The sequence below is a fragment of the Limimaricola pyoseonensis genome, from assembly GCF_900102015.1.
GTDB lineage: Bacteria > Pseudomonadota > Alphaproteobacteria > Rhodobacterales > Rhodobacteraceae > Limimaricola > Limimaricola pyoseonensis.
This window is the reverse complement of the sequence record NZ_FNAT01000002.1, coordinates 52744-163889: the sequence shown is the minus strand read 5'-3', so window position 1 is coordinate 163889 and position 111146 is coordinate 52744. Positions and strand designations below refer to the sequence as shown.

General features: G+C 70.9%; 113 protein-coding genes and 1 tRNA gene (2 of these 114 only partly in view). 72 read left to right on the top strand and 42 right to left on the bottom strand.

The window, feature by feature from the left end:
- The 5 genes from BLT43_RS04605 to BLT43_RS04585 form a co-directional block, all read left to right on the top strand.
- Nucleotides 1–284 carry the end of an ABC transporter ATP-binding protein gene (locus tag BLT43_RS04605; RefSeq protein ID WP_090110521.1) on the top strand. Its footprint begins 1240 nt before the window's first position, so only the last 284 of its 1524 coding nucleotides appear in the window; its start codon lies off the left edge, out of view; the stop codon is at nt 282–284.
- A 59-nt stretch (nt 285–343) separates the two neighbouring features.
- Nucleotides 344–1426, top strand: a complete 1083-nt coding sequence (locus BLT43_RS04600) for an ABC transporter permease (protein ID WP_090110520.1) — start codon at nt 344–346, stop codon at nt 1424–1426.
- Nucleotides 1423–2334, top strand: coding sequence for an ABC transporter permease (locus tag BLT43_RS04595; RefSeq protein WP_090110519.1), 912 nt, complete (start codon nt 1423–1425; stop codon nt 2332–2334). The genes BLT43_RS04600 and BLT43_RS04595 overlap by 4 nt, the downstream gene beginning before the upstream one ends.
- Nucleotides 2335–2367: 33 nt before the next feature.
- The gene (locus BLT43_RS04590) at nt 2368–3444 is read left to right on the top strand and encodes a BMP family ABC transporter substrate-binding protein (protein WP_090110518.1); all 1077 of its coding nucleotides are present in this window, start codon (nt 2368–2370) and stop codon (nt 3442–3444) included.
- Nucleotides 3445–3555: 111 nt separating this feature from the next.
- On the top strand, nt 3556–4035 hold the full coding sequence (locus tag BLT43_RS04585; protein ID WP_090110517.1) for a VOC family protein: 480 nt from the start codon (nt 3556–3558) through the stop codon (nt 4033–4035).
- Nucleotides 4036–4072: 37 nt separating this feature from the next.
- On the opposite strand, the gene BLT43_RS04580 is transcribed toward BLT43_RS04585, so the two are convergent.
- The 3 genes from BLT43_RS04580 to BLT43_RS04570 form a co-directional block, all read right to left on the bottom strand.
- A complete protein-coding gene (locus tag BLT43_RS04580; protein ID WP_242652216.1) occupies nt 4073–5422 on the bottom strand; it encodes a TrkH family potassium uptake protein in 1350 nt (449 codons plus the stop codon).
- Nucleotides 5423–5429: 7 nt separating this feature from the next.
- Nucleotides 5430–6095, bottom strand: coding sequence for a potassium channel family protein (locus tag BLT43_RS04575; RefSeq protein ID WP_090110516.1), 666 nt, complete (start codon nt 6093–6095; stop codon nt 5430–5432).
- Between the two features lie 254 nt (nt 6096–6349).
- Nucleotides 6350–8851, bottom strand: coding sequence for a GcvT family protein (locus tag BLT43_RS04570; RefSeq protein WP_090110515.1), 2502 nt, complete (start codon nt 8849–8851; stop codon nt 6350–6352).
- Between the two features lie 160 nt (nt 8852–9011).
- On the opposite strand from BLT43_RS04570, the gene BLT43_RS04565 reads away from it, so the two are divergent.
- From BLT43_RS04565 to BLT43_RS04550, 4 genes are all read left to right on the top strand, one after another.
- Nucleotides 9012–9656 (top strand): alpha/beta hydrolase family protein, encoded by a 645-nt coding sequence (locus tag BLT43_RS04565; protein WP_090110514.1) that lies wholly within the window; start codon nt 9012–9014, stop codon nt 9654–9656.
- A 62-nt stretch (nt 9657–9718) separates the two neighbouring features.
- Nucleotides 9719–10576 (top strand): pantoate--beta-alanine ligase, encoded by an 858-nt coding sequence (gene panC, locus BLT43_RS04560; RefSeq protein ID WP_090110513.1) that lies wholly within the window; start codon nt 9719–9721, stop codon nt 10574–10576.
- On the top strand, nt 10573–11385 hold the full coding sequence (gene panB / locus BLT43_RS04555; RefSeq protein WP_090110512.1) for a 3-methyl-2-oxobutanoate hydroxymethyltransferase: 813 nt from the start codon (nt 10573–10575) through the stop codon (nt 11383–11385). Before panC ends, panB begins: the two co-directional genes overlap by 4 nt.
- 24 nt (nt 11386–11409) lie before the next feature.
- Nucleotides 11410–11970 carry a hypothetical protein gene (locus BLT43_RS04550; RefSeq protein WP_131802620.1) on the top strand — a complete coding sequence of 187 codons (561 nt, stop codon included), beginning with the start codon at nt 11410–11412 and terminating at the stop codon, nt 11968–11970.
- On the opposite strand, the gene BLT43_RS04545 is transcribed toward BLT43_RS04550, so the two are convergent.
- Entirely contained in the window at nt 11971–12171 is a 201-nt protein-coding gene (locus BLT43_RS04545; RefSeq protein WP_090110508.1) for a hypothetical protein, read from the bottom strand.
- A 63-nt stretch (nt 12172–12234) separates the two neighbouring features.
- On the bottom strand, nt 12235–13221 hold the full coding sequence (locus BLT43_RS04540) for a 2-hydroxyacid dehydrogenase (protein WP_090110507.1): 987 nt from the start codon (nt 13219–13221) through the stop codon (nt 12235–12237).
- Nucleotides 13222–13333: 112 nt separating this feature from the next.
- Between BLT43_RS04540 and BLT43_RS04535 the strand changes: the two genes are divergently transcribed.
- From BLT43_RS04535 to BLT43_RS04525, 3 genes are read left to right on the top strand one after another with little or no spacing between them, the layout of a single operon-like run.
- Nucleotides 13334–13954 carry an SH3 domain-containing protein gene (locus BLT43_RS04535; protein ID WP_110559008.1) on the top strand — a complete coding sequence of 207 codons (621 nt, stop codon included), beginning with the start codon at nt 13334–13336 and terminating at the stop codon, nt 13952–13954.
- Nucleotides 13955–13957: 3 nt separating this feature from the next.
- Nucleotides 13958–14881 (top strand): cation diffusion facilitator family transporter, encoded by a 924-nt coding sequence (locus BLT43_RS04530; protein WP_090110505.1) that lies wholly within the window; start codon nt 13958–13960, stop codon nt 14879–14881.
- A 44-nt stretch (nt 14882–14925) separates the two neighbouring features.
- The gene (locus BLT43_RS04525; protein ID WP_090110503.1) at nt 14926–15177 is read left to right on the top strand and encodes a hypothetical protein; all 252 of its coding nucleotides are present in this window, start codon (nt 14926–14928) and stop codon (nt 15175–15177) included.
- On the opposite strand, the gene BLT43_RS04520 is transcribed toward BLT43_RS04525, so the two are convergent.
- The 7 genes from BLT43_RS04520 to BLT43_RS04490 form a co-directional block, all read right to left on the bottom strand.
- Nucleotides 15174–17189, bottom strand: coding sequence for a M3 family metallopeptidase (locus BLT43_RS04520; protein ID WP_090110501.1), 2016 nt, complete (start codon nt 17187–17189; stop codon nt 15174–15176). The genes BLT43_RS04525 and BLT43_RS04520 overlap by 4 nt on opposite strands.
- Nucleotides 17190–17251: 62 nt before the next feature.
- Nucleotides 17252–18091, bottom strand: coding sequence for an amino acid ABC transporter permease (locus BLT43_RS04515; RefSeq protein ID WP_090110499.1), 840 nt, complete (start codon nt 18089–18091; stop codon nt 17252–17254).
- 13 nt (nt 18092–18104) lie between these two features.
- Nucleotides 18105–18887 carry a transporter substrate-binding domain-containing protein gene (locus tag BLT43_RS04510; RefSeq protein ID WP_090110497.1) on the bottom strand — a complete coding sequence of 261 codons (783 nt, stop codon included), beginning with the start codon at nt 18885–18887 and terminating at the stop codon, nt 18105–18107.
- Between the two features lie 79 nt (nt 18888–18966).
- Nucleotides 18967–20013 carry a HesA/MoeB/ThiF family protein gene (locus BLT43_RS04505; RefSeq protein ID WP_090110496.1) on the bottom strand — a complete coding sequence of 349 codons (1047 nt, stop codon included), beginning with the start codon at nt 20011–20013 and terminating at the stop codon, nt 18967–18969.
- The gene (gene dut, locus BLT43_RS04500) at nt 20010–20486 is read right to left on the bottom strand and encodes a dUTP diphosphatase (RefSeq protein WP_090111486.1); all 477 of its coding nucleotides are present in this window, start codon (nt 20484–20486) and stop codon (nt 20010–20012) included. The genes BLT43_RS04505 and dut overlap by 4 nt, the downstream gene beginning before the upstream one ends.
- A 9-nt stretch (nt 20487–20495) precedes the next feature.
- On the bottom strand, nt 20496–21719 hold the full coding sequence (gene coaBC, locus BLT43_RS04495) for a bifunctional phosphopantothenoylcysteine decarboxylase/phosphopantothenate--cysteine ligase CoaBC (protein ID WP_090110494.1): 1224 nt from the start codon (nt 21717–21719) through the stop codon (nt 20496–20498).
- Nucleotides 21720–21783: 64 nt separating this feature from the next.
- A complete protein-coding gene (locus BLT43_RS04490; protein WP_090110492.1) occupies nt 21784–22662 on the bottom strand; it encodes an RNA polymerase factor sigma-32 in 879 nt (292 codons plus the stop codon).
- A 112-nt stretch (nt 22663–22774) separates the two neighbouring features.
- On the opposite strand from BLT43_RS04490, the gene cobU reads away from it, so the two are divergent.
- The 4 genes from cobU to BLT43_RS04470 all read left to right on the top strand — a co-directional run bounded on the left by cobU (nt 22775) and on the right by BLT43_RS04470 (nt 26362).
- Nucleotides 22775–23299: a bifunctional adenosylcobinamide kinase/adenosylcobinamide-phosphate guanylyltransferase gene (gene cobU, locus BLT43_RS04485; RefSeq protein ID WP_090110491.1), complete on the top strand. Its 525-nt coding sequence runs from the start codon at nt 22775–22777 to the stop codon at nt 23297–23299.
- Nucleotides 23296–23862 (top strand): histidine phosphatase family protein, encoded by a 567-nt coding sequence (locus tag BLT43_RS04480; RefSeq protein ID WP_090110490.1) that lies wholly within the window; start codon nt 23296–23298, stop codon nt 23860–23862. Before cobU ends, BLT43_RS04480 begins: the two co-directional genes overlap by 4 nt.
- Before the next feature lie 78 nt (nt 23863–23940).
- Nucleotides 23941–24813 (top strand): glutathione S-transferase N-terminal domain-containing protein, encoded by an 873-nt coding sequence (locus BLT43_RS04475; RefSeq protein WP_090110489.1) that lies wholly within the window; start codon nt 23941–23943, stop codon nt 24811–24813.
- A 40-nt stretch (nt 24814–24853) separates the two neighbouring features.
- Nucleotides 24854–26362, top strand: coding sequence for a YifB family Mg chelatase-like AAA ATPase (locus BLT43_RS04470; RefSeq protein ID WP_090110488.1), 1509 nt, complete (start codon nt 24854–24856; stop codon nt 26360–26362).
- A 21-nt stretch (nt 26363–26383) separates the two neighbouring features.
- Here the strand turns inward: BLT43_RS04470 and gshB are convergent, their stop codons facing one another.
- From gshB to rsmI, 3 genes are all read right to left on the bottom strand, one after another.
- Entirely contained in the window at nt 26384–27334 is a 951-nt protein-coding gene (gshB, locus tag BLT43_RS04465; RefSeq protein ID WP_090110487.1) for a glutathione synthase, read from the bottom strand.
- A gap of 150 nt (nt 27335–27484) precedes the next feature.
- Nucleotides 27485–27793, bottom strand: a complete 309-nt coding sequence (locus BLT43_RS19305; protein WP_242652215.1) for a YraN family protein — start codon at nt 27791–27793, stop codon at nt 27485–27487.
- Nucleotides 27794–28178: 385 nt separating this feature from the next.
- Nucleotides 28179–29075: a 16S rRNA (cytidine(1402)-2'-O)-methyltransferase gene (rsmI, locus tag BLT43_RS04455; RefSeq protein ID WP_165612538.1), complete on the bottom strand. Its 897-nt coding sequence runs from the start codon at nt 29073–29075 to the stop codon at nt 28179–28181.
- A 69-nt stretch (nt 29076–29144) separates the two neighbouring features.
- Between rsmI and BLT43_RS04450 the strand changes: the two genes are divergently transcribed.
- From BLT43_RS04450 to murJ, 3 genes are read left to right on the top strand one after another with little or no spacing between them, the layout of a single operon-like run.
- Nucleotides 29145–30329: a penicillin-binding protein activator gene (locus tag BLT43_RS04450; RefSeq protein WP_165612558.1), complete on the top strand. Its 1185-nt coding sequence runs from the start codon at nt 29145–29147 to the stop codon at nt 30327–30329.
- Complete coding sequence (locus tag BLT43_RS04445; RefSeq protein ID WP_090110484.1) at nt 30289–33105, top strand: [protein-PII] uridylyltransferase; 2817 nt, start codon at nt 30289–30291, stop codon at nt 33103–33105. Before BLT43_RS04450 ends, BLT43_RS04445 begins: the two co-directional genes overlap by 41 nt.
- Nucleotides 33102–34688 (top strand): murein biosynthesis integral membrane protein MurJ, encoded by a 1587-nt coding sequence (gene murJ, locus BLT43_RS04440; RefSeq protein ID WP_090110482.1) that lies wholly within the window; start codon nt 33102–33104, stop codon nt 34686–34688. Before BLT43_RS04445 ends, murJ begins: the two co-directional genes overlap by 4 nt.
- Here the strand turns inward: murJ and BLT43_RS04435 are convergent.
- Nucleotides 34685–35398, bottom strand: a complete 714-nt coding sequence (locus BLT43_RS04435; RefSeq protein ID WP_090110480.1) for a rhomboid family intramembrane serine protease — start codon at nt 35396–35398, stop codon at nt 34685–34687. The two genes, murJ and BLT43_RS04435, sit on opposite strands and share 4 nt — an antisense overlap.
- Nucleotides 35399–35473: 75 nt before the next feature.
- Here BLT43_RS04435 and trpS point away from each other — a divergent pair, with 75 nt between their 5' ends.
- Complete coding sequence (trpS, locus tag BLT43_RS04430) at nt 35474–36490, top strand: tryptophan--tRNA ligase (RefSeq protein ID WP_090110478.1); 1017 nt, start codon at nt 35474–35476, stop codon at nt 36488–36490.
- 97 nt (nt 36491–36587) lie between these two features.
- On the opposite strand, the gene BLT43_RS04425 is transcribed toward trpS, so the two are convergent.
- Nucleotides 36588–37595: a purine-nucleoside phosphorylase gene (locus BLT43_RS04425; protein ID WP_090110476.1), complete on the bottom strand. Its 1008-nt coding sequence runs from the start codon at nt 37593–37595 to the stop codon at nt 36588–36590.
- Nucleotides 37596–37744: 149 nt separating this feature from the next.
- Nucleotides 37745–38296 carry a L,D-transpeptidase gene (locus BLT43_RS04420; RefSeq protein WP_090110474.1) on the bottom strand — a complete coding sequence of 184 codons (552 nt, stop codon included), beginning with the start codon at nt 38294–38296 and terminating at the stop codon, nt 37745–37747.
- Between the two features lie 206 nt (nt 38297–38502).
- Between BLT43_RS04420 and BLT43_RS04415 the strand changes: the two genes are divergently transcribed.
- The 17 genes from BLT43_RS04415 (at nt 38503) to BLT43_RS04335 (ending at nt 53402) form a co-directional block, all read left to right on the top strand.
- The gene (locus BLT43_RS04415) at nt 38503–38985 is read left to right on the top strand and encodes a VOC family protein (RefSeq protein WP_090110472.1); all 483 of its coding nucleotides are present in this window, start codon (nt 38503–38505) and stop codon (nt 38983–38985) included.
- A 98-nt stretch (nt 38986–39083) separates the two neighbouring features.
- Entirely contained in the window at nt 39084–39947 is an 864-nt protein-coding gene (locus BLT43_RS04410) for a branched-chain amino acid aminotransferase (RefSeq protein ID WP_090110470.1), read from the top strand.
- Between the two features lie 4 nt (nt 39948–39951).
- Nucleotides 39952–41157, top strand: coding sequence for a hypothetical protein (locus tag BLT43_RS04405; RefSeq protein WP_090110468.1), 1206 nt, complete (start codon nt 39952–39954; stop codon nt 41155–41157).
- A 9-nt stretch (nt 41158–41166) separates the two neighbouring features.
- Nucleotides 41167–41622 carry a universal stress protein gene (locus BLT43_RS04400; protein WP_090110466.1) on the top strand — a complete coding sequence of 152 codons (456 nt, stop codon included), beginning with the start codon at nt 41167–41169 and terminating at the stop codon, nt 41620–41622.
- Between the two features lie 75 nt (nt 41623–41697).
- Nucleotides 41698–42267: a NifU family protein gene (locus BLT43_RS04395; protein ID WP_090110464.1), complete on the top strand. Its 570-nt coding sequence runs from the start codon at nt 41698–41700 to the stop codon at nt 42265–42267.
- Nucleotides 42267–42845, top strand: coding sequence for a tRNA (adenosine(37)-N6)-threonylcarbamoyltransferase complex dimerization subunit type 1 TsaB (tsaB, locus tag BLT43_RS04390; RefSeq protein ID WP_090110462.1), 579 nt, complete (start codon nt 42267–42269; stop codon nt 42843–42845). Before BLT43_RS04395 ends, tsaB begins: the two co-directional genes overlap by 1 nt.
- Nucleotides 42842–43264, top strand: coding sequence for a GNAT family N-acetyltransferase (locus BLT43_RS04385; RefSeq protein ID WP_090110460.1), 423 nt, complete (start codon nt 42842–42844; stop codon nt 43262–43264). The genes tsaB and BLT43_RS04385 overlap by 4 nt, the downstream gene beginning before the upstream one ends.
- A 167-nt stretch (nt 43265–43431) precedes the next feature.
- Nucleotides 43432–44427 (top strand): BMP family lipoprotein, encoded by a 996-nt coding sequence (locus tag BLT43_RS04380; RefSeq protein WP_090110458.1) that lies wholly within the window; start codon nt 43432–43434, stop codon nt 44425–44427.
- 75 nt (nt 44428–44502) lie between these two features.
- On the top strand, nt 44503–46104 hold the full coding sequence (locus BLT43_RS04375) for an ABC transporter ATP-binding protein (protein WP_090110456.1): 1602 nt from the start codon (nt 44503–44505) through the stop codon (nt 46102–46104).
- A gap of 1 nt (nt 46105) precedes the next feature.
- On the top strand, nt 46106–47227 hold the full coding sequence (locus BLT43_RS04370) for an ABC transporter permease (protein WP_090110454.1): 1122 nt from the start codon (nt 46106–46108) through the stop codon (nt 47225–47227).
- 4 nt (nt 47228–47231) lie between these two features.
- Nucleotides 47232–48200 carry an ABC transporter permease gene (locus BLT43_RS04365; RefSeq protein ID WP_090110452.1) on the top strand — a complete coding sequence of 323 codons (969 nt, stop codon included), beginning with the start codon at nt 47232–47234 and terminating at the stop codon, nt 48198–48200.
- Nucleotides 48184–48987, top strand: coding sequence for a purine-nucleoside phosphorylase (locus BLT43_RS04360; protein WP_090110450.1), 804 nt, complete (start codon nt 48184–48186; stop codon nt 48985–48987). Before BLT43_RS04365 ends, BLT43_RS04360 begins: the two co-directional genes overlap by 17 nt.
- A gap of 95 nt (nt 48988–49082) precedes the next feature.
- A complete protein-coding gene (locus BLT43_RS04355) occupies nt 49083–49997 on the top strand; it encodes a sulfite exporter TauE/SafE family protein (RefSeq protein WP_090110448.1) in 915 nt (304 codons plus the stop codon).
- On the top strand, nt 49994–50743 hold the full coding sequence (locus BLT43_RS04350) for a TIGR02186 family protein (RefSeq protein ID WP_090110446.1): 750 nt from the start codon (nt 49994–49996) through the stop codon (nt 50741–50743). Before BLT43_RS04355 ends, BLT43_RS04350 begins: the two co-directional genes overlap by 4 nt.
- Before the next feature lie 96 nt (nt 50744–50839).
- On the top strand, nt 50840–51037 hold the full coding sequence (locus BLT43_RS04345; protein ID WP_090110444.1) for a hypothetical protein: 198 nt from the start codon (nt 50840–50842) through the stop codon (nt 51035–51037).
- A 107-nt stretch (nt 51038–51144) separates the two neighbouring features.
- Entirely contained in the window at nt 51145–52677 is a 1533-nt protein-coding gene (locus BLT43_RS04340; protein WP_090110442.1) for an ATP-dependent DNA helicase, read from the top strand.
- Nucleotides 52674–53402, top strand: coding sequence for an SDR family oxidoreductase (locus BLT43_RS04335; RefSeq protein WP_090110440.1), 729 nt, complete (start codon nt 52674–52676; stop codon nt 53400–53402). Before BLT43_RS04340 ends, BLT43_RS04335 begins: the two co-directional genes overlap by 4 nt.
- Nucleotides 53403–53406: 4 nt before the next feature.
- Here BLT43_RS04335 and BLT43_RS04330 read toward each other — a convergent pair whose 3' ends face one another.
- Nucleotides 53407–54798, bottom strand: a complete 1392-nt coding sequence (locus tag BLT43_RS04330; protein ID WP_090110438.1) for a 1-acyl-sn-glycerol-3-phosphate acyltransferase — start codon at nt 54796–54798, stop codon at nt 53407–53409.
- A 225-nt stretch (nt 54799–55023) separates the two neighbouring features.
- On the opposite strand from BLT43_RS04330, the gene BLT43_RS04325 reads away from it, so the two are divergent.
- The 3 genes from BLT43_RS04325 (at nt 55024) to deoD (ending at nt 57685) form a co-directional block, all read left to right on the top strand.
- Nucleotides 55024–56562: a methylmalonyl-CoA mutase family protein gene (locus BLT43_RS04325; protein ID WP_165612537.1), complete on the top strand. Its 1539-nt coding sequence runs from the start codon at nt 55024–55026 to the stop codon at nt 56560–56562.
- 94 nt (nt 56563–56656) lie between these two features.
- Nucleotides 56657–56977, top strand: a complete 321-nt coding sequence (locus BLT43_RS04320; protein WP_090110435.1) for an H-NS histone family protein — start codon at nt 56657–56659, stop codon at nt 56975–56977.
- 3 nt (nt 56978–56980) lie between these two features.
- On the top strand, nt 56981–57685 hold the full coding sequence (deoD, locus tag BLT43_RS04315; RefSeq protein WP_090110433.1) for a purine-nucleoside phosphorylase: 705 nt from the start codon (nt 56981–56983) through the stop codon (nt 57683–57685).
- Nucleotides 57686–57688: 3 nt separating this feature from the next.
- Here deoD and BLT43_RS04310 read toward each other — a convergent pair whose 3' ends face one another.
- The 9 genes from BLT43_RS04310 to BLT43_RS04270 all read right to left on the bottom strand — a co-directional run bounded on the left by BLT43_RS04310 (nt 57689) and on the right by BLT43_RS04270 (nt 64131).
- On the bottom strand, nt 57689–58534 hold the full coding sequence (locus BLT43_RS04310; RefSeq protein WP_090110431.1) for an urea carboxylase-associated family protein: 846 nt from the start codon (nt 58532–58534) through the stop codon (nt 57689–57691).
- The gene (locus BLT43_RS04305; RefSeq protein WP_090110429.1) at nt 58531–59310 is read right to left on the bottom strand and encodes a succinate dehydrogenase iron-sulfur subunit; all 780 of its coding nucleotides are present in this window, start codon (nt 59308–59310) and stop codon (nt 58531–58533) included. Before BLT43_RS04305 ends, BLT43_RS04310 begins: the two co-directional genes overlap by 4 nt.
- A 73-nt stretch (nt 59311–59383) precedes the next feature.
- Nucleotides 59384–59671, bottom strand: a complete 288-nt coding sequence (locus tag BLT43_RS04300) for a hypothetical protein (RefSeq protein ID WP_090110427.1) — start codon at nt 59669–59671, stop codon at nt 59384–59386.
- Nucleotides 59671–61476 (bottom strand): succinate dehydrogenase flavoprotein subunit, encoded by a 1806-nt coding sequence (sdhA, locus tag BLT43_RS04295; protein WP_090110425.1) that lies wholly within the window; start codon nt 61474–61476, stop codon nt 59671–59673. Before sdhA ends, BLT43_RS04300 begins: the two co-directional genes overlap by 1 nt.
- A 14-nt stretch (nt 61477–61490) precedes the next feature.
- On the bottom strand, nt 61491–61862 hold the full coding sequence (gene sdhD, locus BLT43_RS04290) for a succinate dehydrogenase, hydrophobic membrane anchor protein (RefSeq protein WP_090110424.1): 372 nt from the start codon (nt 61860–61862) through the stop codon (nt 61491–61493).
- Between the two features lie 11 nt (nt 61863–61873).
- The gene (gene sdhC / locus BLT43_RS04285; RefSeq protein WP_090110422.1) at nt 61874–62257 is read right to left on the bottom strand and encodes a succinate dehydrogenase, cytochrome b556 subunit; all 384 of its coding nucleotides are present in this window, start codon (nt 62255–62257) and stop codon (nt 61874–61876) included.
- 280 nt (nt 62258–62537) lie between these two features.
- The gene (locus tag BLT43_RS04280) at nt 62538–62741 is read right to left on the bottom strand and encodes a DUF1737 domain-containing protein (RefSeq protein ID WP_090110420.1); all 204 of its coding nucleotides are present in this window, start codon (nt 62739–62741) and stop codon (nt 62538–62540) included.
- On the bottom strand, nt 62738–63292 hold the full coding sequence (locus tag BLT43_RS04275; protein ID WP_090110418.1) for an NnrU family protein: 555 nt from the start codon (nt 63290–63292) through the stop codon (nt 62738–62740). The genes BLT43_RS04280 and BLT43_RS04275 overlap by 4 nt, the downstream gene beginning before the upstream one ends.
- On the bottom strand, nt 63289–64131 hold the full coding sequence (locus tag BLT43_RS04270) for an HpcH/HpaI aldolase/citrate lyase family protein (RefSeq protein WP_090110416.1): 843 nt from the start codon (nt 64129–64131) through the stop codon (nt 63289–63291). Before BLT43_RS04270 ends, BLT43_RS04275 begins: the two co-directional genes overlap by 4 nt.
- A gap of 155 nt (nt 64132–64286) precedes the next feature.
- Between BLT43_RS04270 and BLT43_RS04265 the strand changes: the two genes are divergently transcribed.
- From BLT43_RS04265 to lpdA, 11 genes are all read left to right on the top strand, one after another.
- Nucleotides 64287–64586 carry a hypothetical protein gene (locus BLT43_RS04265; protein WP_090110414.1) on the top strand — a complete coding sequence of 100 codons (300 nt, stop codon included), beginning with the start codon at nt 64287–64289 and terminating at the stop codon, nt 64584–64586.
- A gap of 171 nt (nt 64587–64757) precedes the next feature.
- A complete protein-coding gene (locus BLT43_RS04260; protein WP_090110412.1) occupies nt 64758–66044 on the top strand; it encodes a PRC-barrel domain-containing protein in 1287 nt (428 codons plus the stop codon).
- A gap of 179 nt (nt 66045–66223) precedes the next feature.
- A complete protein-coding gene (gene mdh, locus BLT43_RS04255) occupies nt 66224–67186 on the top strand; it encodes a malate dehydrogenase (protein WP_090110410.1) in 963 nt (320 codons plus the stop codon).
- A gap of 286 nt (nt 67187–67472) precedes the next feature.
- Entirely contained in the window at nt 67473–68666 is a 1194-nt protein-coding gene (gene sucC, locus BLT43_RS04250) for an ADP-forming succinate--CoA ligase subunit beta (RefSeq protein ID WP_090110409.1), read from the top strand.
- Nucleotides 68667–68671: 5 nt separating this feature from the next.
- Nucleotides 68672–69553 carry a succinate--CoA ligase subunit alpha gene (sucD, locus tag BLT43_RS04245; RefSeq protein ID WP_090110406.1) on the top strand — a complete coding sequence of 294 codons (882 nt, stop codon included), beginning with the start codon at nt 68672–68674 and terminating at the stop codon, nt 69551–69553.
- 108 nt (nt 69554–69661) lie between these two features.
- A complete protein-coding gene (locus BLT43_RS04240; RefSeq protein WP_090110405.1) occupies nt 69662–72619 on the top strand; it encodes a 2-oxoglutarate dehydrogenase E1 component in 2958 nt (985 codons plus the stop codon).
- Nucleotides 72620–72621: 2 nt separating this feature from the next.
- Nucleotides 72622–73866: a 2-oxoglutarate dehydrogenase complex dihydrolipoyllysine-residue succinyltransferase gene (gene odhB / locus BLT43_RS04235; protein WP_090110403.1), complete on the top strand. Its 1245-nt coding sequence runs from the start codon at nt 72622–72624 to the stop codon at nt 73864–73866.
- Nucleotides 73867–73924: 58 nt separating this feature from the next.
- Nucleotides 73925–74167, top strand: a complete 243-nt coding sequence (locus BLT43_RS04230) for a hypothetical protein (RefSeq protein ID WP_090110401.1) — start codon at nt 73925–73927, stop codon at nt 74165–74167.
- Nucleotides 74168–74248: 81 nt separating this feature from the next.
- On the top strand, nt 74249–74635 hold the full coding sequence (locus BLT43_RS04225) for an MAPEG family protein (protein ID WP_090110399.1): 387 nt from the start codon (nt 74249–74251) through the stop codon (nt 74633–74635).
- Nucleotides 74636–74663: 28 nt separating this feature from the next.
- On the top strand, nt 74664–75074 hold the full coding sequence (locus BLT43_RS04220) for an MAPEG family protein (RefSeq protein ID WP_090110398.1): 411 nt from the start codon (nt 74664–74666) through the stop codon (nt 75072–75074).
- 18 nt (nt 75075–75092) lie between these two features.
- Nucleotides 75093–76481, top strand: a complete 1389-nt coding sequence (lpdA, locus tag BLT43_RS04215; protein ID WP_090110396.1) for a dihydrolipoyl dehydrogenase — start codon at nt 75093–75095, stop codon at nt 76479–76481.
- A gap of 354 nt (nt 76482–76835) precedes the next feature.
- Here the strand turns inward: lpdA and BLT43_RS04210 are convergent.
- Nucleotides 76836–76911, bottom strand: a tRNA-Ala gene (locus tag BLT43_RS04210).
- A gap of 110 nt (nt 76912–77021) precedes the next feature.
- Nucleotides 77022–77348, bottom strand: a complete 327-nt coding sequence (locus BLT43_RS04205) for a TIGR02300 family protein (RefSeq protein WP_090110394.1) — start codon at nt 77346–77348, stop codon at nt 77022–77024.
- A gap of 148 nt (nt 77349–77496) precedes the next feature.
- Here BLT43_RS04205 and BLT43_RS04200 point away from each other — a divergent pair, with 148 nt between their 5' ends.
- The 3 genes from BLT43_RS04200 to BLT43_RS04190 all read left to right on the top strand — a co-directional run bounded on the left by BLT43_RS04200 (nt 77497) and on the right by BLT43_RS04190 (nt 79424).
- Nucleotides 77497–78207 carry a M48 family metallopeptidase gene (locus BLT43_RS04200; protein ID WP_090110393.1) on the top strand — a complete coding sequence of 237 codons (711 nt, stop codon included), beginning with the start codon at nt 77497–77499 and terminating at the stop codon, nt 78205–78207.
- A complete protein-coding gene (locus BLT43_RS04195) occupies nt 78204–78866 on the top strand; it encodes a GntR family transcriptional regulator (protein ID WP_090110391.1) in 663 nt (220 codons plus the stop codon). Before BLT43_RS04200 ends, BLT43_RS04195 begins: the two co-directional genes overlap by 4 nt.
- 99 nt (nt 78867–78965) lie before the next feature.
- Nucleotides 78966–79424 carry a hypothetical protein gene (locus BLT43_RS04190; protein ID WP_090110389.1) on the top strand — a complete coding sequence of 153 codons (459 nt, stop codon included), beginning with the start codon at nt 78966–78968 and terminating at the stop codon, nt 79422–79424.
- Here the strand turns inward: BLT43_RS04190 and BLT43_RS04185 are convergent.
- The gene (locus BLT43_RS04185) at nt 79402–80505 is read right to left on the bottom strand and encodes an ABC transporter ATP-binding protein (RefSeq protein WP_090110387.1); all 1104 of its coding nucleotides are present in this window, start codon (nt 80503–80505) and stop codon (nt 79402–79404) included. The two genes, BLT43_RS04190 and BLT43_RS04185, sit on opposite strands and share 23 nt — an antisense overlap.
- Nucleotides 80502–81584, bottom strand: a complete 1083-nt coding sequence (locus tag BLT43_RS04180) for a LacI family DNA-binding transcriptional regulator (RefSeq protein ID WP_090110385.1) — start codon at nt 81582–81584, stop codon at nt 80502–80504. Before BLT43_RS04180 ends, BLT43_RS04185 begins: the two co-directional genes overlap by 4 nt.
- 195 nt (nt 81585–81779) lie before the next feature.
- Here BLT43_RS04180 and malE point away from each other — a divergent pair, with 195 nt between their 5' ends.
- The 5 genes from malE (at nt 81780) to BLT43_RS04155 (ending at nt 87592) form a co-directional block, all read left to right on the top strand.
- Entirely contained in the window at nt 81780–82949 is a 1170-nt protein-coding gene (gene malE, locus BLT43_RS04175) for a maltose/maltodextrin ABC transporter substrate-binding protein MalE (protein WP_090110383.1), read from the top strand.
- Nucleotides 82950–83037: 88 nt separating this feature from the next.
- Complete coding sequence (gene malF / locus BLT43_RS04170) at nt 83038–84585, top strand: maltose ABC transporter permease MalF (protein WP_090110381.1); 1548 nt, start codon at nt 83038–83040, stop codon at nt 84583–84585.
- Nucleotides 84582–85472: a maltose ABC transporter permease MalG gene (gene malG / locus BLT43_RS04165; RefSeq protein WP_090110379.1), complete on the top strand. Its 891-nt coding sequence runs from the start codon at nt 84582–84584 to the stop codon at nt 85470–85472. Before malF ends, malG begins: the two co-directional genes overlap by 4 nt.
- A 79-nt stretch (nt 85473–85551) precedes the next feature.
- On the top strand, nt 85552–86739 hold the full coding sequence (locus tag BLT43_RS04160) for an NAD(P)/FAD-dependent oxidoreductase (RefSeq protein ID WP_090110377.1): 1188 nt from the start codon (nt 85552–85554) through the stop codon (nt 86737–86739).
- 19 nt (nt 86740–86758) lie between these two features.
- Nucleotides 86759–87592: an NAD-dependent epimerase/dehydratase family protein gene (locus BLT43_RS04155; RefSeq protein ID WP_090110375.1), complete on the top strand. Its 834-nt coding sequence runs from the start codon at nt 86759–86761 to the stop codon at nt 87590–87592.
- Nucleotides 87593–87689: 97 nt separating this feature from the next.
- Here BLT43_RS04155 and rpe read toward each other — a convergent pair whose 3' ends face one another.
- Nucleotides 87690–88373 (bottom strand): ribulose-phosphate 3-epimerase, encoded by a 684-nt coding sequence (rpe, locus tag BLT43_RS04150; protein WP_090110373.1) that lies wholly within the window; start codon nt 88371–88373, stop codon nt 87690–87692.
- A 112-nt stretch (nt 88374–88485) separates the two neighbouring features.
- Here rpe and BLT43_RS04145 point away from each other — a divergent pair, with 112 nt between their 5' ends.
- The gene (locus BLT43_RS04145; protein ID WP_090110371.1) at nt 88486–89331 is read left to right on the top strand and encodes an AraC family transcriptional regulator; all 846 of its coding nucleotides are present in this window, start codon (nt 88486–88488) and stop codon (nt 89329–89331) included.
- Here BLT43_RS04145 and BLT43_RS04140 read toward each other — a convergent pair.
- The 3 genes from BLT43_RS04140 to BLT43_RS04130 form a co-directional block, all read right to left on the bottom strand.
- Complete coding sequence (locus BLT43_RS04140; protein WP_090110369.1) at nt 89328–89963, bottom strand: DUF1523 family protein; 636 nt, start codon at nt 89961–89963, stop codon at nt 89328–89330. The genes BLT43_RS04145 and BLT43_RS04140 overlap by 4 nt on opposite strands.
- Nucleotides 89964–90027: 64 nt before the next feature.
- Nucleotides 90028–90360 carry a hypothetical protein gene (locus tag BLT43_RS04135; RefSeq protein ID WP_090110367.1) on the bottom strand — a complete coding sequence of 111 codons (333 nt, stop codon included), beginning with the start codon at nt 90358–90360 and terminating at the stop codon, nt 90028–90030.
- A gap of 4 nt (nt 90361–90364) precedes the next feature.
- Nucleotides 90365–91159 carry a L,D-transpeptidase gene (locus tag BLT43_RS04130; RefSeq protein ID WP_165612536.1) on the bottom strand — a complete coding sequence of 265 codons (795 nt, stop codon included), beginning with the start codon at nt 91157–91159 and terminating at the stop codon, nt 90365–90367.
- 279 nt (nt 91160–91438) lie between these two features.
- On the opposite strand from BLT43_RS04130, the gene BLT43_RS04125 reads away from it, so the two are divergent.
- The gene (locus BLT43_RS04125; protein ID WP_090110365.1) at nt 91439–92419 is read left to right on the top strand and encodes a P1 family peptidase; all 981 of its coding nucleotides are present in this window, start codon (nt 91439–91441) and stop codon (nt 92417–92419) included.
- 49 nt (nt 92420–92468) lie between these two features.
- On the opposite strand, the gene BLT43_RS04120 is transcribed toward BLT43_RS04125, so the two are convergent.
- Entirely contained in the window at nt 92469–93251 is a 783-nt protein-coding gene (locus BLT43_RS04120; protein WP_090110363.1) for an alpha/beta hydrolase, read from the bottom strand.
- An 82-nt stretch (nt 93252–93333) separates the two neighbouring features.
- Between BLT43_RS04120 and BLT43_RS04115 the strand changes: the two genes are divergently transcribed.
- On the top strand, nt 93334–94812 hold the full coding sequence (locus tag BLT43_RS04115; protein WP_090110361.1) for an NAD-dependent succinate-semialdehyde dehydrogenase: 1479 nt from the start codon (nt 93334–93336) through the stop codon (nt 94810–94812).
- 248 nt (nt 94813–95060) lie between these two features.
- Here BLT43_RS04115 and BLT43_RS04110 read toward each other — a convergent pair whose 3' ends face one another.
- The gene (locus tag BLT43_RS04110) at nt 95061–95645 is read right to left on the bottom strand and encodes a DUF1285 domain-containing protein (protein ID WP_090110359.1); all 585 of its coding nucleotides are present in this window, start codon (nt 95643–95645) and stop codon (nt 95061–95063) included.
- Between the two features lie 60 nt (nt 95646–95705).
- Between BLT43_RS04110 and BLT43_RS04105 the strand changes: the two genes are divergently transcribed.
- From BLT43_RS04105 to BLT43_RS04090, 4 genes are read left to right on the top strand one after another with little or no spacing between them, the layout of a single operon-like run.
- Nucleotides 95706–96722 (top strand): AAA family ATPase, encoded by a 1017-nt coding sequence (locus tag BLT43_RS04105; RefSeq protein WP_090110357.1) that lies wholly within the window; start codon nt 95706–95708, stop codon nt 96720–96722.
- On the top strand, nt 96719–97609 hold the full coding sequence (locus BLT43_RS04100; RefSeq protein ID WP_090110355.1) for a DUF58 domain-containing protein: 891 nt from the start codon (nt 96719–96721) through the stop codon (nt 97607–97609). Before BLT43_RS04105 ends, BLT43_RS04100 begins: the two co-directional genes overlap by 4 nt.
- Nucleotides 97609–100377: a DUF4159 domain-containing protein gene (locus tag BLT43_RS04095; protein ID WP_090110353.1), complete on the top strand. Its 2769-nt coding sequence runs from the start codon at nt 97609–97611 to the stop codon at nt 100375–100377. The genes BLT43_RS04100 and BLT43_RS04095 overlap by 1 nt, the downstream gene beginning before the upstream one ends.
- A complete protein-coding gene (locus tag BLT43_RS04090; RefSeq protein ID WP_090110351.1) occupies nt 100374–102446 on the top strand; it encodes a hypothetical protein in 2073 nt (690 codons plus the stop codon). Before BLT43_RS04095 ends, BLT43_RS04090 begins: the two co-directional genes overlap by 4 nt.
- A gap of 49 nt (nt 102447–102495) precedes the next feature.
- On the opposite strand, the gene BLT43_RS04085 is transcribed toward BLT43_RS04090, so the two are convergent.
- A complete protein-coding gene (locus BLT43_RS04085) occupies nt 102496–103188 on the bottom strand; it encodes a DUF599 domain-containing protein (RefSeq protein ID WP_090110349.1) in 693 nt (230 codons plus the stop codon).
- A 103-nt stretch (nt 103189–103291) separates the two neighbouring features.
- Here BLT43_RS04085 and BLT43_RS04080 point away from each other — a divergent pair, with 103 nt between their 5' ends.
- From BLT43_RS04080 to BLT43_RS04055, 6 genes are all read left to right on the top strand, one after another.
- Entirely contained in the window at nt 103292–104722 is a 1431-nt protein-coding gene (locus BLT43_RS04080) for an FAD-linked oxidase C-terminal domain-containing protein (RefSeq protein WP_090110347.1), read from the top strand.
- Nucleotides 104719–105828 carry an FAD-binding protein gene (locus tag BLT43_RS04075; protein ID WP_423222114.1) on the top strand — a complete coding sequence of 370 codons (1110 nt, stop codon included), beginning with the start codon at nt 104719–104721 and terminating at the stop codon, nt 105826–105828. The genes BLT43_RS04080 and BLT43_RS04075 overlap by 4 nt, the downstream gene beginning before the upstream one ends.
- A gap of 10 nt (nt 105829–105838) precedes the next feature.
- Nucleotides 105839–107113 (top strand): glycolate oxidase subunit GlcF, encoded by a 1275-nt coding sequence (gene glcF / locus BLT43_RS04070; RefSeq protein ID WP_090110345.1) that lies wholly within the window; start codon nt 105839–105841, stop codon nt 107111–107113.
- Nucleotides 107114–107213: 100 nt separating this feature from the next.
- On the top strand, nt 107214–108032 hold the full coding sequence (locus BLT43_RS04065) for a trypsin-like serine peptidase (protein WP_090110343.1): 819 nt from the start codon (nt 107214–107216) through the stop codon (nt 108030–108032).
- Between the two features lie 179 nt (nt 108033–108211).
- Nucleotides 108212–108682, top strand: coding sequence for an Hsp20 family protein (locus tag BLT43_RS04060; RefSeq protein WP_090111482.1), 471 nt, complete (start codon nt 108212–108214; stop codon nt 108680–108682).
- Nucleotides 108683–108861: 179 nt separating this feature from the next.
- Complete coding sequence (locus tag BLT43_RS04055; protein WP_090110341.1) at nt 108862–109470, top strand: 3'-5' exonuclease family protein; 609 nt, start codon at nt 108862–108864, stop codon at nt 109468–109470.
- Nucleotides 109471–109524: 54 nt separating this feature from the next.
- On the opposite strand, the gene BLT43_RS04050 is transcribed toward BLT43_RS04055, so the two are convergent.
- The 3 genes from BLT43_RS04050 to polA all read right to left on the bottom strand — a co-directional run.
- Nucleotides 109525–110016, bottom strand: coding sequence for a pyridoxamine 5'-phosphate oxidase family protein (locus tag BLT43_RS04050; protein WP_242652214.1), 492 nt, complete (start codon nt 110014–110016; stop codon nt 109525–109527).
- Nucleotides 110017–110100: 84 nt separating this feature from the next.
- Nucleotides 110101–110787: an NYN domain-containing protein gene (locus BLT43_RS04045; protein WP_090110339.1), complete on the bottom strand. Its 687-nt coding sequence runs from the start codon at nt 110785–110787 to the stop codon at nt 110101–110103.
- 78 nt (nt 110788–110865) lie between these two features.
- Nucleotides 110866–111146, bottom strand: the final stretch of a protein-coding gene (polA, locus tag BLT43_RS04040) for a DNA polymerase I (RefSeq protein WP_090110337.1). Its footprint extends 2515 nt past the window's final position; the window shows 281 of its 2796 coding nt (coding positions 2516–2796); the start codon falls outside the window, past its right edge; the stop codon is at nt 110866–110868.

Genomic DNA, 111146 nt, shown 5'->3' with positions numbered 1-111146 from the left:
TGCAGCGGCCCGAGATCCTGGTCGTGAACCAGCCGACCTGGGGCGTCGACGCGATGGCGGCGGCCACGATCCGGCAGGCGCTGCTCGACCTGGCCGAGCGCGGCGCGGCGGTGATCGTGATCAGCCAGGATCTCGACGAGCTGATGGAAATCTCGGACCGCTTCGCCGCGCTGAACGCCGGCCGGCTGGGGGCGCCGCGCCCGGCCGAGGGGCTGGGTCTGCACGAAATCGGAATGATGCTGGGCGGCGCCCACGACATGGAACCGGCGCTTGGGGAGAGCTGAGGAAAGTTGCGTATTTCTGGGAAGATGAACAGGGGGCCGCGCCGCCCCGCGGAGGCGGCGTGATCCGTCTCGAACGCCGCCCCGAGCCGTCGCGCGCCTGGACGCTGGCCACGCCCTTCGTCGCCGTGGCGCTGACCATGGTGGCGGGCGGGCTGCTCTTCGCCATGCTTGGCAAGGACCCGGTCGCGGCGATCCGCACCATCTTCTGGGACCCGCTCTTCGGCGATTTCGCCTCCTATTCGCGGCCGCAGCTTCTGGTGAAGGCCGGGCCGCTGATCCTGATCGCGATCGGCCTGAGCCTCGGCTTCAAGGCCGGGATCTGGAACATCGGCGCCGAGGGCCAGTACATCCTCGGCGCTATCTTCGCCGCCGCGACCGGCCTCGCCATCTACCCCGCCGAAAGCTGGATCGTGTTTCCCGCGATGATCGTCGCGGGCGCGCTCGGCGGCCTGCTCTGGGCGATGATCCCGGCGCTTCTGAAGGTGCGCTTCGGCACCAACGAAGTTCTGGTCTCCCTGATGCTGGTCTACGTGGCCGAGGCGCTGCTGGCCTCGATGTCGCTGGGCCTGCTGAGAAACCCCGAGGGCATGGGCTTTCCCGGCTCGCGCAACCTCTCGCAATACCCCTCGGCCGCCAATCTCGAGCTGCTGCCGAACACCGGCATGCATTGGGGCGTGCTGCTGGCCTTCGTGGCGGTGATCGTCGCGCAGGTCGTCATGGCGCGCCACCAGCTCGGCTACCGCATCCGGCTGGCGGGCGAGAGCCCGCGCGCCGCGGTGTTCGGCGGCGTCAATCCGGGCCGGCTCGTGGTGATCTGCATGGGCATCTCGGGCGCCCTGGCCGGCCTCGCCGGCATGTTCGAGGTGGCGGGCCCGGCCGGCCGGCTCAGCATCGACTTCAACGTGGGCTACGGCTTCACCGCGATCATCGTCGCCTTCCTCGGCCGGCTGAACCCGGTGGGCATCCTGCTCGCGGGGCTCCTGATGGCGCTCACCTATATCGGCGGCGAGCTGGCGCAGCTGCAGATGAACCTGCCTCTGGCCGCGATCCAGATGTTCCAGGGCATGCTGCTGTTCTTCCTGCTGGCGGTCGACCTGCTGACGCATTTCCGCTTCCGTCTGGGCCGGGGGGCCGTGGCATGAGCAACATCGACCCGGTCCTGCTGCTCTCGGCGCTGATCGTCGTCTCGACCCCGATCCTGCTCGCCGCCATCGGCGAGCTGGTGGTCGAGCGCGCGGGCGTGCTGAACCTCGGCGTCGAGGGCATGATGATCACCGGCGCGGTCTGCGGCTTCGTCGTCGCCACAGCCTCGGGCTCCCCCTGGCTCGGCTTCGCCGGCGCGGCGCTGGGTGCGGCGGCGCTGTCGATGGTGTTCGGCGTGCTGACGCAGGTCTTCCTGTCGAACCAGGTCGCCACCGGCCTGGCGCTGACGCTGTTCGGCCTCGGCCTCTCGGCCCTGCTGGGCCAGGGCTATATCGGCGTGAAGGGCCCCTCGGTGCCCGACCTCTACCTGCCGCTTTTGCGCGACATCCCGGTGCTCGGCCCGGTGCTGTTCCGCCACGACATCATCGTCTACCTGGCGCTCGGCATCGTCGCCGGCGTGGCGTGGTTCCTCAACCGCTCGCGCGCGGGCCGGGTGCTGCGCGCGGTGGGCGAGAACCACGATGCCGCGCATGCGCTGGGCTACAAGGTGGTGCGGGTGCGGCTGATGGCGATCGCCTTCGGCGGCGCCTGCGCGGGCTTGGGCGGCGCCTATCTCAGCCTCGTGCGCGTGCCGCAATGGACCGAGGGCATGACCGCCGGCGCCGGCTGGATCGCGCTGGCGATCGTGGTCTTCGCCAGCTGGCGGCCGGGGCGGCTGGTGCTGGGCGCCTGGCTGTTCGGTGGCACCACGGCGCTGCAGCTGGCGCTGCAGGCCTCGGGCGGCGTGCAGATCCCAATCGAATACCTCCAGATGGCGCCCTACCTGGCGACCATCCTGGTTCTCGTTATCCTGCGGACCGGGCGCGCTCCGGGATCGCTGGGCCGCAGCTTCCACGCCTCGAGCTGAGGCGCGGGGACAACCACCAACAGGGGACACGACATGACGATCAAGAAACTGCTTCTGGGGGCGACCGCCGCGATGGCCGTGGCCACCGGCGCCATGGCCCAGGACGACAAGACCAAGGTCGGCTTCATCTATGTCGGCCCGATCGGCGATCTCGGCTGGTCCTACCAGCACGACCAGGGCCGGCTCGCGGTCGAGGAGGCCTTCGGCGACCAGGTCGAGACGGTCTATGTCGAGAGCGTGCCCGAGGGCCCGGACGCCGAGCGCGTGCTGACCCAGATGGCGCTGCAGGGCGCCGACATGATCTTCACCACCTCCTTCGGCTTCATGGAAGCGACGATGAACGTCGCCCAGAAGTTCCCGGACGTGAAGTTCGAGCACGCCACCGGCTACCAGCGCGCCGACAACGTCTCGACCTACTCGGCCCGCTTCTACGAGGGCCGCGCGGTGCAGGGCCTGATCGCCGGCGAGATGACCGAGAGCAACATCATCGGCTATATCGGCTCCTACCCGATCCCCGAGGTGATCCGCGGCATCAACGCGGCCTACATCCAGGCCAAGAAGGTGAACCCCGAGGTCGAGTTCCGCATCGTCTGGGCCTACACCTGGTTCGACCCCGCCAAGGAGGCCGAGGCCGCCAAGGCGCTGATCGACGCCGGCGCCGACGTGATCCTGCAGCACACCGACTCGACCGCGCCGCAGGCCGCGGCGCAGGAGGCGGGTGACGTCATCACCTTCGGCCAGGCCTCCGACATGCTCGACTACGCGCCGAAGCCGCGCGTCAGCTCGATCATCGACAACTGGAACCAGTACTATGTCGACCGCGTCGGTGCGGTGATCGACGGGACCTGGGAATCGACCGACACTTGGGCCGGCATCGACAGCGGCATGGTCGAGATCGGCGAGATCACCGAGGCCGTGCCGGCCGAGGTGCGCGAGGCCGCGCTCGAGCTGAAGGACGCGATCGCCGCGGGCGAGGTGCACCCCTTCACCGGCCCGCTCAACAAGCAGGACGGCTCGGAATGGCTCGCCGAGGGCGAGACCGCCGACGATGGGACGCTGCTCGGCCTGAACTTCTACGTCGAGGGCATCGAGGGCGACATCCCGCAGTAAGCGGCACGTCCGAACGGCACCCGAAGGCCCGCCCCCCGTGGCGGGCCTTTTCGCATGCGCGCACCACCCGTTCCGGGTGTAGCATGGCGCCGGCGACAGGGAGGACGCGACATGCCGAAGATCAGACCGTGCCTGTGGTTCGACGGGCAGGCGGAGGAAGCCGCCGAGTTCTACGTCTCGGTCTTTCCCAACTCGCGGGTCACTGCCCGCAACACCAGCGCCGTGGACTGGCCCGGCGGCCGCGCCGGCGACGTCATCCTCGTCGAGTTCGGCCTCGACGGGCAGGAGATGCAGGCCCTGAACGGCGGGCCCTATACCAGCTTCAACGAGGCGGTCTCGCTCTCGGTCCCCTGCCCCGACCAGGCCGGGCTGGACCGGCTCTGGTCCGCGCTGCTCGAAGGCGGCGGCGCGGAGATGCAGTGCGGCTGGCTCAAGGACCGCTTCGGCCTGCGCTGGCAGCTGGTGCCCGAGCCCTTCGAGGCGATGCTGCGCGAGGCGGACGAGGATCAGTCGAAGCGGCTGATGGCGGCGATGATGGAGATGGTGAAGCTCGACCTCGCCGCGCTGCGCCGCGCCTACGAGAACGCGTGACCCGGGAGGCCCGCCGCCGGCGGGCCTCCCCCGGCACTCAGCCCAGGTAGACCTGCCCGTCGGGGTAGCCCACACGCGGGCGGCTGCGGGTGGCGAGGAAGAAGCCCAGCGTCAGCGGCCCGACCCGGCCGAGGAACATCACCGCGCAGATCACCAGCTGGCCGAAGCCGTCGAGCTCGGTCGTCGCGCCGCGCGACAGCCCGACCGTGCCGAAGGCCGAGGCCACCTCGAAGCCGAGGTCGAACATCTCGCCCTCCCAGCGGATCGAGATCAGGAACAGCGCGGTCATGGTGACGAGGATGCTCACCGTGGTCAGCGCCATCACCTTCATCACCTCCTCGACCCCGAGGCTGCGGCCGAAGACGTGCAGCGTGGTGCGGCGCTTGAAGAAGGCCACCGTCGCGAGCAGCAGCACGATGAAGGTCGTCACCTTGATGCCGCCCGCGGTCGAGGTCGATCCGCCGCCGATCAGCATCATCAGGATCGTCACCAGCGCCGTGCTCTCCTCCATCGCGGCGATGTCGATGGTGTTGAAGCCGGCGGTGCGCGGCGTCACCGCCTGGAACCACGAGGCCATCAGCTTCTCGGCCGGTCCCATCGGCCCCAGCGTGCCGGGGTTGTCCCATTCGAGCAGCAGCACCATCGCCCAGCCCCAGGCGATCAGCGCCGCCGAGCCCGCCAGCATCAGCTTGCTGTGCAGGGTCAACGGCCGCCAGGCGCGCTTCTGGGCGATGTCGCCGATCACCACGAAGCCGAGGCCGCCGATGATGAACAGCGCCGGCACGACGAGGTTGACCATAGGGTTGCCGGCCCAGCGCGAGAGGCTGTCGGGAAACAGCGCGAAGCCCGCGTTGTTGAAGGCCGAGACGGTGTGGAACACCGCCTGCCAGGCGCCCCCGGCCCAGCCGAATTCGGGCACGAAGACCAGCATCAGCGCGGCGACGCCCACCGCCTCGCACAGAAGCGCCACCTTCAGCACCAGCCGCGCCAGCTGCGCGAGGTTCGACAGCGAGGTCTGGCCCAGATCCTCGCGCAGGATGATCCGCTGCGGCATGCCGATCGGGATGCCCAGCGCGGTCAGCAGCAGCACCGCGAAGACCATCAGCCCGAGCCCGCCGATCTGGATCAGCACCGCGATCACGCCCTGCCCGAAGGGGGTGAAGGCCGCGCCGGTGTCGGCCAGCACGAGGCCGGTCACGGTGACCGCAGAGGTGGCGGTGAAGAAGGCGCCGCCCCAGCCGAGATCCTCGACCATGGCCCAGGGCGTGCGCAGCAGCGCGGTGCCGACGAGGATGAAGGTGACGTAGAGCAGCGCCAGCAGCGCCGGCGGCGGCAGGCGGTAGAGCCGGGCCCGGCTCCAGGCCGCGCGCATGGGGTGCGAGGTCATGGCCGGCTCAAAGCGTCGCCGCGAAGTCGCGCAGGTTCTGCCGCGTGCCCAGAAGCAGCAGCCGGTCCTGCTCGGCGAAGGTCACGGGCGCGCCGTCGTCGCCCAGGTACTCGGCCCCGCGCATCACGCCGATGCAGCGCAGGTCGTGGCGCTCGCGCAGCTTCAGCTCGTGCACGCTGCGGCCCTCGAGCGATTCGGGCACGCGGAAGCTCACCACGTGGAAGCCGTTGCCGAGGCTGACATAGTCGCGCACCAGCGGGTTGTGCAGCACCTGAGCGGTGTGGCGGCCGACCTCCTCCTCGGGGTGGATGATGCGGTCGACGCCGAGCTTCGACAGGATGCGGTGATGCGACTTGCTGACCGCCTTGGCCCAGACCGTGGGCACGCCGATCATGCGCAGGTTGATCGCGGTGAGCACGCTGGATTCGAGGTTCTCGCCCATCGCGATCAGCGCCACGTCGCAATCGCCCACCCCGGCCTCGCGCAGCGCCGCCTCGTCGCGGCTGTCGACCACCATGGCCTGGCTGAGCTTCTCGGCGTAGTGCCCGACCACCTTCCGGTCGCTGTCGAGGCCGATGACGTAATTGCCGAAGCGGACCAGCTCGCTCGCGACCGTGGCGCCGAAATTGCCGAGGCCGATGATGGCGAAGGTCCTGTTCTTCTTTCTGTTCATGGAGGGGTCCAAGTCCAAACACCCCGGGGACGGGGCCGGATACGACCCGGTCCGGCAGCCGCGGGTGTCCCTTGGGCCGCAGCGATCACGCCATGACGGAACCGGTCGCGCCCGCATCACATAGCGCGCGCCCGGCGGAGGGAAGCGGCAAAACGCGCATGGCGGGACTTCGCGCGGCGCAGATCGCCGCCGCCGGCTCCGACCCTACCCCCCGCGTGATCCGGCGGCGCGGGTCGCGCGCCGCCGGTCGGGTGTCAGCCATCCGCGCGGATGGTGGCGTTGGTCGGGTCGTAGGGGCTGTCCTCGCAGATCTCGGCGTCCCACAGCTCGCGGAACATCCGCACCTTGAGCTTCGTGCCGGGCGCCGCAAGCTCGGGGCGCACGTAGCCCATACCGATCGACTTGCCGAAGGCCGCCGACCAGCCGCCCGAGGTAAGCCGCCCGACCCGCTCGCCCTTTTCCGAGAACAGCGCCTCGCGGCCCCAGGGGTCGGCGTCCTGCGGGCCGTCGATCAGCAGCGTCACGCATTTCGAACGCAGCCCGATCGCCTCCATCGCCGCCTTGCCGTGGAACTCCTTCGAGAGATCCACAAAGCGGTCGAGACCGGCCTCGAGCGGCGTCGCGTCGCGCCCGAGCTCGGTGCCGAAGGCGCGGTAGGACTTCTCCTGCCGCAGCCAGTTCTGCGCCCGCGCGCCCACCAGCTTCATGCCCGACGGCTCGCCCGCCGCCATCAGCCTGTCCCACAGGTGGGTCTGCATCTCGATCGGGTGATGCAGCTCCCAGCCCAGCTCGCCGGTATAGGCCACGCGCAACGCGCGGACCGGCACCATGCCAAGCTCGATGTCGCGCACCGACAGCCACGGGAAGCGCTTGTTCGACAGCACCGTCGCCGGGTCGGCGTCGCGCACCAGCCGGTTCAGCACCTCGCGCGAGCGCGGCCCGGCGATGGCGAAGACGCCCCATTGCGTGGTCACGTCCTGCACGTCGATGCGGCCGAACTCGGGCTCCTTGTCCTCGATGGCCTTCCTCAGGAAGTCGCCGTCATAGGCGCTCCAGGCGCCCGCCGAGACGAGGTAGAACCGGTCCTCCGCCAGCCGCACGATGGTGTATTCGGTGCGGGTCGTGCCGGCATCGGTCAGCGCGTAGGTCAGGTTGATGCGGCCGACCTTCGGCAGCTTGTTGGTGGTGAACCAGTCGAGGAAGGCCGCGGCCCCCGGCCCCTTCACCTCGTGCTTGGCAAAGGCGGTGGCGTCGATCAGGCCCACGCCCTCACGGATCGCCTTCGCCTCGGCGGCCGCATGTTCCCACCAGCCGCCGCGCCGGAACGAGCGCGCGTCGTGGTCGAAGCCCTCGGGCGCATCGACCGGCCCGTAATAGTTCGGCCGCTCCCAGCCGTTCACCTGCCCGAACTGCGCGCCCCTCTCCTTCTGCCGGTCATAGGCGGGCGAGGTGCGCAAGGGTCGCGCGGCCGGGCGCTCCTCGTCGGGGTGGTGCAGGATGTAGACGTGCTCGTAGGCCTCCTCGTTCTTGGCCACGGCGTAGTCTGTGGTCATCCACGACCCGAACCGCTTGGGGTCGAGCGACGCCATGTCGATCTCGGCCTCGCCCTCGACCATCATCTGCGCGAGGTAGTGCCCCGCGCCGCCCGCCGCCGTGATGCCGAAGGAGAAGCCCTCCGCCAGCCACATGTTGCGCAGGCCCGGCGCCGGGCCGATCAGCGGGTTGCCGTCGGGCGTGTAGCAGATCGGGCCGTTGAAATCGTCCTTCAGACCCACCTCCTCCGAGGAGGGGATGCGGTGGATCATCGACATGTACTCCTCCTCGATCCGGTCGAGATCGAGCGGGAACAGGTCGGCGCGGAAGCTGTCGGGCACGCCATAGGGGAAGCGCGCGGGGGCGCCTCGCTCGTAGGGGCCGAGGATCCAGCCGCCGCGCTCCTCGCGCACGTACCACTTGGCGTCGGCGTCGCGCAGCACCGGGTGCTGCGGGTTCGACTTGCGCCACTCGACCAGCGCCGGGTCGGGCTCGGTGACGATGAACTGGTGCTCGACCGGAATCGCCGGGATCTTGATCCCCAGAAGCCGCGCCGTGCGCTGCGCGTGGTTGCCGGTCGCGGTCACGACATGCTCGGCGGTGATGACCTGTTGCTCATCCGAGGGGACGAGGTTGCCGCCCTTCTCGACCATCTTGGTCACCGTCACCCGCCATTCCGAGCCGGTCCAGGCGTAGCCGTCGACCTGCCACCTGCGCTCGATCGAAACGCCCCTCTGCCGCGCGCCCTTGGCCATCGCCATGGTGACGTCGGCGGGGTTAATGTAGCCGTCGGTCGGGTGGTAGATCGCACCCTCGAGATCCTCGGTCCGGACCAGCGGCCAGCGCTCCTTGATCTGCGCGGGCGTCATCCATTCGAACGGCACGCCGACGGTCTCGGCAGTCGAGGCGTAGAGCATGTACTCGTCCATGCGCGCCTTCGACTGCGCCATGCGCAGGTTGCCCACCACGAAGAAGCCGGCGTCGAGCCCGGTCTCCTCTTCCAGCGTCTTGTAAAGCTTGATCGAGTGGTCGTGGATCCAGGTGGTCGCGTAGGACATGTTGAAGTAGGGCAAGAGCCCCGCCGCGTGCCAGGTCGAGCCCGAGGTCAGCTCGTCGCGTTCGAGCAGCATGACGTCGTCCCACCCGGCCTTGGCGAGGTGGTAGGCGATCGAGGTGCCGACGGCGCCACCGCCGACGACGAGAGCTTTGACATGGGTCTTCATCGGGCGGTCTCCGGGCTGGCCTTGTCCGCACCATCGCGCGATTGGCCGAAAAGGGGCGAAGCCGGGCGACATCTCGCGCGCCGAATGCGACACGCGCGGCCCGTGCTGGACAGGCGGGGCGCTTGCGGCGTGAATGGTGGGGCCAGGAGGGAGGGCCGCCATGAAGACGCTCGAGCCGATCGAGGCCGCGCGGATCATCGACCGCATGAATGGCGGGCTGGAGGGGCCGGACGTGGTCGAGACGCTCGACCTGCGCGGCGTGCAGGCCGCGATGCTGAAGCGCGGCATCCTCTACATCGCCGGCACCAACGAATTCTCGGACTGGTTCGAGTTCAACTTCGACTTCATCCACGACCGCGCGCCCGACGCGCATGGCTTCCGCATGGCGCCGGGCGACAGCGGCGCGCTGTGGCACGCGGGCTTTCTCGAACACGCGCAGATCGTCTACGCCTTCGCCAAGCCGCAGAAGCCCGCCTTCATCATCGGCCATTCGCTGGGCGCGGCCTCGGCGCAGATCGTCGGCGCCTCGCTCGGCGTGCCCACTCTCGCCTTCGGCAGCCCGCGCACGCTGCACGGGCGCGCGCATTTCGGGCGCGAGGGCTTCGTGCTGAACGTCTGCCGCATCGACGACACGCTGTGCCACCTGCCGCCGCGCTTCCTGGGCTTCCGCCATCTCGGCTCGGTGCACTGGCTGAACCCGCCCGCCGGCGACGTCGAGGAGGGCCACTCGATCGCGAGCTACATCGAGGCGCTGGAGGGCGACCTGCCCGCCGGCTTCCCGCGCGCCTGGCCCCCGACCGCCTGAGCGGCGCTGTTGTGCCGCCCTGCCCGGCCCCGTAAAAGACAGCCAGCGTCTGGGAGGGCATCATGCAGATCTGCCGCAGCATCAGTGCGATACGCGACGCCGTCGCGGGCTTCCGCGCGGCAGGCGAACGCGTCGGCCTCGTCACCACAATGGGCGCGCTGCATGACGGCCACATGAGCCTCGTCGCCGCCGCCAAGGCCGGCAACGACCGGGTCGTGGCCACCATCTTCGTCAACCCGACCCAGTTCGGCGACCCCAAGGACCTCGAGACCTACCCGCGCACCGAGGCCGCCGATCTCGCGGCGCTGGAGGCGGCCGGCTGCGACGCCGTGCTGATCCCGCAGGCCTACGAGATCTATCCCGAGGGCGACGAGACCGTGGTCGAGACCCGCGAACTGGCGAACAGGCTGCACGGCGCGGTCCGGCCCGGCCATTTCCGCGGCGTCGCCACCGTGGTCACCAAGCTCTTCAACATCGTTGGCCCCGACGCCGCCTATTTCGGCGAGAAGGACTACCAGCAGCTGCAGGTGATCCGCCGCCTTGCCTGCGACCTGCACATGCCGCTCGAGGTCGTCGGCGTGCCGACCATGCGCGAGGCCGACGGTCTGGCCATGTCGTCGCGCAACGTGCGGCTCACCTCCGAGGACCGCGCCGCCGCGGTCTGCCTCAACCGCGCGCTGGGCCGGGCCGAGCGGGTCGCGGCCGAGGGCGGCAGCCCGCGCCAGATCGAGGAGGCGATCCGCGCCACCGTCTCGGACGAGCCGCGCGCCACGCTCACCGGGCTCGACATCGTGTCGCCTGGCAGCCTCGCCCCCTTGGGACAATCGCCCGACGCGCCGCTGTCGGAGCCCATAGCCATTATGATCTCGGCCCAGTTCGGCGAGGTCCTGTTGATCGATCAGAGGGAGATCACCCCATGAGCAGCCAGACCGAGACGATCCGCCGGGTGACCGTGCCGCAGATCGCCCGCCGCAAGGGCGGCGAGCCGATCGTGTCGCTGACCTCGTACCACGCGCACACCGCCGCCATCGTCGACCGCTACGCCGACTTCATCCTCGTGGGCGACAGCCTCGGCATGGTGATGCACGGCATGGAGAGCACGGTCGGCGTGTCGCTCGAGCTGATGATCATGCATGGCCGCGCCGTGGTGCGCGGCACGAAGAAGGCTCTGATCGTCGTCGACATGCCCTTCGGCACCTACGAGGAAAGCCCGCAGGTCGCCTTCCGCAACGCCGCGCAGATCATGAAGGAAACCCAGTGCGGCGCGGTGAAGCTCGAGGGCGGCACCCGCATGGCCGAGACCATCCGCTTTTTGACCGAGCGCGGCATCCCGGTGATGGCGCATATCGGGCTCACCCCGCAGTCGAGCCACGTCATGGGCGGCTTCAAGACGCAAGGTAGGGACGAGGACAGCTGGGAGGCGCATCTCGAGGATGCCCGCGCCGTGACCGAGGCCGGCGCCTTCGCCGTGGTGCTCGAGGGCATGGTCGAGCCGCTCGCCGCCAAGATCACCAAGGCGATCGAGATCCCGACCATCGGCATCGGCGCGAGCGCGGAATGCGACGGCCAGATCCTCGTGCTCGAGGACATGCTGGGGCTGAACCCGTGGACGCCGAAATTCGTCAAGGTCTATGGCCAGCTCGGGCCGATGATCGAGGATTCGGTCAAGCGCTACGCCGAGGACGTAAAGACCCGCGCCTTCCCGACCGAGGACGAGGTCTACCGTTAATCCATGCCAGTTCCGGAGATGCCGATGTTCACCCGCCGCAGCCTGATTGCCCTTGCCGCCGCCGCCACGCTGGCGGCCTGCGGCACGCCCGACCCGAACCCGCTGTCGCGCAGCGCGCGGGCCGAGATGCAGCTCTCGACCATCTCGGTCGCGACCGAGGGCACCGGCTTCGAAAGCGGCGCGGCGCAGCGCTTCTCCAGCCGCCTCGCGCCCGATCTCGAGACCGCGCTGGCGCGCGAGTTCGCCGACCGGCTGGGCCGCGGCGGCCAGTGGCAGATGCAGGTCGACGTGTCGCGGCTGAACGTGGCGGGCGGCACCTCGACCGCCTTCGGGCGCGACCAGTCGCGCCTGTCGGGCGCGGTGCGGATCATCGACCCCTCGGGCGCGCTGCGCGGCAGCTACACGATCCAGGTGCTTGCCGGCGAGGCCGCCGAGGGCACGGGCGGCGCGCTTCTGGGGGCGGCGGTGAACTCGGCCGGCGGCTACTATCGCGACCTGCTCGAGGCCTTCGCGCGCGACGCGCGCATGCAGGTGCTGGGCGCCGACCTGCCCGGCCAGCGCATCCTGCGCCGCGTCAGCAACTGATCAGGTCTCGATCGCTCCGTCCGCATGGCCGGGGCGGGCGCGGCCGCGCAGCAGATGCGCGGTCGCGGCATAGGCGCCGAGCACGCCGAACAGCACCATGAGCACCCGCGCCACGCCGTGTTCGTCCGGCGTGTTCGCGCCGAGGCAGGCCAGGCCCGAAACCAGCGCGAGCGACAGCAAGGCGATGGCCCAGTTGCGCATGTGACAGCTCCGTGACGATCTCGACGTCGCTGCAATGCGGCACCGGCGAATCGGTTCCCGCAGCTACACGAAATCGGGAAGGATCAGGTCCGGCGGCGGCAGCCCGTCCTCGAGCGCGCGGATGTTGATCATCACCCGCTCGCCCATCTCGATCCGCCCCTCGCGCGTGGCCGAGCCCATATGCGGCAGCAGCACCACGTTGGGCAGCGCCCTGAGCCGCGGGTTGATCTCGCGCCGCTGCTCGTAGACGTCGAGCCCGGCCCCGGCGATCTCGCCCGCCCGGAGCGCGCGCGTCAGCGCGTTCTCGTCGATCACCTCGCCGCGCGAGGTGTTCACCACCACCGCGCCGGGCTTCATCAGCGCAATCCGCCTCGCGTTGAGCAGGTGGTAGGAGGCCGGCGTGTGCGGACAATGCACCGAGATCACGTCGCAATGGGCGACCATCTGGTCGAGGCTGTCCCAAAAGCGCGCGGCGTATTCGGCCTCGATCTCCGGGTGCAGGCGGCGGCGGTTGTGGTAGCCGATCTCCATGCCGAAGGCGCGCGCCCGGCGCGCCACCGCGCGGCCGATCCGGCCCATCCCGAGGATGCCCAGCCGCCGCCCGCCGATCCGCCCGCCGAGCAGCAGGTCGGGCGACCAGCCGCGCCATTCGCCCGACTGCATAAGCGCCTGTCCCTCTGGCAGCCGCCGCGTCACGGCAAGGATCAGCGCCATGGTCACGTCGGCGGTGTCCTCCGTCACCACGCCGGGCGTGTTCGTCACCGCGATGCCGCGGGCGCGGGCGGCGTCGGTGTCGATGTGGTCCACGCCTGCGCCGTAATTGGCGATCAGCTTGAGGCGCGGCCCGGCCGCGGCGATCATGTCGGCGTCGATCCGGTCAGAGAGGGTCGGCACCAGCACCTCCGCCGCCTCGAGCACGCCGCGCAGCGCCTCGGGCGCCATCGCCGCGTCGGCCGGGCCGGGCACGAAGTCGAACAGCTCGGCCATGCGCGCCTCGACCGCCTCGGGCAGGCGTCGCGTCGCGATCACATGAAGGCGTTTCCCCGCCATGACGCGTCCCCCCGCGCTTTTCCTCGGCCCCTCTCCATGACAAGGTGGCCCCGCGGGGCCCGCCGCGCAAGCGCGGGCGGCCCGGCGGCATCAGGCAGGATCGGGTGGACGGATGACGGGCTTTGGACGGATCGCGGCGCTGTTGACGCTCTGCCTCGCCCTGCCCGCCGCCGCGCAGGACGCGCCGCTGCGCCCCGCCGCGCGGCCGCTGCCGCCGCCCGCCGCCGAACCCGAACAGCCGGCCGCGCCGGCGCCGCCCGAGGCGCCGGCCGCGCCGCGCCGCTTCGCGGTGCCGGAAGGCCCGGCGCGCGGCCCCGAGACCAACCTGCCGCTGCCGCGCTTCGTCTCGCTCTCGAGCGACCGGGGCAACGTGCGGCGCGGGCCGTCGCTGTCGCACCGGATCGACTGGGTCTTCCTGCGCCGCGACATGCCGCTGCAGGTGACCGCCGAGTACGGCCACTGGCGCCGCGTCACTGACCGCGAGGGCGTGGGCGGCTGGATGCACTACGCGATGCTTTCGGGCGTGCGCACGGTGATCGTCGACGCCGACCCGCTGCCGGTGCGCGCCCGCCCGCAGGACGAGGCCACCGTGGTGGCCGAGTTCGAGGCCGGCGTGGTGGCGCGGCTGGGCGAATGCGAGCCCGAATGGTGCCGGGTCTCGGCCGGGGGCTACAAGGGATGGGCGCCCAAGACCGCGCTCTGGGGCGTCGCGCCCGACGAGATCCGCGACTGATCCGTGGCGGGACGGGCTTCAGACGACCGGCTGAACCTCTCGGCCGGGATCGCCTCCGTTTCCGTGGCGCTGGTGCTGATCGCGGCCAAGCTCTGGGCGCTGTGGCAGACCGGGGCGCTCTCGGTGGCCGCGACACTGGCCGACTCGGCGCTCGATCTCGTGATGTCGCTCGGCGCGCTCGCCGCCATCGCCTATGCCCGCCGCCCGGCCGATGCCGACCACGCCTTCGGCCATTCCTCGGCAGAGGATCTCGCGGCGCTGGGCCAGAGCCTGTTCATCCTCGTCTCGGCGGCGCTGATCGCGGGCGGCGCGATGATGCGGCTCAACGCGCCCGGCGACGCGCTTTCGAACGAGGGCGCGGGCATCGCCGCGATGGCGCTGTCGATCGTGCTGACCGCCGGGCTGGTGGCGTGGCAGCGCCGGGTGGCGCGGCTGACCGGCAACCGCGTGGTGGCGGCGGATTCGCTGCATTACCTCGGCGACCTGATCCCGGCGCTGGGGGCGATCGGCGCGCTCTGGGCCTCGCGCCGCTTCGGGCTCGACTGGATCGACCCGGCGGTGGCGCTGGGGGCGGCGGCGCTGATGGTCGGCGGCGCGCTGAAGATCGGCCGCGGCGCATGGGATGCGCTGATGGACCGCGCCGTGGACGACGACATGGTCGCGGGGATCGAGGCCATCGCCGGCGACTTCCCGGGCGTGCACGGCCATCACGACCTGCGCACGCGCCGCGCCGGCAGCCGGGTCTTCGTGAACCTGCATATCGAGCTCGACGGCGAGCAGAGCCTGCACGAGGCGCACGAGATCGGCGCGGCTCTGAAGCGCGCCATCCTCGCGCGCTACCCGCGCGCCGACGTGATCATCCACAAGGACCCGGTGGGCGACCCGCACGACCCGCGCCGCGCCGGCGCGGAACAGCGCCCGCGATAGCCGCGTTGCCCCGGCAGACAGCCAGACCACCGGGGAGCGCCGCCATGACCACCACCATCGACAGCCTCGAAGGCCGCCTTCTGGCGCAGCGCAAGGTGCTGGCCCGGCTGGTGGCGGCGCTGGACGGCCCCGCGGGCGAGCAGCTGCGCGACTACATCCGCGACCGCAGCCACATGGTCGGCGACGAGGAGGACCCGGGCGCGGTGCCCGGCGAGGGCCTCTCGATCGAGGGCGCGCTCGCCGACGAGATGCACCACATCCTCGAAGCCGCCGAGGCCCGCCGCAAGGAGGGCTAGGCCGCGAGGCCGCGGCCCTTCAGCAGCGCCTCGACCCCGGGCATCCGGCCGCGGAACCGCTCGTAGAGCAGGCCCGGCTCCTCCGCGCCGCCCCTGGAGAGCACGTGCTCTTCCAGCTTGCGCGCGGTCTCGGGGTCGAAGACGTCGCCCGTTTCCTCGAAGGCCGCGAAGGCGTCCTCGTCCATCATCTCGGACCACTGGTAGCTGTAATAGCCGGCCGAGTAGCCGTCGCCGGTGAAGACATGCGCGAAATGTGGCGTGGCGTGGCGCATCCGGATCGCGTGCGGGATGCCGAGGCCTTCGAGGATCTCGGCCTGCCGCTGCATCGGGTCGGCCGGGGCCGGGCCGCAATGGAACTCCAGATCGACGATGGCCGAGGCGGTCTGCTCTATGCTGGCGAACCCCTGGTCGAAGTTCTTCGCCGCCAGCATCTTCTGCATCAGGGCCTCGGGCATCGGCTCGCCGGTCTCGGCATGGGTGGCGAAGTCGCGCAGCACCTCCGGCACCTCCAGCCAATGCTCCAAGAGCTGGCTCGGCAGCTCGACGAAGTCGCGCGCCACCGAGGTGCCCGAAATGCTCTCGAAGGTGACGTCGGACAGCATCTGGTGCAGCGCGTGGCCGAACTCGTGGAACAGCGTGCGCGCGTCATCGTAGGACAGAAGCGCCGGCTCGCCCTCCCCCGGCTTGGCGAAGTTGCAGACGTTGACGACCAGCGGCCGCACCTCCTCGTCCGAGAGCCGGTGCTGCTGGCGCATCGCCGAGCACCACGCGCCCGAACGCTTCGAGGGCCGGGCGAACCAGTCGCCCACGAAGACCGCGAGGTGGCGGCCGTCGCGGGTGATCTCGAAGGCGCGGGCGTCCGGGTGGTAGAGCGGCGCCTCGATCTCGCGCGCCTTGATGCCGAACAGGCGATGCGCGACCGAGAAGGCCGCCTCGATCATCCGGTCGAGCTGCAGGTAGGGCTTGAGCGTGCCGTCGTCGATCTCGTGCTCGGCGCGGCGGCGGGCCTCGGCGTAGTAGCGCCAGTCCCACGGCTCGAGCGGCCCGTCATGGCCGTCGGCGCGCAGCATCTCCTCGTAGATCGCGGCGTCCTTCAGCGCCAGCTCGCGGGCCGGGGTCCAGACCGCGTGCAGCATCTCGCGCACGGCGTCCGGCGTCTTCGCCATCTCGGTCTCGAGCTTGTAGGAGGCGAAGTCGTCATGCCCAAGCAGCTTCGCGCGCTCCTCGCGCAGGCGCAGCACCTCGGCGGCGATGGCGCGGTTGTCGGTCTCGCCGCCCCGTGCGCCGCGCGCAGCCCAGGCCTCGTAGGCCTTCCGCCGCGCCGCGCGGTCGGGCGAATACTGCAGGAAGGGCACGATCAGCGAGCGCGAGAGGGTAATGACCGGGCCCTTCTCGCCGCCCGCCGATGTCGCGGCCGAGCGCAGCCCGGCGGGCAGCTCGGCCAGCGCCTCGGGCGAGAGCGGCATCGACCAGTCGGCCTCGTCGGCGAGCAGGTTCTGCGCGAACTGCGTGCCGAGCACCGAGAGCCGCGACTTGATCTCGGCCATGCGCTTCGCATCCTCGCCCTCGAGCTGCGCGCCCGAGCGGACGAAGCCGCGCCGGGTCAGCATCAGCACGCGGGCCTCCTCGTCGGTCAGGCCCAGCGTCTCGCGCCGGTCCCAGAGATCCTCGATCCGGGCGAAGAGCGCGGCGTTCGAGATCACCTCCGAGCCGTAGGCCGAGAGCTTGGGCGCGAAGTCGCGCTGCAGCGCCTGCAGCCCCGGCGTGCTGTCGGCCCCGGCGACCGAGTAGAAGGCGCCGAGCACCCGGCCCAGCCCGAGATCGGCGCGCTCCAGCGCGGCGACGGTGTTGTCGAAGCTCGGCGGCTCGGGGTTGTCGGCGATGGCGGCGACGGCGGCGCGGGCGCGCGACAGCTCGGCCTCGACCGCCGGGGCCCAGTGGTCCTCGGTGATGCGGTCATAGGGCGGCAGGCCGAAGGGCGTGTCCCAGTCTTCGAGCAGCGGGTTGGTCATGCGCGGTCTCCTTTGGGGGCCAAGCTATGCCCGGCCGGGGCCGTCTTCCACCCCGCGCGTTCTCAGCCCGGCAGCACCCCGCCCTCGCCCGCGCGGCGCGCGCCGTCCGGGCCGCCGCGCGCCCTGAGCCGCCGCTCGAGGCCGCGCAGCGCCAGCGACAGGCCGATGGTCATCACGAGGTAGATCAGCGCCACCATGTTGTAGGTCTCGAAGTAGCGGAAATTGCCCGCCGCCGTGACCTTGCCGAGCTGGGTGATGTCGGCCACGCCGAGCACGCTGACGAGGCTGCTGTCCTTGACCATGGCGACGAAGTCGTTGCCGAGGGGCGGCAGGATGGTGCGGAAGGCCTGCGGAAAGACCACGAGGCGGAAGCGCTGCCACGGCGAGAGGCCCAGCGCCTCGGCCGCCTCGACCTGCCCCTCGTCGACCGACATGAGACCGGCGCGGAACACCTCGGCGAGAAAGCTCGCATAGGCCAGCGTCAGCGCGATCACCGCGCGCCACAGAAGCGGCAGGTCGCGGGTGCGCAGCTCCTCGGCGCCGAAGGGCTGGGCAATCCAGTTCCAGCCCGCGACCATGGCCGGGGCGAGCACGAAGGCCACGTAGAGCAGCAGCACGATGATCGGGATGCCGCGCATGACCTCGACATAGAGCCGCGCCGCCTGCCGCAGCACCAGCCAGCGCGACATCTGCGCCAGCGCCAGAGCGAGGCCGATGACGCAGGCGCCGGCATAGGCCACCAGCGTCACCATCACGGTGATGCCGATGCCGCGCGACAGGGTCTCGAGCACCTGTGTCTGCACCCCGTCCTGCGCCGCGCGCCAGAACAGGAAGAGGCCGGTCGTCGCGACGACGACCAGCCACCATGGAAAGTCCTTCTCGGGAGACGGGGTGGGCTTCACGAGGCCGGGCGGCTCACTCGCCCATCTTGTAGTCGAGGAACCACTTGGTGTTCAGCGCCACGAGCGTGCCGTCGGCCCGCATCGCGGCGATGGCGGCATCGACCGCGCCGACCAGATCGCTGTCCTGCGGAAAGATGAAGCCGAACTCCTCGGTGCCGAGCTTCTCGCCGACGATCTTCAGCGCGCCGTCGGAGGCCGAGACGTAGCCCTCGCCCGCGGTGCTGTCGGTCAGGACGAGGTCGACATCGCCCGCGCGCAGCGCCTGCACGCCCGCGCCGAAGGTCTCGAACATCTGGATGCGCGGGTTGGCCTCGTCGCCGTCGAGCACCTCGTAGACGCCCACGTAGAACGGCGTGGTGCCGGGCTGCGCCGCCATCAGCAGGTCCTCGTCGGCGGCGAAGCCCGCGGCATCGGCGAAGCGCTCCTCGTCGCCGCGCACCAGCATGACCATCTCGCTGGTCATGTAGGGGGCGGAGAAGTCGACCACCTCGGCGCGGTCCTCGCGGATGGTGATGCCGTTCATCGCCATGTCGACCTGCCCCTCGGCCACGGCGGGGATGGTGGCGTCCCAGGACATCACCTCCCAGACCGGCTCGAAGTTCAGCCGCTCGGCCATCTCAGCCACGGCGTCGTATTCCCAGCCGACGGCCGCGCCCTCGGCGTCGAGGAACTGCAGCGGCGGGTAGGCGTTCTCGACCGCCACGACGACCTCGCGGCCACCGAGATCGGGCAGGTCCTGCGCGGCGGCGGGCAGCGCGGCGAGCAGGGCGGCGGCGAGGATCGGGCTGCGGGTCATGGGAAGGTCCTTCCGGGCTCGGGTCAGGGATCGAGGGCGTCGCCCGTCACTATGCGACGCCGGCCCCGCGACGCAAGCGTCAGGCGGTGTTCACCTCGCCGCAGACCGGGCAGCCGGCGCGGCGCGCGAGCTTCACGCTGCGGGTCTCGGCGTAGAGCGTGTCGTGGATCACCAGCCGCCCGGCGAGGGTCTCGCCCGCCCCGGTCAGATGCTTGACCGCCTCGGCCGCCATCATCGCGCCGAGCACGCCGGGCAGCGGCCCGAGCACTCCCGCCTCGGCGCAGGCGGGGACCAGCGCCGGGTCGGGCCGCTCGGGGAAGACGCAGCTCCAGCAGGGCGCGCCCTTCGCCGGGTGGTAGAGCGAGATCTGCCCCTCCCACTGGGTCAGCGCGGCGGCGATCAGCGGCGTGCCGGTGGCCACGGCGGCCTGGTTGACGACGGCGCGGGTGCCGAAGTCGTCGCAGCCGTCGAGCACGAGGTCGTAGTCGCCGAAGAGCTCCTGCGCGATCTCGCTTGTCAGGCGCCGCTCGTAGGGCCGGATCTCGACATGCGGGTTCTGCGCGCGCAGCTTCTCGGCGGCGGCGTGGACCTTGGGCATGCCGATCTGCCCCTCGTCGTAGAGCACCTGCCGGCCGAGATTGCTGAGATCGACGGTGTCGTGGTCGATCACGCCGATGGTGCCGACGCCCGAGGCCGCGAGGTAGGTGAGCGCCGGGCAGCCCAGCCCGCCGGCGCCGACCACCAGCACGCGCGCGCGGCGCAGCGCCCCCTGCCCCGGCCCGCCGATCTCGCGCAGGGCGATGTGGCGGGCGTAGCGGGTCAGCTCGGTCTCGGAGAACCCCTTGCGCGCGGGCGCGTCCGGCGCCTTCGGCGCGGCGCGCTTCTTCAGGAGCGCGAGCCCCCGGGTGTAGAGCCAGACCAGCGCGCCCAGCGCCAAGAGCAGCACCCAGAAGGCCGCCTCGCCGCCCGTCGCCTCGCGCAGCGGGTGGCCGTCGGGCAGGATCAGGTGGCCGGCGATCACCGCGACCATCAAGAGGCCGATCATGTTGAGCCGCGCCGCGCGCGGCGCGCCGGTCAGCGCGCCGATGCCCCACAGCGCCGCGGCCATGACGCCGACGAGGATCACGCGATCCCCCCGGTCGAGCCGAAGCCGCCCGCGCCGCGCGGCGTCTCGTCGAGGCTCTCGACCGTGACGAAGGCCGCGCGCGTGACCGGCGCCAGCACCGCCTGCGCGATCCGCATGCCATGGGTCACGGTGAAGCTCTCCTGCCCGGCATTCATCACGATCACGCCCAGCGGCCCGCGATAGTCGCTGTCGATGGTGCCGGGGCTGTTGGGGAAGGTGATGCCGTGCTTCAGCGCCAGCCCCGAGCGCGGCCGGATCTGCAGCTCATGGCCCTCGGGCACCGCGACGCGCAGACCGGTCGGCACCAGCGCCCGCGCGCCGGGCGCGAGCGCGATGCCGCTCTCGCGGTCGGCGGGGTCGAGATTGGCGACGAGATCGGCCCCCGCCGCGCCGGCGGTCTGGTAGGCGGGCAGCGGCAGGTCGCGGTCGGCCGTATCGGTCCAGCACAGCCGCAGGGTCGCGGTCCCGGGCATCTTCACTCCTCAAATACTCCCGCCGGAGGCGGTCCCGTCCTCGTTTGCCAACGCCTCGGCCAGCCGCTGCGCGAGCCGCCGGGCCACATCGGCCTTGCCCATGCGCGGCCAGTCCTCGGACCCGGTCGCGGTGATCAGCGTCACCGCGTTCTCGGATCCGCCCATGATGCCGGTGCCGGGCGAGACGTCGTTGGCGACGATCCAGTCGCAGCCCTTGCGGGCGCGCTTGGCGGTGGCGTTGGCGGTGACGTCATGGGTTTCGGCGGCGAAGCCCACCACGAGGCGCGGCCGCCCCTCGGCCATGCGCGCCACCCCGGCGAGGATGTCGGGGTTTTCGGCCAGACGCAGTTCGGGCAGCGCGCCGTCCTGCTTCTTGATCTTGCGGTCCGACCCGCTCTCGACCCGCCAGTCGGCCACGGCGGCGGCGAAGATCGCGGCGTCGGCGGGCAGCGCCGCGGCGACCGCGTCGCGCATTTCGGCCGCGGTCTCGACCGGCACGACATGCGCCCCTTTCGGCATCGGCGCGCTGGCCGGGCCGGTGACGAAGGTGACGCGCGCGCCCAGATCCACCAGCGCCTCGGCCAGCGCGGTCCCTTGCGCCCCCGAGGAGCGGTTGGCGATGTAGCGCACCGGATCGATCGGCTCGTGGGTGGGGCCGGACGTGACCAGCACGTGCCGCCCGGCGAGCGGCTTCGCGCCCGGGTCGAGCGCGGCCTCGATCGCCTCGAAGATCGCCTGCGGTTCGGCCATCCGTCCGGGGCCGTATTCGCCGCAGGCCATGTCGCCCTCGTCCGGCCCGACCACCGCGACGCCGTCGCCCTGAAGCGTGGCGAGGTTGCGCTGCGTCGCCGGGTGCAGCCACATCCGCACGTTCATGGCGGGGGCGATCATCACCGGCGTGTCGGTCGCCAGAAGCAGCGTCGAGGCGAGGTCGGAGGCCCGGCCCTGCGCCATCTTGGCCATCATGTCGGCCGTGGCGGGCGCGACGACAAGAAGGTCGGCCACGCGCGAGAGCTGGATATGGCCCATCTCGGCCTCGGCGGTGAGGTCGAACAGCGCTTCGTGCACCTTCTTGCCGGCCAGCGCCGAGACGGAGAGCGGCGTGACGAACTGCCCGGCGCTTTCGGTCATCACCGGCGTGACCTCGTGCCCGGCCTTGGTGAGCAGGCGGATCAGCTCGAGCGACTTGTAGGCCGCGATGCCGCCGCCGATGATCAGGAGGATGTGAGACACGGAAACGCCCCGCAGTTCATGCGGGGCGACCCTATGCGCTTGATCGGCCGGGGGCAATCTCGGCTCAGCCGAAGAAGCCCAGCACCTCGCGCGACTGGCCCTCGAGGCTCTTGCGCATCTTGCCGAAGGCGGCGGCCTCGAGCTGGCGGACGCGCTCCTTGGACAGGCCCAGCTCGTCGCCGAGGCTCTCCAGCGTGCGCGGCTCGTCGCGCAGCTTGCGCTCGCGGACGATGAACTGCTCGCGGGCGTTGAGCGCCGACAGCGCGTTCAGCAGCCACTGGCGCAGCATCTCGGTGTCGTGGCTGTTCTGCACCAGCTCGGCGGCCTGCAGCCCGTCATCCTCGAGCGCCTCGATCCATTCGCGCCCCTCCTCCTCGGAGGATTGCGTGGCGTTGAGCGAGAAGTCGGAGCCCGAGAGCCGCCCTTCCATCATCTCCACGTCGGCGAGCGGCACGCCCACCTCCTTGGCGATCATCTTCCGCAGCGTCGCGCCGTCGAGCTCCCGCCCCTCGGCCGCGGCCTCGCGCTCGATCCGGGCCTGCACGCGGCGCATGTTGAAGAACAGCGATTTCTGGGAAGAGGTCGAGCCGGTGCGCACCATCGACCAGTTGCGCATCACGTAGTCCTGGATCGAGGCCTTGATCCACCACACCGCGTAGGTGGAGAAGCGCACGCCCCGGTCCGGGTCAAACTTGTCGGCCGCCTTCATGAGGCCGAGGGAGGCCTCCTGAATGAGGTCGTTCATCGGCGCGCCGTAGCGGCGGAACTTCGACGCCATCGAGATGGCGAGCCGCATGTAGGCGGTGATCAGTCGGTGCAGAGATTTCTCGCAGCGCTGGTCGCGCCACGCATAGGCGAGCCTGAGCTCGGTCTCGGCGTCCAGCAATTCGGCCCGCATCGCGTTGCGGGTCATGGTCTGGTCCGCAAATCCGTCAAAAGCCATGTCATCGTCCCCGGGACTTCAAAGAGGTCGGTGCGCTTGCCATGGCCGGGCGGCCTGCTAGTCACCTTTCATGTGCCCTGCCAACGCCGCCCCCCCTCAGAAAGTTTCGCCCATGACCTTGCAGAATTTCACGCTGGTTCTAGGCGGCGCCGCCTCGGGCAAGTCGGATTACGCGGAATCCCTTGTTCTCAAGGCGGCTCGGGCACCGGTCTATATCGCCACCGCACAGGCCTTCGATCACGAGATGACAGAAAAGATCGCCCGCCACCGCGCCGCGCGCGGGGCGGGCTGGCGCACGGTCGAGGCGCCGCTTGACCCCGGATCGGCATTGTCCGGCCTGCGGGCCGGCGAAATCGCGCTGATCGACTGCGCGACGCTGTGGCTGTCGAACCTGATCCTCGCCGAGGCCGACCTCGCCGCCGCCGAGGCCGGGCTCATCGCGGCGATCGAGGCCTGCGCGGTGCCGGTCGTCGTGGTCTCGAACGAGGTGGGCGCCGGGATCGTGCCCGACAACGCGCTGGCGCGGCGCTTCCGCGCGGCGCAGGGCGGTCTGAACCGGCGTCTGGCGGCGCGGGCCGACCGGGTCGTCGCGGTGATGGCCGGGCTGCCGCTGGCGCTGAAGGGAGAGCTGCCATGAGCGCGCTATGGCTGATCCGGCACGGGCCGACCCATGCCAAGGGCATGTGCGGCTGGTCCGACCTGCCGGCCGACCTGTCCGACGCGGCGGCCGTGGCGCGGCTCGCCGGCGCGCTGCCCGAGGCGCCGGTGGTGTCCTCGGATCTCGACCGCGCGGTGCGCACGGCCGACGCGGTGACGGGCGGCCGGCCGCGCCTGCCGCACGAGCCGGACCTGCGCGAGATCCATTTCGGCGCGTGGGAGCTGAAGCGCCATGACGAGATCGAGGCCGAGGCGCCCGACCACATCCGCGCCTTCTGGGACCGCCCCGGCGACATCGCGCCCCCGAACGGCGAAAGCTGGAACGCGCTGCGCGCCCGTTGCGACGCCGCGATCGACCGGCTCTGGACCGGCGGAGACCTGATCGTGGTCGCGCATTTCGGGGTGATCCTCACCCAGCTCCAGCGCGCGCTGGGCTGCACCGCCCACGAGGTCTTCGGCCACCGGATCGAGCCGCTCTCTCTGACCCGGATCGCGCGCGAGGGCGGAAACTGGCGCGCCGCCACGATCAATCACCTGCCGTGATGGCGGCCGTCACGAAACGGCGTTGGCCAATCCGCGCGAACCGTGGCTAGCTCCGCGCGACCCTGCGGAGCGACAAGAATGACTTACGACCTGATCATCGGCGACCGGCTGTTCTCGAGCTGGTCGCTGCGCGGCTGGCTTGCCTTCGAAAGCTTCGGCCTGCCGGTGCGGCTGCACGAGGCCGGGCTCTATTCCGGCACGCTGGCCGCCGACCTCGTCCCCTTCGCCCCGGCCCGGCAGGTCCCTGCGATGCGCACCCCCGACGGGATCGTGGTGGCCGACAGCCTCGCCATCGCCGAGACGCTGGCCGAGCGGCACCCCGAGATCGCGCTCTGGCCGCGCGATCCGGCGGCGCGGGCGCTGGCGCGCTGGCTCGTGGCCGAGATGCATGCGGGCTTCAACGCGTTGCGCGGCGACTGCCCGATGATGCTGGCGCATGGCTGGGACGGCTTCGCGCCCTCCGAAGCGGTGCTGGCCGATCTCGCGCGGATCGAGACGCTCTGGGCCACGGCGCGCGAGCGGCACGGCGCGGACGGCCCGTGGCTGTTCGGCGAATGGTCGCTCGCCGACGTGTTCTACGCCCCCGTCGCGGCGCGGATCGCCACCTACGGCCTGCCGGTGGGCGCGGCCGCGCGCGACTACGTCGCCGCCCATCTCGCCCGGCCCGACTTGCGCCGCTGGCGCGCGCTGGGCCTGACGAAGCGCTACGACCCGATGCCCTATGCGCAGGGCCTGCCGCAGGTCGCGTGGCCCGGGCCCGCCCCCCTGCCCGCCCGCGCGGTCGAGGACGGCACGCCCGAGAACGCCGCCTGCCCCTATTCGGGCAAGCCCACGACCCATCTCGCCGAGATCGGCGGGCGGGTCTTCGGCTTCTGCAACGCCGGCTGCCGCGACAAGACCGTGGCCGATGCCGAGGCCTGGCCCGCCTTCATGGCCGTTTACCAATCCTAAACCATTGCCGCCCCAGCCTGCGGGACAGGGAGGGGCGGCAATGGTGGCGCGGGCCTACACGGTGGCCTTCGAAGGGGTCGAGGCGCGGCTGGTCGAGGTGCAGTGCGCGGTCACGCCCGGCCTGCCCGGCTTCGCCATCGTCGGCCTGCCCGACAAGGCGGTGAGCGAGGCGCGCGAACGGGTGCGCGCGGCGCTGGCGGCGCTGGCCATCGCGCTGCCGTCGAAGAAGATCACGATCAACCTCTCGCCCGCCGACCTGCCGAAGGAGGGCTCGCATTTCGACCTGCCGATCGCGCTTTCGCTGCTGGCGGCGATCGAGGTGCTGCCCGAGGACGACGTGGCCGCCACCGTGGCGCTGGGCGAGCTGTCGCTCTCGGGCGATCTGGTGCCGGTGATCGGCGCCCTGCCCGCCGCCATGGCCGCCGCCGAGGAGGGGCGCCGCCTGCTCTGCCCCGCCGCCTGCGGCGCCGAGGCCGCCTGGGTCGAGGCGGTGGAGGTGATCGCGCCGGGCAGCCTCGCCCGCGCCATCCGCCACTTCACCGGCGACCCGCTGCCGCCGGCACAGGCCGGCCTCGCCGCCCCGCCCGACCGGCCGCGCGACCTGCGCGACGTGAAGGGGCAGGAGCGCGCCAAGCGCGCGCTCGAGATCGCCGCCGCCGGGCGGCATCACCTGCTGCTGGTGGGGCCGCCCGGTTCGGGCAAGTCGATGCTGGCCGCGCGCATCCCCGGTCTGCTGCCGCCGCTCTCGCCGCTCGAGGCGCTGGAAACCTCGATGATCCACTCGATCTCGGGGCTTCTGACCGAGGGCGGGATCAACCGGGCGCGCCCCTTCCGCGAGCCGCACCACACCGCCTCGATCGCCGCCATCGCCGGCGGCGGGCGCGGCGCGAAGCCGGGCGAGATCAGCCTTGCGCATAACGGCGTGCTGTTCCTCGACGAGCTGCCCGAGTTCCCGCGTGCCGTGCTCGAGACGCTGCGCCAGCCGATCGAGACCGGCGAGGTGGTGGTGGCGCGCGCCAACGCGCATCTGCGCTACCCCTGCCGCTTCCTGCTGATCGCCGCCGCCAACCCCTGCCGCTGCGGCTACCTGTCGGACCCGGCCCGCGCCTGCGCCCGCGCGCCGGCCTGCGGCGAGGAGTATCTCCGCCGCATCTCCGGCCCGCTGATGGACCGGATCGACCTGCGCGTCGAGGTGCCGCCCGTGGCCTTCACCGATCTCGACCTGCCCGACCCGCCCGAGGGTTCGGCCGAGGTGGCCGGCCGGGTCGAGACGGCGCGCGCGGCGCAGGCGGCGCGCTACGAGGGCACGACGGCGTGGGTCAACGCCGACGCGGAAGGGCAATTGCTAGAGGAGGTGGCGACGCCCGACGCGGAGGGCCGCGCCCTGCTGGGCCGGGTGGCCGAGCGGTTCGGCCTCTCGGCGCGGGGCTATCACCGGGTGCTGCGGGTGGCGCGCACCATCGCCGATCTCGACGGATCGGAAACGGTGCGCCGCCCGCATGTGGCCGAGGCCGTGGGCTACCGGCTGGCGCTGGGGCGCGAGGCTTGAGCCACGCCTCCGGCGCGAGGCCTAGCCGCGCCGCGCCTCGATCGCTTCCCAGATCTTCGCGGCGACGTTGACGCCGTCGAAGCGCTCGAGTTCCTGGATGCCGGTGGGCGAGGTCACGTTGATCTCGGTCAGCCAGTCGCCGATCACGTCGATGCCGACGAGGATCTGGCCCTTCTCCTTCAGAAGCGGCCCGATCGCGGCGCAGATCTCGCGGTCGCGCGCGGTCAGTTCGACCTTCTCGGGGCGGCCGCCGACATGCATGTTCGAGCGGGTCTCGCCCTTGGCGGGCACGCGGTTGATCGCGCCGACCGGCTCGCCGTCGATCAGGATGACGCGCTTGTCGCCCTTGGTCACGGCGGGCAGGTATTTCTGCACGATCAGCGGCTCGCGCGAGATGCCGGTGAACATCTCGTGCAGCGAGGCGAGGTTGCCGTCCTGCGAATGCAGCTTGAACACCCCCGCGCCGCCATTGCCGTAGAGCGGTTTGAGGATGATGTCGCCATGCCGGTCGCGGAAGGCGCGCAGCGTGGCGAGATCGCGGGCGATGGCGGTGGGCGGCGTCAGATCCGGGAAGTTCAGCACCAGGAGCTTCTCGGGGTAGTTGCGCACCCAGAACGGGTCGTTCACCACCAGCGTCTTGGGGTGGATCATGTCCAGCAGGTGGGTGATGGTGATGTAGCTCATGTCGAAGGGCGGGTCCTGGCGCAGCCAGACCACGTCCATCTCCGACAGGTCGATCTCGCGCTCTTCGCCCAGGGTGAAGTGGTTGCCCTTCTCGCGGCGCAGCTCCAGCGGCCAGCCGCGCGCGGTCACGCGGCCTTCCTGGAAGGCGATCCGGTCGGGGGTGTAGTAGAACAGCTCGTGGCCGCGCGCCTGCGCCTCCTCGCCGATGCGGAAGGTGGTGTCGGCGTCGATGTTGACGGCACCGATCGGGTCCATCTGGAGAGCGACTTTCAGGGCCTTGGGCGACATGGGGGCGTCTTTCGCTTGGATGCGGTCGGACGATCCATGACGCAAGCGACCCGTCTACGCAATGCGGGGGCGCTGCGCCCCGGCGCACAGCCGGGCGCGCCTCTGGCCGATCTCCGACGCCGCGCTGCCGCCCCCGGCCGCTTGCAGGGTTCAGTCGTGACCGAAGGCGTTCTCGATCACGCGGACCGCGCCGTGGCGGTTGACGAGCGCGAGGTCGAAGCGCATCTCGGTCAGCACCCCGGCGGGCTCGCCTTCGCAGAAGGCGGCGGCCGAGCGGCGGATGCGGCGGGCTTGGCGCGGGCCGAGATGGGCGATGGCGGCGTCGAAGCTGCGGCTGGCCTTCACCTCGACGAAGACGACGCGTGGGCCTTCGCGCAGCACGAGGTCGATCTCGCCGCTCGGTCCGCGCCAGCGCCGGTGCGCCGGCGCGCGGCCGCTTCGGGCGTAGTGCCGCGCCACCGCCTCCTCGGCGGCGAGACCGGCGAGGTAACCCCTGCGCCCCCGCTCGGCGCGGCGGGCCGCGGGATCACTGGCCGCCTGCGGTGCTGCGTCGGTTGACGCCAGCGGGGTATTCGGAAGCGCCTTCGCCCCGCGCCTCGCCCGGCCATCGGACTTGCCCGGCGCGCCGGGCTTCGCAGGCCCGAGCCGGGCGTTCGAGGCAGAGCCGGATTGACGGAAGGGTCGGGCCGGCCCCGAAGGAGCCGCCCCCTGCCCGTTCTCGACTGTCCCGCCCTTCAGGTCGCCGAAGAGCCCGAGGCAGAGCTGCCCTTCGGCCTCATATGTGCCACCGCGGGACGGCGATCTTCGTCGCCTGCGCGCCGGGGCGCGCGGCGGGCTTACCGCCTCAAGCGTCATCTCCATCTGCATCGCGTCTCTCCCCCGCCCCGGCGGAGAGCGCCAGCGCGGCCTGGTACACTTCGCGCCGCGGCAGGCCCAGCGCGCCCGCCACCGCGGTGGCGGCGTCCTTCACGCGCATCGTCTTCATCGCCTCGCGCAGCGCGCTGTCGAGATCGTCGCCGGTCACCTCCTCGCTCTCGGCCCGGCCGACCAGCACCACGATCTCGCCCTTCAGGGTCCGCCCCTCGATGGCATCGCAGACCTCGGCCGCGCTGCCGCGGATCACCTCCTCGAACCGCTTGGTCAGTTCGCGGCACAGCACCACGGGCCGGCCCACGCCCAGAATATCGCGCAAGGAGGCTAACAACTCGTGAACGCGTTTTGGGCTCTCGTAGAGCACCAGCGTGAAGGGCAGCGACCTGAGCGCGGCGATCTCGGTCTCGCGCTGGGTCTTGGCGGGCGGCAGGAAGCCCGCGAAGGCGAAGCGGTCGGTCGGCAGGCCCGACACCGCCAGCGCCGCCAGCACGGCCGAGGCGCCCGGCGCGGCGAAGACCCGGTGGCCGGCGGCGATTGCGGCGCGGCCCAGCGCGTAGCCCGGATCGGCGATCAGCGGCGTGCCGGCCTCGGAGACATAGGCGACCGAGCCGCCGCGCTCGAGCACCGACAGCACCCGCGCCCGGTCCTGCGCGCCGGAATGGTCGTGATAGGCCAGAAGCGGCCGGCCGTTCAGCGGCACGCCGTGGATTTCCATCAGCTTGCGCAGCGTGCGCGTGTCCTCGGCCGCCAGCGCGTCGGCCCCGGCCAGAAGGTCGAGCGCGCGCAGCGTGATGTCGCGCGCCGAACCGATCGGGGTCGCCACGAAATGCAGACCGGCGGAAACGGGCTTCGTCTCGAAATTCGTCACTGGACCCCTCGTCGCCCCGGTTTATGATTGCCTGCGAACCCGCCTTGCCCGTCGGAGTACCAGATGTCCATGTTCGCCCGTTTGCCGCAGCCCCGCAAGGCTGTGGCCCGTCTCCTCGCCTTCCTGTCGCTGGCCTGGCTCGCCGCCTGCGAGCCGATGGCCACCGGCGGCCCGGTCTCCGACGCCGCGCGGGTCGAGCCCGACGCGCCGGTGAAGGTCGCGCTGCTGGTGCCCGAGGGCTCGGGCTCCTCCAGCGACGCGCTGCTGGCCTCCAACCTCGAGAACGCGGCGCGGCTGGCGATCGCCGACCTGTCGGGCGCCGAGATCGAGCTGCAGACCTACGCCACCGCCGGCAACCCGTCGCAGGCGGCGCAGGCCGCGCAGACCGCCGTGGCCGAGGGCGCGCAGATCATTCTCGGGCCGCTCTACGCCGAGGCCGCCAACGCCGCGGGCGTGGCGGTGGCCAACCAGGGCGTGAACGTTCTGGCCTTCTCGAACAACCCGACCATCGCCGGCGGCAACGTCTTCATCCTCGGCCAGACCTTCGCCGACACCGCCGACCGGCTGGTGCAGTACGGCATGCGCAACGGCATCCAGCGCTACGTGGTGGCGCATGGCAACGACCTGCAGGGCGCGATCGGGCGCGACGCGATCGTCAACGCCGTCAACCGCGCCGGCGCGGCCGTGGCCGGCACCGAGGGCTACGAGCTCACCCAGCCCGGCGTGCAGGCGGCGGCGCCGCAGATCGCGCAGACGACGCGCGAGGCGGGCGCGACCGGCGTCTTCACCACCGCCGGCGTCAATGCCGAGCTGCCGATCCTCGCCACCGCGCTGAACGATCTCGGCCTGACCCCCGACGAGGCGCGGATGCTGGGCCTGACCCGCTGGGACGCGGCGCCTCAGGCGCTGGCGCTGCCGGGTCTGCAGAGCGGCCTCTTCGCCGTGCCCGACCGTGGCCGCGCCGGTGCCTTCGAGCAGCGCTACGCCGCGACCTACGGCGCCCAGCCGCACCCGCTGGCCGGGCTCGCCTATGACGGCATCGCCGCGATCGGCGCGCTGACCGCCTCGGGCCGGGCCGATGCGCTGACCCGCGGCGCCCTGACCCAGACCCAGGGCTTCAGCGGCACCTCCGGCATCTTCCGGCTGCGGCCCGACGGCACCAACCAGCGCGGTCTCGCGGTGGCCACGATCCGCAACAACCAGGTGGTGATTCTTGACCCCGCACCCGCAAGCTTCCGCGGCGCCGGTTTCTGACCGGCCCACGCTGAATCTCGAACCGACCGACGCGCCGGAGGATCTGATCCTTCCGGCGCGCGACATATTCGACGCCACCCGGATCGCCGCCGCGCTGGCGGCCGACCTGGAGCGGGCCGAGGACGCGATGGCCGCGCGGCGCGCCGTGGTGCAGTGCCTCGGCGCGGCGCGCAAGGCCGGCCATGCCGCGATCGCCGAGGCCTTCGCCAACCGCCCCTTCGCCGCCCGCCCGGTGACCCGCTCCTACGCCTGGCTCACCGACCGGATCGTCACCGCCTGCTACGAGGTGGCGCTGCGGATGCACCCGCTGCCCAACCCGACCGAGGGCGAGCGGCTGTCGCTGCTGGCCGTGGGCGGCTACGGGCGCGGCGAGATGGCGCCGCAATCGGATGTCGACCTGCTGTTCCTGACGCCGTGGAAGATCACCCCCTGGGCCGAGAGCGTCATCGAATCGATGCTCTACATGCTGTGGGACCTGCGGCTGAAGGTCGGCCATGCCAGCCGCACCGTGAAGGACTGCCTGCGGCTGGCGCGGGAGGATCACACCATCCGCACCGCGCTGCTCGAATGCCGCCATCTCGACGGCGACACGGCGCTCGCCGAAAGCCTGCGCGAGCGGCTGCGCTCCGAGCTGTTCCGCACCACCAAGGCCGCCTTCATCGAGGCCAAGCTCGCCGAGCGCGACGCGCGGCACGTCAAGCAGGGCGGCCAGCGCTACGTGGTCGAGCCCAACGTCAAGGAGGGCAAGGGCGGCCTGCGCGACCTGCAGTCGCTCTACTGGATCGGCAAGTATGTCTACGACGTGCGCGAGGCGGCCGAGCTGGTCACCGAGGGCGTCTTCACCGAGGAGGAATTCTCCGAGTTCGCCCGTGCCGAGGATTTCCTCTGGGCGGTGCGCTGCCACCTGCACCTGATCACCGGCCGGGCGATGGACCAGCTCACCTTCGACATGCAGGTCGAGGTGGCCGAGCGCATGGGCTATCTCGACGGCGGCGGTCGCCGCGCGGTCGAGCATTTCATGCAGGACTACTTCCGCCATGCCACGCGGGTGGGCGAGCTGAGCCGCATCTTCCTGACCGCGCAGGAGGCGACGCATCTGAAATCCGAGCCGATGCTGACCCGGCTCTTCGCGCGGCGCCGGCGCGCCCGCGCGCCCTACAAGATCACCCAGAACCGGCTCGACATCGGCGACGAGGCGACCTTCCTGTCGGACCCGCTGAACCTTCTGCGGATCTTCGACGAGAGCCTGCGCACCGGCCACCTGCTGCACCCGGACGCGATGCGGATGGTGGCCGCCAACCTGCAGCTGATCGACGCGACGCTGCGCGAGAACCGCGAGGCCAACCGCATCTTCCTCGACCTGCTGCTCAAGCACGGCAACCCCGAGCGGGCACTGAGAAGGATGAACGAGCTCGGCGTGCTGTCGGCCTTCCTGCCCGAATTCGCGCCGATCGTCGCGATGATGCAGTTCAACATGTACCACCACTACACGGTGGACGAGCACACCATCCAATGCATCAGCACGCTGGCGCAGATCGAGCGCGAGGAGCTGGTCGAGGAGCTGCCGGTGGCCTCGGGCATCCTCAAGGCCGGGGTGAACCGCAAGGTGCTCTACGTGGCGCTGCTTCTGCACGACATCGGCAAGGGCCGCGACGAGGACCATTCCGTGCTCGGCGCGCAGATCGCGCGGCGGGTCGCGCCGCGGCTGGGGCTGTCGCGCAAGGACAGCGACACGGTCGAATGGCTGGTGCGCCACCACCTGCTGATGTCGGACATGGCGCAGAAGCGCGACATCGCCGAGCCGCGCACGGTGCGCGACTTCGCCCGCGCGGTGAAGACCAAGGAGCGGCTCGACCTGCTCTGCGTGCTCACGGTCTGCGACATCCGCGGCGTCGGCCCCGGCACCTGGAACAACTGGAAGGCGATGCTGCTGCGCAACCTCTACGCCGCGACCGCGCATGCGCTTGCCAACGGCCTCGAGGATCTGAGCCGCGGCTCGCGCGAGACCGAGGCCAAGCGGGCCCTGCGCGCGGCGCTGTCGGACTGGCCCGCCGCCGAGGTCCGGGCCGAGACGGGGCGGCATTACGGGCCCTACTGGCAGGGCCTGCCGCAGGACAGCCACGTGCTCTTCGCGCAGCTGCTGCGCGGGCTCGAGGCCGACGACATCCGCACCGACCTCAAGCCCGACGCCGACCGCGACGCGACCCGGGTGAGCTTTGCCACCACCGACCATCCGGGGCTGTTCTCGCGGCTCACCGGGGCGCTGGCGCTGGTCGGCGCCAACATCGTCGACGCGCGCACCTACACCGCCAAGGACGGGATGTGCACGGCGGTGTTCTGGGTGCAGGACGCCGAGGGCCACCCCTACGAGGAAGAGCGCCTGCCCCGGCTCAAGGAGATGATCGGCAAGACCCTGCGCGGCGAGGTGGTGGCGCGCGACGCGATCAAGAGCCGCGACAAGATCCGCAAGCGCGAGCGCGCCTTCCGGGTGCCGACCTCGATCACCTTCGACAACGAGGGCTCCGACATCTTCACCATCATCGAGGTCGACACGCGCGACCGGCCGGGCCTGCTCTACGACCTGACCCGGACGCTGGCCTCCTCCAACGTCTACATTTCCTCCGCCGTCATCGCGACCTATGGCGAGCAGGCGGTCGATACATTCTACGTGAAGGACATGTTCGGGTTGAAATACCATTCCGAGACCAAGCAGCGCGCGCTGGAGCGCCGGCTGCGCGAGGCGATCGAGGCGGGTGCGCGGAGGGCGCTGTCTTGAAGCCGATCCGGCTCGTCCAGGGCTTTCTCACTGTCGGTGTCTGGACCCTGCTCTCGCGCGTCTTCGGCTTCGCCCGCGACATCATGATCGCGGGCTATCTGGGCGCGGGCCCGGTGGCCGAGGCCTTCCTCGTGGCCTTCTCGCTGCCCAACATGTTCCGCCGCTTCTTCGCCGAGGGCGCGTTCAACATGGCCTTCGTGCCGATGTTCTCGAAGAAGGTCGAGGCGGGCGAGGACGCCGAGCGCTTCGCGCAGGAGGCCTTCGCCGGCATGGCCTTCCTGCTCACGATCTTCACCGTGATCGGCATCCTCGCCATGCCGGGGCTGGTCTTCGCGATGGCCTCGGGTTTCGCCGAGGACGAGCGCTTCGACCTCGCGGTCGAGTATGGCCGCCTCGCCTTCCCCTACATCCTGTTCATCTCGCTGGCGGCGCTGGTCTCGGGCGTGCTGAACGCCACGGGACGCTTCATGGCCGCCGCCGCCGCGCCGGTGCTTCTGAACGTGATCTTCATCGCCGCGGTGCTGGTCGGCGCGGCGCTCGGGCGCGACCCGTCCCAGAGCCTCGGGCTCGGCATCGACCAGGCGCTGCGGCTCGAGATCGGCGACACGCTGGCCGCCGCGGTGCCGCTGGCGGGGGTCCTGCAGCTCGGCCTCGTCTGGATCGCGGCGCGGCGGGCGGGCTTCCACCTGCGCCCGATGCGGCCGCGCATGACGCCCGAGCTGAAGAAGCTCGCCGCGATCGCGGCACCGGCGGCGCTGGCGGGCGGCGTGGTGCAGATCAACCTGCTGGTCGGCCGGCAGGTGGCGAGCTTCTTCGACGGCGCGGTGGCCTGGCTCAACTACGCCGACCGGCTCTACCAGCTGCCGCTGGGCGTGGTCGGCATCGCCGTCGGCGTGGTGCTGCTGCCCGATCTCTCGCGCCGGCTGCGCGCCGGCGACGAGGCGGGCGGGCGCGACGCCTTCAACCGCGCCGCCGAGATGAGCCTCGCGCTGACCATCCCGGCCGCCGTGGCGCTGATGGTGATCCCGGTGCCGCTGGTCTCGGTGCTGTTCGAGCGCGGCGCCTTCGACAGCGACGACACCATGGCCACGGCGCTGGCGGTGGCGGTCTACGGCCTCGGCCTGCCGGCCTTCGTGCTGCAGAAGGCGCTGCAGCCGCTGTTCTTCGCGCGCGAGGACACGAAGAGCCCGTTCCGCTACGCGCTGGTCGCGATGGTGGTGAACGCGGGCGTGGCGATCGGCCTCGCGCCGGTGGTGGGCTTCATCGCCGCCGCCCTCGGCACGACGCTCGCGGGCTGGGCGATGGTGGTGCTGCTGTGGCGCGGCTCGCGCGGCATGGGTGCGGCGGCCGAGTGGGACGACCGCTTCCGCCGCCGGCTGTGGCGGATCTGCGGCGCCTCGGCGCTGATGGCGGTGGTGCTGCTGGGCGCGGCGGCGCTGCTCGGGCCGTTCCTCGCCACCGCGACCGTGCGCTACGCGGCGCTGGCGCTGCTGGTGGCGATCGGCATCGCCGGCTACTTCGCCTTCGGCCAGATGCTCGGCGCGTTCCGCCTGTCGGAGTTCCGCCGCGCGGTGCGGCGCTAGCGCGCGCGCATCCGCTCGAGAAACGCGCTGGCGCCCCCGGGCGCCAGCAGCGGCGACAGCACGAGGCCGGCTATGAACCCCGCCGCGTCCGCGACCCAGGCCGGGTCGCCGCCGAACATGAGGCCGAACACCAGCTGCAGCGCCATCAGCACGCCGATCAGCCGGAAGGCGGCCAGGCGGTTGCCGCCGCCGCGGCCGATCTTGAGCCACATCAGGTAGGTGAAGCCGCCGATCAGCCCGTAGACCATCGGGTAGGCCCCGATCAGCGGGTAGTTCGCGCCGACGCCCAGGCCGTAGGCCAGCGCGCCGACCAGGGTCGAGGCCACAAGCAGCACCACCAGCGACAGCGGGTGCAGCACCTCGCCCACGAACTTGCCCAGCGCCAGCAACAGCGCGATGGCGAACATCGCGTGCACCGGCCCGTGATGCAGGAAGGGATAGCCCAGGAAGCGCCCGGCGACCGGCCAGTCCCACTGCACCATGAGCCGGTCGAGCGCGGCGGGCACCACGCTCCAGCCCTCGATCGCGGCGATCCGCCAGCCCACCGCCTGCGGCCCGCCGACGAGGCCGGTCGCCCCGAGGCTGAAGGCCACCTCGATCACCGCCATGGCGGCGGCAAGCGCGAGGATCAGCGGCGGGATGGTGCCGAACGGCCCCTCGATCGGCGCGTGGTTCGGGTCGGGACGGTCGTAATAGCCCTGGGGTCGCATGGGGGTCCCTTCGGTTGACCTTGACAGGGGGCATGGCTAATCGAGACGCCACCCGGTTTCCAGCAGGACAGCGCCATGACCGAAGCCCAATTCGCCCCCCGCGTCTTTTCCGGCATCAAGCCCTCGGGCGGGCTGACGCTCGGCAACTATCTGGGCGCCATCAAGCGCTTCGTCGAGATGCAGGGCGGCGATTTCGAGACGATCTACTGCGTGGTCGACCTGCACGCCATCACCGTCTGGCAGGATCCCGCCGAGCTCCGGCGCGCCACCCGCGAGGTGGCGGCGGGCTATCTCGCCTCCGGCATCGATCCCGAGACCTCGATCCTGTTCAACCAGAGCCGCGTCTCGGCCCATGCGGAACTCGGCTGGCTGTTCAACTGCGTGGCGCGGGTCGGCTGGATGAACCGGATGACCCAGTTCAAGGAAAAGGCCGGCAAGAACGCCGAGAAGCAGTCGCTCGGCCTTTACGCCTACCCCTCGCTGATGGCGGCCGACATCCTCGCCTACCACGCCACCCACGTGCCGGTGGGCGACGACCAGAAGCAGCACGTCGAGCTGACCCGCGACATCGCGGCCAAGTTCAACCACGACTACGGCGTCGAGTTCTTCCCGCTCACCACCCCGGTGATCGAGGGGCCGGCGATGCGGGTGATGAACCTGCGCGACGGCACCAAGAAGATGTCCAAGTCCGGCGAGTCGGACATGGAGCGGATCAACATGACCGACGATGCCGACGCCATCGCCAAGAAGTTCAAGAAGGCCCGCACCGACCCCGCACCGCTGCCCGAGACGGTCGAGGGGCTGGCCGAGCGGCCCGAGGCCAAGAACCTCGTCGACATCTATGCCGGCCTCGCCAACATGACCGCCGAGCAGGTGATCGCCGAATATGCCGGGGCGGGCTGGGGCCAGTTCAAGCCGGCGCTCGCCGATCTCGCGGTGGAGAAGCTGGCGCCGATCTCGTCCGAGATGGCGCGGCTGATGGACGACCCGGCCGAGATCGACCGCACGCTTGAGCGCGGCGCCGAGCGCGCCCGCGCCATCGCCGAGCCGATCCTTGCCCGGACCTCCGAGATCATGGGCCTGCTGCGCTGAGGCGCCGGGCGGGCGCCTCGACGCCCGCCCTTTCTATTTCCCGCGAATTACGCGGATCCCCGGCCGGCCGCATCGCGCGCCGGCCGGGGAGCGTGCCTCATTCGGCCGCGGGCACGCCGGCCTTCCAGGCGTCCCAGTTGCCGGTGATCTCCGACAGCAGCGCCGAGCCGACCCGCTCGATGTTCACCAGCGTCTCGTCGAAGCCGCCCGCCGTCTCGCCCGGCGCCGGGTCGAGATGCTCGAGCGTGGTCTCGTCGGGGTGACCCTGGTCGAAGTTCACCGCGCCGCGCAGGCTCAGCACCCGGTCGGTGCCGTGCAGGCGGTCGATCACCTGCGCGATCGCGGCGGCCTCCATCTCGGTGATGACGTAGTCGGCCGCCTCGTAGAGCTCGGCCATGTACTGCGCCTCTTCCGAGAGGCCCGGCCCGTGGAAGAAGGTGTCGCCGGTCATGTGGGTGCCGGTGCCGATGAAGGGCGCGCCCTGCGCCACCTCGTCGGGGTAGCGCAGCCGGTAGTCGCGCGCCTCCTGGCTGTCGGCCAGCTCGACATCCGCGCTCGCGGCCATGGCGGCCTCGACCAGCGCGGGGTTCAGCTCGTAGCGGCGGATGTCCTCGTAGCCGCTGCGCGGCATGAAGAGCGGCTCGCCCGCGGGCACCTCGTCCTCGGCCCAGCGATGGCCGAGATCGTAGTCGATCAGGTGGCTGGCCCAGCTCACCATGCCGATGGTCCCGCGCGAGGGCGGCGTGCCGGCGACGCCGGTGAGCAGGAAATAGGCGTTGGAGAAGTCGAAGCGCGGATCGAGCAGGATCGCCATCATCGAGGCCGACGAGGCCACCTTGCCCATGCCCAGCACCGAGCCGCAGACGCCGTCCTCGTTGCAGTGCACCGGCGTCTTGGCGCCGGCGACAGCGATCGGCTCGGCGCCGTCGAAGTGGTTCTCGTACCAGTACTGGAACTCGCCGGCGCGGTCGCCGGTCAGCTCGCCGATCTCGAACATCGAGGCGACGAAGGCGCGCACCTCGATCGGCGTCTCGGCGGTCTGGGCCGCGGCGGGCAGCGCGGCGAGCGTGGCGAGGGCCGTGGCGGCGGTACGGATCGGGGGCATCGGCATCTCCTGTGGTTGCGATGCCGCCGCCCTATCCGTCGCCCGACGCCGCGTCAGCCCTCGGAGACGCGATTTCCCCCTCGCGTCGGTCGATTGCCCGGCAGACGGGTGGCGCGAGGCGCGCCCTGCCCGTTCTGCGGGCAGCGCCGTCAGATCAGCCGCACCCGCGTGCCGACCTCGACCAGACCGTAGAGCCGGGCGATGTGCTCGTTGTAGAGGCCGATGCAGCCATCCGAGGAGGGCCGGCCGATCTTGCGCGTGTCGTGGGTGCCGTGGATGCGGTAGTACTGCCAGGACAGGTAGAGCGCATGGGTGCCGAGCGGGTTGCCCGGCCCGGCGGGCACCACCTTGGGCAGCGACGGATCGCGCTCGCGCATCGAGGGGGTCGGCGTCCAGGTCGGCCCGGCGACCTTGCGCACCACCTCGGTGTAGCCGAGCTTGGTCAGCTCCTCGCTCAGCGGCACCGAGGTCGGGTAGAGCCGGTAGGTCTCGCCGTCGCCGCCCCAGTAATGCAGCGCCCGCGACGCGGTGTCCGAGACGATCACGCCGACGCCCAGCGCGTCGAAATGGTCGCGCCAGTCGACCCTCTGCAGCGCCGAGAGGTTGCGCTGCACCGCCGGCGTGGCCAGGGCCAGGGCGGGGGTGGCGGCGGCGACGAGGCCGAGCCCCGCGCCGACGATGAAACGGCGTCTGTTCTGCATCCTGCCGATCTCCTTCGGGTTTTGCCCCTGCCTCCCCCGCCGGGGCGGCAAGGGCAACTCACGAGGCCGCGAGGCAGGGGTCCGCGGGGCGCAGGCACAGCCGGCTCTGCGCCAGCGCACGGCCCCTGCACGGTTCCGTGAGCAGAAAACGGGTGCCGCTTGGTCAGTTTGCACTATTCTATCCCCGGACCGCCTCGGAGACCGCCATGCCCGCTCTCGCCCCGCCGGAGACCCGGATCGGCCACGTGCATCTGCGCGTGTCCGATCTCGACCGCGCCATCGCCTTCTACACCGGCGTGATCGGTCTCGAGCTGACCCAGCGCTACAGTCACGGCGCGGCCTTCCTCTCGGCCGGCGGCTACCACCACCATGTCGGGCTCAACACCTGGGAGAGCCTCGGCGCCAGCCCGCCGCCGCCCGGCCATACCGGTCTCTACCACACCGCCATCCTCTACCCGAACCGGGCCGCGCTGGCGCGGGCGCTGCGGCGGGTGATCGAGGCCGGGGTCGAGCTGGAGGGGGCCGCCGATCACGGCGTGAGCGAGGCGATCTACCTGCGCGACCCCGACGCCAACGGGGTCGAGCTCTACCGCGACCGGCCCGAGGCCGAATGGCCGCGCGACCACACCGGCACGCTGGCGATGATCAACCGCCCGCTCGACATCAAGGCGCTGCTGGCCGAGGCGTGAAGGCAACGCCCGGCCCCGCCCGGCCCGGCGGATCGCCGCCGCTTCTGGACCATGCGCGCCCCCCCGCCTACCCTGCGCCCGAGCAGGGGAGACGCGACATGGCCACGGGCACCGACATCCGCACCTATCACGACGGTCGCTGGCACGAGGGCGACGTCGCCGTGATCCGCGCCTCCGATCACGGCGCATGGCTCGGCACCACGGTGTTCGACGGCGCGCGCTACGCCCATGGGCTGACGCCCGACCTCGACAAGCACTGCGCCCGCACCAACGCCTCGGCCCGGGCGCTGATGATCGAGCCGACCGTCGAAGCGGGCGAGATGGTCGAGATCGTCCGCGAGGGGCTGAAGGCCTATCCGAAGGACGCCGCGGTCTACATCCGGCCGATGTACTGGGCGCTCGATGGCGGGCCGCTCGGCATCCTGCCCGAGCAGGGCCCGACCGGCTTCGCCATCGCGCTTGAGGCGATCCCGATGGCCCCGCCCGAGGCCGCGACCACGCTGGGGCGCACCCGCTTCCGCCGCCCGGTCATGGAGGACGCGGTGGTCAACGCCAAGGCGGGCTGCCTCTACCCCAACAACGCCCGGATGATCGCCGAGGCGCGGGCCCGCGGCTTCGGCAACGCGCTGGTGGCCGACGCGCTGGGCCACGTCGCCGAAAGCGCCAGTTCCAACGTCTTCATCGTCAAGGACGGCGAAGTGTTCACGCCGGTGCCGAACGGCACCTTCCTCGCCGGGATCACCCGCGCGCGCCACATCGCCAACCTGCGCGCCGACGGCGTGCGCGTGCACGAGACGGTCATGAGCTTCGAGGACGTCATCGACGCCGACGAGGTCTTCCTTTCGGGCAACATGCACAAGGTCACGCCGGTGACGGCCTTCGAGGAGACCTCCTACCAGATCGGCCCGGTCACCCGCCGCCTGCGCGAGATGTACTGGGACTGGGCCGCCTCGGCGGGCTGAGACGGTGGCGGGTCGCGGCGCGCTCTACCGGGTTCTGGGCTTCGTCCCCTTCGCGCTGGGCGCGGCGGCGCTGCTGCTCGTACTGACGCAGAACCCCTTCTCCGCCCCTTACGTCGACCGCAGCGCCGAGGCGGTGCGGCTGGAGCTGCAGGCGGCGCTGGCCCGCGCGGTCGACCGTGACTGGTACGACGCCGAGATGGAGGCCGCGCTCGCGGCGCGCGACCTCGACCGGATGCGCATGGTCGCCGCCGTGGGCGGGCGGCACGGCCACGCGCCGGACGGCCCGACGCTGACCCGGATGCAGGATCTCGAGGCCGAGGAGACCGGCGCGCTGGCCTCGCTGCGCGACTGCGCGGTCTGCGCCGCCGACATCACCGCCTGCCCGCGCGTGGCGCTCCTGGCGATGTGCGGTGTCACGGTCGAGATGACGCCTCTGGGCGACCTCAACGCGCTGCGCCGCGCCGCGCAGGCGGGGCTCTCGGGCGGCGAGGTCGACGGGATCGAGGTGGCGCTGGCCGGCGCCGGGCTCGGCGCGACCGGTCTGGCGGTGGCCTCCGGCGGCACCAGCGTGACGGTCAAGGTCGGCGCCACCGCGCTCCGGCTGGCGCGCAGGCTCGGCACGGTGACGCCGGGCTTCGCGGCGGATCTGCGGCGGCTCTCGGATGTCGATTTCCGCCCCGGCGGCATCGACGACTACGCGCTGGGAAAGGCCGGGATCGAGGCCGTGGCCGACCCGCTGCGGCTGGCGCGTCTGGGCGAGCTGGCGGGCGATCTCGGCCGGGTGGCCGAACGAAGCTCGCTCACCGACGCGGTGCTGATGCTGCGCCATGTCGACGACGCCGCCGACGCGCGCCGCCTCGCCCGACTCTCGGACGCCGCCGGCCCCGACACCCGCGCCGCGATCGAGATCCTCGGCAAGGGCCGCGCCTTCCGGACGCTGGTGCGGTTGTCGGACCTCGCGCTCGGCGCGGCGGCCCTGGTCTGGCTGGTGGCGGGCCAGGTGCTGGCCTTCATCGGCGCGCGGATCGGCGCGATGGCCTTCGAGATCGCCCGCGCGCCGCTGCGGCCCCGCGCCCGGCCAGAGGCCCCCGCCCCGGCGATCCGGCCCGAGCCGCCGCTGACCCGGCCGCGCCCGGCGCTGCGCCCCGACCCGCCGCTGCGGCGACCCGTTGCCAGCCGGCCCATGCTCGGTCACACTCCGGCCGAATAGGGAGGCTCCATGCGCAAGTTCCTCGTCGTGCTCGACGACAGCCGCGAATGCCTGAACGCCATGCGCTTCGCCGCGATGCGGGCGAGCCGGACCGGCGGCGGCGTCGTCGTCCTGTCGGTGATCCCGCCGGACGAGTTCAACCACTGGGTCGGCGTCGGCGAGATCATGCGCGAGGAGGCGCGCGAGCGCATCGAGGTGCATTACGAGGTCTTCGCCAAGTGGATGCGCGACCGGCTGAACGTGCATCCCGAGCTGGTGATCCGCGAGGGCGAGGCGGTGCCCGAGATCCTCGCCCAGATCCGCGAGGACGAGCAGATCGGCGTGCTGGTGCTGGGCGCGGGCAACGATCGCGGCGGGCCGGGGCCGATCGTCGCGCAGCTCACACGGGAGGCCGGCTCGCTGCCGGTGCCGATCACCATCGTGCCGGGCGACATCTCCAAGGAACGGCTCGAATCGATCACGTGATTTAGAACCGTTCCAAATCTTGACTCGGGGCGCGGGCGGGCGCATATCGGGGGCCTCAGACGAAAGGTGGTCCCGATGTTCATCCAGACCGAATCCACGCCGAACCCCGCGACGCTCAAGTTCCTGCCGGGGCAGGCCGTGCTCGAGATGGGCACAGCCGACTTCCCCTCGGAGGAAGCCGCGCAGTCGAGCCCGCTGGCGCGGCGCATCTTCGCCACCGGCCATGTGGCGGGCGTGTTCCTCGGCTCGGACTTCGTGACCGTCACCAAGACCGCCGACGCCGAGTGGGACCACATCAAGCCCGCCGTGCTGGGCGCGGTGATGGAGCATTTCCAGTCCGGCGCCCCGGCGATCGATGACGGCTCGGCCCCGGCCCAGCAGGGCGGCCATGCCGAGCACAGCGGCGAGGACGGCGCCATCGTCGAGCAGATCAAGGAGCTGCTCGACACCCGCGTGCGCCCGGCCGTGGCGCAGGATGGCGGCGACATCACCTTCCACGGCTTCGACCGCGGCGTGGTCTACCTGCACATGCAGGGCGCCTGCGCCGGCTGCCCCTCCTCGACGCTGACGCTGAAGATGGGCATCGAGAACCTGCTGCGGCACTACATCCCCGAGGTGGTCGAGGTCCGGCCCGTCGCGGCCTGATGACCCCGATCCTGGCGATCGACACGTCGGCCGCGCATTGCGCGGCCGCGTTGCGTCTGGAGGGCCGCGTCCCGGCCCGGGTCGAGCCGATGGCCAAGGGCCAGGCCGAGCGGCTGATGCCGTTTCTCGAAGACCTGCTCGCGGATGAGGGCCTCGGCTGGCGCGACCTCGCCGCGATCGGCGTGGGCTGCGGCCCGGGCAACTTCACCGGCCTCAGGATCGGCGTCTCGGCCGCGCGCGGGCTGGCGCTGGGGCTCGGCATCCCGGCGGTGGGCGTCTCGGGCTTCGAAGCGGCCGCGCATGGCCTGCCGCGCCCGCTCACCGTCGCGCTGCCGGCGCCGCGCGCGCATCTGTGGACCCAGCGCCTGACCGGCGACGGGGCCGAGCCCCCCGCCCTTCTGGCCGCGGCCGAGGCGGGCGAGGTGGTGCACGGCCCCGACGCCGAGGCGCTGGTCCGCGCCATCGCCGAGATCGCCGCCCTGCGCGCTGCCACGCCGCAGCCGCGCCCGGCGCCGCTCTATGTCCGGCCCGCCGACGCCGCGCCGCCGCGCGACCCGGCCCCCGTGCTGATCGGATGAGCGCCGCGCCCGCGGCGCTGGCCGAGACCTACGCCCGCGCCTTCCCCGACGAGCGCCACCACTGGAGCGCCGCCGAGTTCGCCGAGCTGCTCGCCGCGCCGGGCGCGGTGCTGTCGGGCGACGCGGACAGCTTCGTGCTCGGCCGGGTGACGCTGGACGAGGCCGAGATCGTGACCCTTGCCACCCGGCCCGAGCTGCGCCGGCAGGGCCGCGCGGCGCGGGCTCTCGACGCCTTCCACGCGGCGGCCCAGGCGAAGGGCGCGGAGAGGGTGTTTCTCGAAGTGGCCGAGGACAACGCCGCGGCGCGCGCGCTCTACGACCGGGCCGGCTACGCCGCCGCCGGCCGCCGGCCGGGCTATTACGCGCGCCCCGGGCGACCGCCCGTCGCCGCGCTGATCCTGCGCCGCGACCTGCCCTAGCGTCATGTGACTTTCGGTCAGGCCGACGGGGCCGTGACTTCGCGCAACTCCGGGAAAAACCTGTTGACCCAAGGGGGTCCGCATTGCCTTATCTGGCCATGAGCCGGCGTAGGACCGGCAGGCGCCGCAGGTCTTGCGTCGCGCCGACACCTGACAGGGAGCAATCGATGACCCACCTCGCGAAATTCCTCGGCGCCAGCGCCGTGCTGGCGCTTTCGGCCGGAGCCGCGCTGGCCGACCCGGCGCTGGTCTTCGACCTCGGCGGCAAGTTCGACAAGTCGTTCAACGAAAGCGCCCACACCGGCGCCACCCGCTGGGCCGAAGAGACCGGCAACTCCTATGCCGAGGTCGAGCTGCAGTCCGACGCCCAGCGCGAGCAGGCGCTGCGCCGCTTCGCCGAGGCCGGCAACAACCCGATCGTCACGGTCGGCTTCTCCTTCATGACCCCGCTCGAGGAGATCGCCGCCGATTACCCGGACACCAAGTTCGTGATCGTCGACGGCGTGGTCGACCTGCCCAACGTCCGCTCGGTGATCTTCAACGAGCACGAGGGCTCCTACCTGGTCGGCATGATGGCCGCGATGGCCTCCGAGAGCGACACGATCGGCTTCATCGGCGGCATGGACATCCCGCTGATCCGCAAGTTCGCCTGCGGCTACGCCCAGGGCGCGCAGGCGGTGAACGCCGACATCACCGTGCTCGCCAACATGACCGGCACCACCCCGGCCGCCTGGAACGACCCGGTGAAGGGCTCGGAGCTGACCCAGGCGCAGATCAGCCAGGGCGCCGACGTGGTCTACGCCGCGGCCGGCGGCACCGGCATCGGCGTGCTGCAGACCGCCGCCGACGAGGGCATCAAGTCGATCGGCGTCGACAGCAACCAGAACTACCTGCAGCCCGGCTCGGTGCTGACCTCGATGGTCAAGCGGGTCGACAACGCGGTCTATGACGCCTTCGAGGCCGGCACCGAGATCGAGACCGGCATCAACGTGATGGGCGTCGACAACGAGGGCGTGGGCGTCGCCGTGGACGAGCACAACGAGGCGCTGGTCACCGAGGAGATGACCGCCGCCGTCGAGGACGCCAAGGCCAAGATCGCCTCGGGCGAGATCGCGGTCCACGACTACATGAGCGACGAGAGCTGCCCCTCGCTCAGCTTCTGATCCGCACGACACCGTGCTAGAAGGGGCCGCGCCGCAATGCGCGGCCCCGTTTCGCACCCGGAGACCGGACCACACATGACCGACCAGACCCCCGCGATCGAGCTCAAGGGCATCTCCAAGGCCTTCGGCCCCGTGCAGGCCAACAAGGACATCTCGATCCGGGTGATGCCGGGCACGATCCACGGCATCATCGGCGAGAACGGCGCCGGCAAGTCGACCCTGATGTCGATCCTCTACGGCTTCTACCGGGCCGATGCGGGCGAGATCTGGGTCGACGGGCGCCGCACCGAGATCCCCGACAGCCAGGCCGCGATCCGCGCCGGCATCGGCATGGTGTTCCAGCACTTCAAGCTGGTGCAGAACTTCTCCGTGCTCGAGAACGTGGTGCTCGGCGCCGAGGACGGCGCGATGCTGCGCCCCTCGCTCGCCAAGGCGCGGCGCGAGCTCAAGGACCTCGCCGCCGAATACGAGCTCAACATCGACCCCGACGCCCGGATCGAGGATATCGGGGTGGGCATGCAGCAGCGGGTCGAGATCCTCAAGGCGCTCTACCGCCAAGCCGACATCCTGATCCTCGACGAGCCGACCGGCGTGCTGACGCCCGCGGAGGCCGACCACCTGTTCCGCATCCTCAAGGGGCTGCGCGACCAGGGCAAGACGATCATCCTGATCACCCACAAGCTGCGCGAGATCATGGAGATCACCGACACGGTGAGCGTGATGCGTCGCGGCGAGATGACCGCCACCGTGCAGACCGCCGAGACCTCGCCGCCCGAGCTGGCCGAGCTGATGGTCGGCCGCAAGGTGCTCTTGCAGGTCGAGAAGGTGCCGCCGAAGCCCGGCAAGACCGTGCTCGAGGTCGAGAACCTGCGCGTGGTCGACTCCAAGGGGGTCGAGCGGCTGCGCAAGATCGGCTTCGAGATCCGCGCCGGCGAGATCCTCGGCATCGCCGGCGTCGCCGGCAACGGCCAGTCGGAGCTTCTGGAGGTGCTGGGCGGCTACCGCCGCGCCGAGGGCACCGTCCGGCTGAACGGCAAGCCGCTCGAACTGGCCGGGCGCCACGCCAACGGCCGCGCCCGGCGCGCCGCCGGCGTCGCCCACGTGCCCGAGGACCGGCATCACGAGGGGCTGATCCTCGACTTCTCGGCCTGGGAGAATGTCGCCTTCGGCTACCACGACCGGCCCGAGTTCAACAAAGGCCTGTTCATGGACAACGCCGCGATCAAGGCCGATGCGGCGGCCAAGATGGAGCGCTTCGACGTGCGCCCGCCGCATCCGCATCTGGCGGCCAAGAACTTCTCGGGCGGCAACCAGCAGAAGATCGTCGTGGCGCGCGAGATCGAGCGCAACCCCGACCTGCTGCTGATCGGCCAGCCCACCCGCGGCGTCGACATCGGCGCAATCGAGTTCATCCACGAGCAGATCGTCGCGCTGCGCGACATGGGCAAGGCGGTGCTGCTGGTCTCGGTCGAGCTCGACGAGATCATGTCGCTGTCGGACCGCATCGCGGTGATGTTCGACGGCAAGATCATGGGCGAACGCCTGCCCGCCGAGACCGACGAGCGCGAGCTCGGCCTGCTGATGGCGGGCATCACCGATACCGACAAGCCGCACAGCGAGGCCGAGATCGAGGCGAACCTCGCCCGCCGCCACGCCAGCGCGGACAAGGAGGCCTGATATGCAACGCATGCCGCAATGGGCCGACGTGATCCTGATCCCGCTGATCAGCCTGATCCTCGCGGCCGTCCTCTCCGCCCTGGTGATCCTCGCCATCGGCGAGAACCCCTGGGCTGCGCTGAAGCTGATGGTGGAGGGCTCGCTCGGCTCGACCTATGCCTGGGGCTACACGCTCTACTACGCGACCAACTTCATCTTCACCGGCCTCGCCGTGGCGGTCGCGATCCATGCCCGCCTGTTCAACATCGGCGGCGAGGGCCAGGCGATGCTGGGCGGCCTCGGCGTCGCGCTGATCGCGCTGTTCATCCCCTGGCCGCACTGGACGCTGGCGCTGCTGGGCGGCGCGGTCGGCGCGGCGCTGTTCGGCGCGGCCTGGGCCTTCATCCCGGCCTGGCTGCAGGCCAAGCGCGGCAGCCACGTCGTGATCACCACGATCATGTTCAACTTCATCGCCGCGGCGCTGCTGAACTACCTGCTGATCGGCGCGCTCAAGCCGCAGGGCTCGATGGAGCCCGCCACCGGCCGCTTCCCCGAGGCGACGCATCTGCCGACCTTCCAGGACATGTTCTCGACCGCCGAGACCGCGCTGTTCCGCGGCGCGCCGGTCAACGTGTCGTTCTTCGTGGCACTGATCGCCTGCGTCGCCGTCTGGGCGCTGATCTGGCGCACCCGTCTGGGCTACGAGATCCGCGCCTACGGCCAGTCCGAGGGCGCCGCGAAATATGCCGGCATCTCGCCGGTGAAGATCATCGTCGTGACCATGCTGATCTCCGGCGGCCTGGCCGGGATGATGGCGATCAACAACGTCATGGGCGAAGCCGAGCGGCTGGTGCTGAACGCGGTCGAGGGCGCGGGCTTCATCGGCATCGCGGTGGCGCTGATGGGCCGCAGCCACCCCTTCGGCGTGCTGCTGGCCGCGCTGCTCTTCGGCTTTCTCTATCAGGGCGGCGCCGAGCTCGCGCTCTGGACCTCGATCCCGCGCGAGCTGATCGTGGTGATCCAGGCGCTGGTGATCCTGTTCACCGGCGCGCTCGACAACATGGTGCGGATGCCGCTCGAGGGGCTGTTCCTGCGGCTGCGCCGGGCGCCCAAGCCCGACCGCAAGACCAGCCCGGCGGAGTGAGCGCATGGACTTTCTGACCCTCATCCAGGTGTTCGACACCACCATCCGTCTCGCGACGCCGCTGCTTCTGGCCTGTCTCGCCGGGCTGTTCTCCGAGCGCGCCGGCATCTTCGACATCGGCCTCGAGGGCAAGATGCTGGCCTCGGCCTTCCTCACCGCGGCGGTGGCGGCCGTCACCGGCTCGGTGCTGGTGGGCCTCCTGGCCGGGATCGGCGGCGCGATGGCGCTGGCCGGCATCCACGGCCTCGCCTCGATCACATTCCGCGGCAACCAGCTGATCTCGGGCGTGGCGATCAACTTCCTCGCCGCCGGCCTCACCGTCGTGGTGGCGCAGAGCTGGTTCGGCCAGGGCGGGCGCACGCCGCAGCTGTCGGGCAATGCCCGCTTCGGCACGATCGACCTGCCCTTCGCCGCCGAGATCCGCGACATCCCGCTGCTCGGGCCGATCTATGCCGACCTGATCTCGGGCCACAGCCTGCTGGTCTATGTCGGCCTGCTGATGGTGCCGCTGACCTGGTACGTGCTGTTTCGCACCCGCTTCGGCCTGCGGCTGCGCGCGGTAGGCGAGAACCCCGCCGCGGTCGACACCGCCGGCATCTCGGTGGTCGGGCTGCGCTACGCCGCCGTCGCGATCTGCGGCCTGCTGACCGGTCTGGCCGGCGCCTACCTGTCCACCGGCCTGCAGGCCGGCTTCGTCAAGGACATGACCGCCGGGCGCGGCTACATCGCGCTCGCGGCGCTGATCTTCGCCAAGTGGCGGCCGTGGTACGCGCTCGGCGCCTGCCTGCTGTTCGGCTTCCTGCAGGCGCTGGCGCTGCGCCCCGACGTGATCGAGGGCACGCTCGGCTTCGAGGTTGGCGTGCAGCTTTTGGACGCCCTGCCCTACATTCTCACGGTGGTGATCCTCGCCGGCTTCGTCGGCCGGGCGATCCCGCCCCGCGCCGGAGGCGAACCCTATGTCAAAGAGCGTTGAACTCGCGGGCCTGATCCGGGCCCAGGCCGGCGAGGCCCCGATCCGCTACGGCCTGATCCTGGGCTCGGGGCTCGGCCACATCGCCGACAGCGTCGACGGCGTGCAGATCCCCTACGACAAGCTCTCGGGCTTTCCGCATGCGGGCGTCTCGGGCCACAACCCGGTGCTGGCGGTGGGCGATCTCGAGGGCCAGCGCGTCGCCGTGTTCGGCGGCCGGGCGCATTACTACGAGAACGGCAACCCCAACGAGATGCGGCTGCCGCTCGAGGTGCTGCGCGCGCTCGGCGCCGAGGCGGTGATCCTGACCAACGCCGCGGGCAGCCTGCGCGAGGACATGCCCACCGGCTCGATCATGGCGCTGTCGGATCACGTCAACTTCTCGGGGCTGAACCCGCTGATCGGCGAGAAGACCGATGCCCGCTTCGTGCCGATGGGCGACGCGCACGACCCCGAACTGCGCGCGAAGCTGCGCGCCGCGGCCGAGGCCGAAGGGGTCGACCTGCACGAGGGCGTCTACGCCTGGTATTCCGGCCCCTCCTTCGAGACCCCGGCCGAGATCCGCGCCATGCGCACGCTCGGCATCGACGCCACCGGCATGTCGACCGTGCCCGAGGTGATCCTCGCGCGCTTCCTCGGCCTTCGGGCGATGGCCGTCTCGGCGATCACCAACATGGCCGCCGGCATGTCCGACGAGGCGATCGGCCACGAGCACACCAAGGCCATGGCGCCCCTGGGCGCGAAGAAGCTCGAGCAGGTGCTGCGGCGGATGCTGCGCGACATGGGCTGAGCGCGACCTTTCCGCCGCACCGCGCGAAACCCGGCGCCGGGTCTGGAAAAACCGGCGCGGGGCTGCCTTAATCGCGGCAACCGCCCGAGGCACAGATGCAGCTCTACCTCCCCATCGCCGAGGTCTCGATCAACGCGTTCCTGCTGCTGGGGCTGGGCGGCCTGGTCGGGCTGCTCTCGGGCATGTTCGGGGTGGGCGGCGGCTTCCTGATCACGCCGCTGCTGTTCTTCGTCGGCATCCCGCCCGCCGTGGCGGTGGCGACCTCGACCAACCAGATCGTCGCCTCCTCCTTCTCGGCGCTGCTGAGCCACCTGCGGCGCCGCACCGTCGACCTGGTGATGGGCACGGTGCTGCTGTCGGGCGGCCTGGTCGGCTCCGGGCTCGGGATGATCCTGTTCAACTGGCTCAAGGCGCAGGGCCAGGTCGACCTGTTGGTCAAGCTCAGCTACGTCGTCTTCCTCGGCACGGTCGGGGCGATGATGCTGGTCGAGAGCCTGAACGCGCTGATCCGGTCCCGCCGGCCCGGCGCGCGGCCCAAGCGGCGGCGGCACAACTGGGTGCACGCCCTGCCCGGCAAGATCAAGTTCCGCGTCTCGGGGCTCTACATCTCGGTCTTCCCGCCCTTTCTCGTCGGCATGTCGGTGGGCGTGCTCTCGGCGATCATGGGGGTGGGCGGCGGCTTCATCATGGTGCCGGCGATGATCTACCTGCTCGGCATGCCGACCAAGGTGGTGATCGGCACCTCGCTGTTCCAGATCATCTTCGTCACCGGCTTCACCACCATGCTGCACGCGGTGACCAACCAGACCGTCGACATCGTGCTGGCGCTGCTGCTGATCCTCGGCGGCGTGGTCGGCGCGCAGCTCGGCGCCCGGATCGGCGCGCGGATGAAGGCCGAGCAGCTGCGAATCCTCTTGGCGCTTCTGGTGCTGGGCGTCTGCGCACAGATCGCGCTCGACCTGCTGCTGCGGCCCGACGAGCTCTACGAGATCGAACCGGTGGCGGCATGATCCGGCTGGCGCTCCTGCTGCTCGCGCTCGCCGGCGCGGCCCGGGCCGAGGAGATCGTGCTGGGGCTGAGCCAGGACGAGGTGGCGATCACCGCCACCTTCGACGGCTCCGAGATCCTCGTCTTCGGCGCGGTCAAGCGCGTGGCGCCGCCGCCCGATGGCCCGCCGCTCGAGGTGATCGTCACCGTCTCGGGGCCGCTCAACCCGGCCACGGTGCGCCGCAAGGAGCGCCGCGCCGGGATCTGGGTCAACACCGACGCGATCGAGGTCGACGCCGCGCCCTCCTTCTACGCGGTGGCCAGCACCGGCCCGCTCGACGAGATCCTGAGCGCCACGGAAGATCTGCGCCACGCCGTCTCGATCCCGCGCGCGATCCGTGCCGTCGGCAACCGGATCGAGGGCTCGGCCGAGTTCGTCGCCGCGCTGATCCGCATCCGTGAGGAGATGGGTCTCTACGAGCGCCTCGACGGCGCGGTCGATCTCGAGCAGCAGACCCTGTTCCGCACCTCGGTGGCGCTGCCCGCGAACCTCGTCGAGGGCAATTACGAGACCCGCATCTTCCTGACCCGCGGCGGCGCGGTGATCGACCGCTACGAGACGGTGATCGGCGTGCAGAAGGTCGGCATCGAGCGCTGGCTCTACAACCTCGCGCAGGAGCGCGCCGCGCTCTACGGGCTGCTGTCGCTGCTTCTGGCGATGGCGGCGGGCTGGGCCGCCTCGGCCGCCTTCTCGGGAATGCGGCGATAGGACGGCTAAAAACCCAACTATTCGACAACTCCCCGCCACCTCGGTGCCATGCTAGCCTGTTTCATGGGAGTAGGCATTCTTCGGAAAGGAGATCGCATGTCCCATCGCTGGATGTTCGAGGTGCTTGCCGACCTCGAAAGCTATGCCCTGCACAACGACCTCGACCGTCTGGCGCAGAAGTTGTCGGAAGTCGCGCGTTACGCAGCCTACGAGATCTCCTCCTCAGAGGAGCGCAACCTGCCGGTGCCGCGCCAGGCCGAGCCGGCCCGGCTGGAGCTGCCGCCGGCCAAGTGACGCCGCGGCCGGCGCGCCCGTGACTCGGGCCCGCGCCGCATCGGCGGCGCCACCGGCGCTGACCACGGGCTCTGGCCCCCGGCGCGCCGCGCGGATAGGGTCGCGCCATGACCCTGCCCGCCGTGACCTTCTCCCCCGACCAGGCCGAAGCCTGGGACGCCGTGACCCGGATGCTGCGCGAGACCGGCATCGATCTCGATGACGAGCTGCTCTCCGCCCCGGCCTCCGAGGCGCGCCGCGTCGCCGCGGTGATCGGCAAGGCCGGCTCCGGCAAGACGCTGCTTCTGGCGGAGCTGACCCGCGCGCTGAAGGAGGCCGGGGTCGACATCGTCTCGGGCGATTGGGAGGGCCGCAAGAAGAAGGACCGCCGCACGCTGGCGATCCTCGCGCCGACCAACAAGGCGGCGAGCGTGCTGCGCAACCGCGGCGTGCCCGCCACCACGATCCACCGCATCCTCTACACCCCGGTCTACGACCCCGAATTCGAGAAGGTGGCCGAGTGGCTCGCGGGCCAGGGCGACCGGCCGAACATCGAGGGGCTCTCGGACGAGGCGCTCGACCGCGCCGCCGCGGCCTTCGCCACGCATGGCTCGGTGCCCGCCGCGCTCGCCGCCGCCGGGCTCAGGGGCTCGGACTTCATCACCGGCTGGAAGCGCCGCGAGGAGCCGCTCGACATCGGCTTCATCGACGAAAGCTCGATGCTCGACGAGAAGCAGGTCGAGGACCTGAAGGAGATCTTCCCGACCCTCGTGCTGTTCGGCGACCCGGCGCAGCTGCCGCCGGTGCAGTCGACCGGCGGCATGGTGTTCGACACCATGCCCGAGCCGCAGAAGCACGTGCTGCACCGCATCCACCGGCAGGACAGCGACAACCCGATCCTCGACCTCGCCCATGCGCTGGCCGACCCGCAGATCGATTTCTACGCCTTCGAGCGCATGGTGCAGGAGGCCGCGCAACGCGACGAGCGCGTGGTCTTCGCCCGCCGGGTCGAGTCGGACCTTATGGCGCGCAGCCCGGTTCTGGTCTGGCGCAACGCCACCCGCATCCGGCTGATCCACGCCTTCCGCGCCGCCCATGGCGCGCCTGAGGGCGACCTGCTGGTCGGCGAGCCGCTGATCTGCGACGGCATCGAGCTGCCGCTCAAGCACCGCAAGAAACGGCTCGACCTCGAGGCGCGCGGCCTGATCAAGGGCGCGCAGGTGGTCTACATGGGCCCCGGCCGCAAGCCCGGCTTCTCGCGGCTGCACGTGATGGGCGCGCCCGAGCCGCAGCTTTCGGCCGCCTCGATCGTGCGGATCGAGCAGGAGGGCGATGCCGAGCCCTTCATCCCCTACGCCGCGCGCATGGGCGCGACCTTCCTGCACGGCGCCGCGGTGACGATCCACAAGGCGCAAGGTTCCCAGTGGGACACTGTGCAGGTCTTCGCGCCCGACATCGAGATCGCCTCGCGCATGGGAAGGGTCGAGGCCGGCCAGCCGCTGTGGAAGCGGCTCGCCTATGTCGCGATCACCCGCGCCGAGCGCGAGCTGCGCTGGGTGGTGCGCTCGATGCTCGCCAAGCCCAACGCCGCGCTCGGGGTCGACGACCTCGCCGCGCCAGCGGCGCCGCTGGAGCTGACCACGCAGGAGGAGGGCGCATGAAGACCGCCATCGTCACCGGCGCCTCGAGCGGCATCGGCCGCGCCGTGGCCGAGGAACTTCTGGCGCATGGCTGGACGGTGGGCCTAATCGCCCGCCGCGCCGAGCGGCTGGAGGAGATCGCCGCCGCCCATGCCGGCGCGGTCCCCCTGCCCTGCGACGTCACCGCCCCCGAGGCGGTCGAGGCGGCCTTCGCCGAGTTCGACACCACCGCCGGGCGGCTCGACCTGCTGTTCAACAATGCCGGCATCTTCGTGCCGCCCGCCCTGCCCGACGAGATCGAGTCCTCGGACTGGGACGCCTCGGTCGCGGTCAACCTCACCGGCATGTTCCTCTGCGCCCGCGCCGCCTTCGGCCGGATGCGCCGGCAGGACCCGCAGGGCGGGCGCATCGTCAACAACGGCTCGATCTCGGCGCAGGCGCCGCGCCCCGGCGCGCTGTGCTACACCACCACCAAGCACGCGATCACCGGGCTCACCAAGGGGCTCGCGCTCGACGGGCGCGCCCACGGCATCGCCTGCGGCCAGATCGACATCGGCAATGCCCGCACCGAGCTGATCGACGACCTCGTCCAGCGCGAGGTCGCGGCCGGGCGGGAGGCGCCGCCGGTGATGGAGGTGGCGCATGTCGCGCGCGCGGTGCGCCACATGGCCGAGCTGCCGCCAGAGGCCAACGTGCTGTTCCAGACCGTCATGGCCACCACCATGCCCTTCGTGGGCCGGGGCTGAGCCCTCAGTCGGGCCGCGGCGCGGCCAGCCGCGCCGGCTCGAAGTGATGCGTCACCGAGGCCGCGTAGAAGGCCAGCAGCGGCCCCGCCCCCGGCGCCGGCGCGATCCCCTCGCCGCCCTCGACCACCAGCCGCCGGCGGCGCAGGATTGCCAGCGCGTCGGCGGTGATGCGCGCCGCGTCGCGCCGCGGCAGCGCCACGCCGCGCCCGTGCAGCATCGCCAGCCGCGCCGCGACCCGCAGCTCGATCCGCTCGGCCGGCAGCGGCGAGGCGTCGAGCAGGATCCCGGCCACCAGCGGCACCGGCAGCACCGGCATGACCTCCTCGATCCGCGCCATCAGCTGCCGCGCCACCACCCCGGCGGTGTTGGGTCCGGGCGTCTCGGGGCCGAGGAACTCCGACAGCGACAGCGGCCGGCCGAAGCTGACCGAGGCGGTGCCGAAGCCGTCGAAGCGGCCGGTCAGCCGCTCGGCGAAATGGCCCAGCACGGCGCCGGCGATCTTCGACAGCGGCACCCGGAACCGTCGGTTGCCGGCCGCCGCGGCCCCGATCAGCACCCGGTCCTCGAGCACGCGGTCGTAGTTCAGCGCCACGGGCACGAAGATCACGTCGCGCGAATGGCGGGCGAAATCCTCGACGATATGCCCCAGAAGCCCGGTCTTGGGCGATGCCAGCCGGCCATCGAGGCTCAGGCCCCCCTCGGGGAAGATCGCCTGCGTCACCCCGCCCGCCGTCGCCATCTGCACGTAGCGCTGCAGCACCCGGCGATAGAGCGCGCCGCGGTCGCGGCGGCGGATGAAATAGGCCCCCATCGCCCGGATCAGCGGCGCCAGCGGCCAGACCCGCGCCCATTCGCCCACCGCGTAGGACAGCGCCGAGGTCCGCGCCGCGAGCCACGTGACCAGCACGTAATCCATGTTCGAGCGGTGGTTCATCACGAAGACCACCGCCGCGTCCGGGTCGATCGCGTCGAGCGCGGCGCGGTCGAAGGCGCCGAGCCGGATCCGGTAGAGCGCGCGGCTCAGCCACTGCGCGGCGCGGGTGCCGAAGGTGAAATAGGCGGTGGCCGAGAAGGAGGGCACGATCTCGCGCGCGTGGTCGCGGGCCTGCTCGAAGGCGACGTTCTCGGGCACGCCTTCCCTGCGGGCGTGTTCGACCACGGCCTGCGTCACCGCCGGGTCGTAGATCAGCCGCTGGATCATGTCGTGCCGGCGGGCCAGCTTGAACGGCTCGATCGGCCGGGCCAGCCGGGTGTTGAGCCGCGCCACCGCCCGTTCCATCCGTTTGCGGAAGAACCACCGCACCGAGGGGAACAGGAAATGCGAGGCGAAGGTGACCGCCGCGAAAAGCAGGATCAGCACGAGCAGCCAGAGCGGGAGCGTGACGGGCCGGAACATGGGGCGACACTGCCGGAAATCGGCGGCGGGGTGTAGCACCGCGCCGGCCTGCACGGCCACGGCGACCGCGGGGTGATGCAGCGCTGCCGATCGCCGCGGCCCGCGCGCCCCGCCGGTCTGGACCTGTGCCCCGCCGCGGCGCATCATGGCCCCGCCCGGCAGAAGGCCGGCCTCGATCGAGCGGCGACGGCCGATGCCGGCCCGAAACAGCGAACCGGACGTCACATGAGCATTCCCCCGCCAGATCCCGCGCGGCCCGAGGCCGCCATCGACCATGGCCGCCTCGAGGATGCCGCCGCGGCCTGCCGCGCGGCGCTTGAGGCGGGCGCGGCGGCGCTGCGGCTGCGCCCCGACCTGCCCGGCCGGATCGGCTGCGACAGCGACCACCCTCTGGCCGGCGGGCATCTTGGCGGCGACGGCGTGCCGCTGCGCGACCTCGACGATTTGCGCGTGCTGCTGGCGGGCGTGCCGCTCGACCGGGTCGAGCTGCGCCTGTCCGCCGACGCCACCGCGCCTTGGCTCGTGGCGCTCTGCGCCGCGCTGGCCGAGGAGCGCGGCATCGCCCCCGCCCGGCTGCGCGGCAGCTGCGGCAACGACCCCGTCGGCGCCTGCGCCGCGCCCGACGCCCCGCCCTGGCCCGAGCACGCCCTCGCGCGGCCCGGCGCCGACCTGCTGATCTGGAGCGCGCAGCACATGCCGCTGTGGCAGCCGGCTGTCATCATGTCGGACCGGCCGGCCTGGCGCGGCCTGCCGCCGGCGCAGCGCACCGCCCGGCCGCTCTTTGCCGCGCTGCGGCTCCTGCGCGAGGCCGCGCGCCGCAGCAAGCCCGCGCAATGGGGCGCGCTCGCCGCCGCGATCCGCTTTTCCCCGCTGCCGGCACCGGCCGGGCCGCAATTGGCGCGTCTTTGGGCCGCGATTTGCCTCGAACGCCATGGCGCGCGGATCGACCCGGAAAATGTTTTTCAATTCATTCCGGGTGACGCTTTCGAAAAAACGCAACGTCACGATGACCGTCCCCTGCCCCGCGACGGCGCGGTGATGGCCGAACTGGCCCGTCTCGAAACCGGCGAGGCACAGCTGATACAATTTTTCGGATGGGGCGAAACCCGTTCCGATGGTGCGGTTCGCCCGGCGCTCGCCAATTCCGCACCTCGCCTCCGAAACGACGTGGCCGGTCCCGCGCGGGCGGGGCGTGACGGCAATGCCGCACAAAAGGCGCTTTTGGCCCTGCGGGAGGCCGCGAAACGCGAAATCAACGTCATGGGACCGACGATTGCCTGCGCAAAGGCCGGCGTGACCTGCGGCGAATGGGCCCGGGCCCTGCGCGCCGCCGGGGCCGAACCCGTTCAAGCCCCCCGACCCGGCGCGCCGCGGCCGCAACTTCTGGTCGGCGCCCTCGGGCTGTCGGCACCGGCGCCGATGACGCTCCCGCCCGAATTCGCCCCCGTCGCCAAGCGGATAGGTAGCCGTCTCCGCCCCGCGGACGTGGTGTCCGCGACGCTGCGCGACCGGCCCCGCGGGCTGCTGCTGACGATCTCCGCAAATTGTGACGCAGGGTTATTTCCCGAATTGCGCGAAATGCTTTGCAGCGAAGGGCTGGGAAGCCTGCCGATCTTCATTGCCGGCCCGGGCGACGAAACGCTTTCGAAGTCCTTGATTGACGCGGGTGCGGCGGCGGTTTTCGACGCCGGTCGCATTTGCAGCCCCGAATTTTCGGCAACCGTGAGGCGACTTATCGAGAAAAACCGCCCAGCGGCCGAATAAACGGGCTTTCTTTAGTACAGTTGTGAACTATCTTTCTGGATCATCTGAGGTAGCATCGTATAGCTGGCCGAAATTCGTTTTCAGGAACTCCGGAATGAACAAAGAACTGCACGAAATGTCCCGCAAGGAGCTCGAGGAGCTGCGCCGCGACATCGACGAAGCGCTCTCCACCGTGGCCGAGCGCGAAAGGAAAGCGGCGATCGAAGCGGCGGAACGCGCCGCGGCGGAGCATGGCTATTCGCTGAGCGAGCTGGCCGAGATCACGTCCAAGGGCAAGAAGACCAAGAGCAAGCGCCCGGCGAAGTTCCGCAACCCCGAGGATCCGACCCAGACCTGGTCGGGCCGGGGCCGCAAGCCGCGCTGGATCAACGAGGCGGAGGCCGCGGGCCGGCCGCTCGAAGACTTCGCCGTCTGAGCCATGTCGACGCATATCGGAGCCAAGCCGGAGGACATCGCGGACACCGTGCTGTTGCCCGGCGACCCGCTGCGCGCCAAGTGGGCGGCCGAGACCTTCCTGAAGGACGCGGTCTGCATCAACGAGGTGCGCGGCATGCTGGGCTTCACCGGCACCTGGAACGGCCACCGGGTGACGATCCAGGGCTCGGGCATGGGGATGCCGTCGCTGTCGATCTACGCCAACGAGCTGATCCGCGACTACGACGCCAAGACGCTGATCCGGATCGGCTCCTGCGGCGCGATGCAGACCCATGTCGGCGTGCGCGACGTGGTGATCGCGATGACCGCCTCGAGCGTCGGCAACCCCTCGCGCGCCATGCTGCGCGAGATCCACTACGCGCCGCATGCCGATTACGGGCTGCTGCGCGCAGCGCATGACGCGGCCGTGGCGCGGGGCACCAAGACGCATGTCGGCGGGATCTACTCGTCCGACACCTTCTACGACGAGCGGCCCGACCTGCACGAGCAGATGGTGCGGCACGGCATCCTCGCGGTGGAAATGGAGGCGGCCGAGCTCTACACGCTGGCCGCGCGCCATGGCCGCCGGGCGCTGGCCGTGCTGACCGTCTCGGACCACCTCGTCACCGGCGAGGACCTGCCGGCGATCGAGCGCGAGCGCAGCTTCGGCGACATGGTCGAGATCGCGCTTCAGGCGGCCTTCGCCTGAAGCTCAGAGCCCGTGCCCGCCGGCATAGCCGTTGCGGGCCGGGCTCTCCCACCCTTCCAGCATCCCCGCCTCGGGCCGCAGCACCGTCATGCCGAGCGGATGGCAGGCGGCGCGGTCGCTGGAATGCTCCTGCCCGCAATCGCCGCCCGGACAGGCGCTCATCACCGCCAAGAGGTCGACCTCGGCGAAGAGGTCGAGATGATCCCCCGCCCGCACCGGGCTCGCCTTCATGAAGTAGCGCCCCGCGTCGCGGCTGAAGCCCGTGCACATGAAGACGTTGAGCACGTCATGCACGTGGCGCTCGGCCTCCTCGGGCGCGAGGCCGGCATGGGCGGCCAGCGCGCGGGTCAGGTTGGAATGGCAGCAGCGGTCGTAGTCTTCGCCAGACAGCAGGTGATGCGTGTAGGGGTCGCAGCGCGTGCCGATCACGTCGTGCACCGAGCCGCCGTCGGCGTCGATACCGTACCATGACAGGCTGTCGGCGATGATCGTCGCCATCGGCCGCAGATGCGGGAAGCATGACCAGAGCCGGTCGCCCGTGCTCACATGCGTGCCGTGCAGCGCGCGGGTCTTGCCGGAATAGAACCGCTCGGAGAGGTCGTTCAGGGCGAAGAGGTTCAGGTCGCCCACCTGTGGCCCCTCGGGGCAGCCCAGCCGCAGGATCGACCCCGCCGGGACCTCGATCGCGGCGGCGTCGCGCGGCGGCACGATCACGTCGGCCACCGCCTGCGCCGTCGCGGCGGCGCGGGCATAGAGGTCCATCGGCGGCGGCGTCAGGCTGCCATCGGGATAGACCAGAACCGGGGGCGCCGCCCGGCGCGCATCGGCGTCGGACGGCGCGGCGCTCATACGGCCCGCTCGACCATCATGTGCTTGATCGAGGCGATCGCCTTCGCCGGGTTCAGACCCTTCGGGCAGGTCTTGGCGCAGTTCATGATGGTGTGGCAGCGGTAGAGCTTGAACTCGTCCTCGAGATCGTCGAGCCGCTCGCCCGTGGCCTCGTCGCGGCTGTCGACGATCCAGCGATAGGCGTGCAAGAGCGCGGCCGGCCCGAGATAGCGGTCGCCGTTCCACCAGTAGGACGGGCAGGCGGTCGAGCAGGACGCGCACATGATGCACTCGTAGAGACCGTCGAGCTTCTTGCGGTCCTCGATCGACTGGCGCCATTCCTTGGCCGGCGTGTTGGTCTCGGTCTCGAGCCAGGGCCGGATCGAGGCGTGCTGCGCGTAGAAATGGGTGAGGTCGGGGATCAGGTCCTTGACCACCGGCATGTGCGGCAGCGGGTAGATCTTGATGTCGCCCTGGATCTCGTCGAGCCCGTAGGTGCAGGCCAGCGTGTTGCGCCCGTCGATGTTCATCGCGCAGGAGCCGCAGATGCCTTCCCGGCAGGAGCGGCGGAAGGTCAGCGTCGGGTCGATCTCGTTCTTGATCTTGATCAGCGCGTCCAGGACCATCGGGCCGCAGCTGTCCATGTCGACGAAATAGGTGTCGACCCGCGGGTTCTTCCCGTCATCGGGGTTCCAGCGGTAGACCTGCACCTTGCGGACGTTCTTGGCACCCTCCGGCTTGGGCCAGGTCTTGCCGTGGGTGATGCGGCTGTTCTTCGGAAGCTTGAGCTGGACCATGGTCAGGTCTCCTTGGGGAAAACGCCGGAGGCCGTGCCTCCGGTGGTCGTCGCATGGAAATCGGTGAGATCGGTCATCTGAGCCGCGGCGGGCGCACGGGCAGCGCCCCGCTGCGCTCCACCACGCATCGTTCGTAGACCTCGAGCGGGTCGCGGCCGCGCAGGAAGTCGCCGCTGACGCCGATCGCGATGCCGGTCGAGAGGCCCTCGTCCGAGCTGACGCCGATCCGGGCGCGCCCGGTCGGCGCCTGCGCGGCGCGGGCGCGCTCCTCGCAGACCCGCGCCGCCGCCTCGGGCGACAGCGGCTGCTGCGCGCAGGCGGCGAGCAGCAGCGGCAGGCCGATGAGGAGCGCCGCGCGCATCAGTAGACCCGCGCCTTCGGCGCGATCTTCTTGAGGTCGATGCCGCCCTCCTCCGCCTTGGTCAGCGGGTCGAGATGCACCGGCCGGTAGTCGAGCCGGGCCTTCGCGCCCTCGACCCAGGCGAGGGAGTGCTTGCGCCATTCCTCGTCGTTGCGGTCGGGGTGGTCCTCATGCGCATGCGCGCCGCGGCTTTCCTTGCGCGCCTCGGCGGCGGTGATGGTGGCCAGCGCGTTGGGCATCAGGTTGGCGAGCTCCAGCGTCTCCATCAGGTCGGAGTTCCACACCAGGCTGCGGTCGGTGACGCGGATGTCGTCCATCTTGGACGCCACGCCCTCCATCTTCTGCATGCCCTCGGCCAGCGTCTTGTCGGTGCGGAAGACGGCGGCGTCTTGCTGCATGGTCTTCTGCATCTCGAGCCGCAGCTCGGCGGTGGCGACGGAGCCCGAGGCATGGCGCAGACCGTCGAAGCGGTCGAAGGCCTTGTCGATCGCCGCCTGCGCCGGCGCCTTCACTGCCGTCTCGGGGTCGACGACCTGGCGCGCGCGGATCGCCGCGGCGCGGCCGAACACCACGAGGTCGATCAGCGAGTTGGAGCCGAGCCGGTTGGCGCCGTGGACGCTCGCGCAGCCCGCCTCGCCCACAGCCATCAGGCCCGGGGCCACGGCGTCGGGGCTGTCCTTGGTCGGGTTCAGCACCTCGCCCCAGTAGTTCGTGGGGATGCCGCCCATGTTGTAGTGCACCGTCGGCAGCACCGGGATCGGCTCCTTGGTGACGTCGACGCCGGCGAAGATGCGCGCCGATTCCGAGATGCCGGGCAGACGCTCGGCCAGGGTCTCGGGCGGCAGGTGGTTGAGGTGCAGGTGGATGTGGTCGCCATCCTTGCCGACGCCCCGGCCCTCGCGGATCTCCATGGTCATGCAGCGCGAGACCACGTCGCGCGAGGCGAGGTCCTTGTAGGTGGGTGCGTAGCGCTCCATGAAGCGCTCGCCCTCGGAGTTGGTGAGGTAGCCGCCCTCACCGCGCGCGCCCTCGGTGATCAGGCAGCCGGCGCCGTAGATGCCGGTCGGGTGGAACTGCACGAACTCCATGTCCTGCAGCGGCAGGCCCGCGCGCGCCACCATGCCGCCGCCATCGCCGGTGCAGGTGTGCGCCGAGGTGGCGGAGAAATAGGCGCGGCCGTAGCCGCCGGTTGCCAGCACCACCATCTTGGCGGCGAAGACATGCATGGTGCCGTCGTCGAGCTTCCACGCCAGCACGCCGCGGCAGGTGCCGTCATCGTCCATCAAGAGGTCGATGGCGAAGTACTCGATGTAGAACTCGGCCTTCTGCTTCAGCGACTGGCCGTAGAGCGTGTGCAGGATTGCGTGGCCGGTGCGGTCGGCGGCGGCGCAGGTGCGCTGCACCGGCGGGCCTTCACCGTATTCGGTCGTGTGACCGCCGAAGGGGCGCTGATAGATTTTGCCTTCCTCGGTGCGCGAGAAGGGCACGCCGTAATGCTCGAGCTCGTAGACCGCCTTGGGGGCCTCGCGGGCGAGGTATTCCATGGCGTCGGTGTCGCCGAGCCAGTCGGAGCCCTTCACCGTGTCGTACATGTGCCACTGCCAGCTGTCGGGGCCCATGTTGCCCAAGCTGGCGGCGATGCCGCCTTGCGCCGCGACGGTGTGCGAGCGGGTCGGGAAGACCTTGGAGATGCAGGCGGTGCGCAGGCCCTGCTCGGCCATGCCGAGCGTGGCGCGCAGGCCCGCGCCGCCGGCGCCGACCACCACCACGTCGTATTCGTGCGTTTCGTATTCGTAGGCTGCCATTACGGGGCTCCGGGTCAGAGGGCGAGGCGGATCACGGCGAAGGCGCCGATCGCGGCGAGGCCGTAGGACAGGCAGGTCAGCCCGGCCAGCAGCGCCTTGCGCGAGAGGCCGCGCGAATAGTCCTCGATCATGATCTTGGCGCCGGCGCGGAAGTGCCAGAAGCCGACGAGGAAGGTGAGCAGCGCGATCACCGCCGGAAGCGGGCGCTGGTAGTAGATGACGACTTCCTCGTAGCTCGACCCGAGGATCGCGCCGAAGGTGAAGACGAAGAGCGGCACCAGAAGCACCAGCGCCACCGAGGAGAGCGACATGCGCCAATGCGCTTTCGTGCCGGAATGCGAGGCGCCGAGGCCGTGCGCGCGCTTGCGGTCGGTCAGGTAAGCCATGACTGCCCCTTTCAGAGAACGACGACGGTGAAGATGGTGAGCAGCACCGAGACGATCAGGATGATCTGTCCGAGCAGCTCGGCCTTGTCGAGCTCGAGCATCTTGCCCTCGTCCCAGATCAGGTGCCGGATCCCGGCCAGCGTGTGGTACCACAGGCCCAGCACCGAGAAGAACAGCACCAGGTCGCCGAACCAGCTGCGGATGAAGCCGTCCGCCACGGCGAAGTTCTCGGGCCCGGCGGCCGCGGCCGCGAACCACCACACCACCATGATCGCGGTGACGATCAGCGCGTTGCCGGTGATCCGTGTCAGGATCGAGGTCAGCATCGGGATGTGCCAGCGATAGATCGAGAGATGTGGCGAGAGCGGGCGGTTGCCCCGGTTCACGTCGGCCATGGCGTCGTCCTTACAGTGGCGGTTGGGCGGCCTCGCGGGCGCGCTCCGGCTGGCCTATCCCTAGCGATTTTCGGCGGGCTGTCACCCGCCGGCAAGGCGAAAGCCGGTGAAAAATCGCCGCAGTTGGCGGGATTTCGCGCCTCGTGATCACAGCCGCGGGGCGTGTGATCACACTGTTTGCGCTAGCAGTCGGGGCCCGGTGACTCATGCCCCGGCACCTAGGGCGCGCGGGCCGGGGCGACCAGCGGGATGCGACATCGCGCGCACCCGCCAGGCGTGTTCAGAGCGTGCCGAGCCGCAGGTCGGGGTCGTATTCGCCCTCGACCTCCTTCGTCACCGCCTGGCCGCAGCGCATCACGCCGTTGGCGGCGTCGAAGGCGTAGGTGGGCTGGCCGTAAAGCTCCCAGCCCTTGTTCAGCGCCTCGGTCACCTTGTGGCAGAAGGCCGAGGTGTCGTCCCCGGACAGAAAGCGGTAGATCTTCATGACATGGCTCCGAAAGGGTTGGCTCCGACCCAGCCATGCACCAGCCCGATCAGGATGAAAACCACCACCGCGCCGGCCACGGCGCCGATCTCGCGGCCCATCGGCGCCGGCGGCGGCGTCTCGGGCGCCGGGGCGCGGGCATTGAGCACCGCCATCTCGACCACCGCCCAGACCCCCAGCCCGCCGAACAGCACCAGCGCCGCCCAGTGGCCGTTGACCAGCAGATGCGCCGCGGCCCAGAGCGTCACGCCCAGAAGCTGCGGGTGGCGCAGCGCCACCGCCACGCGGGTCTTCATGCCCGAGGCCGCGTAGAGATAGACCGCGACCAGAACCATCAGGTTGTTGAGATGCCGGGTCCAGGCGGGCGGCGACCAGTGCCAGGCCGCGTCCCAGCCCGAATAGCCGCGGATCATCAGCCACAGGCCCAGCAGCACCCCCACCGCCACGACCGGGCGCGCCGCCCGGCCGAGCCGGTCGTGCAGCCCGGGCGCGAGGCGCGGCATCAGATGCGCCGCGCTCCACAGCGCGAGGCCCAAGAGCAGCAGGATCATGACGCCTCCCGTTCCGCGATGGCGCGCGCCCGCCTCAGCGTCGCGCGCGCGGTCTCCACATGCAGCGCCTCGACGATCCGGCCTTCGACCACCGCCACCCCCTGCCCCTCGGCCAGCGCCGCCTCATGCGCGGCGATCTGGCGGCGGGCGAGGTCGATCTCGGCCGCCGACGGCGCGAAGGCGGCGTTGGCGGCGGCGATCTGGCCGGGATGGATCAGGCTCTTGCCGTCATAGCCCATGTCACGGCCCTGCCGGCATTCGGCCGCGAGCCGCTCGGGGTCGTCGATGGCGTTGCAGACGCCGTCGAGCGCCACGATCCCGGCGGCGCGAGCCGCCAGCAGCACCGCCTGCAGCGCGTGCCACAGCGGCATCCGGTCCGGCGTCTCGCGCGCGCCGAGCTCGCGGGCGAGGTCGTTCGGGCCGACCACCACGCCGGCGAGGTCGGGGTGGCGGCAGATCGCCGGGGCCTCGATCACCCCGCGCGCGGTCTCGATCATCGCCCAGAGCGGCCGGCCGCAGCGCGCGGCGTCGAGATCGGCCGGGCCGCCCACCTTCGGCACCAGCACGCCGTCGCAGTCGAGCCGCGCCGCCGCCTCGAGATCCTGCGCGCCCCAGGGCGTGGCCGGCGCGTTGATCCGGACGATCCGGGCCCGCCGGCCGAAGCCGCCCGCCCCGAGCGCCGCGGCCAGCGCCGCGCGCGCATCCGCCTTGGCCTCGGGCGCGACCGCGTCCTCGAGATCGAAGAGCAGCGCGTCGCAGGGCAGGCCCCGCGCCTTCTCCAGCGCCCGCGGCTTCGAGGCCGGCACGAACAGGGCGGAGCGGTAGGGCAGATCGGGCATGGCAGGGTCTTTCAGGGGGCGGCGCGCCCCGGCAGCCTGCCCCTTCCCCGCCCGGCCGGTCAACCGCGCCGCGCGCCCGGTTAACCGCATCTTCGCGTCGTTGCGCGAGACTGCCTGCATCACCCCGCCGAACGCAGCCCTACCGGAGAGACACCATGACCCGTGCGCCGCGCCTGCTTCCGTTCCTGTTTCTCGCCCTGGCCGGCCCGGCCGCGGCGGCGCCGCGCTGCGGCCCGCATGCCGAGATCACCGCCCACCTGGCCGAACGCTACGGCGAAAGCCGGCGGGCGATCGCGCTGGACGGCAAGCGGCGCGTGGTCGAGATCTACGCCTCGGACGACGGCAGCTGGAGCCTGCTGACCACGAAGCCCGGCGGCCCGACCTGCCTGATGGCGGCGGGCGAGGCCTTCGAGGCCCTCGCCGGCGGCCTGTCGCCGCCCGAGCCCGAGGCCTGATCGGCAGAGTCGCGCGCGTTTTCGCCGCAGATATTGGCATCCCCCCGCCGCTTTCGGGGGCAATGCGAAAAATTGTCGCCTGACATGCAACCCGATGCCGGATCGGAGGTTCATCCGCCAGATACGGCCGGTCGCCGACAGGGCGCCGGCTGGCATTGGAAAGGTTCTGAGATGAAACATCTGCTTGCCTCTGCGGCGATGGGCCTGGTGCTGGGCACCGCGGCCTATGCCGAACAACATGAAATGGGCACGGGCGGCTACGAGATCGGCGAGAACGACTTCTATGCCACCAACATGATCGGCATGCGCGTCTACTCCTCCGAGCAGGAGCTCGGCGAGAACGGCGATGCGATCGACTTCGAGGCCCAGCAATGGGACGATGTCGGCGAGATCAACGACATGATCGTCTCCGAGGACGGCACCGTGCAGGCGGTGATCGTCGGCGTGGGCGGGTTCCTCGGGATCGGCGAGAAGGACGTCGCCATCACCATGGACCAGATCCGCACCTATGACGACGCCAATGGCGAGCGGTTCCTGGTGATCAACTCGAGCCAGGCGGCCCTGGAAGGCGCCCCGGCCTTCGAGCGCGCCAACGAGACCGCGATGGCCGCCGAGCCGGGCATGGTCGAGCAGACCGAGGAAGCCGGCGAGGCCATGGCCGAGGGTGAAGCGGTCGAGGGCGTGCCCGCCGACGGCGACACCGCGATGACCGAGGTCGAGACCGCCGAGGGCGAGATGGCCGAGGCGGAAGCCGAGGTCGAGACCGAGATGGCCGAGATGGAGACCGAGGCCGAAACCGAGATGGCCGAGGCGGAAGCCGCCGTCGAGGAAGGCGCCGCCGAAGCCGAGGCCGCGGTCGAGACCGAGATGGCGGAAGCCGAGACCGAGCTCGAGACCGAGATGGCCGAAGCCGAGGGCGAGGTCGCCGATGCCGCGGCCGAGGTCGAGGGCGAGATGGCCGAGGCCGAAGCCGCCGTCGAAGGCGAGATGGCCGAAGGCGAGGCCGCCATCGAGGGCGAGATGGCCGAAGGCGAAGCCGAGATGGCCGAGGGCGAGATGGCCACGGGTGGCGTCCAGCTCGAGGGCTATGCCGCCGCCACGCTCGACGACATCAGCGTCGAGCAGCTCAGCGGCGCTTCGGTCTACGGCGCCCAGGACGAGAACATCGGCGAGATCGAGGACCTCGTGGTCACCGATACCGGCGAAGTCGAGCAGGCGGTGATCGGCGTCGGCGGCTTCCTCGGCCTCGGCGAGAAGAAGGTCGCCGTGAACTTCGACGACCTGCAGCTGATGACCAACGAGGACGGCTCGGACATCCGGGTCTACATCAGCGCCACCGAGGACGAGCTGAAGGCCCTGCCGGAATACGAGGCCCCCGAGGCCGAGATGCCCGCCGCCGAGGCCGGCGCGGAGGCCGAGATGGAGATGGAGGCCGAGGAAGCGCCCGCGGCGCAGTGACCCCCGTCTCGCGAGAGGCCCTCATCGCATGAGGACAGGCGGCCGCCCCCCGGGGGCGGCCGTTGCCGTTTGCGCAAACATGCCGGCGCCCCGGCCCGCCCCCGGCGCGGCAGTCTTGCAAGCCTGCCGGGCAGGGCTTAGGCACGGGGCTGCATTCACATTCTCGACAGGAGCCATTCATGGCCAGACCCAAGATCGCCCTCATCGGCGCCGGCCAGATCGGCGGAACCCTCGCCCATCTCGCCGCGATCAAGGAACTGGGCGATGTCGTGCTGTTCGACATCGCCGAAGGCACCCCCCAGGGCAAGGCGCTCGACATCGCCGAATCCGGTCCGGCCGAGGGTTTCGACGCGGCCCTGAAAGGCACCAACGACTACGCCGACATCGCCGGCGCCGATGTCTGCATCGTCACCGCCGGCGTGCCGCGCAAGCCGGGCATGAGCCGCGACGACCTGCTGGGCATCAACCTCAAGGTCATGAAGTCGGTCGGCGAGGGCATCGCCAAGCACGCCCCGAACGCCTTCGTGATCTGCATCACCAACCCGCTCGACGCGATGGTCTGGGCGCTGCGCGAGTTCTCGGGCCTGCCGCACGAGAAGGTCTGCGGCATGGCCGGCGTGCTCGACAGCGCCCGCTTCCGCCACTTCCTGTCGCTCGAGTTCGACGTCTCGATGCGCGACGTCTCGGCCTTCGTGCTGGGCGGCCACGGCGACACCATGGTGCCGCTGACCCGCTACTCGACCGTCGGCGGCATCCCCCTGCCCGACCTCGTCGAGATGGGATGGACCACGCAGGAGAAGCTCGACGCCATCGTGCAGCGCACCCGCGACGGCGGCGCCGAGATCGTCGGCCTGCTGAAGACCGGCTCGGCCTACTACGCGCCGGCCACCAGCGCGATCGAGATGGCCGAGGCCTATCTCAAGGACCAGAAGCGCGTGCTGCCCTGCGCCGCCTATGTCGACGGCGCGCTGGGCCTCAAGGGTCTCTATGTCGGCGTGCCGACCGTGATCGGCGCCGGCGGCGTCGAGCGGGTCATCGACATCAAGATGAACCGCGACGAGCAGGCGATGTTCGACAAGTCGGTCGACGCGGTGAAGGGCCTCGTGGAGGCCTGCAAGGGCATCGATTCGAGCCTCGCCTGATCGCGACCCCGCCGCGCGACAGCGCCGCGGCAGCGACATGATGACGACAGGGGCGCCCTTCGGGGCGCCCTTTTTCGTGCCCGGCGCCTCGGCGCCGACCGGCGGCGCGGGCGGCCGCGAGTCGCTGCACCGCGGCGTTAGCGCAGCCAAGGGGATGCCCGTGATCACAGCCCCGAAAACTGTGATCACATATGTCGGGTTTTCGCCTACCGACCCAGAAAAGCTGTTCTGCGGGCGCCGCGACTGTGTTTGAAGGGGCCAAATCACGGCAACCGAGGACCGGTCCATGAACATTCACGAATATCAGGCGAAGGCCCTTCTGCGCTCCTACGGCGCCCCCGTCTCCGACGGCCGCCCGGTGATGCGCGCCGAGGAGGCCAAGACCGCCGCCAGCGAGCTCGACGGCCCGCTCTGGGTGGTCAAGGCGCAGATCCACGCCGGCGGCCGCGGCAAGGGTCACTTCAAGGAATCCGACGCCGGCGAGAAGGGCGGCGTGCGTCTGGCCAAGTCGGTCGAGGAGGCCGCCGAGGAGGCGCGCCGCATGCTCGGCCGCACGCTGGTGACCCACCAGACCGGCCCGGCCGGCAAGCAGGTCAACCGCATCTACATCGAGGACGGCTCGGACATCGAGCGCGAGCTCTACCTCGCGCTGCTGGTGGACCGCTCGACCAGCCGCGTCTCCTTCGTCTGCTCGACCGAGGGCGGCATGGACATCGAGGAGGTCGCCGAGAAGACGCCTGAGAAGATCCTCTCCTTCAGCGTCGACCCGGCCACCGGCTACCAGCCCTTCCACGGCCGCCGCATCGCCTTCTCGCTCGGCCTCGAGGGCCAGCAGGTCAAGCAGTGCGTCAAGCTGATGGACACTCTCTACCGGCTCTTCATGGACAAGGACATGGAGATGCTCGAGATCAACCCGCTGATCATCACCGACAAGGGCGAGCTGAAGTGCCTCGACGCCAAGATGGGCTTCGACGGCAACGCGATCTACCGCCACGCCGACATCGCGGCGCTGCGCGACGAGACCGAGGAGGACGCCAAGGAGCTGCAGGCCTCCAAGTACGACCTGAACTACATCGCGCTCGACGGCGAGATCGGCTGCATGGTGAACGGCGCGGGCCTCGCCATGGCGACGATGGACATCATCAAGCTCAAGGGCGCCGAGCCGGCCAACTTCCTCGACGTGGGCGGCGGCGCGACCAAGGAGAAGGTCACCGAGGCCTTCAAGATCATCACCTCCGACGAGAACGTCAAAGGCATCCTCGTCAACATCTTCGGCGGCATCATGCGCTGCGACGTGATCGCCGAGGGCGTGATCGCCGCGGTCAAGGAAGTCGGCCTGAAGGTGCCGCTGGTCGTGCGCCTGGAAGGCACGAATGTCGACCAGGGCAAGGAGATCATCAACAACAGCGGCCTTGACGTGATCGCGGCGGACAACCTGTCCGACGCCGCCGAGAAGATCGTCAAAGCGGTGAAGGGGTAAGACACATGGCGATTCTCGTCGACGAAAACACCAAGGTCATCTGCCAGGGCTTCACCGGCTCGCAGGGCACGTTCCATTCCGAGCAGGCGATCGCCTACGGCACCAAGATGGTCGGCGGCGTCACCCCCGGCAAGGGCGGCCAGACGCATCTCGAACTGCCGGTCTTCGACAGCGTGCACGAGGCCCGCGCCAAGACCGAGGCCAACGCCTCCGTCATCTATGTGCCGCCGCCGTTTGCCGCCGACTCGATCCTCGAGGCGATCGATGCCGGCATCGAGCTGGTGATCTGCATCACCGAGGGCATCCCGGTGCTCGACATGATGCGCGTCAAGCGCGCGCTGGTCGACAGCCAGACCCGCCTGATCGGCCCGAACTGCCCCGGTGTCATCACCCCCGACGCCTGCAAGATCGGCATCATGCCCGGCCACATCCACAAGCGCGGCTCGGTGGGCGTGGTCTCGCGCTCAGGCACGCTGACCTACGAGGCGGTCAAGCAGACCTCCGACATGGGTCTGGGCCAGTCCACGGCCGTCGGCATCGGCGGTGACCCGATCAAGGGCTCCGAGCATATCGACATCCTCGACATGTTCCTCGACGACGACGAGACCCAGTCGATCATCATGATCGGCGAGATCGGCGGCACCGCCGAGGAAGAGGCGGCCGAGTTCCTCAAGGAACAGAAGAAGAAGGGCCGCTGGAAGCCGACCGCCGGCTTCATCGCCGGGCGCACCGCGCCTCCGGGCCGCCGCATGGGCCACGCCGGCGCGATCGTCTCGGGCGGCCAGGGCGACGCCGAGAGCAAGATCGAGGCGATGAAATCGGCCGGCATCGTGGTCGCCGACAGCCCGGCGACGCTGGGCGAGGCGGTCAAGGCCGCGATCGGCTGATCGCCTGCGGGCGGGGGCGGAGGCGCCCCCGCCCCCTGACATCCGGGCCGCGCGCCCTATCTGGGCCCCCGGCCCCAAAATTTTCTGCCAAGGATCGAGGATCCGGCCATGACCGAGCACAGCCCCAACGACGTGTTCCACGCCTCCAGCTTTCTGCAGGGCGCCAATGCCGATTACATCGAGCAGCTGCACGCCCGCTACGCCGACAACCCGTCGAGCGTCGACGCGGCCTGGCAGGAGTTCTTCCAGAGCCTCGGCGACAGCGGCTCGGACGCCCGCGCCGAGGCCAGCGGCCCGAGCTGGGCGCGCAGCGACTGGCCGCCCGTGCCGGGCGACGAGCTGACCGCCGCGCTCGACGGGCAGTGGCCGGCCGAGGCCAAGGGCGCGCGCGACAAGATCGCCAAGAAGGCCGAGGCCGCCGGCGCCGGCCTGTCGGAGGCGCAGCTGCGCGCCGCGGTGCTGGATTCGATCCGCGCCTTGATGCTGATCCGCGCCTACCGCATCCGCGGCCACCTGGTCGCCGATCTCGACCCGCTCGGTCTGCGCGAGCAGACCCCGCATCCCGAGCTCGACCCGAAATCCTACGGCTTCACCGAGGCCGACATGGACCGGCCGATCTTCATCGACAACGTGCTCGGCCTCGAGATCGCCTCGCTGCGCGAGATCCTGGCGCTGGTGAAGCGCACCTATTGCGGCACCTTCGCGCTGCAGTACATGCACATCTCCGACCCCGAGCAGTCGGCCTGGCTCAAGGAGCGGATCGAGGGCTACGGCAAGGAGGTGAAGTTCACCGAGGAAGGCCGCCGCGCCATCCTCAACAAGCTGGTCGAGGCCGAGGGCTTCGAGAAGTACCTGCACGTCAAGTACATGGGCACCAAGCGCTTCGGCCTCGACGGCGGCGAGGCGCTGATCCCGGCGATGGAGCAGATCATCAAGCGCGGCGGCCAGCTCGGCGTGAAGGACATCGTGATCGGCATGCCGCATCGCGGCCGCCTCTCGGTGCTCGCCAACGTCATGCAGAAGCCCTACCGCGCGATCTTCCACGAGTTCCAGGGCGGCAGCTTCAAGCCCGAGGAAGTGGACGGCTCGGGCGACGTGAAATACCATCTCGGCGCCTCCTCGGACCGCGAGTTCGACGGCAACAAGGTGCACCTGTCGCTGACCGCCAACCCCTCCCACCTCGAGGCGGTGAACCCGGTGGTGATCGGCAAGGCCCGCGCCAAGCAGAGCCAGCTCGGCGATGCCGACCGCACGCAGGTCATCCCGATCCTGCTGCATGGCGACGCGGCCTTCGCGGGCCAGGGCGTCGTGGCCGAGTGCTTCGGCCTGTCGGGCCTGACCGGGCATCGCACCGGCGGCACCATGCATATCGTGGTGAACAACCAGATCGGCTTCACCACCGCGCCGCACTTCTCGCGCTCCTCGCCCTACCCGACCGACATCGCGCTGATGGTCGAGGCGCCGATCTTCCACGTCAACGGCGACGACCCGGAGGCGGTGGTGCATGCCGCCAAGGTGGCGACCGAGTTCCGGCAGAAGTTCCACAAAGACGTGGTGATCGACATCTTCTGCTACCGCCGCTTCGGTCACAACGAGGGCGACGAGCCCATGTTCACCAACCCGGTGATGTACAAGAAGATCAAGAGCCAGAAGACCACGCTCACGCTCTACACCGAGCGGCTGGTCAAGGACGGGCTGATCCCCGAGGGCGAGATCGAGGACATGAAGACCCAGTTCCAGGCGATGCTGGGCGACGAGTTCGAGGCCGGCAAGAGCTACCGCCCGAACAAGGCCGACTGGCTCGACGGCCGCTGGAGCCATCTCGACCGGCGCGACGGCGAGAGCTACGAGCGCGGCCAGACCGCGATCGACGAGAAGACCATGGCCGAGATCGGCCGCGCCATCACCCGCGCGCCCGACGGCTTCCCGCTGCACCGCACGGTCAAGCGGCTGCTCGAGGCCAAGAGCCAGATGTTCGAGAGCGGCGAGGGCTTCGACTGGGCCACCGCCGAGGCGCTGGCCTTCGGCTCGCTGCTGACCGAGGGCTACCCGGTGCGGCTCTCGGGCCAGGACAGCACCCGCGGCACCTTCTCGCAGCGCCATTCGGCCTTCATCAACCAGGAGACCGAGGAGCGCTACTACCCGCTCAACGCGATCCGCGAGGGGCAGGCGCGCTACGAGGTCATCGACTCGATGCTCTCGGAATACGCGGTGCTGGGTTTCGAATACGGCTACAGCCTCGCCGAGCCCAACGCGCTGGTGATGTGGGAGGCGCAGTTCGGCGACTTCGCCAACGGCGCGCAGATCATGTTCGACCAGTTCATCTCCTCGGGGGAATCGAAGTGGCTGCGCATGTCGGGCCTCGTGATGCTGCTGCCGCATGGCTACGAGGGCCAGGGTCCCGAACACTCCTCGGCCCGGCTCGAGCGGTTCCTGCAGATGTGCGGCCAGGACAACTGGATCGTCGCCAACTGCTCGACCCCGGCGAACTACTTCCACATCCTGCGCCGGCAGCTGCACCGCGACTTCCGCAAGCCGCTGGTGCTGATGACGCCGAAATCGCTGCTGCGCCACAAGATGGCGGTCTCGGACGCCGAGGACTTCACCACCGGCTCGTCCTTCCACCGCGTGCTGTGGGACGACGCCGAGAAGGGCCACAGCGACACCCAGCTCAAGCCCGACGCCGAGATCAAGCGCGTGGTGATGTGCTCGGGCAAGGTCTATTACGACCTGCTCGAGGAGCGTGACGCGCGCGGGCTGGACGACGTCTACCTGATGCGGATCGAGCAGTTCTATCCCTTCCCGGCGCTGTCGCTGGTCAAGGAGCTCGACCGCTTCAAGCAGGCCGAGATGGTGTGGTGCCAGGAAGAGCCCAAGAACCAGGGCGCCTGGAGCTTCATCGAGCCCAACATCGAATGGGTGCTGAGCCGGATCGAGGCCGACCACAAGCGGCCGCGCTATGTCGGCCGCCACGCGAGCGCCTCGCCCGCGACCGGTCTCGCCAGCCAGCACAAGGCCCAACAGGAAGCGCTGGTCAACGAAGCGCTGAGCATCGAAGGAAACTGAGAATGAGCACCGAAGTCCGCGTTCCCACCCTCGGCGAGAGCGTCTCGGAAGCGACCGTCGCCACCTGGTTCAAGAAGCCGGGCGACGCCGTCGCGGTGGACGAGATGCTGTGCGAGCTCGAGACCGACAAGGTGACGGTGGAGGTCCCCTCCCCCGTCGCCGGCACGCTGTCGGAGATCGTCGCGAACGAGGGCGAGACCGTCGGCGTCGACGCGCTCTTGGCGCAGGTCAGCGAGGGCGATGCCCCCGCCAAGTCCGCGCCCGAGGCGCCCGAGGAGGGCAAGCCCTCCGAGCAGCAGAAGGCCACCGACGTCTCGGGCGAGCCCAAGGGCGAGCCGGCCGAGAAGGGCGACGCCCGCGGCGACACCGAGGACGCGCCCTCCGCCAAGAAGCTGATGGCCGAGAACGACCTCAAGGAGGGCGACGTCAAGGGCACCGGCAAGGACGGCCGGGTGATGAAGGGCGACGTGCTCAAGGCGCTGTCCGAGCCGAAAAAGGCCGAGGCACCGAAGCAGACGCCGCGCGCGCCGGTCTCCTCGAACGACGCCGACCGCGAGGAGCGGGTCAAGATGACCCGCCTGCGCCAGACCATCGCCCGCCGCCTGAAGGAGGCGCAGAACACCGCCGCGATGCTGACCACCTACAACGAGGTGGACATGTCGGCGGTGATGGACCTGCGCAACACCTACAAGGCGCAGTTCGAGAAGAAGCACGGCGTCAAGCTCGGCTTCATGTCCTTCTTCGCCAAGGCCTGCGTGCACGCGCTGAACGAGGTGCCGGACGTCAACGCCGAGATCGACGGCGACCACGTGGTCTACAAGAACTACGTCCACATGGGCGTGGCGGTGGGCACGCCCTCGGGTCTCGTGGTGCCGGTGGTGCGCGACGCGCATGAGAAGAGCTTCGCCGCGATCGAGAAGGAGATCGCCGAGCTCGGGACCAAGGCGCGCGACGGCAAGCTTGGCATGGCCGACATGCAGGGCGGCTCCTTCACCATCTCGAACGGCGGCGTCTACGGCTCGCTGATGTCCTCGCCGATCCTCAACCCGCCGCAGTCGGGCATCCTCGGCATGCACAAGATCCAGGAGCGGCCCGTGGTGGTCGACGGCCAGATCGTGATCCGGCCGATGATGTACCTGGCGCTGAGCTACGATCACCGCATCGTCGACGGCAAGGGCGCGGTGACCTTCCTCGTCCGCGTCAAGGAGGCGCTCGAGGATCCGCGCCGCCTGCTGATGGATCTCTGAACCGCGCGCGTGGCCCGGCGTTGAGCCGGGCCACCGTTTCCATCCGAAAGGCCCCGCCATGCAGCTCCTGTGCCAGATCGACACCCCCGACTACGACGGCTGGAAAAAGGCCTTCGACGCCGATTACGAGGAGCGCATGCAGGCCGGCCTCAGCCAGCTGCAGATCTGGCGCGACGCCGATCACGGCTCGAGCGTGCTGGTGCTGTTCGAGGTCAACGACCGCAAGCGCGCCCAGGGCTGGATCACCAGGGAACAGGGCTTCGGCGGCGCCATGACCTGCACCTTCCTCGAGACGGTCTGATGCCCCGACCCGCGCCGTGCCGCGCGCCGCGGCGGATCGTGCTATCCTGCCCCGGTCCTTATCGGTTCGGGGAGGTGACCCATGTCCAGGGAACTCGACATCCTGGCGCTCTACGGGCTTTTCGTGCTCGTTCTCATCGTCATCCAGGTGCTCTTCGCGATCTCGCAGGTCGGTCTGGCGCGGCTGGCGCAGCCGCGCGACGACATGCCGAGGCTGACCGGCGTGGCCGGGCGGATGGAGCGCTGCGTGACGAACTCGGTCGTGGCGCTGGCGCTGTTCGCGCCGGCGGTGCTGATCCTGGCCGAGCGCGGCGCGCTGACCGGCGGCACGCTCCTGGCGGCGCAGGTCTTCCTGCTGGCGCGGCTGGCCTATGCGGTGCTCTACCCCGCCGGCATCCCCTGGGCGCGCACCGGGGTCTGGTCCCTGGGCTTTCTCGCCACCGCCTGGCTCTATCTCGCGGCCTTCTGAGGCCGCGCCCCGGCGGGGCCCTCCGGTGATGGCGCCCGAGCTGAAGGCGCTGGCCTGGGCGGGGCTGTTGCAGGCGGCGCAGTTCGCCTGGCTGTCCTGGCGCGCCAATCGCGAGCTGGGCTTCGCCAAAACGCTGTCGCCGCGCGACCCGCAGCGGCTCGGTGCGCCGCTCGAGCACCTGGCCAGCCCGCGCACCGGCCGGCTCTACCGCGCGCTCAACAACCATTTCGAGGGGCTGATCCTGTTCACCCTGGCGGTGGTGGTGCTGATCCTAGGCGACCGCACCTCGGGGCTGACCGGCCTGCTCGCCTGGACCTATCTCGGCGCGCGCGTGCTCTACGTGCCCGCCTATTTCTTCGGGCTCCGGCCCTGGCGATCGCTGATCTGGCTGGTGGGCTTTTCGGCCACCCTGCTGATGATCGGCCTCGCCCTCATCTGACACCCACAGGAGTTTTCCATGGCATCCTACGATCTCATCGTCATCGGTTCCGGCCCCGGCGGCTATGTCTGCGCCATCAAGGCGGCCCAGCTCGGCCTGAAGACCGCCGTGGTCGAAGGGCGCGAGACGCTGGGCGGCACCTGCCTCAACATCGGCTGCATCCCCTCCAAGGCGCTGCTGCACGCGACCCACGCGCTGCACGAGGCCGAGCACAACTTCGCCAAGATGGGTCTGAAGGCCGACAAGCCCGAGATCGACTGGCAGCAGATGCTGGCCTACAAGAACGACAGCATCGGCCAGAACACCGGCGGCATCGAATTCCTGTTCAAGAAGAACAAGATCGACTGGCTCAAGGGCTGGGGCTCGATCCCCGAGAAGGGCAAGGTGAAGGTCGGCGACGAGGTCCACGAGGCCAAGCACATCGTGATCGCCACCGGCTCCGTCCCCTCCTCGATCCCGAACGTCGAGATCGACGAGAAGACCGTGGTGACCTCGACCGGCGCGCTCGAGCTTGAGAAGATCCCCGAGAAGATGGTGGTGATCGGCGCCGGCGTGATCGGGCTCGAGCTCGGCTCGGTCTATCGCCGTCTCGGCACCGAGGTGACCGTGGTCGAGTATCTCGACGCGATCACGCCGGGCATGGATGCCGAGGTCGCCCGCAACTTCCAGAAGATCCTGACCAAGCAGGGGCTGAAATTCGTGCTCGGCGCCGCGGTGCAGGGCGTCGAGACCAAGGACGGCCAGGCCACCGTCACCTGGAAGAGCCGCAAGGACGACAGCGAGGAGAGCCTGACCGTCGACACCGTGCTCGTGGCGACCGGCCGCAAGCCCTATGTCGAGGGCCTCGGCCTCGAGGCGCTGGGCGTCGAGATGACCGAGCGCGGCCAGGTGAAGATCGACGACCACTTCCGCACCAATGTCGAGGGCGTCTACGCCATCGGCGACGCGGTGCCGGGGCTGATGCTGGCGCACAAGGCCGAGGACGAGGGCGTGGCGATCGCCGAGATCCTCGCCGGCCAGAAGGGCCACGTGAACTACGAGGTGATCCCGGGCGTGGTCTACACGCACCCGGAGGTGGCCACCGTCGGCAAGACCGAGGAGCAGCTCAAGGAAGAGGGCCGCGCCTACAAGGTCGGCAAGTTCCCCTTCCTCGGCAACGCGCGGGCCAAGGCCAACTTCTCGGCCGAGGGCTTCGTGAAGATCATCGCCGACAAGGAGACCGACCGCGTGCTCGGCGCGCATATCATCGGCCCGATGGCCGGCGACCTGATCCACGAGGTCTGCGTGGCGATGGAGTTCGGCGCCGCGGCCGAGGACATCGCCCGCACCTGCCATGCCCACCCGACCTATTCGGAAGGCGTGCGCGAGGCGGCTCTGGCGCTGGGCGACGGCGCGATCCACGCCTGAGTCGCCCTTGCACGTGACGCGAATCGAACGGCCGCCCCGAGGGGCGGCCGTTGTCGTTTCGTCGGCCGCCAGACAGCGGCGCCCCTGGCCACTTCGCTCGGAAAATACTCCGGGGGAGTCGCCCGGCACGGGCGGCGGGGGCAGCGCCCCCTGCCCCCGTTCGAGCCTATGCCACGCCGTTTCCGAAACCGCGCCCATCGGGCTCGCAGCTTTTGCGGGCAAGGCCGCAATCAACGGCCGGGCAGCGCCCGCATGACCGGTCGCCGCCGCGCGCGCGGCATGGGCGGAGCGCGGGTGCGCGCATCACAAAGCTGCGCCGAGAGGCTGGCTGATCTGCTAGTGATAAGAGGGTGATGGTGGAGCCTAGGGGGATCGAACCCCTGACCTCTTGCATGCCATGCAAGCGCTCTCCCAGCTGAGCTAAGGCCCCATCATGTCCGGCGTTTCCGCCGTGTCGGTCAGCGTCGCTGCCCGTGTGCCGCTCTCTAAGGGTGGTGCCGGGCGGGTGCAAGCGGAAAACACACGCCCGGTCCGACTTTTTTATTCCTCGTCTTCGGCCGGCACGTCGGCCAGCTCGTCGAGCGAGACGTCGTCGCTGTCGTCGTCGTCGTCGAGCACGTCGTCGCCCAGATCGGCGTCTTCGCTGTCGTCGTCGTCGTCCAGCAGCAGCTCTTCATCCTCGTCCGAGGATTTCGACTTCTTGGACTGCGAATCCTCGGCATCCGCCACCATGGTGCGGTTCTTGCCGGTGTCGAGCGTGACCACCTGGCCCGTGTAGGGGCTGACGATCGGGTCGGCGTTGAGGTCGTAGAAGCGCTTGCCCGTGGTCGGGCAGATGCGCTTGGTTCCCCATTCTTCCTTCGGCATGGGCTGTCCTTCCAGTTCCGTCCGGCGAAAATCGGCGCGCGGCAAGAGCGGCGCTGACGCGCCCTGACCTTGCGGCGGATCGCGCTCCCCTGCCATAAGCGGCTTGGGCTGTCAAAGCCTTTGGACCAGCGCAGGGGGCGATCGCGATATGGGGGAACACGTGCTGCCGGGCAACCCCCCCGTGCGGGTGGCGCTCAGGCGCTCGGACCGGGCGCGGCGGCTGACGCTGCGCGTGTCGCATCGCGACGGGCGGGTGACGCTGACCCTGCCGCGCCGCGTGCCCGAGCGCGAGGCGCTGGCCTTCCTCGCGGATCGCGAGGCGTGGCTCAGGGGGCATCTCGATAGGGTGGTGCCAGCGCAGAGCGTGCGGCTGGGCGGCACCCTGCCCTTCCTCGGGCGCGAGATCACCCTGACCCCGGCGGCACTGCGCCGGCCGCGGCTCGAGGGCGACGCGCTGCTGATGCCCGACGAGCCGGCCCGCGCCGCCGCCCGCGCCATGGCCTTTCTCAAGTCCGAGGCGCGCGACCGGCTCTCGGCGGCGGTGGACCGGCACGCGGCGCGGCTCGGCCGGCCGGTGGGGCGGCTGAGCTTTCGCGACACGCGCTCGCGCTGGGGGTCGTGCAGCGCGCGGGGCGACATCATGCTGTCGTGGCGGCTGGTGATGGCGCCGCCCGAGATCGGCGACTACGTGGCGGCACACGAGGTGGCGCATCTGGCCGAGATGAACCACTCGCCCGCCTTCTGGGCGGTCTGCGCCCGGCTCTTTCCCGAGCACCGCGCCGCCCGCGCCTGGCTGCGCGCGCATGGCGACGCGCTGCAGCGGGTGGATTTCGCCGCCCCCGACGAGGCGGCGGCATGATCCCCTCGGCCGTGCCCGTGCCGCGCGCGCCCGACCCGGCCGGCGCCGCGCATGACCGGGTCTACCGGGTGCTGCGGACCCGCATCCTGCATGGCGAAATCGCGCCGGGCGAGGCGCTGACGCTGCGTGGCATTGGCAAGCAGTTCGACGTCTCGATGACGCCCGCGCGCGAGGCGGTGCGACGGCTGGTCGCCGAAGGGGCGCTGCAGCTGTCCTCCTCGGGCCGAGTGACGACGCCGCTTCTGACCAACGACCGGATCGAGGAGCTGGCCAGCCTGCGGGCGCTGCTGGAGCCGGAGCTGGCCTCGCGCGCCCTGCCGCGCGCGCATTTCGCGCTGATCGACCGGCTGGAGACGATCAACCAGGGCGTCAGCCAGATGGTCGCCCGGCAGGACGCGACCGGCTACATCCGGATGAACCTCGAGTTCCACCGCACGCTCTACCTGCGCGCCCAAGCCCCGGCGATGCTGGCGATGACCGAAACGGTCTGGCTGCAGCTCGGGCCGACCATGCGGGCGCTCTACGGCCGCCTGCGGCGGACCGAGCCGCCCTATCACCACAAGCTGATCCTTGCCGCGCTGAAAGCGGGCGACGAGCCGGGGCTGCGGCTGGCGGTGCGCACCGACGTGACGCAGGGGCTGCGGCTGCTGAAGGGCTGATTGACAGACCCGACAATTTCAGTCAGGAATGAGCTCAGCCACGACCGGGCCGCGTCCCGGCGCAAGCCGGACGCGATACGGACCCCGGGAGTGCCCGACATGCCCCGCGATTTTACAGAAGAGACCCGCCGCCCGCCGCAGGGCGGCGCCGCGATCGGCCGGATCGAGGATCTCGACCCGATCGAGGCCCGCGCCGTGCGGCTCTTGCGGCTGTGGTGCGACGAGGGCCATGCCGCCGTCGCCGCCCGGCTCGCCCCCGATCTCGACCCCGGCCCGGCGCGCGCCGCCGCCGACGCGCTCGACGCGCTGTGCCGGCTCTGCGCCGCCGCGGGCCGCCGGCCGCTGATGCGGCACGGGGCGGAGTGCGCCTGTCTCGGCGCCGACGAGGCGTGGTTCGCGCGGCTGGTGGGCCATGGCTCGGAGGCGGCGCGCGAGGAGGCGCTGATGCTGGCGATGGCCTTCCTCGAGCCGGGTGCCGCGCATGACGCCGCGCGGCTGGCCGAGGCGCTGGGCCTCGGCCTGAGGCGCGCCGCGATCAGCCGGCCGCGGCTGCACTGAGCGCGGGCGCCCGCGCGATCCGCTCGCCGCTTTCGCGGTCGAACAGGCACAGCCCGTCGCGCGCCACGGCGAGACCGACATGGTCGGTCGCGTCCTCGGGGATGCGGCCCGGTAGCCGCGCGGTCAGCGTCTCGCCGCCCAGCACGAAGCTCACATAGGCCTCGGCGCCGGTGTTCTCGATCATCACCGGCTCGACCGTCAGGTCGGCCTCGTCCCCCTGCCCCGTCGCGCGCGACAGGTGCTCGGGCCGGATGCCGAGCGTGACCTCGGCGGGCAGTGCGCCCGCTTCCCAGCCCGGCCCCATCGCCAGTTTCGTGCCGCCGATGTCGAGCCCCTCGGCCGTCACCCGCGCCGGGACGAGGTTCATCGGCGGCGAGCCCATGAAATCGGCGACGAAGGTGTTGGCCGGGCTGTCGTAGATCTCCTGCGGCGTGCCGATCTGCTGCACCACGCCGCCCTTCAGCACGACGATCCGGGTGGCCAGCGTCATCGCCTCGATCTGGTCGTGGGTGACGTAGACGATCGAGGCGTGGGTGGTCTTGTGCAGGCGCTTGATCTCGGCCCGCATCTCGACGCGCAGCTTGGCGTCGAGGTTCGACAGCGGCTCGTCGAACAGGAAGAGCTTGGGGTCGCGCACCAGCGCCCGGCCCATGGCGACGCGCTGGCGCTGGCCGCCCGAGAGCTGCGAAGGCTTGCGGTCGAGCAGATGGTCGATCTGCAGGAGCTTCGCCACCTCGCGGATCTTCGGATCGGCCTCGGATTTCGGGATCTTGCGGACCTTCATGCCGAAGCCGATGTTCTCGGCCACGTTCATCGTCGGGTAGAGCGCGTAGGACTGGAACACCATGGCGATGTCGCGGTCCTTGGGCGGCTCGGTGGTGACGTCGCGCCCGGCGATGTGCAGCGACCCGCCCGAGATCTCCTCGAGGCCGGCAATGCAGTTCAAGAGCGTGGACTTGCCGCAGCCCGAGGGGCCGACGAGAACGAGGAACTCGCCCTGCGCCATGTCGATGTCGATCTCGTGCAGCACCTCGACGCCGCCATAGCTCTTCTTCAGCCTGTCGGCGCGCAGCGCGCTCATCCGGGGGCCTGTGTCACGGGGGGCGTCGTTCGGGGCCATGGGGTCTCCTCTCCCTGCGGGACGGGGCCGGTCGAGCCGCGGACGGTGAGCCCGGCCCGGATCACGGTCTGCAGGCGCGCGGCCGGCGCCCCGTCGATATGGTCGATCAGCTGCTGCGCCAGCGGCGCGCAGGCGTCGCGCATCGGTGCGCGGGTCACGGTGAGCGGCGGGTCGAAGCGCAGCGCGTCGGTGTGCGGCAGCGCGTCGTCATGCGCCATCACCGACAGGTCGCGCGGCACCTTCAGACCGAGGTCGCGCGCCGCGCGCATCGCGCCGGCCGCCTGCGGGGTCGAGGCGCAGAGTATCGCGGTCGGCCGCGGCCCGCAGCGCCCGGCGAGCCAGGGCAGCGCCGCGGTGTAGCCCGCGCTCTCGGTCGGGGGGCCGGAGGCGACGAAGCCCTCGGGCAGCGCCAGCCCCTCGGCCGCCATGGCATCTCGGAAGGCCCCGGCACGCTCGGCCGCGAAGGCGAAGCGGGTCTCGCCGTTGATCAGCGCCATGCGGCGATGGCCCAGCGCCACCAGGAACTCGACCGAATCGCGGCTGACCGCCGGGTTGTCGATGCCGAAGAACGGGTAGTCGGGCCGGGCGCAGTGCTGGCCATGCATCACGAAGGGCACGCCGTGGGCGCGCAGGAAGGCCGGGCGCGGGTCGTCCGCGGTGGGCGCGTTCAGCACGAAGCCGTCGAGCAGGTCGCGCTCGAGCATCCGGGCATAGGGCGCGACCGGGTCGTCGCCCTGGTCGACCGCCAGCACGAGGTCGGTGTCGCGCGCCGCCAGCGCCGCGGTGAGCCCGGCCAGCACCTCGAAGAAGGTCTGGTCGGCGCTCATGTCGGCGCGCAGCTTGACGATCATGCCGACCACGCCCGAGCGGCCGGTGGCGAGGCGTTGGGCCGAGCGGTTGGGCCGGTAGCCGAGCCGTTCGGCCGCCTCGCGCACCCGGTCGCGGGTGCGGGCGCTGACCTCGGGAAAGCCGTTCAGCGCCCGGCTCACCGTCGCGGCCGAGAGACCGAGCTCGGCCCCGATATCCTTGAGCGTCGCCATTCGCGCGACCCCTCCCCGGCCGTTCAAAGCGCTTCAGATCACGACCCTACAGCGCCGGGGGCCGCCGTGGCAATCATCAATTCCGTATGGGCGTACACTGATTCAAAGCGTTTTGAACAATGATCGGGTTTTGCTATCGTGACGCGAATCGCCCGGCCCGGAGAGCCGGGCGGTAGCGTCATCTGGGAGGACGACATGACGACACTGACCCGCCGGCTCGGCACGCTGGCCCTGCTCACCCTGACCGCCGCGCCCGCCTACGCCTTCGAGGACGGCAAGCTGGTGATCTGGACCGGCGACAACCGCGCCCCCGACGCGCTGCGCGAGGTCGGCGCCAAGTTCGAGGAAGACTACGGCATCGCCGTCGAAGTCGCGGTGGTCGAGCCGCTGCCCGAGAAGTTCCAGCAGGCTGCGGCCACCGGCGACGGCCCCGACATCCTGATGCACGCGCATGACCGCCTCGGCGAATGGTCGACCGGCGGCATCATCGCCCCCGTCACCCCCGGCGCCGGCTGGACCGACGGCATCCTGCCCGCCGCGATGGACGCGGTGACCTTCGACGGCGCGACCTGGGGCTACCCGGTCGCGGTCGAGGCGGTGCACCTGATCTACAACAAGGAATTCGTCGACACGCCGCCGGCCGACTTCTCCGAGATCGCCGGCATGGAGCTGCCCGAGGGCGTGCAGCCGATCCTGTGGGACTACAACAACACCTACTTCACCTTCCCGCTGCTCGCGGCCAATGGCGGCTACGCCTTCCAGAAGGTCGACGGCTCCTATGACGGCGCCAACCCGGGCGTGAACACCGAAGGCGCGGTGAAGGGCGCCGAGGTGCTTGACGGGCTGATCGAGGACGGCGTGATGCCCGCGGGCGTCGATTACGGCGTGATGGAAGGCGCGATGAACAACGGCGAGGTCGCCATGGTCATCAACGGCCCCTGGGCCTGGGGCAACCTCGCGAGCTCGGGCATCGAGTTCGGCGTGGCGCCGCTGCCCAAGGTCGACGGCCAGACCACCCCGCCCTTCCTCGGCGTGCAGGCGCTGGCGCTGAACGCCGCCTCGCCCAACCTCGACCTCGCGCAGGAATTCGTCGAGAACTACCTGCTGACCGACGAGGGCCTCGCCACCTGGAACGCCAGCGGCGCGCTGGGCGCGCTCGCCGACGTCTCGGCCGCCGAGGCGCAGGACGACGAGAAGGTGAGCGCGATGCTCGAGGTGGCCGCCGACGGCGTGCCGATGCCCTCGAACCCCGAGATGGGCGCGTTCTGGGCCGCGATGCAGCCGGCGCTGACCAACATCACCAACGGCGCGCAGGAGCCGCAAGAGGCGCTCGACGACGCCGCCGCCCGGATCAAGGGCGAGTGAGGCATGAGCCGGGGCGGCCCGCCCGCCCCGGCACCGCCGCCGCCCGCGCGCGGGGGCCACGAACAACCAGGGGGGCACCGGGGGGACGATGACGGCTGCGACGGAATTCGGGGCGCCGCCCCGCGACGCGCGTGAGGGGCGACGCCCCTGGCTGCGCTGGACGCTGGTGGGGGCCGCCACGCTGGCGATGCTCTACGGCGCCTTCTTCCTCTACCAGATCACCCAGCCGCTGTTCGGCGCGATCCTCTTGGCGCTGGCCGCCGGCTTCGCCGTGGTGTTCGGCCCGGACCGCTTCTACGGCAGCCGCTTCATCTTTCCGGGCGTCGCGGCGGTGCTGATCTTCATCGCCTTCCCCGTGGCCTACACGATCTGGCTCGGCTTCACGAACTACTCCTCGTTCAACCTGCTCTCCTACGAGCGCACGATCGAGGTGCTGACCTCGCGCGGCACGGTGAACCCCGAGACCGAGCAACCCTTCGCGGTGGCGCGCGACGGCGACGGCTACCGGATCTGGCTGCCCGAGAGCGAGCTGCTGTCCGAGCCGGTGCTGCTCACCGCCGAGGAAGAGACGGTGACGCTCGCCCCCGGCGCGGCGCCGGCGGAGCTGCTGAGCCCGCGCGACGCGATCGCGCTGCGCACCGGGCTGCAGAGCCTGACGCTGACCACCCCCGAGGAGGTCGACCTGCGCAACGCAGGCCTTCGGACCTTCGCCAGCGTCACGCCCGACTACGTCCGCACCGGCGAGGACGAGCTGACCCGCGCCGCCGACGGGCAGGTGCTGACCGCCAACCACGAGACCGGCTTCTTCGAGACGCCCGAGGGCGAGCGCGTGCCGCCCGGCTGGCGCGTCGCGGTCGGCTTCGACAATTTCGAGCGCATCTTCGAATCCAAGGGCATCCGCGGGCCGATGGTGTCGATCTTCGCCTGGACCGTGGCCTTCGCCGGGCTGTCGGTGCTGGGCTGCTTCGCGCTCGGCCTGACGCTGGCGGTGATCCTCCAGTGGGAGCACCTGCGCTTCAAGACCGCCTACCGGATCCTCCTGATCCTGCCCTACGCGGTGCCGGCCTTCATCTCGATCCTCGTCTTCCGCGGCCTGTTCAACCAGAACTTCGGCGAAATCAATCTCATCCTCGAAGCCATTTTCGGCCTGCGCCCGGCCTGGTTCACCGACGGCTTCCTCGCGCGGGTGATGATCCTGATCGTCAACATCTGGCTGGGCTATCCCTACATGATGCTGCTGGCGATGGGCTTTCTGCAATCCGTGCCGCAGGACCACAAGAAGGCCGCCGCGCTGGAAGGCGCGTCGAGCCTGCGGGTGTTCTTCACCATCACCCTGCCGCAGATCATCCCGCCCTTCCTGCCGCTGCTGATCGCGGCCTTCGCCTTCAACTTCAACAACCTCGTGCTGATCCTGCTGCTCACGCGCGGCGGGCCCGATATCCCCGGCACGGTGATCCCGGCGGGCGAGACCGACATCCTCGCGAGCTTCACCTACCGCCTCGCCTTCCAGGACACCGGCCAGCAATTCGGCCTCGCGGGCGCGATCACGCTGCTGATCTTCCTCGTCGTGGCCGCCATCTCCTACGCCAACTACGTGGCCATGCGCCGCGCCGCATCGAAGAGGGCCGCGAAATGATCGTCGAACGCCCGCGCGACCTGCGCCTGAAGAAGATCGCCGCGCATGGCTTCATGCTCGTCTTCCTCGCGCTGATCCTGTTTCCGTTCTTCATGGTGGTCTCGATCAGCTTCCGGGAAGGCAATTTCGCCACCGGCGCGCTCTGGCCCGAGAACCCGACGCTGGAGCACTGGTACCTCGCCTTCGGCCTCGACTACACGCGCGAGGACGGCACGGTGGTCACCCCGCCCTACCCGGTGCTCTTGTGGATGTGGAACTCGGTCAAGATCGGGCTCATTGCCGCCTTCGGCGTGCTGGCGCTGGCCACGATCTCGGCCTACGCCTTCTCGCGCATCCGCATTCGCGGCAAGCAGGGGCTGCTGGATGGCCTGTTCCTGATCCAGATGTTTCCGACCACGCTGGCACTGGTGGCGATCTTCGCCATCTTCGACGCGCTGGGCGAGGTCAGCCCGATGCTCGGCATCAACAGCCACACCGCGCTGGTGCTGGTCTATCTGAGCCAGATCACGCTGCACATCTGGACCATCAAGGGCTATTTCGACTCGATCGACACCTCGCTCGACAAGGCGGCCGAGATCGACGGCGCGACGCCGTGGCAGACCTTCCGCCACGTGTTCCTGCCGCTCGCCGTGCCGATCATGTCGGTGGTCTTCGTGCTGGCCTTCATCTTCATCATCAACGACTACCCGATCGCGAGCGTGCTGATCCGGTCCGAGAACCAGATGACGCTGGCGGTGGGCTCCCGGCTCTACCTCAACGAGTTCAAGTATCTCTGGGGCGACTTCGCGGCGGCCGCGATCCTGTCGGGCCTGCCGATCACCGTCGTCTTCCTGATCGCCCAGCGCTACCTCGTCTCGGGGCTCTCTGAGGGCGCGGTGAAGGGCTGATCGGGCCGCACCGGGAACCGGTGAAGGGGGCCGCACGGGCCCCCTTTCTTTTGTCCATCGGGCGTCCTAGCGTCGCCCCATGGCACCGGCGCATTCCTCATACGACGTGGTGATCATCGGCGGCGCGATGATCGGCAGCGCCGTGGCGTGGTGGCTGGCGCGGGACCCGGCCTTCGACGGCCGCATCCTCGTGGTGGAGCGCGACCCGAGCTTCGAGTTCGCCTCCACCAGCCACAGCAATTCCTGCATCCGCATGCAGTTCGGCACGGAAGTGAACGTCGCGATCAGCCGCTTCGGGCTCGAGTTCATCCGCAACTTCCGCGGCTTCGCCGGCGAGGACGCGCCGGAGATCCATCTCGACGATTTCGGCTACCTCTACCTCGCCCGAGACGAGGCGGAGGCCGCGCGGCTGCGCACGGCGCAGGCGCTGCAGGCGCGGATGGGGGCCGGCACGCGGCTGCTCTCGCCCGGCCAGCTGCACGCGGCCTTTCCGTTCATGCGCTTCGACGACGTGATCCTCGGCAGCCACAACCCCGGCGAGGAAGGCTGCTTCGACGGCGGCACCATGTTCTCCGAGTTCCGCCGTCGCGCCCGGAAGATGGGCGTCGAGGAAGTGAAGGCCGAGGCGACCGGCTTCGAGACGGCGGGCGGGCGCATCACCCACGTGACGCTCTCGGACGGCAGCCGCATCGCCTGCGGGCAGGTGGTCAACGCCGCCGGGCCGCGCGCGAGCCGCGTGGCTGAGATGGCCGGCATCGCCATCCCGGTCGAGCCGCGCAAGCGCTACACCTTCATCTTCGAGGCCGAGGACAGGCTGCCGCGCAAGCTGCCGCTGACCGTCGACCCCTGCGGCATCCATTACCGCACCGACGGCGCGCTCTACATGGCGGGCTGCCCGCCCGTGACCGACGGCCCCTGCGACCCGGACGATTTCGAGATGGACCATGCCGTCTGGGAGGATCGCGTCTGGCCGGCGCTGGCCGAGCGCATCCCCGCCTTCGAGCGCATCCGGCTGCGCAACACTTGGGTCGGCCACTACGCCTACAACACGCTCGACCAGAACGCGCTTCTGGGCCTGCATCCGGACTGCGAGAACCTGCTTTTCGCCAACGGCTTTTCCGGCCACGGGCTGCAGCAGGCCCCGGCGGTCGGGCGCGGCATCGCCGAGCATGTCATCCACGGGGGCTGGAGAAGCCTCGACCTCTCGCCGCTCTCGGTCGCGCGCGTCGTCTCCGGCGTGCCGCTGACCGAGGCGGCGGTGATCTGACCAGACGACAGGAGCATCCATGAAGAAGATCGTCCTCACCGGCGCCTGCGGCGCGCTCGGCTCGCAGCTGCGCGAACCGCTCTCGAAGCTCGCGGACGAGCTGCTCTCGACCGACATCGCCGAGGCCCCGGCCGAGCTGCTGGAGAACGAGAGCTTCGTGCAGGCCGACCTCGCCGACCTCGCCGCGATCGAGGCGCTGATGCAGGGCGCCGAGATGGTCGTGCATTTCGGCGCCATCCCCGACGAGCGGTCCTTCGAGGAGCTGCTCGGCCCCAACTACATCGGCGCCTACACCGTCTGGGAGGCGGCGCATCGCGTCGGCGCCCGGCGCGTGGTCTACGCCTCCTCCGTGCACGCCGTGGGGCTGCAGGAGACGATGGCCGGCCACGACACCGACGTCGCGCACAGGCCCGACAGCTTCTACGGCCTGTCGAAATGCTTCGCCGAGGACATGGCCAAGATGTTCTGGGAGAAGCGCGGCCTCGAGGCGGTCTGCCTGCGCATCATGTCCTGCACGCCCGAGCCGGAAAACGCGCGCGCGCTGCACACCTGGCTGTCCCACGGCGACCTCGTGCGGCTGGTCGAGGCCTCCGTCACCACGCCGGTCACCGGCTGCACCGTGGTCTGGGGCGTCTCGGCCAACAGCCGCGCCTCGGTGTCGAACCACAAGGTCTCGTTTTTGGGCTACCACCCGCAGGACAACGCCGAGGACTGGGCCGACCGGCTGCTGCCCACGCCGAAGCGGCCCGACCCGTCGGACCGGGCGCAGCGCAGCCTCGGCGGCCCCTTCGCGGTGGTGCCGCTGGGCGAAAGCGGGGTCGCGGCGATCAAGCGGATGAGCGAAGGCGACTGACGCGCCCCCGTGCCCTCTGTGCCCGGCGGCGCGGCGGCCGCGCCGCCGGGCATGCGTATTTGAGGAGAAAAGTAGCGGTATCGCGCGCGGCCGGGCGTCAGCCCCGCGCCGCCGCCCGGATCGCGCCGATGTTCTCGCCATAGACCCCGGCCTGCTCGACCGAGCCGCCGCGGAACACCGCCGAACCCGCGACCAGCACGTCCGCCCCGGCCGCCACGACCTTGGGCGCGCTGGCGGCGTCGACGCCGCCATCGACCTGCAGATGCACCTCGCGATCGCCGATCATCTCGCGCAGCCGGGCGATCTTGGGCAGCGTCGCCTCGATGAACTTCTGCCCGCCGAAGCCGGGGTTCACCGTCATGGCGAGCACGAGATCGACATCGTCGAGCAGCGGCGCCACCGCCTCGGCCGGCGTGCCGGGGTTGAGCGCCACGCCCGCCTTCATGCCCGCCGCGCGGATCGCCTGCAGCGTGCGGTGGACATGCGGCCCGGCCTCGACATGCGCGGTCAGGATGTCGGCGCCGGCCTCGGCGAAGGCCTCGATGTAGGGATCGACCGGTGCGATCATCAGGTGCACGTCCATCACCGTCTTCACATGCGGCCGGATGGCCTTCACCAGCTGCGGGCCGAAGGTGATGTTGGGCACGAAATGCCCGTCCATCACGTCGACATGGATCCAGTCGGCCCCCTGCGCCTCGAGCGCCCGGCACTCGGCGCCGAAATTCGCGAAATCCGCGGACAGGATGGAGGGGGCGATCTTGGTCTGGCGGTCGAAGGTCATGGCGGCTTTCCCTGAAACACGTGCCCCTGCCCTAGCGCGAAACCCGGCCCGGGTCACGCCGCTTGCGCAAATGCCCCCTCGCGCCTGACGCGAAGCCTGATAACCTAGCGTCATGCAGAGCCCCGCCATCACCTTGCGACATGCCGAGATCCTCGCCCCGGGCGCGGTGGCGGCGCTGACCCGCGCCCAGCTCGGGCCGCAGCGGCCGGTGCCGCACGGCCATGACTTCCACGAACTGCTCTGGGTGCAGAACGGCCGGGTGCGCCACCACCTGCCCGAGGGCCGCGAGGATCTGGCCGAGGGCGACCTCGTCTTCGTCGCGCCCGGTCAGGTGCACGGGCTGCAGGGCCGGGGCGCGGACGCGCTGGTGGTCTCGGTCACGCTGCATCCGGACTTCGTCGCCGCCTTCGGGCAGCGCCACCCCGAGCTTGCGGGCCGCTACTTCTGGAGCGAGACCGGCCCGCTGCGCCTGTCGCGCGACAGCCGGCAGATGGCCGAGATCAACCGCGCGGCGCTCCGGCTCGAGCGCGGGCGGCGCGACGCGCTGGGGGCCGAGGCCTTTCTCGCGCCGCTGCTGTGCGGGCTCATGGAGGAGACGGTGACGCTGCCCGAGGGCGCGCCGGGATGGCTCGCGGCGGCCTGCGCCGGGGCGCGCGCGCCGGCGGTGTTCCGCGACGGCGCGGCGGGCTTCGCCCGGCTCGCCGGGCGGGCGCATCCGCATGTCAGCCGCACGATCCGCCGCTGGCTCGACATGTCGCCGTCGGACTGGGTGAACGCGCAGCGCATGGACTACGCCGCGCGCCGGCTGGTGAGCAGCGGCGACAGCCTCGCCGAGATCGCCGAGGAATGCGGCATTCCCAACCTGTCGCATTTCCACAAGCTGTTCCGCGCCGCCCATGGCGAGACGCCGCAGCGCTACCGCCGGGCGCGGCAGCGCGACGTGGTGCAGCCGGGCTAGCGCGCCTTCTTCTGTTCCGCCCGCGCCGCGCGCCGGCGCCGGATCGCGTCGCCCCAGATCGCAACCCGCCGGTCGCCGCGGTCGAGCCAGGGCGAGAGGTGGCGCGCGCTCCAGCGCCGCAGCCGCACGCCGACGCCCCAGACCACCGCGACGAGCAGCGTCAGCACCACGATGTTGAACCAAGGGATCAGCCGCACGTCGGGCCCCGCCACCGGCGTCACCGACAGCGCGTTGGGATAGATCGACAGGAACGGGATGCGCCAGCCGTAATGCCTGAGCGCCACCCATTGCGGGTCGGCGGCGGTCGAGACGAGGTTGCGCGCCTCGGCCTGCAGGTTGGCGCTGTCGAACTTGAAATAGGGCGGCCAGCCGCCGCCGGTGTCCTCGTTGCGGAACACCTTCACCCCGCCATCGGCCTGCACCGTGTCGATGAAGCGCACGTCGCGCTCGACCGGGCCGGTGGCGGCGTTGTTCTCCGACGAGGCCCAGAACACCGAGTTCGGGTCGATCCGCTCGAGCTTGATCTCGACGCCGGTGATGTAGACCACGTCGCGCTTGGGCAGGTTGTAGTGCAGAAGCGCCCCGACCAGCAGCAGCAGCGATCCCCAGAAGGCCCATTTCAACCAGCGCATTCCGCGTCCCTCCGCCAAGCCCGTCGTTGCGGTGATAGACCATCGGCCGGGGGCCGCCAACCGCTCACCACCGCGCGGTTTTCCAGCGCCCCGGCAGGCCGGCGACCGACAGCGCGAGGATCGGCCCCCAGATCAGCGCCGAGGCCAGCGCCAGCCGCAGGAGGTGCCAGACGAGCGCCGCCCAGCCGGCGCGGGCCAGCGCGTCGGGCGGCGCGCCCTCGATCCGGTAGAGCCCGAGAAACAGCGCCATCGACAGGAGGATCATGAGAAGGGCCGCGGTCAGGGCGAGCCAGACCAGCGGCCGGACCCCTTCGGGAAAGACCCGCGCCAGCAGCCGCGGCAGGATCCAGCCGGCGAGCCCGAGGGCCAGCGCCGGCAGGATCACCCCCGCGAGCATCGGCTCAGTAGCCGAAGCTCTCGACGTTCGAGGCCGCGCCGAACTGCGGCGGGCCGCTCTCGGCGGCGGCGGCGTAGATCTCCTCGGCCGGGACGCGGGTGGCGGGCTGCTCGTAGCCGCGATTGGCCACCGCCTCGCCCTCGATCGCGACCGAATCGGAATAGTCGCGGATCACCACCTTGGTGCCGAGCGGCACCTTGGGAAACAGGAAGATCACGTCGTGGTTGAACATGCGGATGCAGCCCGCCGAGCCGGAATTGCCGATCGAGGCGAGGTCGTTGGTGCCGTGGATCCGGTAATAGGTGTCGCGGCTGCCCTGGTAGAGATAGAGCGCCCGCGCGCCCAGCGGGTTGGCAAGGCCACCCGGCACGCCGCCCGCGAACTCGCCATAGACCTCCGGCTCGCGCCGCAGCATGTTCTGCGTCGGCGTCCAGCTCGGCCACTTCTCCTTGCGCTTGATCGTGGTGTCGTAGCTCATCGACAGGCCCTGCCGGCCGACGCCGACCGGAAAGCGCCACGCGCTGCCGTCATCCTGCACCCAGTAGAGCAGCTTGGCATGCAGGTCGGCCTCGATCGTGCCGGCGGACTCGTAGCCCGGATAGGGCACCAGCGCGCGGCGGTTCAGCCCCTGCAGGTATTTCGGCGGCACCGGCGGCAGCCGGTAGCCGGCATCCTCGATCAGCCCGTAGCCGTCGACGATCTGGCTGATCGGCACGCCGCCGATCTGTTGCTCGGGCGACAGGGTCGAGGTCGAGGCGGAGGACGGCACGCGCGCGGCGCAGGCGGACAGGGCGGTCATGGCCGCGGCCCCGGTCAGCAATCGGCGACGGGTCAGCGCGGTGGAGTGTGATTTCATCGGTCGGCAGCCTTTGACGCAAGGTTTCGCGGCAAGTTAGCATTCCGGCGATGCGGCGCAATCACCTGTGACCGACCCGCATCACCGGCGCGGCCGGCAGGTCACGCCGGGGCAGGATGCGGGGAACATGATGCGGGTTCAGATGCTTGGGCCAATCGCCGCCGGCGGTGCGCGCGAAAGGCAGTGGGCCGGCCGGCCTCACGTTGTCGCGAGAATGCGCTGATGCGGCCCGGACCCCGCAACCTGATCACCGACATCGCCGGGCTGCGCGTGGGCCAGGCCCATGACGTACGGCTGCGCTCGGGCGTCACCGTACTGACCGGCGACGCGCCCTTTTCCGCCGGCGTCTCGGTCATGGGCGGCGCGCCGGGCACGCGCGAGACCGAGCTTCTGGCCCCCGACCGGATCGCCGGCGGCGGGGTCGACGCGCTGGTGCTCTCGGGCGGCTCGGCCTTCGGGCTCGACGCGGCCTCGGGCGTCACGGCCGGGCTGCGCGCCATGGGGCGGGGCTTCGAGGCGGCCGGCCACCGCGTGCCGATCGTGCCCGCCGCGATCCTGTTCGACCTTGCCAATGGCGGCGACAAGGGCTGGGACGATAGCCCCTACCCCGCGCTCGGGCGCGCGGCGCTGGAGGCGGCGGGGGCGGAGTTCGCGCTGGGCAGCCACGGCGCCGGTTTCGGCGCGACCACGGCACGGCTCAGGGGCGGGGTCGGCTCGGCCTCGATGGTGCTGGAAAGCGGCCACGTGGTGGGCGCGCTGGTGGCGGTGAACGCGGTGGGCTGCGCCACGGCGGGCGGGGCGCAGTTCTGGGCCGCGCCATGGGAGATCGGGGCCGAGTTCGGCGGCCGCGGGCCGGTGGCCGAGGCCGGGCCGCCGTTCACCAAGCTCGACGCCGCGCCCGGCACCAACACCACCATCGCCATCGTCGCCACCGACGCGGCGCTCGACCGCGGCCAATGCCACCGCATGGCGGTGGCGGCGCAGGACGGCATGGCGCGGGCGCTGGTGCCGGCGCACACGCCGCTTGACGGCGACCTCGTCTTCTCGGCCGCGACCGGGGCGAAGCCGCTTGCCGACCCGCTGGGCGACGCGCTCGGGCTCGGCCATGCCGCGGCCTGTTGCCTCGCGCGCGCCATCGCCCGCGCGGTGTTCGAGGCCGCGCCGGGCGGGCCGCTGCCCTGCTGGCAGGACCGGTTCGGCTAGGCGCAAAACTCTTCCAAGAGTTTTGCAAATTCCTTCGAAGGAACTTGCGTCAGGCGAGAACCGCGCGGGTCAGCGGGCTCTCCGGCTCGGCCAGCGCTTCGATGACGTCGAAATGGTGCCGCCCCGGGTCCTCGACCATGTCGCAGCCCCGCGCCTCGGCCAGCCAGCGCGCCTGGTCGAGAAAGGCCGGGCGCTCGGCCGCGCCGACCCAGACCGTCATCGGCAGATCGACCTGCTCCTGCAGCACCGGGCTCTCCGCCTCGGCCTCCTCCCGGTCCAGCCGCAGATCGTCGTTCATTGAGGCGCCCATCAGCGGCCGCAGGTCCGACAGCGGCGAGATCGGCACGATCCGCGCCACCCGCTCGCGCCAGCCCGGCGCGCGGTCGGCGCAGGCCATGCGCGCCACCAGGTGCCCGCCGGCCGAATGACCCGTGAGCCGCAGCGGTCCCGCCACCCGCTCGGCCACAGCGCCGATCCCCGTCTCGATCTCGTCCGTCATCGCGGAGATCCGCGCCTCGGGCGCCAGCGTGTAGGAGGGCATCGCCACCGCCCAGCCACGGGCCAGCGCGCCGGCCGCGAGATGCGACCACGCGCTCTTGTCGAAGGCCTTCCAGAACCCGCCATGCACGAAGACCACCGCGCCCTTGGGCGCCCCCTCGGGCCGGAACAGGTCGAGCCGCTGCCGCGCGCCGGGCCCGTAGGCGATCTCCTCGGGCGGATGCGCGGCGCGGAAGGCGCTCGCGGCCGCCGCCCAGCGCGCCGGGTATTCCATGCCCCCCGGGATATGCGCGGCATTGGCATAGGCGTCGTCGATCTCGGCGCGGCTGGTCATTCTCTCTCCCTCCCTTTCCCCGGGGGCTGGACCTCCTTGCCTCGCAGGTGAAGGATGCGCCCGAAGTTCTGGAGGAGAAGTCATGCTCGACGACCGTACCGACATCAAGTCATTGCTCAAGCGTCCCGATCTCGTGCGCGAGCGCGCCTTTCTCGCCGGGGACTGGGTCGAGGCCGAAAGCGGCCGGGTCTTCGAGGTCACCAACCCGGCGCGCGGCGACGTGATCGCGCGGGTGGCGGACCTGTCGCGTGAGGAGGTCGCCCGCGCCATCGACGCGGCGCACAAGGCGCAGAAGCCCTGGGCCGCGAAGACCGGCAAGGAGCGCGCGCAGATCCTGCGCCGCTGGTTCGACCTGTTGATGGCGCATCAGGAGGATCTCGCCATCCTGATGACCGCCGAGCAGGGCAAACCGCTGACCGAGAGCCGCGGCGAGGTGGCCTATGGCGCGGCCTTCCTCGAATGGTTCGGCGAGGAGGCCAAGCGGGTCTATGGCGAGACCATCCCCGGCCACATGCCCGACAAGCGGATCACCGTGATCAAGCAGCCGATCGGCGTCGCCGCCGGCATCACGCCGTGGAACTTCCCCAACGCGATGATCACCCGCAAGGTGGCCCCGGCGCTGGCGGCGGGCTGTTCCTTCGTGATCCGGCCCGCGTCGCAGACGCCGCTCTCGGCGCTGGCCATGGCGGTGCTGGCCGAGGAGGCGGGCGTGCCCAAGGGGGTGTTCTCGGTCGTCACCTCGAGCGCGGCCTCGGAGATCGGCAAGGAGTTCTGCGAGAACCCGAAGGTGCGCAAGCTCACCTTCACCGGATCGACCGAGGTCGGGCGCATCCTGCTGCGGCAGGCCGCCGACCAGGTGATGAAATGCTCGATGGAGCTCGGCGGCAACGCGCCCTTCATCGTGTTCGACGACGCCGATCTCGACGCGGCGGTCGAGGGCGCGATCCAGTGCAAGTTCCGCAACAACGGCCAGACCTGCGTCTGCGCCAACCGCATCTACGTGCAGAAGGGTGTCTACGACGCCTTCGCCGCCAAGCTGAAGGCGGCGGTCGAGAAGCTGCGCGTGGGAGACGGGCTCGAGGAGGGCACCGATCTCGGCCCGCTGATCGAGGCTTCGGCGATCGACAAGGTGCGCGACCACCTCAAGGACGCGCTCGATCACGGCGCGACGCTGCTCACCGGCGGCGAGGCGCATGACCTCGGCGGCCAGTTCTTCCAGCCCACGGTCGTCACCGGCGCCACGCCCGGCATGAAGGTCGCTCAGGAGGAAACCTTCGGCCCCTTCGCGCCGCTCTTCGCCTTCGAGGACGAGGACGACGTGATCGAACTGGCCAACGACACGATCTTCGGCTTGGCGTCGTATTTCTACGCCCGCGACATGAGCCGCGTCACCAAGGTGGCCGAGGCGCTGGAATACGGCATCGTCGGCGTCAACACCGGGATCATCTCGACCGAGGTGGCGCCCTTCGGCGGCGTCAAGCAGTCGGGCCTCGGGCGCGAGGGCTCACGCCACGGCATCGAGGATTACCTGGAATTGAAATATATCTGTAGTTCCGTGTGAGGCAAAATTGCCCGTCAGGCCCGAAAATCCTGCATTTTTCCGGAAACAGAGCGTCCGGCTGCCGATTTGCGGATCAAATCCAAAAGGAATCGTGGCAGGATTGCGGCGACGCCGGGAGCAGCCCCGCGGCGTCAGGTAACGAGTGATCGAGGTCGCGTGGCGCGGAGGTCTCCTCGTGGGGCCTCCGCGTTTCTACACCGTTCGTTTTCGGGATTGTCGCGGTCTCAGGGCAAGTCTCGGGACAGGTTTCAGGGCAGTTCGGCGGCCGGGATGATCGGGAAGAACACCCCGCCCGAGCGCAGGCCGAACCAGTCGACGCCCTCATGCGGCGCGGTCTCGCCCAGATCCACCAGCCGGTAGAAGCTCTTGCGGTCGATCAGCGCCTCGAGCCTGGAGCGGATCTCGATATAGGGCGAGGGCTCGCCGCTTTCGGGGTCGCGCACCACCCGGATCGGGTGGTCGGGACCGGCCAGCGCCTTCTCGCCGAGATTGGTGGTGAAGCGCAGATCGTCGCCCTCGCGCTCCACGTCGACCGCCACGAAGGGCGCGTCCTCGACCGTGATGCCGACCTTCTCGACCGGCGTGACGAGGAAGAAATCGTCGCCCTCGCGCTTGAGGATGGTCGAGAACAGCCGGACCATGCGCTCGCGCCCGATCGGCGTGCCCTCGTAGAACCACGTGCCGTCGCGGGCGATCCGCATGTCGAGATCGCCGCAGAAGGGCGGGTTCCAAAGATGCACCGGCGCCGGGCCGCGCGCACCCGCCTGGCGGGCCGCCGATGCGAGGCTTTCCGCCGAAGGGGCCTTGTCCTCACCGCTCTTTGTGTTTGCCATCACTGCCTGCCACGGTATCTGCTGGGGCCTGCGATGCTAGACTAGAACGGGGAGGCTGTCATGCCAGAGCAGTTGAGCGACGCCGACCTGGTGGCCGGGATCGAGGCGCTGGGCGAACGCCTCGCCACAGCGCGGGCCAGCGTGGCGCGCCGCTTCATCGGCCAGGAACGTGTGGTCGACCTGACGCTCGCCGCGCTGCTCTGCGGCGGCCACGCGCTGCTGGTGGGCCTGCCCGGCCTCGGCAAGACCCGGCTCGTCGACGCGCTCTCGACCGTGATGGGGCTCAGCGAAAGCCGGATCCAGTTCACCCCCGACCTGATGCCCGCCGACATCCTCGGCTCCGAGGTGCTGGAGACCGCGGCCGACGGCAGCCGCTCCTTCCGCTTCATCGAGGGGCCGGTCTTCTGCCAGCTCCTGATGGCCGACGAGATCAACCGCGCCAGCCCGCGCACCCAGTCGGCGCTGTTGCAGGCGATGCAGGAGCGCGAGGTGACCATCGCCGGCGAGCACCGCCCGCTCGGGCCGCCCTTCCACGTTCTGGCCACGCAGAACCCGCTCGAGCAGGAGGGCACCTACCCGCTGCCCGAGGCGCAGCTCGACCGCTTCCTGTTCCAGATCGACGTGCCCTACCCCACCCGCGACACCGAGCGCGACATCCTGCTGGCCACCACCGGCCTCGAGGAGGCCGAGGCCGAGGCGGTGTTCACCGCCGAGGAGCTGCTCGAGGCGCAGCGCCTCTTGCGCCGGATGCCGGTGGGCGAGGCGGTGGTCGAGCTGATCCTCGACCTCGTGCGCGCCTGCCGCCCCGAGGAGCCCGAGGCCCTGCCAGAGGTGCGCCAGTCGGTGAGCTGGGGCCCCGGCCCCCGCGCCGCGCAGGCCCTGATGCTGGCGGTGCGCGCCGAGGCGCTGCTCGACGGGCGGCTCGCGCCGGGGCCGCAGGACGTGGCCCGCCTCGCCGCCCCGGTGCTGTCGCACCGCATGGCGCTGGGCTTCGCCGCCCGCGCCCGCGGCGAGAGCCTCGCCGCCCTGATCGACACCGTCGCGGCGCGGGTCACCCGCTCCGAGGCGGCGGCGTGAACCCGGAGGCGGCCCCGCATACCGGACCGGTCGGGCTGCGCGCCCGCGCCGAGGATCTCGCCGCGCCGCTGCCGCCGCTCCTGGCCGAGGCCGAGCATCTCGCCCAGACCGTGCTGATGGGCGAGCATGGCCGCCGCCGCGCCGGGTCGGGCAGCAATTTCTGGCAGTACCGCGCCGCCCAGCCGCACGACACCGCCCGCGCCATCGACTGGCGCCGCTCGGGTCGGGCGGATTCGGCCTTCGTGCAGGAGAAGGAATGGCAGATCGCCCAGAGCGTCGCGCTCTGGGTCGATGCCGGCGCCTCGATGGGCTTTTCCTCCTCGCGCAAGCTGCCGCCGAAATCCGACCGCGCCCGCACCCTCGCGCTGGCGCTCGCGGTGCTCCTGTCGCGCGGCGGCGAGCGGGTCGGCCTCGCCGACAGCCGGCTGCCGCCCCGGCGCGGGCGCGGGCAGCTTCTACGCATGGCCGACCTGTTGTCGGAAACCGCGCCGGACGACCACGCCGCCCCCGAGCCGCGCGGCCTTGCCCCGCGCTCGCGCGCGGTCTTCGTGTCGGACTTTCTCGGCCCGGTGGAGCCGGTCGAGGCGGTGCTGACCGCCGCCGCCGACCGCGGCGTGCGCGGCGCGCTCCTGCAGGTGCTCGACCCGGCGGAGGAGGCCTTCCCCTATGACGGGCGCACCATCTTCGAAAGCATGTCGGGCACCGTCCGCCACGAGACGCTGAAGGCCGGCGACCTGCGCGGCCGCTATCTTGAGCGCCTCGCCGAGCGGCGCGACCGGCTGGCCGAGCTGGCCCGGACCACCGGCTGGCAGTTCACCACCCACCACACCGGCGACAGCGCGGCCTCGGCGCTGCTGTGGCTCTACGGCGCGCTGGAGCGGCGCTGATGTGGAGCCTCGGCCCCGTGGGCTTCCTGTCGCCCTGGCTTCTGGCCGCGCTGGTGCTGCTGCCGGTGCTGTGGCTGATCCTGCGCGCCGTGCCGCCCGCCCCGATCCGCCGCCGCTTTCCCGGCGTGGCGCTGCTGCTGGGCCTGCGCGACGCGGAGACCCAGGCCGACCGCACGCCGTGGTGGCTGATGCTGCTGCGCATCCTCGCCGTCGCCGCCGCGATCGTCGGCTTCGCCGGGCCGGTGCTGAATCCGTCCGAGCGCGAACCGGGGACCGGGCCGCTTTTGGTCGTGGCCGACGGCACATGGGCCGATGCGCGCGACTGGCCCGCCCGGCGCGACCGGATCGAGGGGCTGCTGGCACAGGCCCGCCGCGACGGCCGCCCCGCCGCCGTCGCCGTGCTGACCGACCCGCCGCAGGAGACCGTCTTCATCGACGCCGAGGCCGCGATCTCCACCCTGCCGGCGCTGGAGCCGAAGCCGTGGCAACCCGACGCGGAGACGACCGCCGCATGGGCCGACACGCTGGAGGGCGGCTTCGACACGGTCTGGCTTTCCGACGGGCTCGACCGGTCCGGCCGCGCCGAGCTGCTGGAGGCGTTTCGCGACCATGGCCGCGTCCGGGTGATCCAGACCCCGCGCCGCATCTTCGCGCTGCGGCCGCCGCGGCTCGAGGACGGGGCCGTCATGCTCGAGGCGGTGCGCAGCCCGACCGGCGGCGCGGCCACGGCCCAGGTGGTGGCGCGCGGGCTCGACCCGGCGGGCGTCGAGCGTCGCCTCGCCGCGGCCACGCTCGACTACGCGCCGGGCGCTGCGGTGGCCGAGGTGGCGCTGAGCCTGCCGCCCGAGCTGCGCAACCGCGTCACCCGCTTCGAGATCGAGGGCCAGCGCTCGGCCGCCGCCGTGGCGCTGACCGACGACGCGCTGCGCCGGCGCGAGGTGGCGCTGGTCGAGAGCCGCGAGGCGCGCGAGACCGCCGAGCTGCTGTCGCCGCTGCACTACCTGCGCGAGGCGCTTGAGCCGCATGTCGAGCTGCTCTCGGGCGGTCTGCCCGAGCTGCTGCCCGCCGCGCCGGACGCGATCGCGCTGGCCGATGCCGGGCTGCTGCCGCCCGCCGAGGCCGAGGCGCTGGAGGAGTGGGTGCGCGGGGGCGGGCTGCTCCTGCGCTTCGCCGGGCCGCGGCTGGCCGGCTCCGAGGCCGGGCGGCAGGGCGACGAGCCCTTGATGCCGGTGCGGCTGCGCGCCGGCGGCCGCACCATCGGCGGCGCAATGAGCTGGGGCGAGCCCAAGACGCTCGCGCCCTTCGAGCCGGACTCGCCCTTCTTCGGGCTGGAGGTGCCGGGCGACGTCACCGTGCGCGCGCAGGTGATGGCCGAGCCCGGCCCCGAGCTGGCCGAGCGCGTCATCGCCCAGCTCACCGACGGCACGCCGCTGGTGACCCGCAAGCCGCTGGGCGAGGGTCAGGTCGTGCTGTTCCACGTCACCGCCAATGCCGAGTGGTCCTCTCTGCCGCTCTCGGGGCTGTTCGTCGGCATGCTGGAGCGGCTCGCCGTCTCGGCCCGCGCCGGGACCGATGTCGAGGCCGATCTCGAGGGCACGCTGTGGCAGCCGCGCGAGGTGATGGACGCCGAGGGGCGGCTCGAGGAGACCGACACCCGCGCCGCCGTGCCGGGCGAACGCATCATGGCGGGCGAGATCGGCCCCGACCTGCCGCCCGGCCTCTACCGCGGCGAGGAGCGCAGCCTCGCGCTCAACGTCACCCGCGCCGACACAGCCCTCGCCCCCGCGCGCTGGCCCGCCGGCGTGCCGGTCGAGGGGCTGGCCGTCGCGCGCGAGCTGCCGCTCAAGGGCTGGCTGCTGGCGCTGTCGCTGGGGCTTTTGCTGCTCGACGCGCTGGCCGCGCTCTGGCTCGCGGGCCGACTGAGGGGCGCGGCCGCGCTTCTGGCGCTCGGCCTTCTCGCCCTGCCCGCCCCCGAGGCGCTGGCGCAGGAGCGCGCGCCGCTCGGCCCGCAGGAGGAACGCTTCGCGCAGGCCGCCACCGGCTCGGTGGTGCTGGGCCATATCCTGTCGGGCGACGCGCGGGTCGACGAGACCGCCCGCGCCGGGCTCGAGGGGCTGGGGCGCACGCTCACCCAGCGCACCTCGGTCGAGCCCGCCGCACCGATGGCCGTCGACCCCGAGACCGACGAGCTGGCCTTCTTCCCGCTGCTCTACTGGCCGATCACCGCCGAGACGCCGATCCCCTCGGGCGCGGCCTATGACAAGCTCAACGCCTATCTGCGCGGCGGCGGCATGATCCTGTTCGACACCCGCGACGCCGGGATCGCGGGCTTCGGCGCCACCACGCCCGAGGGCCGCCGCCTGCAGGCCATCGCCCGGCCGCTCGACATCCCGCCGCTGATGCCGGCGCCCGAGGACCACGTGCTGACCCGCACCTTCTACCTGCTGCAGGAATTCCCCGGCCGGCATCGCGGCCGCGACGTCTGGGTCGAGGCCGCGCCGGACGAGGAGCCGGTGCCCGGCATGCCGTTCCGCAACCTCAACGACAACGTCACCCCGGTGGTGATCGGCGGCCATGACTGGGCGGCCGCCTGGGCGCTGGACGAGGCGGGCATGCCGCTCTACCCGGTCGGGCGCGGCATGGCCGGCGACCGGCAGCGCGAGATGGCCTTCCGCTTCGGGGTGAACCTCGTGATGCACGTGCTGACCGGCAACTACAAATCCGATCAGGTCCACGTCCCGGCCCTGCTGGAAAGGCTGGGCCAGTGACCGGCGTGATCCTCGACCCGCTGCTGCCCTGGCCGGCGCTCGCGGCGCTTGCCGCGCTGGCGCTGGCCTTCGTGGCGCTGGCGCTGTGGCGCGGCCTCGCTGGATGGTGGCTGCGCGGCCTCGCCGCGCTCGCCCTGCTCGCCGGGCTCGCCAACCCCTCGCTCCGGCAGGAGGAGCGCCAGCCGCTCTCCGACATCGTGATCGCCGTGGTCGACGAAAGCGCGAGCCAGGGCCTGTCGGACCGCACGGCCCAGACCGAGGCCGCGCTGGAGCGGCTGCGCGCGCAGGTCGCGGCGCGCGCGGCGACCGAGCTGCGGGTGATCCGCGTCGCCGATGCCGAGGAGAACGGCGGCACGCAGGCGATGACCGCGCTGTCGGAGGCGCTGGCCGAGGAGCCGCGCGGCCGCGTCGCCGGGGTGGTGCTGCTCACCGACGGGCGGGTGCACGACATGGCCCGCGCGCCCGAGCTGCCGGCGCCGATGCACGCGCTGGTCTCTGGCCGCGCGCAGGACTGGGACCGGCGGCTGGTGGTGCGCAACGCCCCGGCCTTCGCCATCCTCGGCGAGCCGGTGACGCTGACGCTGCGGATCGAGGATCAGGGCGCGGCACCCGCCACGTCGGCCACGGTGCCGCTCACCATCGCCATCGACGGCGGCGAGCCGATGCGCTTCGACGTGCCCCTTGGCCGCGACATCGAGCTGCCGGTCACCCTGCCGCATGGCGGCATGAACGTGCTGCAGTTCTCGACCCCCGAGGCCGAGGGCGAGCTGACCGCGCGCAACAACGACAGCGTGGTGCAGATCAACGGCGTGCGCGACCGGCTGCGGGTGCTGCTGGTCTCCGGCGAGCCCTATGCCGGCGAGCGGACCTGGCGCAACCTGCTGAAATCCGACAGCTCCGTGGACCTCGTGCACTTCACCATCCTGCGCCCGCCCGAGAAGCAGGACGGCGTGCCGGTCGAGGAGCTGTCGCTGATCGCCTTCCCGACGCGCGAGCTGTTCATCGAGAAGATCGATGAGTTCGACCTGATCGTCTTCGACCGCTACAGCCGGCGCGGCATCCTGCCCTCCGAGTATTTCCAGAACGTCGCCCGCTACGTCGAGACGGGGGGCGCGGTGCTGGTCACCGCCGGGCCGGAATATGCCGGGGCCGACAGCATCTACCGCAGCCCGCTGGGCTTCGTGCTGCCCGGCGCGCCCAGCGCCCGGGTGGTCGAGCAGCCCTTCCGCCCGGCGCTCACCGATCTGGGCGCGCGCCACCCCGTGACCTCGGGCCTCACCGAGCCGTGGCTCACCCCCGGCGGCGACCCTCTGGCCCCCGACTGGGGCCGCTGGTTCCGGCAGGTCGAGATCGACCCCGCCGCCGACGCCACCGTCGCCCTGACCGGTCCGGGCGAACGGCCGCTCCTCGTGCTCGACCGGGTGGGCGAGGGGCGCGTGGCGCTGCTGGCCTCCGACCAGGTCTGGCTCTGGGGCCGCGGCTATGACGGCGGCGGGCCGCAGCTCGACCTGCTGCGGCGGCTGGCGCACTGGATGATGAAGGAGCCCGAGCTCGAGGAAGAGGCGCTCTGGGCCGAGCCCTCGGGGCTGACCATGCGCATCGTGCGCCGGTCGCTGGCCGAGGAGATCGGCCCGGTCACGGTGACCGGCCCCGACGGCACCGAGACCGAGGTGCCGCTGGAGGAGGTCGAGCCGGGCCGGTTCGAGGCGCTGTGGCGCGCGCCGCAGATGGGGCTCTACCGGCTGGCCGAGGGCGATGAGAGCGCGGTGATCGCGCTCGGCCCCGCCGCGCCGCGCGAGTTCGAGGAGACGATAGCCACTCCGGAGGTCGTCGCCGGGGCGGTCGAGGCCACGCGCGGCGGCGCGCTGGCGATGGAGGACGGCGCGCCTGCCTTGCGCGAGGTGCGCCCCGGCCGCCCCGCCGCCGGGCGCGGCTGGATCGGCATCACCCCGCGCGGCGCCTATCGCAGCCTCGACCTCACCGTGACGCCGCTGGTCCCGGCCTGGGCGCTGCTGCTGCTGGCGGCGTCGCTGATCTTGGGCGCATGGCTGCGCGAGGCGCGGCGATAGGCGGGCGAACCGCCTCGCCCTTCGCCGCGGCGCGCCGGATGTCGGCTCCTCAACCCTCGCCCAGCAGCACCGCGCGCGGCACGCTGGCGAATTCGCGGCTCCACAGCAGGTAGATCACGGCGAGGCTCGCCAGTGCCAGCGCGCCCGCGCCCAGGAGCCAGGCCAGCGCGCCCAGCGCGAAATACATCGCCCTGAGCCCGCGATTGAAGTTCCACGCCGCGCGGATGTTCAGCTCGGCCGCCTGCATGGCCCGCGGCAGCGCGCGCGGGTCGGCCGGGTCGTTCGGCACCGCGGCCATCAGCACCGAGCAATAGCCGAAGATGCGCTGCGCCCAGACGAACTTCAGGAAGGCATGCGTCAGAAACAGCGCCACCGGCACCAGCTTGATCTGCCACAGCAACGCCGGGATCATGTCGCCGCCCAGGCCCTCCGCCACGCCCTGCAGCGGCTCGGTGTTGCCGATCAGCGCCAGCACGCCGCCCACCGCCAGAAGGCAGGTCGAGGCGAAGAAGGACGTGCCCTGCCGCAGGCTGGCCACGATCTGCGCGTCGAAGATCCGCGGATCGCGCTGCACGAACTCTCGCATCCATTCGCGCCGGTGCTCGGCCATCAGCACCGTCACCGAGGGTCGGCGCCCCGGATGCTCGATCCGCCAGCCGATCGCCCAGTAGCCCAGAACCAGCAGCGCCAGCGCCGCCGCGTCGAAGGGGGACAGCAATGTGAATTGGACGAAGGCTTCCATGCCCGGCACCCTAGCGGCGACCGGTCGCGCTTGCCACGGGGTGGCGTTGGTTATATTTCTTTACCAATCTTGCGCACCCCCTTGCCCGATAGGAGGCCGGACCATGCAGATGCCATCCCCCGACGCGCGCGTCATGGCGAAGAAGGCACAGGTCGTCGCGCGGCTGACCGCGGCGCTGGGCGAGAGGGGCGTGATCCACGACCCGGCCGAGACCCGCGCCTATGAATGCGACGCGCTCACCGCCTATCGCTGCCCGCCGCTCAGCGTGGTGCTGCCCGCGACCACCGAAGAAGTGTCGGCCGCGCTCAGGATCTGCCACGAGGAGAACGTGCCGGTGGTACCGCGCGGCTCGGGCACCTCGCTCGCTGGCGGCGCGCTGCCCACGGCCGACTCGGTGATCCTCGGCGTATCGCGGATGAACCGGGTGCTCGAGACCGACACCGCCGACCGGATCATTCGGGTGCAGACCGGGCGCACGAACCTTTCGGTCACCGGCGCGGTCGAGGAACTCGGCTTCTTCTACGCCCCCGACCCCTCCTCGCAGCTGGCCTGCGCCATCGCCGGCAACATCGCGATGAACTCGGGCGGGGCACATTGCCTGAAATACGGGGTGACCACCAACAACCTGCTCGGCGTGACGCTGGTGCAGATGGACGGCACCGTGGTCGAGCTGGGCGGCGCGCACATGGATGCGGGCGGGCTCGACCTGCTGGGCGTTGTCTGCGGCTCGGAAGGGCAGCTCGGCGTCGTGACCGAGGCGACGCTGCGCATCCTGCCCAAGCCCGAGGGCGCGCTACCGGTGATGCTGGGCTATGACAGCGCAGAGGCGGCGGGCGCCTGCGTCGCCGACATCATCAAGGCGGGCGTGCTGCCGGTGGCGATCGAGTACATGGACCGCCCCTGCATCCGCGCCTGCGAGGCCTTCGCCCATGCGGGCTACCCCGATTGCGAGGCGCTGCTGATCGTGGAGGTCGAGGGCTCGGCCGAGGAGATCGAGCACCAGCTCGCCACCATCCTCGAGATCGCCAAGTCGCATGATCCGGTCGAGATCCGCTCGGCGCAGGACGGCGACGAGGCGGCGCGGATCTGGCTGGGCCGGAAATCGGCCTTCGGCGCGATGGGGCAGATCAACGACTACATGTGTCTCGACGGCACGATCCCGGTCTCGGCCCTGCCCGAGGTGCTGCGGCGCATCGGCGAGCTCAGCGACGATTACGGCCTCGGCGTCGCCAACGTGTTCCATGCGGGCGACGGCAACATGCACCCGCTGATCCTGTTCGACGCCAACAAGGAGGGCGACCTCGAGAAATGCGAGGCGATGGGCGCCGACATCCTCAAGCTTTGCGTCGAGGTCGGCGGCTGCCTGACCGGCGAGCATGGCGTCGGCGTCGAGAAGCGCGACCTGATGAGCGTGCAGTTCGAGCCCGTCGACCTCGAGGCGCAGATGCGGGTGAAGGACGTGTTCGACCCGAAATGGCTTCTGAACCCAGCCAAGGTCTTCCCGCTCGCGGCCAGCGAAGGGCGCCGGGCGTGATCCGGCCCGGCTCCGAGGCCGAGTTGGCCGAGATCCTGCGCGACGCGTCCGCGCCCTTCGCGGTGCAGGGCGGCGGCACCCGTGGCCACCGGCCCGAGGGCGAGGTGCTGAGCACCTCGGCCCTCACCGGCATCGTGCTGCACGACCCCGCCGCGCTGACGCTGGTGGTGCGCGCGGGCACACCGGTCGAGGAAGTCGAGGAGACGCTGCGCGGCGCCAACCAGCGGCTCGCCTTCGAGCCGATGGACCATCGCGGCCTCCTGGGCAGTTCCGGCACGCCGACCATCGGCGGCGTGGTGGCGGCCAACGTGTCGGGGCCACGACGGGTGCAGGTAGGGGCCGCGCGCGACCACCTGCTCGGGTTGCGCTTCGTCGACGGCGCGGGGCATGTCGTCAAGAATGGCGGCCGGGTGATGAAGAACGTCACCGGCTACGACCTCGCCCGCCTCGTCGCCGGCAGCCGCGGCGCGCTGGGCGTGATTACCGAGGTGGCGCTGAAGGTGCTGCCCGGCACCGAGACGGCGGCGAGCCTCGTGGCGCGCGGCCTCGACGATGCGGCAGCGGTGCGCGCGATGTCGGCGGCGCTCGGCACGCCCTACGAGGTCACCGGCGCGGCGCATGCCCCGCAGGCCGAAGGCGGTTCGCGCACCGTGCTCAGGATCGAGGGCTTCGCGCCCTCCGTCGCCTACCGGACCAAGGCGCTGGCCGAGGCGCTGAAGCCGCATGGCGACTGGGCGATCGAGGACGACCGCGAGGCGGTGCGCGCCGAGTGGCGGGCGATCCGCGACGCAGCACCCTTCCACGGCACCGAGGGCGACGTCTGGCGCGTCTCGGTCCGGCCGAGCCAGGCCGCCGATCTCGTGGCCCGCGCCGGCGCCGAGCAGGCCTTCTACGACTGGGGCGGCGGCCTCGTCTGGCTGCGCTGCGCCGCCGGCACCGACCTGCGCGCGGCGCTCGGGCATTACGACGGCCACGCCACGCTGCTGCGCGCGACGCCCGACACCCATGCCCGCCTCGGCACGCTGCAGCCGCAGCCCCATGCCATCGCCGCGCTGACGCGGGGCCTGCGCGAACAGTTCGACCCGCGCGGCATCCTCGCCGCCTGACGGAGACCCCATGCAGACCAGTTTCACCCCAGAGCAGCTGCGCGACCCGAAGACCGCCGAGGCCAACTCGATCCTGCGCGCCTGCGTGCATTGCGGCTTCTGCACGGCGACCTGCCCGACCTACCAGGTGCTCGGCGACGAGCTCGATTCCCCTCGCGGCCGGATCTACCTGATCAAGGACATGCTCGAGAACGAGCGGGTGCCCGACGACAAGACCGTCATGCATCTCGACCGCTGCCTCGGCTGCCTCGCCTGCATGACCACCTGCCCCTCCGGCGTGCATTACGGCCACCTGATCGACCAGGCGCGCGGCTATATCGAGAAAAACTACGATCGCCCCGTGATGGACCGGCTACTGCGCTGGACGCTGGCGCGGATCCTGCCCTATCCGGGCCGCTTCCGGCTGGCGCTGCTGGCGGCGCGGTTCGCGAAACCCTTCAAGGGGCTGATGCCCGACCGCCGGCTGCGCGCCATGCTCGACATGGCGCCGCCCAAGCTGCCGCCGGTGTCGCGCAACGACGACCCGCAGGTCTTCCCGGCGGTCGGCGAGAGGCGGATGCGCGTCGGCCTGTCGATCGGCTGCGCCCAGCGCGCGCTGGACACCGAGATCAACGACGCCACGATCCGGCTGCTCACCCGGCTCGGCTGCGAGGTAGTGATCCCCGAAGGCGTCGGCTGCTGCGGCGCGCTGACCGAGCACATGGGCAAGCATGACGAGGCGCGCGGCACGGCGGCCAAGCTGATCCGCTCGATGGCCGGGATCGAGGGGCTCGACGCGGTGGTGATCAACACCTCCGGTTGCGGCACCACGATGAAGGATTACGGCCACATGTTCGCGGGCCACGAGCTGGAGGAAGAGGCCACCCGCATCGGCGGGCTGTGCCGCGACGTGAGCGAGATCGTCGCCAAGCTGGGCCTGCCCGAAGGCGCGCGGGCCGAGCCGCTGCGCGTGGCCTACCACGCCGCCTGTTCGCTGCAGCACGGGCAGAAGCTGAAGGCCGGGCCGAAGGAGCTTCTGAAGACCGCCGGCTTCGAGGTCTCCGAGCCCGCCGACAGCCATCTGTGCTGCGGCTCGGCCGGCACCTACAACCTGATGCAGCCCGAGATCTCGGCCGAGCTGCGGACCCGCAAGGTCGAGACGCTGGAGGTGCTGAAGCCGCAGGTGATCGCCGCCGGCAACATCGGCTGCATGATGCAGATCGCGCGCGGCACCGGCGTTCCTGTGCTGCACTCGGTGCAGCTGCTCGACTGGGCGACCGGCGGGCCACGGCCGGCCGGATTGTAGGCATCTTCCCGCCAATGGGGCTTTGCCGCGCGGCGCCGGGGCCCTAGTGTCGGGCCCGAAGGCCGCGCGCATGCCCCGCGCGCCGAAGCGGAGGAGGCGCATGCGCAAGGCGATCGGTGTGGCCCTGCTGGTGTTGGCGGCGCTGTCGCTGCCGGTGCGGGCCGACCGGCACCCGCTGCTGCCGATGGTCACCGGCGACGACGCCCGCGGCTGGGAGGCGGTGGGCCGGCTCGACATCGGCGGCCGCGGCTTCTGCACCGGCGCGCTGATCGCGCCCGACCTCGTGCTCACCGCCGCGCACTGCCTCTACGACCGCGACACCGGCGAGGAGGTCGATCCGGCCGAGATCGAGTTCAAGGCCGGGATGCGCGGCGGCCGGGCGCTGGCCTATCGCGCCGTGCGCCGGGCCGTGGCGCCCGAGGCCTACGCCTTCGTCGGCGGCGGCTCGGGCGCGGCCAGCCCCGACGACGTGGCGCTGCTGGAGCTGGCGCAGCCGATCCGCTCGGCCGGCATCCGCCCCTTCGAGACCGCGGCCGGCCCCAGCCCCGGCGCGCAGGTCGGCGTCGTCTCCTACGCGCATGACCGCGCCGAGGCCCCCTCCCTGCAGGAGACCTGCGACGTGATCGGCCAGGAGAACGGCCTTCTGGTGATGGGCTGCGACGTCGATTACGGCTCTTCGGGCTCGCCGGTCTTCAGCTTCGGCGAGGACGGGGTGCGGATCGTCTCGGTGATCTCGGCCAAGGCCGAGATGGATGGCGAGCCGGTGGCGATCGGCGTCGCGCTCGACCGCCCCCTGCCCGACCTGCGCGCTCGGATCGAGACGCCGGGCGGCGCCTTCGGCGGGCTTTCGACCGGTCAGGTCCGGGTCGTCGGCGCCGGCCAGAGAACCGATATCGGCGCCCGCTTCGTGCGACCCTGATCCCGGCCCCGGGCCCGGTTCCGAGACCGGCACAAGGCCCCGCCCGGTCGGGTCTTGAAACCCCGAATATCCCATCCCAAATCTCCAGCACGGAGCGCCGGTTACGGGCTCCGCCGACCAAGGCCTGTCCCTTCGGGGAAGGCACATGACGTTATCGCTTGAGACAGAGGATGACCAACATGCGTACGTTCGATCTTGCCCCGCTCTACCGTGCCACCGTGGGCTTCGACCAGGTCGCCGACCTGATGGACCGCGTGCTCGCCACGGAGACCGCGCAGAACAACTACCCGCCCTACAACATCGAGAAGACCGACGAGAGCGCCTGGCGCATCTCGATCGCCGTGGCCGGCTTCGGTGCCGACGATCTCGCCGTCGAGGTCCGCGAGAACGCGCTGCTCGTCACCGCCCGCAAGGCCGACGACGATGCCGGGAGCCGCACCTTCCTGCATCGCGGCATCGCGACGCGCGCTTTCGAGCGCCGCTTCCATCTGGCCGACCACGTCAAGGTGACGGGCGCCAGCCATCTCGACGGCATGCTGCACATCGACCTCGTGCGCGAAGTGCCCGAGGCGCTGAAGCCGCGCCAGATCGAGATCTCGCGCCAGAAGCCTCAGGACGCCAACCTGATCGAGGAGAAGTCGGTCAACTGAGGACACGGCCGGGCACTCCAGCCGGCCGTGCGGAACGCGGCCGGCCGGAAGAGGCGCCGGCCGGTCGGTTCCGCGAGGGGCGCGGGTCCGCAAGGGTCCGCGCCTTTTTGTTCAGTCCCAGGATTGCCGTGGCAGCCATCGGCCACACACTCGTCATGCGTGTGTGAAGGAGGCCCGAAATGCGCCATGCCATCATCTACGACTGCGAGTTCCTGACGGCCGAGGGCTCGCCCTCGCGCCACTGGAACGGCCCGCATGACCCGGACCCGGTGATTGCCCAGATCGGCGCGGTCCGGCTGGGGCTGGAGCGGGACTTCCCGCTCCTCGACAGGTTGCGCCTGCACGTCGTGCCGCGAGACCGCGCCGGCCATCGACAGCCGCTCGATCCGCTCTTCACCCGGCTCACCGGCATCACCGAGACGGTGATCGACGACGAAGGCCTGTCGCTGGCCGAGGCGCTTGCGCGGCTCGACGCCTTCTCCGAGGGCCTGCGACTCTGGAGCTGGGGCAAGGACGAGTTCAACATGGTGGCGATCAGCTGCTACGTCGAAGGCCTCGCCCCGCCGATCCCGGTTTCGCGCTTCGGCAACGCGGGCGACCTGCTGCTGAAGGCCGGGGTGCCGCTCGCCGAGCTGATGACGCTGCGCAGCAACATGATGGCGGCACATTTCGGCGTCGCGCCCCCGGGCCTGCGCGGCCATGACGGCCTCGACGACGCGCTCTCCGTCACTTACGCGCTGCAACACCTGCTGCGCGAAGGGCGGCTAGAAGCCGCAGCCTTCGACTGAGGTGCACGAAAAAGGCGGCCCGAAGGCCGCCTTTTCGATCTGATCCAGCCAAGATCAGAATTTCAGCGAATACTTGTCGCCCACGTCCGGTTTCTCTTCCGAGAGGTTGCCCTTGGCGGTCTCGTAGAGGAAGCGCGCGGCGGAGGTCGTGGAGGTCCAGACCTCGGCCGAGCGCAGCGTGAAGCACAGAAGCCGGATGTCGGGGTCGCGACGGCCGTCCTCGAACCAGCTCGCGGCGACCTTCGACCACAGCTCGTCGAGCTTCTGCTCGTCATGGCTCAGCGTCAGCGTGCCGTGGACATGGGTATAGATCCCGTGCTCGTCGCTCGTGACCGCGAAGAGCGCGTCCTGCGGGCCGGCTTCCGCGCGCTCGGCCAGTTCGGTGCCATCATGGCCGATGAACCACAGGCAGCCCTTCTCGGGGTCGGTGTAATGCGCCATGGGGACCAGCCGGTCGGTGCCCTGCAGGCCGACCATGCCGGCATGCAGACCGTCGATCCGCTTCCAGAACATCTCCACGCGCTTTTCCTGGCTGTGCTCGCTCATCCTTGCATCCTCGTGCTGGACGGGCGGCCACATCGCCGCCGCCCGCTTCGGCAAGGCAACGACGCGCGCCGGGCGCGGTTCCGTTCAGGCCGGGGCCGGAGCCGTGGGTCCGACCCAGCGCACCTTCGCGGCAGGACCCTTCGGGTCGCAGTCGTAAAGCGCGGGCCGGCTGCGCAGGTAGGCGCCCCACCCCGCCTCGCTGATCGCCGCGCCGGTCAGCCTGAACCGCTTGTGCATCTGCACCCCGAGCAGGGACAACGGCATGCCCTTGGCTGTCCCGCCCTCGGTGATCAGAAGCCGCAGCTTCGTGTCGAGCTGCGAGAGCGGCGGCGCCGCAGGGCTGGGTGCGGCGATCGGCCCCAGTAGCTCGAACCGGCTGCAGGCCCGGCGAAACCCCCGCGGCGTCTTCGCCTCGCCCAGCCCGATCACCCGGAACCCGGCCTCGCGCAGGTGATGCGCCAAGTGCAGGAAATCGCCGTCGGAGCTGGCCAGGACGAAGCTATCGGGCGGCACGCGGTGCGCGAGATCCATCGCGTCGATGCAGAGCCGCAGGTCGGCGGCGTTCTTGCCCACCCCGGCATGCACGACGACGTAGCCGCCGAGGCGTTCCCAGCCCTGGATCTTCTGCGCGTCGCCATAGACGCGGGCGATCCGCCGCTCGCCCTCCTGCGCAAGGGCCGCGTCGATGGCGGCGGCATGCGCAGCGGAGAGGTTGTCGCCGTCGATCAGCACGGCGATCGAGCGGCGGGGCGGAATCGGCTGATGGGTCATGCGCGTCTCTCGTCAGGGTACCGCAACCCTGACGAGAAATGAGGGGATACTATGGCAGTCCCCGGCCGGCGCGCGGGCTCAGTGCGCCTCGGCCCAGGTGCGGCCCTGCCCGCCCTCGGCCAGCAGGTGCACGTCGAGATGCACCGCCGGGCTGGCCGCGCCCTCCATCACCTCGCGCGCGACCGGGATCAGCTTGTCGGCCTCGGCCTCGTTCACCTCGAACAGAAGTTCGTCGTGCACCTGCAGCAGCATCCGCGCCGAGGGGACACTGGCGATGGCGTCGTCCATGCGGATCATCGCGCGGCGGATGATGTCGGCCGCGGTGCCCTGGATCGGCGCGTTGATCGCGGCGCGCTTGG

Coding starts and splice junctions, on each gene's coding strand:
- BLT43_RS04595 (WP_090110519.1), top strand. CDS start 1,423: ATGAGCAACATCGACCCGGTCCTGCTGCTCTCGGCGCTGATCGTCGTC.
- BLT43_RS04590 (WP_090110518.1), top strand. CDS start 2,368: ATGACGATCAAGAAACTGCTTCTGGGGGCGACCGCCGCGATGGCCGTG.
- BLT43_RS04585 (WP_090110517.1), top strand. CDS start 3,556: ATGCCGAAGATCAGACCGTGCCTGTGGTTCGACGGGCAGGCGGAGGAA.
- BLT43_RS04580 (WP_242652216.1), bottom strand. CDS start 5,422: ATGACCTCGCACCCCATGCGCGCGGCCTGGAGCCGGGCCCGGCTCTAC.
- BLT43_RS04575 (WP_090110516.1), bottom strand. CDS start 6,095: ATGAACAGAAAGAAGAACAGGACCTTCGCCATCATCGGCCTCGGCAAT.
- BLT43_RS04570 (WP_090110515.1), bottom strand. CDS start 8,851: ATGAAGACCCATGTCAAAGCTCTCGTCGTCGGCGGTGGCGCCGTCGGC.
- BLT43_RS04565 (WP_090110514.1), top strand. CDS start 9,012: ATGAAGACGCTCGAGCCGATCGAGGCCGCGCGGATCATCGACCGCATG.
- panC (WP_090110513.1), top strand. CDS start 9,719: ATGCAGATCTGCCGCAGCATCAGTGCGATACGCGACGCCGTCGCGGGC.
- panB (WP_090110512.1), top strand. CDS start 10,573: ATGAGCAGCCAGACCGAGACGATCCGCCGGGTGACCGTGCCGCAGATC.
- BLT43_RS04550 (WP_131802620.1), top strand. CDS start 11,410: ATGTTCACCCGCCGCAGCCTGATTGCCCTTGCCGCCGCCGCCACGCTG.
- BLT43_RS04545 (WP_090110508.1), bottom strand. CDS start 12,171: ATGCGCAACTGGGCCATCGCCTTGCTGTCGCTCGCGCTGGTTTCGGGC.
- BLT43_RS04540 (WP_090110507.1), bottom strand. CDS start 13,221: ATGGCGGGGAAACGCCTTCATGTGATCGCGACGCGACGCCTGCCCGAG.
- BLT43_RS04535 (WP_110559008.1), top strand. CDS start 13,334: ATGACGGGCTTTGGACGGATCGCGGCGCTGTTGACGCTCTGCCTCGCC.
- BLT43_RS04525 (WP_090110503.1), top strand. CDS start 14,926: ATGACCACCACCATCGACAGCCTCGAAGGCCGCCTTCTGGCGCAGCGC.
- BLT43_RS04520 (WP_090110501.1), bottom strand. CDS start 17,189: ATGACCAACCCGCTGCTCGAAGACTGGGACACGCCCTTCGGCCTGCCG.
- BLT43_RS04510 (WP_090110497.1), bottom strand. CDS start 18,887: ATGACCCGCAGCCCGATCCTCGCCGCCGCCCTGCTCGCCGCGCTGCCC.
- dut (WP_090111486.1), bottom strand. CDS start 20,486: ATGCCCGGGACCGCGACCCTGCGGCTGTGCTGGACCGATACGGCCGAC.
- BLT43_RS04490 (WP_090110492.1), bottom strand. CDS start 22,662: ATGGCTTTTGACGGATTTGCGGACCAGACCATGACCCGCAACGCGATG.
- cobU (WP_090110491.1), top strand. CDS start 22,775: ATGACCTTGCAGAATTTCACGCTGGTTCTAGGCGGCGCCGCCTCGGGC.
- BLT43_RS04480 (WP_090110490.1), top strand. CDS start 23,296: ATGAGCGCGCTATGGCTGATCCGGCACGGGCCGACCCATGCCAAGGGC.
- BLT43_RS04475 (WP_090110489.1), top strand. CDS start 23,941: ATGACTTACGACCTGATCATCGGCGACCGGCTGTTCTCGAGCTGGTCG.
- BLT43_RS04470 (WP_090110488.1), top strand. CDS start 24,854: ATGGTGGCGCGGGCCTACACGGTGGCCTTCGAAGGGGTCGAGGCGCGG.
- gshB (WP_090110487.1), bottom strand. CDS start 27,334: ATGTCGCCCAAGGCCCTGAAAGTCGCTCTCCAGATGGACCCGATCGGT.
- BLT43_RS04450 (WP_165612558.1), top strand. CDS start 29,145: ATGTTCGCCCGTTTGCCGCAGCCCCGCAAGGCTGTGGCCCGTCTCCTC.
- BLT43_RS04435 (WP_090110480.1), bottom strand. CDS start 35,398: ATGCGACCCCAGGGCTATTACGACCGTCCCGACCCGAACCACGCGCCG.
- trpS (WP_090110478.1), top strand. CDS start 35,474: ATGACCGAAGCCCAATTCGCCCCCCGCGTCTTTTCCGGCATCAAGCCC.
- BLT43_RS04425 (WP_090110476.1), bottom strand. CDS start 37,595: ATGCCCCCGATCCGTACCGCCGCCACGGCCCTCGCCACGCTCGCCGCG.
- BLT43_RS04420 (WP_090110474.1), bottom strand. CDS start 38,296: ATGCAGAACAGACGCCGTTTCATCGTCGGCGCGGGGCTCGGCCTCGTC.
- BLT43_RS04415 (WP_090110472.1), top strand. CDS start 38,503: ATGCCCGCTCTCGCCCCGCCGGAGACCCGGATCGGCCACGTGCATCTG.
- BLT43_RS04410 (WP_090110470.1), top strand. CDS start 39,084: ATGGCCACGGGCACCGACATCCGCACCTATCACGACGGTCGCTGGCAC.
- BLT43_RS04400 (WP_090110466.1), top strand. CDS start 41,167: ATGCGCAAGTTCCTCGTCGTGCTCGACGACAGCCGCGAATGCCTGAAC.
- BLT43_RS04395 (WP_090110464.1), top strand. CDS start 41,698: ATGTTCATCCAGACCGAATCCACGCCGAACCCCGCGACGCTCAAGTTC.
- tsaB (WP_090110462.1), top strand. CDS start 42,267: ATGACCCCGATCCTGGCGATCGACACGTCGGCCGCGCATTGCGCGGCC.
- BLT43_RS04385 (WP_090110460.1), top strand. CDS start 42,842: ATGAGCGCCGCGCCCGCGGCGCTGGCCGAGACCTACGCCCGCGCCTTC.
- BLT43_RS04380 (WP_090110458.1), top strand. CDS start 43,432: ATGACCCACCTCGCGAAATTCCTCGGCGCCAGCGCCGTGCTGGCGCTT.
- BLT43_RS04375 (WP_090110456.1), top strand. CDS start 44,503: ATGACCGACCAGACCCCCGCGATCGAGCTCAAGGGCATCTCCAAGGCC.
- BLT43_RS04370 (WP_090110454.1), top strand. CDS start 46,106: ATGCAACGCATGCCGCAATGGGCCGACGTGATCCTGATCCCGCTGATC.
- BLT43_RS04365 (WP_090110452.1), top strand. CDS start 47,232: ATGGACTTTCTGACCCTCATCCAGGTGTTCGACACCACCATCCGTCTC.
- BLT43_RS04360 (WP_090110450.1), top strand. CDS start 48,184: ATGTCAAAGAGCGTTGAACTCGCGGGCCTGATCCGGGCCCAGGCCGGC.
- BLT43_RS04355 (WP_090110448.1), top strand. CDS start 49,083: ATGCAGCTCTACCTCCCCATCGCCGAGGTCTCGATCAACGCGTTCCTG.
- BLT43_RS04350 (WP_090110446.1), top strand. CDS start 49,994: ATGATCCGGCTGGCGCTCCTGCTGCTCGCGCTCGCCGGCGCGGCCCGG.
- BLT43_RS04345 (WP_090110444.1), top strand. CDS start 50,840: ATGTCCCATCGCTGGATGTTCGAGGTGCTTGCCGACCTCGAAAGCTAT.
- BLT43_RS04340 (WP_090110442.1), top strand. CDS start 51,145: ATGACCCTGCCCGCCGTGACCTTCTCCCCCGACCAGGCCGAAGCCTGG.
- BLT43_RS04335 (WP_090110440.1), top strand. CDS start 52,674: ATGAAGACCGCCATCGTCACCGGCGCCTCGAGCGGCATCGGCCGCGCC.
- BLT43_RS04330 (WP_090110438.1), bottom strand. CDS start 54,798: ATGTTCCGGCCCGTCACGCTCCCGCTCTGGCTGCTCGTGCTGATCCTG.
- BLT43_RS04325 (WP_165612537.1), top strand. CDS start 55,024: ATGAGCATTCCCCCGCCAGATCCCGCGCGGCCCGAGGCCGCCATCGAC.
- BLT43_RS04320 (WP_090110435.1), top strand. CDS start 56,657: ATGAACAAAGAACTGCACGAAATGTCCCGCAAGGAGCTCGAGGAGCTG.
- deoD (WP_090110433.1), top strand. CDS start 56,981: ATGTCGACGCATATCGGAGCCAAGCCGGAGGACATCGCGGACACCGTG.
- BLT43_RS04310 (WP_090110431.1), bottom strand. CDS start 58,534: ATGAGCGCCGCGCCGTCCGACGCCGATGCGCGCCGGGCGGCGCCCCCG.
- BLT43_RS04305 (WP_090110429.1), bottom strand. CDS start 59,310: ATGGTCCAGCTCAAGCTTCCGAAGAACAGCCGCATCACCCACGGCAAG.
- BLT43_RS04300 (WP_090110427.1), bottom strand. CDS start 59,671: ATGCGCGCGGCGCTCCTCATCGGCCTGCCGCTGCTGCTCGCCGCCTGC.
- sdhA (WP_090110425.1), bottom strand. CDS start 61,476: ATGGCAGCCTACGAATACGAAACGCACGAATACGACGTGGTGGTGGTC.
- sdhD (WP_090110424.1), bottom strand. CDS start 61,862: ATGGCTTACCTGACCGACCGCAAGCGCGCGCACGGCCTCGGCGCCTCG.
- sdhC (WP_090110422.1), bottom strand. CDS start 62,257: ATGGCCGACGTGAACCGGGGCAACCGCCCGCTCTCGCCACATCTCTCG.
- BLT43_RS04280 (WP_090110420.1), bottom strand. CDS start 62,741: ATGAAGATCTACCGCTTTCTGTCCGGGGACGACACCTCGGCCTTCTGC.
- BLT43_RS04275 (WP_090110418.1), bottom strand. CDS start 63,292: ATGATCCTGCTGCTCTTGGGCCTCGCGCTGTGGAGCGCGGCGCATCTG.
- BLT43_RS04270 (WP_090110416.1), bottom strand. CDS start 64,131: ATGCCCGATCTGCCCTACCGCTCCGCCCTGTTCGTGCCGGCCTCGAAG.
- BLT43_RS04265 (WP_090110414.1), top strand. CDS start 64,287: ATGACCCGTGCGCCGCGCCTGCTTCCGTTCCTGTTTCTCGCCCTGGCC.
- BLT43_RS04260 (WP_090110412.1), top strand. CDS start 64,758: ATGAAACATCTGCTTGCCTCTGCGGCGATGGGCCTGGTGCTGGGCACC.
- mdh (WP_090110410.1), top strand. CDS start 66,224: ATGGCCAGACCCAAGATCGCCCTCATCGGCGCCGGCCAGATCGGCGGA.
- sucC (WP_090110409.1), top strand. CDS start 67,473: ATGAACATTCACGAATATCAGGCGAAGGCCCTTCTGCGCTCCTACGGC.
- sucD (WP_090110406.1), top strand. CDS start 68,672: ATGGCGATTCTCGTCGACGAAAACACCAAGGTCATCTGCCAGGGCTTC.
- BLT43_RS04240 (WP_090110405.1), top strand. CDS start 69,662: ATGACCGAGCACAGCCCCAACGACGTGTTCCACGCCTCCAGCTTTCTG.
- odhB (WP_090110403.1), top strand. CDS start 72,622: ATGAGCACCGAAGTCCGCGTTCCCACCCTCGGCGAGAGCGTCTCGGAA.
- BLT43_RS04230 (WP_090110401.1), top strand. CDS start 73,925: ATGCAGCTCCTGTGCCAGATCGACACCCCCGACTACGACGGCTGGAAA.
- BLT43_RS04225 (WP_090110399.1), top strand. CDS start 74,249: ATGTCCAGGGAACTCGACATCCTGGCGCTCTACGGGCTTTTCGTGCTC.
- BLT43_RS04220 (WP_090110398.1), top strand. CDS start 74,664: ATGGCGCCCGAGCTGAAGGCGCTGGCCTGGGCGGGGCTGTTGCAGGCG.
- lpdA (WP_090110396.1), top strand. CDS start 75,093: ATGGCATCCTACGATCTCATCGTCATCGGTTCCGGCCCCGGCGGCTAT.
- BLT43_RS04205 (WP_090110394.1), bottom strand. CDS start 77,348: ATGCCGAAGGAAGAATGGGGAACCAAGCGCATCTGCCCGACCACGGGC.
- BLT43_RS04200 (WP_090110393.1), top strand. CDS start 77,497: ATGGGGGAACACGTGCTGCCGGGCAACCCCCCCGTGCGGGTGGCGCTC.
- BLT43_RS04195 (WP_090110391.1), top strand. CDS start 78,204: ATGATCCCCTCGGCCGTGCCCGTGCCGCGCGCGCCCGACCCGGCCGGC.
- BLT43_RS04190 (WP_090110389.1), top strand. CDS start 78,966: ATGCCCCGCGATTTTACAGAAGAGACCCGCCGCCCGCCGCAGGGCGGC.
- BLT43_RS04185 (WP_090110387.1), bottom strand. CDS start 80,505: ATGAGCGCGCTGCGCGCCGACAGGCTGAAGAAGAGCTATGGCGGCGTC.
- BLT43_RS04180 (WP_090110385.1), bottom strand. CDS start 81,584: ATGGCGACGCTCAAGGATATCGGGGCCGAGCTCGGTCTCTCGGCCGCG.
- malE (WP_090110383.1), top strand. CDS start 81,780: ATGACGACACTGACCCGCCGGCTCGGCACGCTGGCCCTGCTCACCCTG.
- malF (WP_090110381.1), top strand. CDS start 83,038: ATGACGGCTGCGACGGAATTCGGGGCGCCGCCCCGCGACGCGCGTGAG.
- malG (WP_090110379.1), top strand. CDS start 84,582: ATGATCGTCGAACGCCCGCGCGACCTGCGCCTGAAGAAGATCGCCGCG.
- BLT43_RS04160 (WP_090110377.1), top strand. CDS start 85,552: ATGGCACCGGCGCATTCCTCATACGACGTGGTGATCATCGGCGGCGCG.
- BLT43_RS04155 (WP_090110375.1), top strand. CDS start 86,759: ATGAAGAAGATCGTCCTCACCGGCGCCTGCGGCGCGCTCGGCTCGCAG.
- rpe (WP_090110373.1), bottom strand. CDS start 88,373: ATGACCTTCGACCGCCAGACCAAGATCGCCCCCTCCATCCTGTCCGCG.
- BLT43_RS04145 (WP_090110371.1), top strand. CDS start 88,486: ATGCAGAGCCCCGCCATCACCTTGCGACATGCCGAGATCCTCGCCCCG.
- BLT43_RS04140 (WP_090110369.1), bottom strand. CDS start 89,963: ATGCGCTGGTTGAAATGGGCCTTCTGGGGATCGCTGCTGCTGCTGGTC.
- BLT43_RS04135 (WP_090110367.1), bottom strand. CDS start 90,360: ATGCTCGCGGGGGTGATCCTGCCGGCGCTGGCCCTCGGGCTCGCCGGC.
- BLT43_RS04130 (WP_165612536.1), bottom strand. CDS start 91,159: ATGACCGCCCTGTCCGCCTGCGCCGCGCGCGTGCCGTCCTCCGCCTCG.
- BLT43_RS04125 (WP_090110365.1), top strand. CDS start 91,439: ATGCGGCCCGGACCCCGCAACCTGATCACCGACATCGCCGGGCTGCGC.
- BLT43_RS04120 (WP_090110363.1), bottom strand. CDS start 93,251: ATGACCAGCCGCGCCGAGATCGACGACGCCTATGCCAATGCCGCGCAT.
- BLT43_RS04115 (WP_090110361.1), top strand. CDS start 93,334: ATGCTCGACGACCGTACCGACATCAAGTCATTGCTCAAGCGTCCCGAT.
- BLT43_RS04110 (WP_090110359.1), bottom strand. CDS start 95,645: ATGGCAAACACAAAGAGCGGTGAGGACAAGGCCCCTTCGGCGGAAAGC.
- BLT43_RS04105 (WP_090110357.1), top strand. CDS start 95,706: ATGCCAGAGCAGTTGAGCGACGCCGACCTGGTGGCCGGGATCGAGGCG.
- BLT43_RS04095 (WP_090110353.1), top strand. CDS start 97,609: ATGTGGAGCCTCGGCCCCGTGGGCTTCCTGTCGCCCTGGCTTCTGGCC.
- BLT43_RS04085 (WP_090110349.1), bottom strand. CDS start 103,188: ATGGAAGCCTTCGTCCAATTCACATTGCTGTCCCCCTTCGACGCGGCG.
- BLT43_RS04080 (WP_090110347.1), top strand. CDS start 103,292: ATGCAGATGCCATCCCCCGACGCGCGCGTCATGGCGAAGAAGGCACAG.
- glcF (WP_090110345.1), top strand. CDS start 105,839: ATGCAGACCAGTTTCACCCCAGAGCAGCTGCGCGACCCGAAGACCGCC.
- BLT43_RS04065 (WP_090110343.1), top strand. CDS start 107,214: ATGCGCAAGGCGATCGGTGTGGCCCTGCTGGTGTTGGCGGCGCTGTCG.
- BLT43_RS04060 (WP_090111482.1), top strand. CDS start 108,212: ATGCGTACGTTCGATCTTGCCCCGCTCTACCGTGCCACCGTGGGCTTC.
- BLT43_RS04055 (WP_090110341.1), top strand. CDS start 108,862: ATGCGCCATGCCATCATCTACGACTGCGAGTTCCTGACGGCCGAGGGC.
- BLT43_RS04050 (WP_242652214.1), bottom strand. CDS start 110,016: ATGAGCGAGCACAGCCAGGAAAAGCGCGTGGAGATGTTCTGGAAGCGG.
- BLT43_RS04045 (WP_090110339.1), bottom strand. CDS start 110,787: ATGACCCATCAGCCGATTCCGCCCCGCCGCTCGATCGCCGTGCTGATC.